This is a genomic window from Pseudomonas sp. GL_139_B (assembly GCF_057834475.1).
In genome coordinates this window covers 1-113,121 of sequence record NZ_CM174403.1, presented here as the reverse complement: position 1 = coordinate 113,121, position 113,121 = coordinate 1, and the positions used below count along the sequence as shown (strand labels likewise).

Genomic DNA, 113,121 nt, shown 5'->3' with positions numbered 1-113,121 from the left:
TTAACGTTGCGCAGGAAACCTTGGTCTTTCGGCGTGGGTGTTTTTCACACCCATTGTCGTTACTCATGTCAGCATTCGCACTTCTGATACCTCCAGCAAGCTTCTCAACTCACCTTCACAGGCTTACAGAACGCTCCTCTACCGCATCACCTAAGTGATACCCGTAGCTTCGGTGTATGGTTTGAGCCCCGTTACATCTTCCGCGCAGGCCGACTCGACTAGTGAGCTATTACGCTTTCTTTAAAGGGTGGCTGCTTCTAAGCCAACCTCCTAGCTGTCTAAGCCTTCCCACATCGTTTCCCACTTAACCATAACTTTGGGACCTTAGCTGACGGTCTGGGTTGTTTCCCTTTTCACGACGGACGTTAGCACCCGCCGTGTGTCTCCCATGCTCGGCACTTGTAGGTATTCGGAGTTTGCATCGGTTTGGTAAGTCGGGATGACCCCCTAGCCGAAACAGTGCTCTACCCCCTACAGTGATACATGAGGCGCTACCTAAATAGCTTTCGAGGAGAACCAGCTATCTCCGAGCTTGATTAGCCTTTCACTCCGATCCACAGGTCATCCGCTAACTTTTCAACGGTAGTCGGTTCGGTCCTCCAGTTAGTGTTACCCAACCTTCAACCTGCCCATGGATAGATCGCCCGGTTTCGGGTCTATTCCCAGCGACTAGACGCCCTATTAAGACTCGCTTTCGCTACGCCTCCCCTATTCGGTTAAGCTCGCCACTGAAAATAAGTCGCTGACCCATTATACAAAAGGTACGCAGTCACCCAACAAAGTGGGCTCCCACTGCTTGTACGCATACGGTTTCAGGATCTATTTCACTCCCCTCTCCGGGGTTCTTTTCGCCTTTCCCTCACGGTACTAGTTCACTATCGGTCAGTCAGTAGTATTTAGCCTTGGAGGATGGTCCCCCCATATTCAGACAAAGTTTCTCGTGCTCCGTCCTACTCGATTTCATGACCAAGAGATTTTCGCGTACAGGGCTATCACCCACTATGGCCGCACTTTCCAGAGCGTTCCGCTAATCTCAAAGCCACTTAAGGGCTAGTCCCCGTTCGCTCGCCACTACTAAGGGAATCTCGGTTGATTTCTTTTCCTCAGGGTACTTAGATGTTTCAGTTCCCCTGGTTCGCCTCTTAAGCCTATGTATTCAGCTTAAGATAACCATCTTATGATGGCTGGGTTCCCCCATTCAGACATCTCCGGATCAAAGTCTGTTTGCCGACTCCCCGAAGCTTTTCGCAGGCTACCACGTCTTTCATCGCCTCTGACTGCCAAGGCATCCACCGTATGCGCTTCTTCACTTGACCATATAACCCCAAGCAATCTGGTTATACTATGAAGACGACATTCGCCGAAAATTCGCAATTTAACTCACAAATTTTACCTTAGCCTGAGCCGTTACCAGTGAAAGTAACGTTCAGTCTATCTTTCTATCACATACCCAAATTTTTAAAGAACGAACTAGTCAAAGACTAGAAATCAACATTCACCATCATCGCGATGGAATGCTCATTTCTAAGCTTTATACCGACAGAAGCAGTAGTGGTGGAGCCAAACGGGATCGAACCGTTGACCTCCTGCGTGCAAGGCAGGCGCTCTCCCAGCTGAGCTATGGCCCCGTATTTCTACAGGCGTTTCCCACACAAAATTGGTGGGTCTGGGCAGATTCGAACTGCCGACCTCACCCTTATCAGGGGTGCGCTCTAACCAACTGAGCTACAGACCCAATTTCGGGCTGCTTCTTTCGTCTTCTTCAATGAATCAAGCAATTCGTGTGGGAACTTATGGAGCAGCTGATGTCGTCGATTAAGGAGGTGATCCAGCCGCAGGTTCCCCTACGGCTACCTTGTTACGACTTCACCCCAGTCATGAATCACACCGTGGTAACCGTCCTCCCGAAGGTTAGACTAGCTACTTCTGGTGCAACCCACTCCCATGGTGTGACGGGCGGTGTGTACAAGGCCCGGGAACGTATTCACCGCGACATTCTGATTCGCGATTACTAGCGATTCCGACTTCACGCAGTCGAGTTGCAGACTGCGATCCGGACTACGATCGGTTTTCTGGGATTAGCTCCACCTCGCGGCTTGGCAACCCTCTGTACCGACCATTGTAGCACGTGTGTAGCCCAGGCCGTAAGGGCCATGATGACTTGACGTCATCCCCACCTTCCTCCGGTTTGTCACCGGCAGTCTCCTTAGAGTGCCCACCATTACGTGCTGGTAACTAAGGACAAGGGTTGCGCTCGTTACGGGACTTAACCCAACATCTCACGACACGAGCTGACGACAGCCATGCAGCACCTGTCTCAATGTTCCCGAAGGCACCAATCCATCTCTGGAAAGTTCATTGGATGTCAAGGCCTGGTAAGGTTCTTCGCGTTGCTTCGAATTAAACCACATGCTCCACCGCTTGTGCGGGCCCCCGTCAATTCATTTGAGTTTTAACCTTGCGGCCGTACTCCCCAGGCGGTCAACTTAATGCGTTAGCTGCGCCACTAAGAGCTCAAGGCTCCCAACGGCTAGTTGACATCGTTTACGGCGTGGACTACCAGGGTATCTAATCCTGTTTGCTCCCCACGCTTTCGCACCTCAGTGTCAGTATCAGTCCAGGTGGTCGCCTTCGCCACTGGTGTTCCTTCCTATATCTACGCATTTCACCGCTACACAGGAAATTCCACCACCCTCTACCATACTCTAGCTCGTCAGTTTTGAATGCAGTTCCCAGGTTGAGCCCGGGGCTTTCACATCCAACTTAACGAACCACCTACGCGCGCTTTACGCCCAGTAATTCCGATTAACGCTTGCACCCTCTGTATTACCGCGGCTGCTGGCACAGAGTTAGCCGGTGCTTATTCTGTCGGTAACGTCAAGACAGCAACGTATTAGGTTACTGCCCTTCCTCCCAACTTAAAGTGCTTTACAATCCGAAGACCTTCTTCACACACGCGGCATGGCTGGATCAGGCTTTCGCCCATTGTCCAATATTCCCCACTGCTGCCTCCCGTAGGAGTCTGGACCGTGTCTCAGTTCCAGTGTGACTGATCATCCTCTCAGACCAGTTACGGATCGTCGCCTTGGTGAGCCATTACCTCACCAACTAGCTAATCCGACCTAGGCTCATCTGATAGCGCAAGGCCCGAAGGTCCCCTGCTTTCTCCCGTAGGACGTATGCGGTATTAGCGTTCGTTTCCGAACGTTATCCCCCACTACCAGGCAGATTCCTAGGCATTACTCACCCGTCCGCCGCTCTCAAGAGAAGCAAGCTTCTCTCTACCGCTCGACTTGCATGTGTTAGGCCTGCCGCCAGCGTTCAATCTGAGCCATGATCAAACTCTTCAGTTCAAACATCTTTGGGTTTTTAAGAAACCCTAAACTTGGCTCAGCAATCGTTGGTTACATCTTTGATTTCTCGCGGAGTAACTTGTGATGCTGATAATCTTGTTGACTATCAGTCTGACTCCACAAGCACCCACACGAATTGCTTGATTCAGTTGTTAAAGAGCGGTTGGTTAAGATCTTTCGTCTCAACCGAGGCGCGCATTCTACAGCAGCCTCTGTTGCTGTCAAGCGGTTATTTTCAGAAGCTTTCAAAGTTTCCTTTGTAACTTCAACCACTTGCGCTTTCGATCTCTCGTCAGCGGGAGGCGAATTCTACAGCGTTACACGCTGCTGTCAACACCTCTTTTTCAACTCCTTTCGGGCTTCGATAAACTGAAGCCGCTTGCTGCCGAAAACTGCATAACTCTTTGTTTACCAAGGAGTTTTCCGTTTCGACTGCGCCGGAAGTGGGGCGAATTATAGACATCCAGAATCTGCCGTCAAGCATTGATTTTGCTTATCTATCAATAACTTGCCAGAAGGCTGAAAACCACCCGATTTGTCTCTATATAGAGGAGCAATATAGCTTCCCTCTATATAGAGAGAACCCTCAGAGCACCCCAGCCTCTTTGAAAGCTGCCACCGCACCAGCCCCCAGACCCAGCACACGCTGCAGAACCTCCTGCGTATGCTCGCCCAATAAAGGAGGAGCATTGCGGTACTCCACCGGGGTCTTGGACAGACGAATAGGGCTCGCCACCTGCGGCACCACCCCTGCCAACGCATGGGGCATTTCAATCGCCAACCCACGCGCCTTGACCTGCGGATCAGCAAACATCTGCGCCAGATCATTGATCGGACCACATGGCACACCAGCCTGCTCCAGCTGCAAGACCCATTCCGCAGTGGTCTTGAACACCGTCGCCTGACGGATCAGCGGAATCAATACCGCCCGATTCGCCACTCGCAGCTTATTGGTCGCGAAGCGCGGATCGTCTGCCCACTGCGACCGCCCCGCCACTTCGGCGAACTTGCGGAATTGACCATCGTTACCCACGGTGAGAATGAAGTCGCCATCCGCCGTAGGAAAGTCCTGATAAGGTACGATGTTCGGATGGGCGTTACCCAAGCGTTTCGGTGCATTGCCTGTCGTCAGGTAGTTCATCGCCTGGTTGGCCAGGCACGCGACCTGAACATCCAGCAATGCCATATCGATATGCTGCCCGCCACCATCGTGATCCCGATGCGCAAGCGCGGCCAGTATCGCCACCGTCGAGTAGAGCCCGGTCAAAATATCTGTCAGCGCCACACCAACCTTTACCGGTCCGCCACCCTCATCACCCTCCGGCCTACCTGTCAGGCTCATCAGACCGCCCAAGCCCTGGATCATGAAGTCATAACCCGCACGCTTGGCGTAGGGACCGGTCTGACCAAACCCGGTAATCGAGCAATAAATCAAATTCGGATTGATCGCCTTGAGCGACTCATAGTCCAGCCCATAAGCTGCCAGCCCGCCGACCTTGAAGTTTTCGATCAGGATGTCCGACTTTGCCGCCAACTCCCGCACCAACTTCTGACCTTCCGCACGCGTGAAGTCGATGGTGACCGATTGTTTGTTGCGATTGGCCGACAGGTAATAGGCGGCCTCGCTGGTGTTCTCACCATAGGCGTCTTTCAGGAAAGGAGGCCCCCAAGCGCGCGTGTCATCACCATTACCCGGGCGCTCGACCTTGATCACTTCGGCGCCAAGGTCCGCCAAGATCTGCCCGGCCCAAGGCCCGGCCAGTACCCGCGATAAATCCAGTACCCGCAGATGCGAAAGCGCGCCCATGGCCGTTCTCCTATTAATAGAACGCCTGGATGCCTGTCTGCGCGCGACCGAGAATCAGCGCGTGAACGTCATGCGTACCTTCGTAGGTATTCACCACTTCCAGGTTGACCAGATGGCGAGCGACACCGAACTCATCGGAGATGCCGTTGCCACCTAGCATGTCGCGCGCCATGCGAGCGATGTCCAGGGACTTGCCGCAAGAGTTGCGCTTCATCATCGAAGTGATCTCCACCGCCGCAGTGCCTTCGTCTTTCATACGCCCCAGACGCAGGCAGCCTTGCAGCGCCATGGTGATTTCCGTCTGCATGTCGGCGAGCTTCTTCTGGATCAGTTGAGTGGCAGCCAATGGACGACCGAACTGCTGACGATCCAGGGTGTATTGGCGAGCGGTGTGCCAGCAGAACTCGGCAGCACCCAGCGCCCCCCAGGAAATGCCATAACGCGCGGAGTTAAGGCAGGTAAAAGGACCTTTCAAACCACGGACGTCCGGGAAGATGTTCTCTTCAGGGACAAACACGTTGTCCATGACGATTTCGCCGGTGATGGATGCACGCAAACCAACCTTGCCATGAATTGCCGGAGTGCTCAGGCCTTTCCAGCCCTTCTCCAAAACAAAACCACGGATGTCGCCAGCGTCATCTTTAGCCCAGACCACGAACACATCAGCAATCGGGCTGTTGGTGATCCACATTTTGTTGCCGGTCAGGCTGTAGCCGCCTTCCACTTTGCGCGCACGAGTAATCATCGCGCCCGGGTCGGAACCATGGTTAGGCTCTGTCAGACCGAAGCAGCCAATCCACTCACCGGTGGCCAGTTTTGGCAGGTACTTCTGCTTCTGGGCTTCAGTGCCGAACTCATTGATCGGCACCATCACCAGCGAGGACTGCACGCTCATCATCGAGCGGTAGCCGGAGTCGACACGCTCCACTTCACGAGCAATCAGGCCGTAGCTCACATAGTTCAGGCCACTGCCACCATATTGCTCTGGGATAGTTGCGCCCAACAGACCAACTTCACCCATTTCACGGAAGATCGCTGGATCAGTCTTCTCATGGCGGAAAGCTTCGAGAACGCGCGGTGCGAGCGTCTGCTGAGCGAATTGCTCGGCAGTGTCACGAATCATGCGTTCTTCTTCAGTGAGCTGTTGATCCAGCAGCAGAGGATCGATCCAGTTGAAGCTCGCTTTACCGCCCATGAGTGTGTCCTCTCGTATCAGGGTCAAATTACGTGGACTGATCCTAGGCCGGGTTCGACTTTACGGCAAACGAGGATTTTGCATACTGTTGTGCTAATTTCTCACTCCGAAACATCGTAAAAGAGCTTTTATGCGATGCATTAGTGAGATTGACGTACATGCGCAGGAAAATCCCCAGCACTACAGCCCTGATCAGCTTTGAAGCGGCCGCACGCCACGAAAGCTTTACAAAAGCCGCCCTCGAGCTTTCGCTGACTCAAGGCGCCATTTGCCGACAGATCGCCAGCCTGGAGGAGTTCCTCAGCGTTGAGCTTTTCCGACGCTCGCGGCGTGGAGTGAAGCTGACGGAAGCCGGCCTTTCCTACAGCCGCCGCGTAGCAACACAACTTGATGCGGTAGAGCGGGACACGCTGTCAGTGATGGGGCAACAGGGCGCCAACGTGATCGAACTGGCAGTGGTTCCAACCTTTGGCACCCAGTGGCTGCTGCCGCGACTCAAAGACTTTCAACAAAAACACCCGGAAGTGACGGTCAACCTTACGAACCGTACTCGGCCCTTTCTGTTTGCCGACACCGACTTCGATGCAGCGATCTACTTCGGTGACGCCGACTGGTCAGGTACAGAATCCCACAGGTTGATGGGCGAAAATCCGATGCCTGTGTGCAGCCCCGCCCTACTGGGCAACAAGACAAATCTGTCACCCGTTGAGATCGCCGAACTCCCTCTGCTGCAACAGACCACCCGCCCCTATGCATGGCGTCAGTGGTTTAACTCGCAGAACCTCAATATCCCCAGGGACATGACAGGACCGCGCTACGAGCTATTCTCTATGCTTGCCCAAGCGGCCATGCACGACATGGGCATCGCGCTGATTCCACCGTTCCTGATTCAGCGTGAATTGGCGGAGAAGCGCCTGATGATTGCCAACCCACAGGCATTATCGAGCATCAAGGCTTATTACCTGATGATTCCCGAGCGAAAAGTGGAATCGGCGTCTTTAAAGGCATTTCGCGACTGGCTGCTCAATCAGGCGCACAGCTACAACCTAGAGGGATAAAGGCTTCAGCCAATTAGCTGACCCCGTAGTCAGCAAAATGAAAGCCCTACAGATATAACTATATGTCGCATATACACAGACTGTACGGACAAGCAGCACAAACGTCCCACAAGCGGCTGATGACGTGGCTTTGCGCCGCTATCGGCTGCCAATGACGCCTCATTCACCGTAAAGATATGTAATTTGCCAATATTCAACAAAACCCCGTACAAGTCACAGCCTGCAAGGGATTGAGCCCGGCAGTTGCGACATTCGGTCACGGGGTGACTTGTAGTTAATTTTCCGTCACCCGTCATAATCCCTTGAAGGGCACAAAGTTCGCCTGCAAAATGCCGCGCCCCGCCCTGATTCGGCGGGATCGTGCTGATCGGCCGCCCCAGCCGCACCATCCGAAGTGCCTGGGTTTACTCAATAAGATCACGCAGGAGATTTGACGTGCACATTGGTGTTCCTCTCGAAACCCAAACGGGTGAAACACGGGTTGCTGCAACCCCGGAAACCATCAAGAAGCTGATCGGCCAGGGTCATAAGGTCACTGTGCAAAGCGGCGCCGGCATTAATGCCAGTGTTGTCGACAGTGCTTATGAAGCGGCCGGCGCAACGATTGGCAGCGCCAACGATGCGTTCGGTGCCGAGCTGATTCTCAAGGTGGTCGCTCCCAGCGACAGCGAACTGACGCTGATTAAAAGCGGCACCGTTGTGGTGGGCATGCTCAATCCGTTCAGCAATGAAACCATCGCCAAGCTGGCCGAATGCGGCATTACCGCCTTCGCGCTGGAGGCCGCGCCACGCACCTCCCGCGCGCAGAGCCTGGACGTGCTGTCTTCCCAGGCGAACATCGCCGGCTATAAAGCCGTGTTGTTGGCCGCTCATCACTACCCACGCTTCATGCCGATGCTGATGACCGCTGCGGGCACTGTGAAAGCAGCGCGCGTGCTGATTCTGGGCGCCGGCGTGGCAGGTTTGCAGGCCATTGCAACCGCCAAGCGTCTGGGCGCAGTGATCGAGGCCTCGGACGTACGTCCTGCGGTGAAAGAACAAATCGAATCTCTGGGGGCGAAATTCGTCGACGTTCCTTACGAGACCGATGAAGAGCGCGAATGCGCCGTCGGTGTCGGCGGTTACGCGCGCCCAATGCCTGCCAGCTGGATGCAACGCCAGGCCTTGGCTGTACACGAACGCGCCAAGCAGGCTGACATCGTCATCACCACTGCACTGATCCCGGGCCGCAAGGCACCGACGCTGTTGAGAGCGGAAACCGTGGCGCAGATGAAGCCGGGCTCAGTAGTCATCGACCTTGCCGCGGCTCAGGGCGGCAACTGCCCGCTGACCGTGGCGGATCAGGTGGTGGTCGAAAATGGCGTGACCATTTGCGGCCCGACCAACCTGGCCGGCGCGGTGGCGGCAGATGCTTCGGCCCTGTACGCACGTAACCTGCTGGACTTCATGAAACTGTTGTTCGATAAAGAAGGACAACTGGTGATCAACCTTGAAGACGATATCGTCGCCGCGTGCCTGATGTGCCGCGATGGCCAGATCGTGCGCAAGAACGGCTGAGGATAAAAACAATGGAAGACATGCTGATCTCTCACGGTATCTACAACCTGATCATCTTCGTACTGGCCATCTATGTCGGCTATCACGTGGTCTGGAACGTGACACCTGCACTGCACACACCGCTGATGGCTGTCACTAACGCCATCTCGGCCATCGTGATCGTCGGCGCCATGCTCGCCGCCGCCCTCACCGTGACCCCGCTGGGCAAGACCATGGGCACCCTGGCCGTGGCCCTGGCCGCGGTGAACGTATTTGGTGGCTTCCTGGTGACCCGGCGCATGCTGGAAATGTTCAAGAAGAAAGCAGCTCCAGCAAAAGCGCCCTCAAAAGCTCCGGCCGCCAAGACCGAAGCAGTCAAGGCTGAGGTACAGCAAGCATGAGCATGAACCTGGTTACGTCCCTGTATTTGATCGCCTCGGTCTGCTTCATCCAGGCGCTAAAGGGCCTTTCGCACCCCACCACGTCGCGTCGCGGCAACCTGTTCGGCATGCTCGGCATGGGCCTGGCGATTCTGACCACGGTCGGCCTGATCTACAAGCTCGGTGCCGAACTGGCCCATGACGGTATCGTCTACGTGATCGTCGGCCTGCTGATCGGCGGCACTGTCGGTTCGATCATGGCCAAACGCGTTGAAATGACCAAAATGCCGGAGCTGGTCGCTTTCATGCACAGCATGATCGGTCTGGCGGCGGTATTCATCGCCATTGCAGCGGTGGTCGAGCCGCAATCCCTGGGCATCGTCCAGCAACTCGGTGACGCGATCCCGGCTGGTAACCGTCTGGAACTGTTCCTCGGTGCGGCGATCGGTGCAATCACCTTTTCCGGTTCGGTTATCGCTTTCGGCAAGCTCTCCGGCAAGTACAAGTTCCGCCTGTTCCAGGGCGCACCCGTACAGTTCGCCGGCCAGCATAAGCTGAACCTGCTGCTGGGCCTGGCGACACTGGCACTCGGCGTGAGCTTCATGCTGATCGGCAATCTCAGCGCCTTCGCGCTGATGCTGGCACTGGCCTTCGTTCTGGGTGTACTAATCATCATCCCGATTGGCGGCGCGGACATGCCGGTAGTCGTGTCGATGCTCAACAGCTACTCCGGCTGGGCAGCGGCCGGTATCGGCTTCTCGCTGAACAACTCGATGCTGATCATTGCGGGCTCCCTGGTGGGTTCGTCCGGTGCGATCCTTTCGTACATCATGTGCAAGGCGATGAACCGTTCGTTCTTCAACGTGCTGCTCGGCGGATTCGGCAATACCGCAGATGCGGCCGGCCCTGCTGGCTCGAAAGAAGCCCGCCCGGTCAAATCCGGTTCGGCTGACGACGCGACATTCCTGCTGACCAACGCCGACACCGTGATCATCGTTCCGGGCTACGGCCTGGCGGTTGCACGGGCGCAGCACGCGCTGAAGGAACTGACCGAGAAGCTGACCCATCGCGGCGTGACCGTGAAGTACGCGATCCACCCGGTTGCCGGTCGGATGCCTGGCCACATGAACGTTTTGCTCGCCGAGGCCGAAGTGCCTTACGACCAGGTGTTCGAGATGGAAGACATCAACTCCGAGTTCGGCCAGGCCGACGTGGTGCTGGTATTGGGCGCCAACGACGTGGTCAATCCGGCCGCGAAGAACGACCCGAAATCGCCGATTGCCGGCATGCCGATTCTGGAAGCGTTCAAGGCTAAAACCATCATCGTCAACAAGCGTTCGATGGCCAGCGGCTATGCCGGTCTGGACAACGAACTGTTCTACCTGGACAAGACCATGATGGTGTTCGGCGACGCCAAGAAAGTCATCGAAGACATGGTCAAAGCTGTCGAGTAACCTTCAGCGGCACACAGAACGCCCCGACTCGTCGGGGCGTTTTTGTTTGCGCAAAACGTCAGACAAAACTACGCTTTTGTTACCGATCCGGTAATGGTGTTTTGCTCTAAAGGCCCGGAATAGACACCTCATTTGCGACCTTGGTAGCGGGACAGAAGTCTACGTAATTCACTAGACTGCACGCCCTGCTACCCGTTGCCCGAGATAACAACCCATGTACCGAGACCGTATTCGCCTGCCATCCTTGTTGGATAAAGTGATGAGCGCCGTCGACGCCGCCGCTCTGATAGAGGACGGCATGACCGTCGGCATGAGCGGCTTCACCCGCGCTGGCGAAGCCAAAGCCGTCCCCCAGGCACTGGCCGAGCGCGCGAAGGTCTCGCCGCTCAAAATCACCCTGATGACCGGCGCCAGCCTGGGCAACGACCTCGACAAACAACTCACCGAAGCCGGCGTACTGTCACGACGCATGCCATTCCAGGTGGACAGCACCCTGCGCAAGGCTATTAATGCGGGCGAGGTGATGTTCATCGACCAGCACCTCTCGGAAACCGTGGAGCAATTGCGCAATCAACAACTCAAGTTGCCGGACCTTGCGGTGATTGAAGCGGTGGCGATCACCGAGCACGGCCATATTGTGCCGACCACGTCAGTTGGCAACTCGGCCAGCTTCGCGATTTTCGCCAAACACGTGATCGTCGAGATCAACATGGCGCATAACCCGAACCTCGAAGGCCTGCACGATATTTATATCCCGACATACCGTCCGACACGTACGCCGATTCCACTGGTGAAAGTCGATGACCGCATTGGCAGCACCGCCATCCCGATCCCGCCGGAGAAGATCGTCGCGATCGTGATCACCAATCAGTCGGATTCGCCGTCCACCGTATTGCCACCGGACGCTGAAACCCAGGCGATTGCCGACCACCTGATCAACTTCTTCAAGCAGGAAGTGGCGGCCGGGCGTATGACCAACAAGCTCGGCCCACTGCAGGCCGGTATCGGTACCATTGCCAACTCCGTGATGTGTGGCCTGATTGATTCGCCATTTGAAGACCTGACCATGTACTCCGAGGTGCTGCAGGATTCGACTTTCGACCTGATCGACGCCGGCAAGCTGAGCTTTGCGTCGGGCAGTTCGATCACGCTGTCGAGCCGTCGCAACGCCGATGTGTTTGGCAACCTGGAGCGCTACAAGGACAAATTGGTGCTGCGCCCCCAGGAAATCTCCAACCACCCTGAAGTGGTGCGTCGACTTGGCATTATCGGCATCAACACGGCGCTGGAGTTTGACCTCTATGGCAACGTCAACTCCACCCACGTCTGCGGCACGCGGATGATGAACGGCATTGGCGGCTCGGGCGACTTTGCGCGCAACGCGCATTTATCCGTCTTCGTCACCAAATCAATCGCCAAGGGCGGCGCAATCTCCAGCGTCGTGCCGATGGTCAGCCACGTCGACCACACAGAGCACGACGTCGACATCCTCGTCACCGAGATTGGCCTGGCGGATTTGCGCGGGCTGGCGCCTCGGGAACGGGCGCGGGTCGTCATCGACAACTGTGTGCACCCAGACTATCGCCAGGCCCTGGACGACTACTTCACCGCGGCTTGCGCAATCGGTGGTCACACGCCGCATATCCTGCGTGATGCGCTGAGCTGGCACATAAATCTGGAAGAAACGGGGCGCATGCTCAAGGTGTAATTGGTACAGATGGCAGCTGACGCAAACACAGTTTCGTCAGCCTGCTGCTGTCAGGCAGAAAACTGTTTAAAACTGTACTGCTGTACCGGTCATTCCCTACCGAAACAGCCCGCTTCTTTCGGCCAATTGCATAAAAACGCACCATATAGGTGCATATAGGTACAGTTGCCTCAATTTAGACCAGTACACCCCCTATTAACAGTTAACTGGTCCCTCACAATACAGGTGAACTGTATCTACAGAGACTAGCCAGACGAGAGGATCATGGGCACCAGTCAAACCACTACCTAATCCCGCCACAAGCGGAAGGATGTCAATCATGGAACGTACACTCAGTTCCGACCTGTTTTTCGAAGACACTACTGCAAAAACCCAGGCTTCCATGCCTCTGCGCGTTATCGCCAACCTGATGCTGTGGCAGCGCCGCATCTCCAGCCGCCATCAATTGGCTCGCTTGGATTCGCGTCTGCTGGCCGACGCAGGGATTAGCGAAGCACAGCGTTACGAAGAGTTGAGCAAGCCGTTCTGGCGCTGAGTTAGCGTCGCTGGCCCTGACCCATCGGGTCCACTGCCAGCAATCCAGATTGAAAAAACAAAGCCCGTCGTGGGAAACCACGACGGGCTTTGTCGTTTTCGTGCCTATCCAACCGAAAACAAACATTCCTTACATAAGACCGGTACAGTTTGTTATTTAAGTATCTGCACAAGTACAATTACTTGCGGTAGCGTTTACCTCAGCTTTAAGATTTGGAGATCCGCCATGCAGATCGCCTCAACGAACGGGATAAACCGTTTTACCGCTGTTTTCTGCCTGAACAGACAGAACCGTGCGAACAGATAAAAGCAGGCCTAAAATCAATCCGGAACGTGGCGGGACTGATCCCTCAGATACCTCGTCACCTCTCAATCGGTTCTTCCAAAGGAGTTTCACCATGTCCCGTCTTCGCCTGCTCAGCGCTGCAGCCCTGCTTGCCGTGGCTGCTAATTCCCACGCCACCAGTTTTGTCGTCACCACTGATGCTGTCGTCAAAGCATTCAAAGCCACGTCAGATGCTTCTTCCAACGTCACTTCTTCGTTTAAGGACGACAAGATTGTCTTGGCTGCTCGTGATGATGCCGCCAGCTTCGTTGCCAGCGAAGGTGCCATCCGCGGGGTAAAACTCGAAAGCGCCCTCGATCACATCCGCCACCAGGCTCCGCAACTAAATGCAACAGATGCGCAGCTGGCACAAGCCATCCTGATCCTCTAAGCGAGCCCTGACGTGGGACACGCCCAACGTGTCCCCATGTTTCGGCGCTGGCTCTAGACCGGACCTTACGCTAGCCTTGCGACACGCTTTCAGCTGTCGAGTCTCATGCATTTTCATCCAAAGCTGTTGATCATTCCGGTCATTCTTGTGGCCTGCTGGTCAGGCTCGGCCCACGCCTTCGATGCCTTTAATTTTTCTACTCAAGGCACTGTGGCCAGTGGTTATGGCACCCGTCTGGTGACCTCCGCGCCCTTCGACCGTAAACTGCTGCTTGCCGCTCACGATGATGCAGCGGCATTCATCGCCAGCGATGGCCAATTGCGAGGAGCGCAACTGGAGTCCGCCCTGATATATCTGCGCCATACCCAGCCAAAACTTCCTGCAAGCGACCTTGAACTGGCACAAGCAATTCTCGTCCAATAGTTATCCTTGTTTCTCCGGAGTTGTTCCATGCGTAACCCGCTGATTGCTGGCACCCTTGGCCTGCTGTTGTTGGCCGACGTGGCCCAGGCCCATACCCTGGTTGCCACCAGTAACATGCTCATTCGTGCCACTCAGCGCACGCTTGATTTCACCTCTGATACCACCACCTCTATTCGGGACTTGAAGATCATTCGCGAAGCCCAGGACGATGCAGCGAGTTTCGTGGCCAGCGACGGCGATATCCGCGGCGCTCACCTCGAAGCGGCTTTCAATACTCTGCGCGTTCGCGTGCCGGAAGCCCGGGATGCCAGTGATCAGGCACTCGCCGAAGCCATCCTCGCACTGTGAAGCCGTCAGCCGCGTGGCTTATGGCAGGGGTCATGATGCTGTTCGGCAGCACAGCCCACGCAAGCCTGCAATTACAGCTCAAAACGCAAGGTCTTAGCCCGGCACAACAGCAAGCCAGTCAGGCACTGCTCGATGAAGCCATGCAGGCGCTACCGCCGCGGTTCATCGAGCAACTGGACCGGCGTATCGACGTCGGCTGGACCGATGACATGCCGAGCAATGCTTACGGCCAAGCGTCGTTGGTATCCGAACTCGACTTGAACCTTAAACTGCTGGCCAGCCTCACCGACGGCAGCGCGGCGAGCAAGAAGACCACCCGCCCCCATGGCACTGTCCGCCGTGAAATGCTTGCCACCGTACTGCACGAACTCACCCACATCTACGATCGCTCGCGCCTGTGGCCAGACGCGGAACGCAAACTGATTCAACACTGTACCCGGCGCAACAGCAGTTCAGGACTTGTGGGTATTGCAGATCAGTGTCGTGGCCAGACCGATCGACGCTTTACCCTCAGCGACGATCCACGCCTGCTCGACCTTGCAGGTTGGCAACAATACGTAGGCCGCCGCGGCGAGCGTGAGCAGCACAACCGACAGATCGCCCGCAGTCCGGACATTTACGAAACGAGCAGCCCGAAAGAGTTCGTCGCGGTCAATATGGAGTATTTCCTCCTCGACCCGAGTTACGCTTGTCGTCGCCCGGCGCTGTATCGCTACTACCAGGAGCACTTTGGCTGGGCACCGGCGACCAAAAACACCTGCGCCAAAACCGTCGCCTTTCTCAACGCCGGCAATGATTTCGCCAAGCAACCCCTTGGGCATGTCGATCCGGAACGAGTCTATGCCGTCGACTATCTGCTGGCCGAAGCCAATCAGAACTGGGTCAGCCGCTGGGGCCACAGCATGTTGCGGTTGGTGATCTGTGCGCCAGGGCGACCACGCGGCCCAGACTGCCGTCTCGATCTTGACCAGCATCTGGTCTTGTCCTACCGCGCCTTCGTTGGGGACGTGCAGCTTTCGAGTTGGGACGGACTTGTCGGTAAATACCCGTCGCGTCTGTTTGTCCTGCCGCTCGCACAGGTCATCGATGAATACACCAAGACCGAACTGCGCAGCGTGGCCTCGGTGCCTCTGAACCTGTCGCGCAGCGAGATCGAAAATGTCGTGGAACATGCCGCCGAGATGCACTGGAGTTATGACGGCAACTACTTTTTCCTGTCGAACAACTGTGCGGTAGAAGACCTTAAACTGCTCCGCAGCGCCACCAACAATGCACAACTGGTCGGGCTGGATAACATCATGCCGAACGGCCTTCTGGAAGTGCTCAAAGGGCGTGGACTGGCAGATACCAGCGTGCTTGACGACCGACGCGAAGCACTCCGACTGGGCTATCGCTTCGATTCCTTCCGCGATCGCTATCAAGCCATGTTCGACGTGCTGAAAAAGCGCTTGCCGATCAAGCAGGACAAAGTCGAAGACTGGTTGGCATTGAAAGCGGTAGAGCGCCGGCAATGGTTCGAACAAGCAGACCTGCGCGCCAGTGCCGCATTGATGCTGTTGGAGCAGGCAGCCTTCCGCCAACAAATGCTGCTGGCCCAAGACGAAGTAAAACAGCGCTACCTCGGCGCTCGGAACCTGGAAAACGGCGGCATGGACAAGGCTAATGCGACCTTGAAACAGATACTCGCCAATAGCGGCTATCTCAGCCGTCCGGCTGAACTGTTGGGCAGTAGCGGTTATGGATTGCCCCAACCCAGTGAATGGCAACGCCTGGAGTCGGAGAGCAGCCTGCGCCAAAAGCAGCTCCTGGTGTTGACGGGGGATCTGGACAAGGAAGTGCGAGCATTGCTCGAACCCGCCCGTGCCGCCGAAATGGAAGCCAATGAAGCCAACCTGAAACAGGTTGGCGAACATCTGAGAAAACTGCACAAAGCAGCAGGCGGGTTGGAACTGCCGTAAAAAAGGGCTTCAGAACACAGTTCTGAAGCCCTCGGTTTTGCTGTTTAGTCTGTGCCGCGAGGCTCTAATTCCTCTGTCTCAGGAACTTGAACTTCAGCTGACTCGCGCTTGGCGCACACCTTCTGCCAGCGCCGCGCAAAGGCTAAGCACACCATCAATCGCCTGATCCGGCGTCGAAGCGTTGGCGATGTGATCGATCAACGCCGACCCCACAACTACACCATCAGCCAGACGAGCAATGGAAGCGGCCTGCTCCGGGGTACGAATGCCGAAACCGATGCTGATCGGCAAATCAGTGTGGCGACGCAGACGGGCAACCGCCTCTTCAACGTGTTCCAGAGTCGCTGCACCTGCGCCGGTCACACCGGCAACCGACACGTAGTAAACAAAACCGGAGCTGCCGTTCAGGACAGTCGGAAGACGCACGTCATCGGTGGTCGGGGTGGTCAGGCGGATGAAATCCAGGCCCGCAGCCTGAGCCGGATCGCACAACTCGCCGTTATGTTCCGGCGGCAAGTCGACCACGATCAAACCATCAACGCCGGCTTCTTTGGCATCGGCGATGAAGCGCGGCACGCCGTACATGTGGATCGGGTTGAAATAACCCATCAGCACCAACGGAGTTTCGCTATTGCCTTCACGGAACTCGCGAACCATTTGCAGGGTTTTCGCCAGGTTCTGTTTGGCACCCAAGGCGCGAATGTTAGCGAGTTGGATCGCCGGACCATCGGCCATCGGATCGGTGAAGGGCATGCCCAATTCGATCACGTCGGCGCCAGCCGCGGGCAGGCCTTTAAGGATCGCCAGGGAAGTGTCATAACTCGGGTCGCCAGCGGTGACGAAGGTCACCAGGGCGGCGCGATTCTGTTCCTTGAGTTCGGCAAAGCGCGTTTGCAGGCGGCTCATCAGTGTTTCTCCTGCTTAGATTGTTCCATGTGGTGCATCACGGTTTGCATGTCTTTGTCGCCACGGCCGGACAGGTTGACCACCATCAAGTGATCTTTCGGCAGGGTCGGGGCGCGTTTAAACACTTCGGCCAGAGCGTGGGCACTTTCCAGTGCAGGAATAATCCCTTCCAGGCGGCAGCATTTGTGGAACGCGTCGAGGGCTTCGTCGTCAGTCACCGAGGTGTACTGAACGCGGCCGATGTCATGCAACCAGGCATGTTCCGGGCCGATACCCGGATAGTCGAGGCCGGCCGAAATCGAGTGGGCGTCAATGATCTGACCATCGTCGTCTTGCAACAGGAAGGTACGATTGCCGTGCAACACGCCCGGTACGCCGCCATTCAGACTGGCCGCGTGCTTGCCGGTTTCGATGCCGTAGCCGGCCGCTTCAACGCCGATGATCTCGACGCTTTTGTCGTCAAGGAACGGATGGAACAGGCCCATGGCGTTGGAGCCACCGCCGATGCACGCCACCAGGCTGTCCGGCAGGCGGCCTTCCTGGGCTTGCAACTGATCGCGGGTTTCCTTGCCGATCACGGCCTGGAAGTCGCGAACCATCGCTGGATAAGGGTGCGGACCGGCCACAGTGCCGATCAGGTAGAAGGTGCTGTCGACGTTGGTCACCCAGTCACGCAGCGCTTCGTTCATCGCATCTTTCAGGGTGCCGGTGCCGGCCACGACAGGGATCACTTCAGCACCCAGCAGCTTCATGCGGAACACGTTGGCTTGCTGACGCTCGATGTCGGTGGTGCCCATGTAGATCACGCAGTCCAGACCAAAGCGCGCCGCCACAGTGGCTGTCGCCACGCCGTGCATGCCCGCGCCGGTTTCGGCGATGATGCGTTTCTTGCCCATGCGCCGCGCCAGCAAAATCTGGCCGATGCAGTTGTTGATCTTGTGCGCGCCGGTGTGGTTCAGCTCTTCGCGCTTGAGATAAATCTTCGCGCCGCCGCAAAACTCGGTCAGGCGTTCGGCGTAATACAGCGGGCTTGGACGTCCGACGTAGTCACGCTGGAAGTAGGCCAATTCTTCTTTGAACGTCGGATCTTCCTTGGCCGCTTCATATTCGCGAGCCAGGTCGAGGATCAACGGCATCAGGGTTTCGGCGACGTAGCGGCCGCCGAACGCGCCAAACAGGCCGTTGGCGTCGGGGCCGTTGCGCAGATTAGTCTGAGTCATGGGTCGCTCCGGTTGAATGGGTGGGATGATGCTTTTGAAAAAAGAGTGGGCTTCACTCTACCCCTGATGCCCCGACCTGAAAACCGATAAGATCGCCACAACCTGTCAGGAAAACTCACAGATCCCATGAGCCACGACCTCCCTCCGCTGAATGCGCTTCGTGCTTTTGAAGCGACGGCCCGCCTGAACAGCGTCAGTCAGGCTGCCGAACAGCTGCACGTCACCCATGGCGCGGTCAGCCGGCAGCTTAAAGTGCTCGAAGAACACCTCGGCGTCAGCCTTTTCATCAAGGACGGTCGCGGCCTTAAACTCACAGATGCCGGCATTCGGTTGCGCGATGCCAGCGGCGAAGCGTTCGAACGGTTACGCACGGTGTGTACAGAGCTGAGGCAAAGCACTGCCAATGCGCCCTTTGTACTCGGCTGCTCGGGAAGTCTGCTCGCGCGCTGGTTTATTCCACGCCTGGGACGGCTTAATGCGGACCTGCCGGACTTGCGTCTGCACCTGTCAGCCGGTGAGGGCGATCTCGATCCGCGTCGGCCGGGGCTCGATGCGTTGCTGGTGTTTGCAGAGCCGCCATGGCCTGCGGACATGCAGGTCTATGAATTGACCAGCGAACGGATCGGCCCGGTCATGAGTCCGCGATTCGCCGGCTACGAAAAGTTGCAAGGCGCACCGGCGATAGCACTGCTGAAGGAGCCATTGCTACACACCACGTCACGACCCCAGGCGTGGCCGAGTTGGGCACAGCAAAGTGGCCTCGACGCCAAGGCGTTGAAGTACGGTCAAGGGTTTGAGCATTTGTATTACTTGCTGGAAGCCGCAGTGGCCGGTCTGGGGGTGGCGATTGCACCGGAGCCACTGGTGGCCGAAGACGTGAAGGCCGGTCGCCTGGTTGCGCCATGGGGTTTCAGTGAAACCCCGGCGCAACTGGCGTTGTGGTTACCCAAACGTGCCGCTGACGGGCGGGCTTGGCAACTGGCGCAGTGGCTCAAGAACGAACTGCACCCAGCGGATTAATCCCCGCGTTTGCACAACAGATAGGCCGCGAGAAGGCCCAACGCACCCACGGCAACACCGGCTGTCGTCCAAGGATGTTCCTGGGCGTAGTCCCGAGTGGCGATGCCGGTTTCACGGGTTTTGACTTTGACGTCTTCGTACGCATCGCTAAGCAGATGACGCGAATGTTTCAGCGCACTTTCGGCATTGGCTTTTAAGGCCTTCAGAGTTCTACGCGACTCGTCCGAAGCGTCGTCTTTCAGGTTTTCCAACGATTTCAGCAGACTCTCGATTTCGGCTTCCATGCTTTGCAATGAGGCTTTACGTAATGAAGTGTTGGCCATGGTGGCTCTCCTGCATTGATTGAGTTGCGTCTGTTGGTTGGGACTTCAGGGGTTGGAGAAAGTGCAGTAAATCTGCACAACCCTTTCAGATTGATCGACACAAGTAAGACGAAAAATCACTGCTAGGCTGTAATTCACACCCTGAGGAGAACACCATGACTGACCATCACACCTACAAAAAAGTCGAACTGGTCGGCTCGTCCACCAGCAGCATTGAAGACGCCATCAATAACGCGCTGGCTGAAGCCAGCAAAAGTCTCAAGCTCATGGAATGGTTTGAAGTGACCGAAACTCGCGGGCACATCAAAGACGGCAAGGCTGCACATTTTCAGGTGACACTCAAAGTCGGATTCCGGATTGCCAGCAGCTGAGTTTGAGCTAGTCTTTTGACATTGCGCGCTGGCCGAGTGCCATCTGAAAAGGCAAAGCGCTACCTGTGTGCACCCAGCAGATGAGTGGATGCCCCTTTTGATCCGACCAGGGAATGCGACCGATGAAGAAGTTTATTTTGGCGGTAGGTTTGTTGAGCCTTGCGGGAACAGCCTTTGCCCAGGGCAAGTCGTGCGACGAGCTGAAAGCCGAAATCGCAGCGAAACTGGATGCCAAGGGTATTTCCAATTACACACTGGAAATCGTCGATAAAGGCGCAGCTGCTAACGGAAAAGTCGTTGGCACCTGTGAAAAAGGCTCCAGGCAAATCGTCTACAAGCAGGGCTGACCTGACCGCCCTCGAATATGAAAAAGCCGACGCAATGGTGTCGGCTTTTTTGTGGATGCTGTTTAAGCGTCAGCCCTTCATGACCTGAGCCAGCAGTTCGTAGGAGTGCAGACGATCCGAATGTTCGTACAGGTCGCAGGTAAAAATCAGTTCATCGGCCTGAGTCTGCTCGACCAGAACGTCCAGTTTGGCGCGGATTTTCTGTGGACTGCCGACCATCGCCAATCCTAGAAAATCACTGACCGCTTCCCTCTCATGCGGCAGCCACAACCCGTCCATGGTTTTCACCGGCGGACGCTGAACCAGACTTTGTCCACGCATCAGCGCGAGTATCCGCTGATAAACCGACGTCGCCAGATAATCAGCCTGCTCGTCAGTATCCGCAGCCACCAGAGGCACACCGAGCATCACGTAGGGCTTATCCAATACCGCTGAAGGCTTGAAGTGATTGCGGTAAACGCGAATCGCCTCATGCATGAAACGCGGCGCGAAATGCGAGGCGAAGGCATAGGGCAAACCACGCTCGCCGGCCAGTTGCGCACTGAACAGGCTGGAGCCTAGCAACCAGACCGGGACGTTGGTGCCGGTGCCTGGCATGGCGATGATTCGCTGGTCCGGGGTGCGTGGGCCGAGGTAGCGCATCAATTCGGCCACGTCTTCCGGAAAGTCGTCGGCACTGCCGGAACGTTCACGGCGTAGCGCACGGGCGGTCATTTGATCGGAGCCGGGGGCACGGCCCAAGCCCAGGTCGATACGCCCCGGGTACAGACTTTCCAGGGTGCCGAACTGCTCGGCAATCACCAGCGGCGCGTGGTTAGGCAGCATCACGCCACCCGAACCGACCCGAATAGTCGAAGTGCCGCCCGCCAGATAGCCAAGCAACACGGAAGTCGCCGAACTGGCGATGCCGTCCATGTTGTGGTGCTCGGCGACCCAGAAGCGGTTGAAGCCGAATTTTTCGACGTGCTGCGCCAAGTCCAGGGAATTGCGCAGCGACTGAGCTGCGCTGCCGTTCTCGCGCACAGGCACCAGATCAAGGGTCGAGAACTTGATGTCGGACAATCGTTTCATAAGCCTGCTTCTCCAATTGAGGTCGCAGGTTTTTTATTGCAAACGAAAACCTGCCGAATCCATAAGCGTGCTTCATGCAATGAGGGCATATACCCGAGTTTCAATAGCCAAGCCAAAAAACCTACGAAAACGGTAGGACTAAAGAGATCAGGTGAACTTTGCACCACCGACTATCCTCAGAACCCTGTAACCGAAAACCACGAAGGCGCTCCGCGCCGGATCTTGAGGAGGCAGATATGGCTATTACGAAGAAAGCATCGGCTCATTGGGAAGGTGACCTGAAAACCGGCATCGGCTCAATCTCCACTGAAACCGGCGTACTCAGAGAAGCGCCTTACGGTTTCAAAGCACGTTTTGAGGGCGGCAAAGGTACCAATCCGGAAGAGCTGATCGGCGCCGCTCATGCCGGGTGCTTCTCCATGGCGTTTTCAATGATTCTCGGCGATGCCGGACTCAAGGCTGACAGCATCGATACTCATGCCGAAGTTACCCTGGATCAGGTGGACGGTGGCTTTGCGATCACGGCCGTGAAGTTGATCCTCAAGGCGAAAATCCCTGGAGCGACTCAGGCGCAGTTTGAGGAATTGAGCAACAAGGCCAAAGAAGGCTGCCCGGTTTCCAAAGTGTTGAATGCAAAAATCAGTCTGGAGGCGACGCTGCTCAGCTGATTACAGCTTTTGCAGTCGCCTGGAAAAGATCGCAGCCTTAAGCAGGCAGCGGTCTTTTTTTGCGTCCAGACAAAACCTGACCCGCCACATTGTGGTCGAATAAATGACAGCAGCGAAAGTGTATTACCCTGCGTGCAGTCTAAAAGGAGCTTCAACCATGAAACGTTTTGCCTTGGCGGTTATCTGTTGCGCACTGGCCACATCGGCCCTCGCAGCATCCAAACCCTGTGAAGAACTCAAGGCCGAGATCGAAGCCAAAATCCAGGCCCGAGGGGTTTCGTCCTACACCCTGGAAATCGTCACCAATGACGAAGTGCACGATCAGAACATGGTCGTAGGCTCGTGCGACGGCGGCACCAAGAAAATCATCTACCAGAAAAATGACCGCTGATTCGCCTTACAGGCAATAGGACTCGCTGTCTTCAGCGACGATCTCGCGTTTGGCGTTGTACAACCGGGCGCCTGGGACAAACGCAATCGACTGTCCGACCAGCAAATAACGCTGACCGGCTTCGAAATGATCGTACTTGATGGTCAGGTAGCACAGCCGTTCCGATGGGCCGTCCATAACCCCCATGCCCCCGCCGCCACCGGGCACTTCAAAATCGAAACGGACTAGCAGCACGTGGCTGCCGGGCATGACCTGGAAAAAACGCCCGTCGTTCAATCGCTGGTTGTCTAGTCGCTCGGCCATCAACAACTTATCGTTGGGAAATGGCACAGAAAAGTCGACCCAGGCCATCTGCGGATCAACCGGCGGCAAGGGGCTCTGACAGCCAGCAACAACACTGGCAGCGAGCAACAACATCAACTTGCGCATGATGAATGTCCCAATGAGTTGGTCATTCAGCATAACGCTGATCAGGTGCGTTGGCAGCCTGCCGGTGTGCCTTGGCCAATCACCTTTCGTTGTTGGTTATAGAGTTTTGCCCACGGCCGAAAGCCGATATTCCCCGCTTGCAGCTGATAGCGCTCACCGGCGTTGAATTCGTTGTATTTCACGTTTAAATGACAGTCACGCCACAGCGGCTCGGCATCCGGGCCGATATTGGTCGGCTGGACCGGGAACTGATAACGCACCGTCAGCTCATGACTGCCCGGCGGTACCTGAAAATAACGTTTGTCGGTGGCGGCTTTGTCGTCGACTTCCAACGCCTGCAGCTTCGTGTCTTCCTGCTGAGAGTCCAGGTCGATCCACGCTTGCGACGGGTCATGAAAAGGCAGTCCAAATCCAGCACAGCCCGTCAGCATCAACAGGCCCCCCGTCAGCATCAACTTGTGCATAGCGCAGCTCCGGTCAGGCGGGATAGTCTTGCGGCAGACTTTCCAGGGATGATTTTATTTTGATCAGGCCGTTTCCAAGCCTTGGGTTACTTGATCGCGTTTTCCGCGTTTTGTTTCCGGGTGTGTTGCTTTTGTTACTCAACGGTTGCACCAGCGTCAGCTATTACGGTCAGTTGGCCAGTGGCCAGCTGCAACTGCTGCAGGCTCGTGAGCCGGTGGCCGAGGTGGTTGCCGATCCCTCCCGCGATCAGAAACTGCGCGCCCATCTGGTCCAGTCACAGAAAGCCCGGACATTCGCCAGCGAGCATCTGCACCTGCCAGACAATCAAAGCTATCGGCTGTATGCCGACATTGGCCGGCCGTACGTAGTCTGGAATGTCTTCGTCACCCCGGAGTTTTCCCTGACGTCGCAGAACCATTGCTTCCCGATCGCGGGTTGCGTCGCCTACCGCGGTTACTACAGCCAGAGCGCCGCCCGCGGCGAGGCAGCCGTGCAGCGCCTGCAAGGCATGGACGTATGGATTGGCGGCGTCGAGGCTTACTCGACGCTTGGCTGGTTCAACGATCCGATCATCAGCTCGATGATGGGTTGGGGCGACGAACGGCTGGCGACGCTGATTTTCCATGAGCTGGCGCATCAACGTATTTATGTAAAGGACGACACTGAGTTCAACGAATCTTTCGCCACCTTCGTCGAACAGGAAGGCACACGCCAATGGCGTGCTTCCCGCAGCCTGGCGCCGGATAACGGCGCACAGGCACAGCGACTGGATCAATTTACTCAACTGGTGCTGGACACTCGCACCCGCCTTGAAAAGCTTTACGCACTGCCATTGCCGGCGGATCAAATGCGCCAGCGCAAGGCCGCCGAGTTCGAGCGGCTGCGTAGCGAATACCGGCAGTTACGCGATAGCCAATGGGCCGGGGACAAACGCTATGACGCCTGGATCAACGCGCCAATGAACAATGCCCGGCTGTTGCCGTTTGGGTTGTATGACCAATGGGTGCCGGCATTTAGCGCGCTGTTCAAGAAAGAGGGTGGGGATTGGGTGAGGTTTTATGCGGCGGTCGAGAAATTGGGGGCATTGCCGGTTGTGGAGCGTAAGGCGGCGTTGAAGGCTTTGGCAGAATCTGGAGCTTTCGCTGGCTGAGCGGGCCTCATCGCGGGCAAGCCCGCTCCCACAGGGATCGCTGTATGCCGCAGATCCAATGTGGGAGCGGGCTTGCCCGCGATGGCGATCTAACTAACGCCGCAAAAACGCCCGATGCATCTCATCCAGCGTTTCAAAGTGATAGGTCGGTGCTTCAGCGGCCAACTCCTCGTGGCTGCCAAACCCGTAACCCACCGCCGCCGAGTCCAACCCATTACTGCGCGCACCGATCAGATCGTGCTTACGATCACCGATCATCAGGGTGCTGGCAGGATCCAGGCCTTCTTCAGCCACCAGATGCGCAATCAACTCGACCTTATTTGTACGCGTGCCATCCAGCTCACTGCCATAAACCACTTTGAAGTGTTTGGCGAAGTCAAAATGCCGGGCGATTTCCCGGGCGAAAACCCATGGCTTGGACGTCGCGATGTACAACTGTCGCCCTTGCCCGCCCAATGTTTCCAACAGCGGGGTGACGCCGTCAAACACGCGGTTCTCGTACAGACCGGTAACTTTGAAGCGTTCGCGATAAAAATTCACCGCTTCCCAGGCCTTGGGCTCATCGAAGTCGTAGAACTGCATGAACGCCTGCAACAGCGGCGGGCCGATGAAGTGTTCCAGCCTGGTCAGGTCGGGTTCATCGATGCCCAATTTGCTCAGGGCGAACTGGATCGAACGCGTGATGCCCTCGCGCGGGTCGGTCAACGTGCCATCGAGGTCGAATAAAACGGTTTGGTAATGCATGAGTATTCCTGAGCAATAACGGGACGGGGTCAGAGCTGGTCGTAACCTTCAGCCAGATGCAGATCCTTGAGCTTCACGTAATTGGCCGCGCTGTAGGTGAAAAAGGCTTTTTCCTTGTCGGTCAGCGGACGGATCTGTTTCACCGGGCTGCCCACATACAGGAAACCGCTTTCCAGGCGTTTGCCCGGCGGCACCAGGCTGCCAGCGCCGATGATCACGTCATCCCCGACCACCGCACCGTCCATGACGATGCTGCCCATGCCGATCAGAACCCGGCTGCCCACGTTGCACCCGTGCAGCATGACTTTATGCGCGATGGTCACATCGTCGCCGATCAGCAACGGAAAACCATCGGGATTGAACGGGCCGGCATGGGTAATGTGCAGCACGCAGCCATCCTGAACACTGGTGCGCGCGCCGATGCGGATGCGGTGCATGTCACCGCGGATCACCGTCAGCGGCCAGACAGAGCTGTCTTCGCCGATTTCAACGTCGCCGATTACCACCGCCGATCCGTCGACAAAAGCGCCTTTGCCCAGCAGCGGCGTATGGTTCTGATACTTGCGAAGGGTCACGATAGGGTTTCTCTCTGTTGCTGATAGCTGCGGTGAGCGTCGATTGTAATTAAGATGGCCGCATGTTTCTTCCAGCCAAGGTGCCAACCGTGAGCGTGAACAACCCTCTTTTGCAGTCCTACGACCTGCCGCCGTTCTCGGCGATCCGTGCCGAACACGTGCAACCGGCCATTGAACAGATCCTGGCTGACAACCGCGCCGCCATTATCGAGATCCTCAAGACCCAGGGCAAACAACCGACCTGGGCCGGACTCGTACTGGCGATGGACGAGCTCAATGATCGCCTGGGCGCGGCCTGGAGCCCGGTCAGCCACCTGAATGCCGTGTGCAACAGCGCCGAATTGCGCGAAGCCTACGAATCCTGCCTGCCCGCCCTGAGTGCCTACTCCACCGAGCTGGGCCAGAACCGCGAATTGTTCGAGGCCTTCGAAGCCTTGGCCAACAGCCCGGAAGCCGCCGGTTTCGATGTGGCGCAGAAAACTATCCTGGAACACTCCCTGCGTGACTTCCGTCTGTCGGGTATTGACCTGCCAGAGGCCGAGCAAAAGCGTTACGCCGAAGTGCAGAGCAAGCTCTCGGAACTGGGCAGCCGCTTCTCCAACCAGCTGCTCGACGCCACTCAAGCCTGGACCAGGCACGTCACCGATGAAGCCACCCTCGCCGGCCTGACCGATTCGGCCAAGGCGCAAATGGCCGCCGCCGCACAGGCCAAAGGCCTGGAGGGCTTTCTGATTACCCTGGAATTCCCGAGCTACTACGCGGTGATGACCTACGCCCACGACCGCGCCCTGCGCGAAGAAGTCTACGCCGCCTACTGCACCCGTGCGTCGGACCAAGGCCCGAATGCCGGTCAGAACGATAACGGCCCGGTGATGGGAGAAATCCTCGATCTCCGTCAGGAACTGGCCAAACTGCTCGGCTTCGCCAGCTTCTCCGAACTGAGCCTGGCCACCAAAATGGCCGAGTCCAGCGATCAGGTGCTCGGGTTCCTGCGTGACCTGGCCAAGCGCAGCAAGCCGTTTGCCGCGCAGGACCTGGAACAGCTCAAAGCCTATGCCGCCGAACAAGGCTGCCCGGACCTGCAAAGCTGGGACAGTGGATTCTACGGCGAAAAACTTCGCGAGCAGCGTTACAGCGTTGCTCAGGAGGCCCTGCGCGCCTACTTCCCGATCGACAAAGTGTTGGGCGGCTTGTTCGCCATTGTTCAGCGTCTGTACGGCATCGAAATCGCCGAGCAGAAAGGCTTCGACACCTGGCACCCGGATGTTCGCCTGTTCGAAATCAAGGAAAACGGCCAGCACGTCGGCCGTTTCTTCTTCGACCTTTACGCCCGCGCCAACAAGCGCGGCGGTGCATGGATGGACGGCGCTCGCGACCGTCGCCGCACGGCTGAAGGCGCATTGCAAAACCCGGTGGCCAATCTGGTGTGTAACTTCACTCCGGCTGACAGCGGCAAGCCTGCGCTGCTGACCCACGATGAAGTCACCACTCTGTTCCACGAGTTCGGTCACGGGCTGCATCACCTGCTGACCCGCGTTGAACACGCGGGCGTCTCCGGCATCAATGGCGTGGCCTGGGATGCGGTCGAACTGCCGAGCCAGTTCATGGAAAACTGGTGCTGGGAGCCGGAAGGCCTGGCGCTGATCTCCGGTCATTACGAAACCGGCGAGCCACTGCCTCAAGACCTGCTGCAGAAAATGCTCGCGGCGAAAAACTTCCAGTCCGGTCTGATGATGGTGCGTCAGCTGGAGTTCTCGCTGTTCGACTTCGAACTTCACGCCACCCACGGCGATGGCCGTAGCGTGGCGCAGGTGCTTAAAGGCGTGCGCGATGAGGTCTCGGTCATGCGTCCACCGGCCTACAACCGTTTCCCGAACAGCTTTGCGCATATCTTCGCCGGTGGTTACGCGGCGGGTTACTACAGCTACAAATGGGCGGAAGTGCTGTCAGCCGATGCGTTCTCGAAGTTCGAAGAAGACGGCGTGCTCAATGCTGAGACCGGACGCGCGTTCCGCGAAGCCATTCTGGCGCGCGGTGGTTCCCAAGAGCCGATGGTGCTGTTCGTCGACTTCCGTGGCCGTGAACCCTCGATTGACGCACTCTTGCGCCACAGCGGCCTGAGTGAGGACGCGGCAGCATGAGCGAGGGGCCTGTGATTACCAAAAAACGCTTTATCGCCGGGGCGGTCTGCCCGGCATGCAGCGAGCCGGACAAGCTGATGATGTGGAACGAGGACGAGGTCCCGCACCGCGAGTGCGTGGCCTGCGGTTATTCCGACACGTTGAATGAACAAGGTCTGTCCGTGCCCAAGGAATTGGGCACGCGGGTCAATACATCGGCGCTGAAAGTGCCGGACGCCAAGGTTCAGGCCGTGCAGTTTTTCCCGAACCCCAAGCTGAAGAAAAAGCCTGACGAGCAACACTGAGTGAACACCACCTTATGCCTTTTTTACCGGGCTCAAGGTGGTGCCCTCACCCCCCTGCTTATTCGACGTGAGCGGATTTGAACCAGCTCTTCACCGAACACGTGGCGAACGGACTTGTGCTGCAATCGCCGTTGGCCAATGCAGTGCGAAGCTTGTCGACATCAGCCTGCATCATGTAACGCACGCCATCCTTGAAATGGGTACTGTCGCCAAAACCGCCCTGCGTCATTTCTTTCAGGGCGTCTTCCTTGCTCCAGCCCTGGATCACGACGCGATACATGGCCGCCATCAAGCCCGTACGATCCGACCCGTGCTTGCAATGCATCAGCACCGGGCCATGGGACTCGGCCGTCTCAATAGCACGAAGGGCCTTGAGTACATCCGCGTCATCCACGTGATTGGTACGATAGGGCAATTGGACTTGGGTGACGCCTGGTGTGGTCAACCAGCTGGAATCCGACTCGGGCAGGAAATTGATGACGGTTACCACCTTCAGTTTTTCCAGCAATGGAATGGCGCCGCGGTCAGGCAATGCGCTGCGGTAAAGCGTCGGGGACATCTGAAAGAGGTTGTATTTCACTTCGACCGATTGAGCCCACTCAGCCGGGCGGGGTGAAGCGCTGTCATCCCCATGGGCCAGGGTCAGGTTGAAAAGTGCAGCCATTGACAGCAGAAACGTCGCAGGCAAAAGGCGCAGTCGGGACATGCTCGGACAACCGTATTGAATAGGTACTGCATAGCTTCAGCTTTGAGCAGTCAAAGGCCCGTGAGCCATCCGTCAAAGAATCGTGAATTGAACGGCGGCCCCCGGTTTCTTCTTGTTGCCTATAAATTCCACTAATAAAAAACGACACGGTTAAGTCCCGTGCCGTTTTAGAAGTAATCACTGAGCCATTGGTTTATCAACAGTCATTGATTGCAGAAGTTAAGTTTCAATCAAGGGTTGATAATCTTTGCATAGGCTTTCGCCAACGCAATCAAAACAACTTTGTCTTGCGCGTCGATTGCACCATCCCCGTTGACATCAGGGGTGTTGCCCATGGTAAAGGTGACGCCGCCATCCTTCGACACGGCTTCGCGGGTACTGGTATCCAGCAGAGCGTAGGTTAGCGCACGGTTTTCAGGATCATAACCCTCTTCCTTTAATGCAAACTGCATGGAAACCCGAACTTCTTTTGGACTAACGATAGAAGGCGCCTGTAGTTGTAAAAAAACGCCGCGCTGATTGTAGCCTGACATTTATTAAATCCTTTTAATATTGAAAACACGACCATTTCGTGTGAAGCGAAGAATACTGACTACTTCGAATAAAGTGCCACGCACTTTATGTTTCGCATAATGACGAAGCTCAAAATTGTAAGGTGCTGAACGGCACTGGTCGATTCCGTCAAACCCGTATACTGTATGTACATACAGCTAAAGGATCTTGTCGATGGCTACGCCCTTGCCACCTCGCGGACGCGGCACCGCGACCAACCCGCACAACCGCTTCGCACCGAATCGTTCGATGGCCGAGGATGACGGCTGGTATCAGGAAGCGCCGGTCACTCAGGGCACCGAGGTGCGTAACGAAACGGCGAAAACCATCATCACCCGCAACAACTCACCGGACTTGCCCTTTGATCGCTCGATTAATCCCTATCGCGGCTGCGAGCACGGGTGCATTTATTGCTATGCGCGGCCCAGTCACGCCTATTGGGACATGTCGCCGGGGCTGGATTTCGAAACCAGGCTGATCGCCAAGACCAACGCCGCCGATGTGCTGGAGGAACAGCTGTCCAAACGCGGCTATCAATGCGCACCCATCAATCTGGGCTCCAACACTGATCCGTATCAGCCCATCGAGCGCGATTACAAAATCACCCGCAAAACCCTCGAAGTGCTACTGCGTTACCGTCATCCGGTGACTATCATCACCAAAGGCTCGCTGATTCTTCGTGATCTGGACCTGCTGGCCGAACTCGCCGAGCAGCGCTTGGTGGCGGTGATGATCAGCCTCACCACCCTGGACGACGAACTCAAACGCATACTCGAACCACGTGCAGCGGCACCCAAGGCCCGGTTGCGGGCGATCCGCGTGATGCATGAAGCGGGTATTCCGGTTGGCGTGTTGTGCTCGCCGATGATTCCGATGATCAATGACAGCGAACTAGAAGGCCTGCTGACAGAGGCTCATGCGGCCGGCGCGCAAAGTGCGGCGTACATGATGCTGCGTCTGCCCCTGGAGGTGGCGCCGCTGTTCGAAGAATGGCTGGCCGCCCACTATCCTCAGCGTGCCGCTCATGTGCTGAGCCTGATCCGCCAGAGCCGTCGCGGTGAACTGTATGACAGTCGGTTTGGCGCCCGGATGCGCGGCGAAGGTCCCTTTGCCGACCTGCTGGCGCAACGTTTTGCCAAAACCATCAAACGCCTGGGGCTTAATCGTCGCGAAGCTTTTGATCTGGACTGTGAAGCCTTCTGTCCGCCGGGTCGCCAGATGTCGTTGATTTGAGGACAACTGACCTATCGTAGGAGTAACAAACGCATGGTACCTTCAGGCTGGTCACGTTTTTTTTAACTTGAAACACTTGCTCTAGAGCGTTGGATTCAATTTTAGCTGAGTTTAGGCCGGCACCTTGTTCATCGAGTGACTGGCGGGTCATGCTTGCGACCTGGATGTTTTTTAAACAGCCACTGGCTTCACATCGGACAAAACGGGAAACTGCCTTGATTCCGCCATTGAGGATGAATTTATGAGTGAAAAGGATAAACAGCCATCAGCTGAGTCGGCGCAAGCACTCCCCGAGGCGGAAACCGCCGATGCAGCGCTGCAGCATATCGTTGACGGTTTTTTGCATTTTCATCACGAAGTCTTTCCGCAGCAGGAAGAGCTCTTCAAAAAACTCGCCACGGCCCAGAGTCCCAGAGCGATGTTCATCGCCTGCGCCGATTCGCGCATCGTTCCTGAACTGATCACCCAAAGCGCTCCCGGCGATCTGTTCGTAACTCGTAACGTCGGCAACGTTGTACCGCCTTATGGACAAATGAATGGCGGTGTTTCCACCGCCATCGAGTACGCGGTACTGGCCCTCGGTGTGCAGCACATCATCATTTGCGGGCACTCCGACTGTGGCGCGATGCGTGCAGTGCTAAACCCGCAAAGCCTGGAAAAAATGCCCACGGTCAAAGCCTGGCTGCGTCATGCCGAGGTGGCGAAAACCATGGTCCAGGAAAACTGCCATTGCGCTGACGAAAACGAAAGCATGCACATCCTCACCGAAGAGAATGTGATCGCTCAACTACAGCATTTACGTACGCATCCATCAGTGGCCTCGCGCATGGCCAACGGTCAGCTGTTTATCCATGGTTGGGTCTACAGCATCGAAACCAGCGAAATCAAAGCTTACGACGCGGACCAGGGTTGTTTCCTACCACTCGATGGCAGCCATCCGATTCCGGTGGCAACGCCCAAAGCGCGTTTCTGACACCTCCTGAATTCCCGTATGGTTTAGGCAGAGGTTACCGAATGACGCGCGGTGTTAAGCGCAGATTGGAAGGACCGTTACGAACTACCACCGGCGTAGATGCCGCCGGGTAGATAAACCCCTGTGGGAGCGCTCCCACAGGGGGATGTGTGTTGGGCGTTGGATCAAGCCGCCGGCTGATCCAGCTCCAGGCCTACGCCCAAGCGGCGCGACATGCATGGCCAGCGCTTCCACGCGGCACCGGTGACCGGGCTATCGAGTTTCTCCCGGTAGGCTTCCACCGACTCCAGCGCAAAACTCTCTTCGTTGAGCATCTCGTCGATGGCGTGATGCACCGCTTCGTCCAGTTGGTTGGCAAATTCCTCACCGATCAATTGGTGAGCAATCAAGTTGGCGACCGTCATGTCCAAGGGGATCAGTGGCTGGCCGAAATGTTTGATGTACAGGTCGTTGACCTCTTCTACAAACCGGTGCGCCAGATAGGCTTCGTCCAGCAGGCTGTCCAGACCGACATGCCCGGCCATGATTGCCGGAGGCTGGAGGAAATACTGCTCGGCGATTTTCAGCACCGGTTTGATTTGCGATTCAATACCCGCTTCCCTGGCAACTTCATTGGCTGCGTCCAGCAGATCGGGAACCTCCTCGATGTAGGCAGAAACAAAACGCGTCAGTACGCCATTGGCATCGGCCTCCGGCAATTGGATAGCGGGGTGAAGGTGAGGCAGTTTGGTCAGCAACTGACGTGCCAGCAGGCCGGTCTCTTTCTCGTGTTGTTGGGCTTTTTGGATCTGCTCGCGCAATGCGGCGGTGTTCATGAATACTCCAGTAAACAACGGCAATGAAATAGGGAAGACATAACTTAGCTGCCTTATGAAAAATGCTAAGACGCATTTGTCATAATTATTTCATCCTTGAGACGCCTCCGTTATATCGGTTTGCCACCACTCGTCTGCATCCTTCTCCATTCCTGCCCTTGAACGCAAGTCCCAGCTGTTTCAGATCATTTACGCCTTCACATTGCGAGGTGGCAGTCGCTGTCTATACTCGGGTGGGAATGGAGTTAGCTGATGACGCCCGACTGCACACGCAGCAAGGCTCGGCGATTCAAGTTCGTAGTCTGAAGAAGCCGCTCCCTTGCCGCAGGTGAAAGCCGGCGGGATAACAAGAACGATAAGGGGAACCCGCAATGATGCGACATCCACACGTCTGGATGGGCCTCCTGTTGTGGTCGATTTTCGGTCAGGCGCAAGCTGCCTGGACCGTGAATATGGCGCCAGGAGCGACTGAAATCAGTCACGCAGTATTTGACCTGCACATGACCATTTTCTGGATCTGTGTAGTGATCGGCATCATCGTCTTCGGCGCCATGTTCTGGTCGATGATTCTGCACCGCCGCTCTACCGGGCAGGTGGCAGCAAAATTTCATGAAAGCACCACCGTTGAAATCCTCTGGACCATCGTGCCCTTCCTGATCCTGGTGGCCATGGCGGTGCCTGCGACGGCAACCCTGATCAAGATGTACGACGCCAGTGAGCCGGATATCGACATCCAGATCACCGGTTATCAGTGGAAGTGGCATTACAAATACCTGGGCCAGGACGTTGAGTTCTTCAGCAACCTGACCACCCCCGCCGACCAGATCCATAACAAGGAAACCAAGGGCGAGCACTATTTGCTTGAGGTCGACAAGCCGCTGGTGCTGCCGATCGGCGCGAAGGTGCGCTTCCTGGTGACCTCCGCCGACGTTATCCACTCCTGGTGGGTGCCGGCCTTCGCGGTCAAGCGCGATGCGATCCCGGGATTCGTCAACGAAGCCTGGACCCGCGTCGACAAGCCCGGCATCTACCGTGGTCAGTGCGCCGAGTTGTGCGGCAAGGACCATGGCTTCATGCCGATTGTGGTCGAGGTCAAGGAAAAGGCCGATTACGAAAAATGGCTTGCCGAGCGCAAGGCTGAAGCGCTGCAACTCAAAGAACTGACCAGCAAGGAATGGACCCTCGACGAGCTCAAGGAGCGCGGCGACAAGGTCTATCACACCACCTGCGTGGCCTGTCACCAGGCCGAAGGTCAGGGGCTGCCGCCGATGTTCCCGGCGCTCAAAGGTTCGCCGATTGCTACCGGACCGAAAGCCGATCACCTGCACCGCGTTTACTTCGGCAAACCCGGCACTGCCATGGCGGCGTTCGGCAAGCAGCTCTCGGAAGTCGATATTGCGGCGGTCGTGACCTATGAACGTAATGCCTGGGGCAACAACAAGGGCGACATGGTCACGCCTAAAGAAGTGCTGGAGCTAAAACAGGCGGAAAGCAAATGACCCGGTCTATTGCACACCTAAGGAACCGGTCGGGGCTACGCACTCCGACTTGCCCAGCCCATCTGTTTGCAGGAGACAGGACATGACTGCTGTAATCGATGAACATGTTCATACCGCCACCGAGCACGCCCACGGCCCCGCCAAAGGGCTGATGCGCTGGGTGCTGACCACCAACCACAAAGACATCGGCACGCTGTACCTGTGGTTTGCGTTCTGCATGTTCTTGCTGGGGGGCTCGTTTGCGATGGTGATTCGCGCCGAGCTGTTCCAGCCGGGTCTGCAAATCGTCGAGCCCGCGTTCTTCAACCAGATGACCACCATGCACGGTCTGGTGATGGTGTTCGGCGCGGTGATGCCGGCCTTCGTCGGCCTAGCCAACTGGATGATCCCGTTGATGATCGGCGCGCCGGACATGGCGTTGCCACGGATGAACAACTTCAGCTTCTGGCTGCTGCCGGCGGCGTTCATCCTGTTGGTGTCAACCCTGTTCACCCCTGGTGGTGGTCCGAACTTCGGCTGGACGTTCTACGCCCCGCTGTCGACGACCTACGCACCGGAAAGCGTGACGTTCTTCATCTTCGCCATCCACTTGATGGGGATCAGTTCGATCATGGGCGCGATCAACGTGATCGCCACCATCCTCAACCTGCGCGCCCCCGGCATGACGCTGATGAAAATGCCGCTGTTCGTCTGGACCTGGCTGATCACCGCGTTCTTGCTGATCGCAGTGATGCCGGTACTGGCCGGGTGCGTGACGATGATGCTGATGGACATCCACTTCGGCACCAGCTTCTTCAGTGCCGCCGGTGGCGGTGACCCGGTGTTGTTCCAGCACGTGTTCTGGTTCTTCGGTCACCCCGAGGTGTACATCATGATCCTGCCGGCCTTCGGTGCCGTCAGCTCGATCATTCCGACCTTTTCGCGTAAACCGCTTTTCGGCTACACCTCGATGGTGTATGCGACGGCGAGTATTGCGTTCCTGTCGTTCATCGTCTGGGCGCACCACATGTTTGTGGTCGGCATTCCACTGGTGGGCGAGCTGTTCTTCATGTACGCAACGCTGCTGATCGCAGTGCCAACCGGGGTGAAGGTGTTCAACTGGGCCAGCACCATGTGGCAAGGCTCGCTGACCTTCGAGACGCCGATGCTGTTTGCGGTGGCGTTCGTGATCCTGTTCTCCATCGGCGGCTTCTCCGGGTTGATGCTGGCCATCGCCCCGGCGGACTTCCAGTACCAGGACACCTACTTCGTGGTCGCGCACTTCCACTATGTGCTGGTTCCGGGGGCGATCTTCGGGATCTTCGCCTCGGCCTACTACTGGATGCCGAAATGGACCGGCCACATGTACGACGAAACCCTCGGCAAGCTGCACTTCTGGCTCTCGTTCATCGGCATGAACATGGCGTTCTTCCCGATGCACTTCGTGGGGCTGGCGGGCATGCCACGGCGGATTCCGGACTACAACCTGCAATTTGCCGACTTCAACATGGTCTCCTCGATTGGCGCGTTCATGTTCGGTGCGACGCAGATCTTCTTCCTGTTCATCGTGATCAAGACCATCCGCGGCGGCCCGCCAGCACCGGCCAAACCGTGGGATGGGGCTGAAGGCCTGGAGTGGAGCATTCCATCACCGGCGCCGTATCACACCTTCACCACGCCGCCGGAAGTGAAATGAACACCCTGATTTCTGTAGGAGTGAGCCTGCTCGCGATTCATGCGACGCGGTGTGCCAGATACACCGCTATCGCGAGCAGGCTCGCTCCCACAAAGTTATGCGCAGGGGTTAGAAATCATGGCTGACTCGATTTCGATGAAAAAACTGGTCACCCGCCTGCTGATGGTGGTGGTGGCGATGTTTGTCTTCGGGTTTGCCCTGGTGCCGATTTACGACGTGATGTGCAAGGCCTTCGGCATCAACGGCAAAACTGCCGGGCAATACGAAGGCGAGCAAGTGGTCGATACTTCACGGCAAGTGCGTGTGCAGTTTCTGTCGATGAACAACGCCGACATGCCCTGGGAGTTTTATCCCAAGGGCGATGAACTGACGGCGCACCCTGGGGGGGTGAACGAGATGATTTTCGTCGCCTACAACCCCACCGACCATCCGATGAGTGCCCAGGCCGTGCCGAGCATCGCGCCCAGCACAGCGGCGGCGTACTTCCACAAGACCGAATGCTTTTGTTTTACCCAGCAAGTGCTGCAGCCCGGTCAACGGATCGAGATGCCGGTACGTTTCATCGTTGACCGTGACATGCCCAAGGATGTGAAGCACCTGACGCTGTCCTACACGCTGTTCGATATCACCGCACGTCATCCACCCGTGGCGGTTGCCGCCAACACCGGTGGCTAGGCGCTAATGCGTGCCCGATAAGGAGAACAATAAATGGCAACTCATGAACACTATTACGTACCGGCACAGAGCAAATGGCCGATCATCGCCACACTCGGCATGCTCACCACCGTGTTCGGCCTGGCCACCTGGTTCAACGATCTGAAAGCTGCGCGCCCGGAATCCCACGGTCCGCTGATCTTTTTCGTCGGCGGACTGTTGGTGGCTTACATGCTGTTCGGCTGGTTCGGGACGGTGATCAAGGAAAGTCGCGGCGGGCTGTACAGCGCACAGATGGACCGCTCGTTTCGCTGGGGCATGAGCTGGTTCATCTTCTCCGAGGTGATGTTCTTCATCGCTTTCTTCGGTGCACTGTTTTATGTACGCCATGTCTCTGGCCCGGCCCTCGGCGGCGAAGGCGCTAAAGGCATCGCGCACATGCTGTGGCCAAACTTCGAATGGACCTGGCCGCTGCTGAACAACCCCGACTCGAAACTGTTTATACCGCCCAAGGAAGTCATCAGCCCGTGGGGGTTGCCGCTGCTCAACACCGCGCTGTTGGTGAGCTCCAGCGTGACCGTGACCATCGCCCACCACGCGCTGAAAAAAGGCCATCGCGGTGCACTGAAACTCTGGCTGGCGCTCACCGTATTGCTGGGCTGTGCATTCCTCACCTTCCAGGCTGAAGAATACATGCACGCCTACCGCGAACTGGGCCTGACCCTCGGCTCCGGCATCTACGGTGCGACGTTCTTCATGCTCACCGGTTTCCACGGCGCCCACGTGACTATCGGCACGATCATCTTGTTTGTGATGTTGATGCGGATCATGCGTGGGCACTTCGATAACGAGCACCAGTTCGGCTTCGAGGCGGCGACTTGGTACTGGCACTTCGTGGACGTGGTGTGGATCGGTTTGTTCGTTTTCGTCTACGTGCTTTAACGGCATCACCAAGGCGCAGTAGAGACCAACTGGCCGCTGAAGAAACCCCAGGCAATCAAACCGACGGTGATAGCGGCCAGGGCTACACGAACACTCAAGGCAATGACGAGGCGGTTCGAGCTGCTGTCGTCCTTGACCAGAAAAAACAGGCCGCTGAACAGGCTGACAACTGTGGCAATCAGCATCAGGACGATGGCTGCTTTGAGCATGGTGAGACTCCGGGGGAATGGCGATGCACTTGAGTATAGCTATCGCGAATGCCGACTTTTTGGCCACGCCATGAAGCGCTTTCGGCCAGGCATCGTGCCGACACTGGTGGTCGCCCTCTTGCTGCCGCTGTTGGTGTCGCTCGGGTTCTGGCAGCTGAACCGCGGCGCGGAAAAAAGCGCGCTGCTGCAAAGCTACGCCGAGCGTCGTGTCGCCGAACCGATGGCCAGTACCGAACTGCAACACTCCCAGGATCCGGCCTTCCGCCGGGTTCGTCTGCACGGTCAGTTTGACGCCGCGCACAGCCTGTTGCTGGACAACCGCCAACGCGACGGCAAGGTCGGCGTTGAGTTGTTGCAACCGTTTCAGGACCAGGCGACCGGCCTTTGGCTGCTGGTCAATCGCGGCTGGCTGCCATGGCCGGACCGGCGCACACCGCCACAGTTCATCACCCCGACTCAGGCGTTGAGCCTGGACGCCTGGGTCTACGTATCCCCCGGCGCGACCTTCCAATTACACGCCGATCCGAGCACCACCACCTGGCCTGAGTTGATTACCGCCGTTGAGCCTTCGAAGCTCTGGGCGGCGCTGGGCCGTGAAGGGTTTGCCTACGAGTTACGCGCAGAAAAGGGTCTCGCGACTTACCAGGCCGATTGGCCAGTAGTCGCCATGGGCCCGGAAAAACACATCGCTTATGCCGTGCAGTGGTTCGCCATGTCGATTGCCCTGTTCGGCCTCTATCTCTATCTCGGCTGGCACAACGCAAAGGAGAAACACCATGGGAGCGGCCATGAATCCACCCAGCATGTCTGAGGCGAAAACGTCGGCGAGTCGACGCAAGGGTCGCTTGCAGTTGCTGCTGATTCTGCTCGGGGTGATCGGTCCGATGATCCTCGCCACCGGCATGTACAAATTGCAGTTCTGGGTGCCGGAGGGTCGCAGCTATCACGGCGAACTGATCGGTAACGGCCAGACCCGCGCTGACCTCGGCGTACAGGCGCAAGAGGATCGTTGGCAGATATTGGTGACCGCGCCCAAGGATTGCTCGGTGGACTGCCAGCAACTGGTATACCTGGCGCGGCAGATCCAGATCGGCCTCGGTCCTGATGCCGGGCGCGCCAGTCATGCCTTGGCTGCGGCACAACCGCTGAGCAGTGAATACGACGCCAAGCTGACTCGCGAGTATCCTCAACTGCAGCGGTATCCCCTGGACCTCGCCACCTTCGGTACCTTCAACAAAACCGCCGGCACTGGGGGAAAAACCGTGCCACAGCTGTGGATCATCGACCCTCACGGCAATCTGGTGCTGCGCTACGACCCGACGGTGAAGGGCAAGGACTTGCTCAACGACCTGCGCCATTTGCTGAAACTGTCGAACATCGGATAAGGGCATCGTCATGGCCAAACCTGGATTTCGCCTCGCGCTGTTTGCCACCTTGCTGGCATTGATTGTGGTGCTCCTTGGCGCCTACACCCGCCTGACCCACGCCGGTCTCGGCTGCCCGGACTGGCCGGGTTGCTACGGCTTTATCAGCGTGCCGAAAAGCGAAGTTCAATTGGCCCATGCCGAACTGCATTTTCCCGACGCTCCCGTCGAAGCCCATAAGGGCTGGAACGAGATGGTTCACCGCTACTTCGCCGGTACCCTGGGGCTGTTGATCTCGGTGCTGGCGGGTCGCGCCTGGGTTCATCGTCGTCATCCGGGGCAACCGGTGAAGTTGCCGTTGTTTCTGCTGGCGGTGGTATTCGCCCAAGCCGCGTTCGGCATGTGGACGGTGACGCTCAAACTTTGGCCGCAAGTGGTCACCGGGCATTTACTCGGTGGTTTTGCGACGTTGAGCCTGCTGTTTTTGCTGACGTTGCGATTGTCCGGGGTGTTGCCGGCGCTGACCGTGCCACGGCGTTTGCAGTACTGGGCGACCGCCGGGTTGCTTCTGGTCATCCTGCAAATTGCCTTGGGTGGCTGGGTCAGTTCCAACTACGCGGCGGTGGCCTGCATCGACTTCCCCACCTGCCACGGTCAATGGCTGCCGCCGGCTGATTTCGCCAACGGCTTTCACCTGACTCAGCACATCGGCCCCAATTATCTCGGCGGGCAACTGGACAGTGATGCCCGCACAGCGATTCATTTGACTCACCGTATCGGCGCGCTGCTGGTCACGCTCGTATTGCTCGGGCTGGCCTGGCAACTGAAAGTCGTCGGCATGACACGCCTTGCGGGGCTGGTGTTGATTGCGCTCGCCGCACAAATCACCCTCGGTATCAGCAACGTGTTGTTCCACCTGCCGCTGCCGGTGGCCGTCGCGCACAACGCGGGCGGCGCGGCACTGTTGCTGACAATGGTGCTGGTCAATTATCACGCGCGAACCAGTCTGGTTCGGGTCAAAAAGCAATCCCTTGCGCGCTGGCGGTTCAGCCCGCGTAAACACTCGGCCGGGCCTATAACAATAAAAGGAGAGATGCCATGGCGACGCTGATCGGCGAACGTCACAGTCAGGCAATCTGGCGTGACTATCTGGAGCTGACCAAGCCGAAAGTGGTGGTGCTGATGCTCATCACCTCGCTGGTCGGCATGTTCCTCGCGACTCGCGCCGGGGTGCCGTGGACGGTGCTGGTGTTCGGCAATCTGGGGATCGCTCTGTGTGCCGGTGGCGCTGCGGCCGTTAATCATGTGGTGGACCGGCGCATTGATGCGGTGATGGCTCGCACGCACAAACGTCCGTTGGCCGAAGGCCGGGTATCACCGGCGGCGGCGCTGACGTTTGCCTTGGTATTGGCGGTGCTGGGCCAGGCCGTGCTGCTCGCTTTCACCAACCCGCTGACGGCATGGCTGACCCTGGCTTCGCTGCTCGGATACGCGGTGGTCTATACCGGTTTCCTGAAACGCGCGACTCCGCAGAACATCGTCATCGGCGGCCTGGCCGGTGCTGCCCCGCCACTGCTCGGCTGGACCGCTGCCACCGGTCACGTCAGCGCCGAACCGCTGCTGCTGGTGCTGATCATCTTCGCCTGGACCCCGCCGCACTTCTGGGCGTTGGCGATTCACCGCAAAGAGGAATACGCCAAGGCCGATATTCCGATGCTGCCGGTGACCCATGGCGAGCACTACACCAAGGTTCACATCCTGCTTTATACCTTCGCGTTGCTGGCGGTCAGCCTGATGCCCTATGTGATCCACATGAGCGGCATGCTCTACCTGATTTGCGCGCTGGGGCTGGGCGCAAGGTTTCTGCAATGGGCCGTGGTGCTGTACCGTGGCACTCGGCCGCACGCGGCGATCAACACGTTCAAGTACTCTATTTATTACTTGTTCCTGCTGTTTATCGCGCTGCTCGTAGACCACTACTTACTGTTGAACCTATGACTCGAACCCAGAAAACCGTCTTCATTCTCGTCGCCCTGATCGCACTGGTCCTGGGCCTGACCATCAACAAAGTGCTGTCCGGTAAAGGCCAGGGTGACCCCACGGCACTGATCGACGCGGGCATCATCATGCTGCCGCAAAGCCGCAACCTGCCCGACGTGAAGATGACCGATCAGGACGGCAACCCGGTGACGGTCAATCAGCTGAAAGACAAGTGGAGCTTGCTGTTCTTCGGCTACACCTTCTGCCCGGACATCTGCCCGACCACTCTCGCCCAGTTGCGTCAGATCAAGAGTGAGCTGTCGCCAGAGGCGGCGGCCAAGTTGCAGATCATCCTGGTCAGCATCGACCCGAACCGCGATACCCCGACTCAGCTCAAACAATACCTGGGCTACTTCGATCCCCAGTTCAAAGGCCTGACCGCTTCCTCGGTTGATGACATTCAGACGCTGGCCAACGCGGTGAGCATTCCGTTTATTCCGGCGGACACCAGCAAGGCCAATTACACGGTTGATCACAGCGGCAATCTGGCGGTGATCGGGCCGGATGGCACACAGCGCGGGTTTATTCGGGCGCCGTTGAACAACGCTAAATTGGTGGCGCAGTTGCCGGTGATGCTTAACCGCAAATAAGCGACATAAATCCCTGTAGGAGCCCGGCTTGCCGGCGATGGCGATCTCACGGACGCCATCGCCGGCAAGCCGGGCTCCTACAGGGGTCGGTGTTTCAGGCATAAAAAATGGGGCGCATTCGATGCGCCCCAATCGTTCCCACGCTCTGCGTGGTAATGCAGCCAGGGACGCTCTGCGTCCCCTTCAATTTCAGAACGCCGGCAATACCGCGCCTTTGTACTTCTCGAGGATGAAGGCTTTGACTTCCGGGCTGTGCAGCGCAGCAACCAGTTTCTTCATTGCGTCGCTGTCCTTGTCGTCCGGACGAGCCACCAGGATGTTCACGTAAGGCGAGTCGCTGCCTTCGATGACCAGTGCGTCCTTGGACGGATCGAGCTTGGCTTCCAGCGCGTAGTTGGTGTTGATCAGCGCCAGATCGACTTGGGTCAGCACGCGCGGGATGGTCGCGGCTTCCAGTTCACGGAATTTCAGATCCTTGGAGTTCTCAGTGATGTCCTTCACGGTCGACAGGATGTTGTTCGATTCCTTCAACTTGATCAGGCCGGCCTTCGCCAGCAGCAACAGCGCACGGCCGCCGTTGGTAGCATCGTTCGGGATCACCACGTTGGCGCCACCTGGCAGCTCGGCGAGTGTTTTGTATTTGCTGGAGTAAGCACCCAGTGGTTCCAGGTGCACACCGGCAACAGCAACCAGATTGGTGCCCTTGGCCTTGTTGAACTCATCGAGGTACGGCTGGTGCTGGAAGAAGTTGGCATCCAGACGTTTTTCTGCCACCTGCACGTTTGGCTGAATGTAGTCAGTGAAGACTTTGACCTTCAGGTCCACGCCTTCTTTGGCCAGGGCCGGTTTCACGAATTCGAGGATTTCTGCGTGCGGGACCGGGGTGGCCGCGACGGTCAGGGTGTCGGCGTGGGCGGAAAAGGCTGCAACAGCAGCGAACGCGACGAGTAGTTTCTTCATTCAGCTAACTCCATATAAGGCGCCCGTTCGGCGCCTGCCAGCGAATGGCCGGCTCATGTCTTACTTACGGGAAAAATGGACAACCAATTTGTCGCCAACGGTTTGCAGCACTTGAACCAGCACCAGCAGCAAGACGACTGTCACAACCATCACGTCCGTCTGGAAACGCTGGTATCCGAAGCGGATCGCCAGGTCGCCCAGACCGCCAGCGCCGACCACACCGGCCATTGCCGTGTAGGACACCAGTGTAATTGCCGTCACCGTAATCGCCGCGAAAATGCCCGGACGGGCTTCTGGCAGCAAGGCATTGGTGATGATCTGACGCGTCGTCGCGCCCATGGCTTGGGTGGCTTCGATGATGCCGCGATCCACCTCACGCAACGCGGTTTCCACCAGTCGGGCGAAGAACGGCGTAGCACCCACCACCAACGGCGGGATCGCACCGGCGACACCCAGCGACGTACCGGTAATCAGTACAGTGAACGGAATCATCACGATCAACAAAATGATGAAGGGCAGCGAACGCAGGATGTTCACCACCAGCGACAACATCGCGTAGACGCCTTTGGCTTCCAGCAATTGACGCGGGCTGCACAGGAAGAGCAGCACACCCAGCGGCAAGCCGAGCAACACGGTGAACAACAACGAACCGCCGAGCATCAGCAACGTGTCGCCGGTGGCCAGCCAGATTTCGAACCAGTCGATATTGGCGAAAAACGTGGTCAGGGCTTCCATCAGCGCAGCACCTCCATGTGAACGTCAGCCGCGGTGAAGCGGGCAAACGCCGCCTCCATATCGCCACCGGTGACCGCCAGGGTCAATTGCCCGTAGGGGATGTCTTTGATGCGGTCGATACGACCGGCCAGGATGCTGTAGTCCACACCGGTTTCCCGGGCGACGGTGCCCAGCAACGGCGCGTAGGTCGCGTCGCCCTGGAAGGTCAGACGCACGATGCGGCCCGGCACGTGGGCGAAGTCATCGCGCTGTTCGCTTTCGTCGATCTGCTCGTCTTCTTGCACAAAGCGCTTGGTGGTCGGGTGTTTCGGATGCAGGAACACCTGGGCCACCGAGCCCTGCTCGACGATCACACCGGCGTCCATCACCGCCACCTGGTCGCAAACGCGGCGGATCACGTCCATCTCGTGGGTGATCAGGACGATGGTCAGCTTCAGCTCGCGGTTGATCTCGGCCAGCAATTGCAGAACCGACGCAGTGGTCTGCGGGTCCAGGGCACTGGTGGCTTCGTCGCACAGCAGGATTTTCGGCTTGGTCGCCAGAGCGCGGGCAATGCCCACGCGCTGCTTCTGACCACCGGACAACTGCGCCGGGTACTTCTTGGCGTGATCGGACAAACCCACCCGCGCCAGCAACTCGGCCACGCGCAGGTCGATCTCGCTGCGCGACAGTTCGCCGGCGAGGGTCAACGGCAACGCGACGTTATCCGCAACCGTCTTCGACGCCAGCAGGTTGAAGTGCTGGAAAATCATCCCGACTTGCTGACGGAAGCGCCGCAGGCTGTTGGCATCGAGCGCGGTGACTTCTTCGCCGTCGACGATGATCTTGCCGCCACTGGAGTTCTCCAGGCGATTGATCAGACGCAGCAGGGTACTTTTTCCCGCACCGGAATGGCCGATCAGGCCGAAGACCTGACCGTTCTCAATCGTCAGACTGGTCGGATGCAGGGCGGGAATATCCTTACCGGCGACGCGGTAGGTTTTATGGACGTTTTGAAACTCGATCACGTAGCGAACCTTGTGGGGCGCGTTAGAAAAGGATCAGCGGTTAGCCGGGCGCGCATTTTAGCCTGTCCGTATAGAGGTTATTAGCATTTATTCCGCATTCATCCTTCGATTTGGCAATAACGCGATCAAAGGTCATAAAAAAGGAACGGCTGAAAACCCCACCAGTCACTAATAAGGCAACTCGAAAACGCCCCCGGTGCCGTGCCTGGGGAATGCACAAGAATCCTGGCTACGGCGGGAATCGCAACGAGGAGTTTAGCCTGATGAGTATCAAGAAGCCTGCCCCCACCAAAAGCGCACTGGCCGGTACCGACACCCTGGACCGCAGTAACACCAATACCAAGCTCGAAAGCCTGGAAAAATTTCGCTCCGACGCCACCGAACAGGCCCTGCGCACCAATCAGGGGGTGAAGGTTTCGGACAATCAGAACACCTTGAAAGTCGGCGCCCGCGGGCCTTCGCTGCTGGAAGACTTCATCATGCGTGAGAAAATCACGCACTTTGACCATGAACGTATTCCCGAGCGCATCGTCCATGCTCGCGGGACCGGGGCGCATGGTTACTTCCAGGCTTACGAAAACCATTCCACGCTGACCAAGGCCGGTTTCCTACAGGATCCAGGTAAGAAGACTCCGGTGTTCACGCGCTTTTCCACGGTACAGGGGCCACGCGGGTCAGGCGATACCGTACGGGACGTGCGAGGTTTCGCCGTGAAGTTTTTCACCGACGAGGGCAACTTCGATCTGGTGGGTAATAACATGCCGGTGTTTTTCATTCAGGACGCAATCAAGTTTCCGGACTTCGTACACGCGGTAAAGCCGGAGCCGCATAACGAGATCCCTACGGGCGGCTCGGCTCACGACACGTTCTGGGACTTTGTCTCGCTGGTGCCGGAATCGGCGCACATGGTGATCTGGACCATGTCCGACCGGGCAATCCCGAAGAACCTGCGCAGCATGCAAGGCTTTGGTGTGCATACGTTTCGGTTGATCAACGCCGAAGGCAAAGCGCGCTTTGTCAAATTCCACTGGCGCCCCACCGCCGGTACTTGCTCGCTGGTGTGGGATGAGGCGCAGAAGCTTGCCGGTAAAGACACCGATTTCCATCGTCGCGACCTCTGGGAGTCCATCGAGATGGGCGATTACCCGGAGTGGGAACTGGGCGTGCAGATCATCGAAGAGGAAAACGAGCACAGTTTCGACTTCGATATCCTCGACCCCACCAAGCTGATTCCTGAAGAAATCGTACCCATTACGCCCTTGGGCAAGATGGTACTCAACCGTAACCCGGACAACTTCTTCGCCGAAACCGAGCAAGTCGCGTTCTGCCCAGGCCATATCGTGCCGGGGATCGATTTCTCCAATGATCCGCTGCTGCAAGGTCGGCTGTTTTCCTACACCGATACGCAGATCAGCCGACTTGGAGGGCCAAACTTTCATGAGATCCCGATCAACCGGCCGGTGGCACCTTTCCACAATGGCCAGCGGGATGCGCTGCACCGCACCACCATCGATAAGGGGCGCGCCGCTTACGAACCCAACTCCATCGACGGCGGTTGGCCGAAAGAAACGCCGGCCGCTGCACAAGATGGCGGTTTCGAGAGTTATCCAGAGCGGATCGACGCCAACAAGATCCGTCAGCGTAGCGAATCGTTCAGCGACCATTTCTCCCAGGCTAGGCTGTTTTTTCACAGCATGAGCAAGCACGAGCAGGAACACATCATCTCGGCTTTCAGCTTTGAGCTCGGCAAGGTGGAGCGTGAGGCCATCCGCGCGCGGGAGGTGAATGAGATTCTGGCCAATATCGATCTGGAACTGGCCATGCGTGTGGCCGCTAACCTGGGGTTGCCAGCGCCGAAAGCCGGAACCGTCGAGGTGCCCAAAACATCTCTGGACCGCTCGCCGGCCCTGAGCCAGGCCAATTTGCTGCCGGGCAACATCAAAACCCGCAAGGTGGCAATTCTTGCGGCCAATGGCGTCGATGGTGCGGCGATTGATGCCATGAAGAAGGCTCTGGAGGCAGAAGGCGCGCACGCCAAATTGCTGGGGCCAACCTCAGCACCAGTGAAAACCGCCGATGGCAAAACGTTGCCGGTGGATGCTTCGATGGAAGGATTGCCATCACTGGCGTTCGACGCGGTGTTCGTGCCGGGTGGCGCGGCGTCCATCAAGGCGTTGAGCGGCGATGGCGTGGCGCTACATTACCTACTGGAGGCCTATAAGCATTTGAAAGCGATTGCGCTGCATGGCGAAGCGAAGCAGTTGCTGGATGTGTTGAAGCTGGAGGCTGATGCGGGGTTGATCGTGGGGACGGATGCGAAGTTGATCAAGCCGTTTTTTGCGGCGATCGAACAGCACCGAGTTTGGGATCGGGAGCCCAAGGCCAAGGCGATTCCGGCCTAAAAGACTGTGGTGCCAGATAAGGCGCCATCGCGGGCAAGCCCGCTCCCACTGGTTATCACATAACCCTTCGGGAGCGGGCTTGGTCCGGGCGGCGATCCGACGATGCTTTTAGGATTTACGAGGACTCAGAACCATCTGCGCCTGAACGTTGCGCAGAATCTGTCTCTCTAGCTTCAGATCAAAATCCGCATCCAGCTTCGTCACCCGTTTGGTCAGCAACGTCGCCAGCCAAGGATAATCATCAGTGCGCGGCACCTGAATGCTCACGACACAGTTAAAATTCACCACATCGGCGGCGATGGCATCGAGTTGACGACGAAGTTTCGCCACATCAGTGAGATTCAACGCAACGGTGGTGCTTTCGGCCGTAGGATCAATCACCTTCGCGTGAGGTTGGGCTTCAGCGGCTTTCAAATCGGCTTCCGCTTTATCCAGCTCGGCTTTGCGGGCAGTGACGATGGCGTTGTTCACTCCACCCGTCAGCGCCGGGGCCTTCGGCATCAGTACCCGGGCGCGGCTCAGCGCGGAAGCGGCGGCATTCACATCGCCCTTTTGCAGCACGATTTGACTGCGACGCAAGTAAGCCTCAGCCAGTTGACGCTGGTATTGCTCAAGCGACGGATCATTGGGCGATTCGGCTTGCAACGTCGCCAATTGGTCTTCGGCGGTGGCCAATTCATCACTGGCAATGTTTTTTTCCAGCTGTACGATGGCCGCAGCCCGAGCCTCAGAGGCCTCGGGGGCCGCAGGTGGCGTGCTTTGGCAGGCGCCCAGCAGCAAAGAAAATGCGACAAGGAGCAGATAACGGGAGGCGAACAACTTCATTCCTGCGACTCTCTATTTGCGCAAAAAACGAGCAAGTCTACACCCCTCGGCGGGGCAGGACAAAACTCAGCAGAAACAGTGCGGCAGCCGTCACAACAATCGATGGGCCCGCCGGTGTGTCCTTGAACCACGACAATGCCAAACCGCCACAGACCGCGAGCATGCCCAGCAGGCTCGCGCCCAGTGCCATCTGCTCCGGTGACCGGGCGTGGCGTTGTGCCGCAGCCGCCGGAATGATCAACAGTGACGTAATCAGCAATACGCCGACGATTTTCATCGCGACAGCGATCACCACGGCGATCAAGAGCATCAGGGTCAGACGCAACGACGCCACCGGCAATCCTTCGACCCTGGCCAACTCTTCATGCACCGTGATGGCCAGCATTGGCCGCCACAATGTCACCAGCAAGGCCAGTACAGCCGCACTGCCGCCCAGAATCCAGGCCAGATCAGTCGAGCTGATCGCCAGCAAGTCGCCGAACAGATACGCCATCAGGTCGATCCGTACTTCGTGCATGAAGCTTAGTACCACCAAGCCCAAGGAAAGCGTGCTCGGAGCGAGAATTCCTAAAAGCGTGTCAGATGCCAGCGGTTGGCGTTGTTGTAACGTCACCAGCAATACCGCCAACAGCAAGCAGCCAACGGTCACCGCAACGGTCGGGCTGACATCCAGCAAGAATCCCAGCGCGACGCCGAGCAAGGCCGCGTGGGACAAGGTGTCACCAAAATAAGCCATGCGCCGCCAGACCACGAACGAACCCAATGGGCCCGCCACCAGCGCCAAGGCCAAACCTGCAAGCAGGGCGTAGAGCAGAAAATCAGCCATGCTTGCAGCTATCTCCGTGAACGTGGGGTTTGGCCGCCGAGGCCGCTGTGACCACCGAGCCATGCAGATCATGGGCGTGGTCGTGATGGTGGTGATAAATCGCCAGGCTTTGGGCGTTCTTGCCAAACAGCTCGACGAATGCCGGATCGCCGCTGACCTGCTCAGGATGCCCGGAACAGCAGACGTGCCGGTTGAGGCAAACCACTTGGTCGGTGGTGCTCATCACCAGGTGCAGATCGTGGGAAACCATCAGCACGCCGCAACCGTGACGGTCACGCAGTCGCGTAATCAGGTTGTAAAGTTCAGCCTGGCCCGCCACGTCGACACCTTGCACCGGCTCGTCGAGCACCAGCAATTCCGGCTCGCGCAGCAGCGCCCGGGCCAGCAGCACGCGCTGCATTTCACCGCCGGAAATACTTTGCACGGGGCTGTCGATCACCTGTTCGGCACCGACTTCCTTGAGTGCCGCCAACGCCATAGTGCGGTCCACACCCGGCACCAACCGCAAGAAGCGCAGCACCGAGAGCGGCAGCGTCGGATCGACGTGGAGTTTTTGCGGCATGTAACCCACGCGCAGTTTCGGCTTGCGCCAGACACTGCCGCTGGTTGGCTTCAACAGACCGAGCACCGCGCGCACCAGCGTGGTCTTGCCGGCACCATTAGGGCCGATCAGGGTAACAATCTGCCCCGGCTGGACGCTCAGTTCGATGTTATCCAGCACACTTTGCCCGGCAAACGTGACAGCAACCTGCTCAAGACGGATCAGCGCGTTGCTCATCAAGCCCCCTGGCAGCCCGAACAGAGACCGACCACTTCAACGGTCTGGCCTTCGACTACAAAACCGACATCCTTGGCACTCATCACAATCGTGTCACTGATGGACTTCTGTTCAAGCTCAATGGCGGCGTGGCATTCGCGGCAAATCAGGAACTGCCCCTGGTGGGCATGGCCCGGATGATTGCAGCCGACGAAGGCATTGAGCGAAGAGATGCGGTGCACGAGGACGTTTTCCAGGAGGAAATCCAGTGCGCGGTACACCGTTGGCGGCGCGGCGCGACGGCCGTCCTGCTCACTGAGTACCGCGAGAATGTCGTAGGCACCTAACGGTTTGTGGCTTTGCCACACCAGTTCCAGCACTCGACGGCGCAACGCGGTCAGTCGCAGCCCCTGACGCGCGCACAAGGCATCCGCCTCAGACAATGCGCTATGCACGCAATGAGAGTGGTCGTGGGGACGGCTGGCAATCGGTGTTTTAGGCATGAGCGGCGACGAGTTTTGTGAGAGACGTTATTATGTTACTCGTTCTCGCCTCTTCGAGTGATCATCGTGTCCCGACTTTTTGCAGTATTTGTCGCATTTATCGCAAGTTTTCTGCTGATCGGTTCGGCGCATGCCGAAGTCAAAGTCCTCACCAGCATCAAACCCCTGCAGTTAATTGCCGCTGCGGTGCAGGATGGCGTGGCGGTTCCGGAAGTGTTGCTGCCCCCCGGCACTTCTCCGCATAGCTATGCCTTGCGCCCTTCCGACGTACGAAAGGTGCAATCGGTCGATCTGTTGTACTGGATCGGGCCGGACATGGAGGGCTTCCTCCCGCGCGTGCTGACTGGTCGTACGCTGCCGAGCGTTGCCATGCAGGATTTGCCGGGGCTGAAATTGCGTCGCTTCGCCGAAGACAGTCACTCCCACGCCGAAGATGCAGATGAGCATGACCACGATCATCGCCCTGGCAGTCTGGATGCGCATTTGTGGTTGTCACCGGTTAATGCCCGGGTGATCGCCACAAAAATGGCCGCCGACCTAAGCGCTGCCGACCCGGACAATGCGCCGCGTTATCAGAGCAACCTCAAGGCGTTCGATGAGCGACTGGATGCGTTGGACCTGCGATTGAAGGCGCGGTTGGCCGGGATCGCGGGCAAGCCGTACTTCGTGTTCCACGAAGCCTTCGACTACTTCGAAGACGCCTATGGCCTTAAGCATACTGGCGTATTCAGCGTTGCTGCCGAAGTCCAGCCCGGTGCTCAGCACGTCGCGGCGATGCGCGCGCGGTTGCAGGAAGTCGGCAAGACCTGCGTGTTCAGTGAGCCGCCATTACGTCCGCGTCTGGCGGAAACGCTGGTATCGGGTTTGCCGGTGAAACTGGCGGAACTGGATGCGTTGGGTGGTTACACACCGGCGACCGCTCAGGGGTATGAGCAGGTGCTGGAGAAGTTGGGGAATGATTTGGCGGGGTGTCTGGAGTCGCTCTAGACTTTGTTCGGCCTCGCCTCAATCGCGAGCAGGCTCGCTCCCACAGTTGATCAATGTGAACACAGACTTGGTGTCCACTAAAGATCCCATATGGGAGCGAGCCGGCTCCTGGCGGCGATGCGACGAAGCTTTTAAAGGGCAAACGGCAGCGGTGTGCTGACCTTCTGCCGCTGCGCCAACCGCAACTGAAACTCCATCGGGTCGTGAATCAGTACGTCTTGCCCAGCGAACGATTCCGCCGCAATCAACCGAGACAACCAAAACCGCACGCATGCCACCCGCAGCATTGTCGGCCACAGCTCTGCTTCAGCCGCCGTGAACGGGCGTAACGCGGCATAAGCCCCCAGTAATGCCCGTGCCCGCGGCCCATCGAGCAACCCGTCGTCGTCCGAACACCAGTCGTTCAAGGCAATCGCCACGTCGTAGAGCATTGGCCCGGAGCAGGCGTTGTAGAAGTCGATCAACCCGGTCAGGTGCGTGCCTTCGAACATCGCGTTATCGCGGAACAGGTCGGCGTGAATATTGGCGCGCGGCAGTGCCAGAATTTTTGCCTTCTGCTCGGCTATTTCATCCAGCGCCCGTTTCAGCAAATCGCTTTGCTCGTCATTCAGATGAGAAAGAAACTGCGTGCCCTCCTCCAGCATCCAGTCCAGACCACGATCGGTTTTGCGCTTGATCATGTTGGCCTGGGTCGCCAGGTGCAAATGTGCAAGCAACTCGCCCACCTGCACGCAGTGCTGCGCGTTGGCTTGCTTGATGTGCTTGCCGGCCAAGCGTGGTTGCAGCAGCGCAGGTTTACCGGCCAGTTCGCGCAGGGCGACGCCATCGGTAGTGCGCAGGGCGTAAGGCACGGGCAAATCGGCCTCATGCAGGACATCGAGCAGTTCAATGAAGAACGGCATTTCATCAACCGGACCGCGCTCGACCAGGGTCAGGACGAACTCGCCTTGTTCCAGGCTGATAAAGAAATTGGTGTTTTCGCTACCGGCAGCAATCCCCTGGAAATCAAGCAGGCGGCCGAGGCCATAAGGGGCGAGAAAAGTTTCCAGCTCGGGCCGAGCCAGGGGTGTGAACACAGACATTTTTAAACTGCCAGTACGGGCGCCGCTCGTAAGCCAGCGCCGATTGAAATTAAGAAACTACTTCCAGGTAAAAATTTCCCACGCTGGAATCAGCATATCCGGCTGATCCGAGCGGATGTAGTTAGCCTCTGTACCATCGGCGCGAACCAGGAAATACGGTTTGCCGACTTTGGGCGTAACTTTGATGGCATACAGGAAACCGTTTTGACGGTACTCCTGAATGACCTTGTCCCCTTCCGTGTGGATCGTAACTTCCGGCTCCGCCGTCGGCGCATCGTCCGCAGCCATGACGGCTAGTGGAACAGTTGCAAACAAGCCAGCCAGCAACAGGCGATTTAGTGTGCGCATGATAACCTTGTCCCTTTGTCGTCAACGGTCCCGCTATTCTAGCGCCGGACCCGCCGAAAAGGTTGATCCTGCTCATGAGCCAAGCCCCCCTCGTCCTGGTGGACGGTTCTTCTTACCTGTACCGCGCCTTTCACGCGCTGCCACCGCTGACTACATCCAAAGGCCTGCCGACCGGTGCGGTCAAGGGCGTATTGAACATGCTCAAGAGTCTGCGCAAGCAGTACCCGGACAGCCCGTTCGCCGTGGTGTTCGACGCCAAGGGTGGGACATTTCGCGATGACATGTACGCCGAATACAAGGCAAACCGTCCGAGCATGCCCGACGATATGCGCGTGCAAATCGAGCCTCTGCACCAGAGCGTAATCGCGTTGGGCTTCCCGCTGCTGTGTGTCGAAGGCGTCGAGGCCGATGACGTGATCGGCACCCTGGCCCGCAGCAGTGCAGCGGCGGATCGTCCGGTGATCATCTCCACCGGCGACAAGGACATGGCGCAACTGGTCGACGGCCACATTACCTTGGTCAACACCATGACCGGTAGCAGCATGGACGTAGAGGGCGTGAAGGAGAAATTCGGCGTCGCTCCCGAGCAGATCATCGATTATCTGGCACTCATGGGCGACTCTTCCGACAACATCCCCGGCGTTCCAGGTATTGGCCCGAAGACCGCTTCCGGCCTGCTGGTGGGTGTGAACGGCGGCCTGACCGAACTGTATGCACAGCTCGACATCGTCCCGACCCTGCCGATTCGCGGCGCAAAAACTTTGCCGGCCAAGCTCGAAGAGCACAAGGAGATGGCGTTCCTCTCCTACCAACTGGCAACCATCAAGATCGACGTGCCGCTGGACATTGGCCTCGATGACTTGCAAATGGGCAAACCGGATCACGACAAGCTCGCTGAGCTGTACACTTTGCTGGAGTTCAAGAGCTGGTTCGAAGACAACCAGCGCGACGCCAAACGCTCCGGGCAGGAAGTAACCGCGCCAGCGGCTGAAGAAGCCGTCGCCGAGACCGAACTCAAATACACCACGATCCTCACCCAGGCTGATTTCGACCTGTGGCTGAAGAAGCTCAACGACGCCAAGCTGATCGCCTTCGATACCGAAACCACCGGCATTGATGCACAGCAGGCTCAACTGGTCGGCCTGTCGTTCGCTGTACAAGCCAACGAAGCTGCCTACATCCCGCTGACCCATTCCTACATGGGCGTGCCGGATCAGCTGGACCGCGACACCGTGCTTCGCGCACTGAAACCGATTCTGGAAGATCCGAACAAGCTCAAGGTTGGTCAGCACGCCAAGTTCGACATGAACATTCTGGCGAACTGCGCCATCGGCGGCGATCAGAGCTGCGGCATCACCGTACAGGGCATCGCTTTCGACACCATGCTCGAATCCTACGTGCTGGACTCCACTGCGACCCGCCACGACATGGACAGCCTGGCACTCAAGTACCTGAATCACACCACCACGAGTTTTCAGGAGATCGCCGGCAAAGGTGCCAAGCAGCTGACGTTCGACCAGATTTCGCTGGAACTGGCCGGACCTTACGCCGCCGAAGACGCCGACGTGACCCTGCGCCTGCATCAAACGTTGCAGGAAAAGCTCAATGCCATCCCAAGCCTGAGCAAAGTCCTCAGCGAAATCGAAATGCCGCTGGTATCGGTGCTCGCTCGGATTGAACGCCAGGGTGCATTGGTCGACGCTAATCTGCTGGGCATTCAGAGCGTGGAACTGGGCGAGAAGATGGTCGCACTCGAGCGTGAGGCGTTCGCCATCGCTGGCGAAGAATTCAACCTCGGCTCACCTAAGCAATTGGGCGTGATCCTGTACGAAAAACTCGGTCTGCCGGTGCTCAGCAAAACAGCCAAGGGCCAGGCCTCCACCGCCGAAGCCGTGCTGGCAGAACTGGCCGAGCAGGATTTCCCGCTACCCAAGGTGCTGATGCAGTACCGCTCGATGAGCAAGCTGAAAAGCACCTACACCGACCGTCTGCCGGAGCAGATCAACCCGCGCACCGGGCGGATTCACACCTCTTATCATCAGGCTGTCGCGGCGACCGGGCGTTTGTCATCCAGTGATCCGAACCTGCAGAACATTCCGATCCGCACCGCCGAAGGCCGGCGGATTCGTCAGGCGTTTATTGCACCTACAGGCTACAAGTTGCTGGCTGCGGACTACTCGCAAATCGAACTACGGATCATGGCCCATCTGGCCAAGGACGAAGGCTTGCTGCATGCGTTCCGCAATAATCTGGACGTGCACAAAGCCACAGCGGCCGAAGTCTTCGGCGTTGAACTGGCGGATGTGACCACTGATCAGCGTCGTAGCGCCAAGGCGATCAACTTCGGCTTGATCTACGGCATGAGCGCGTTTGGCCTGGCCAAGCAGATCGGTGTTGATCGCAAGCAGTCTCAGGCGTACATCGACCGTTATTTCGCCCGCTACCCAGGCGTGCTGCAATACATGGAGCGCACTCGCGCCCAAGCTGCCGAGCAAGGTTTTGTTGAGACGATCTTCGGTCGTCGTCTGTACCTGCCGGAAATCAACGCGAAAAACCCGGCCCTGCGCAAAGGTGCCGAGCGCACGGCGATCAACGCCCCGATGCAAGGCACGGCGGCAGATATCATCAAGAAAGCCATGGTGGCTGTGGATAATTGGCTGACTTCGTCAGGCCTCGACGCCAAAGTAATCTTGCAGGTGCACGATGAATTGGTGCTGGAGGTCCGTGAAGATTTGGTCGATCAGGTTCGTGAAGAAATTCGCACCCACATGAGCGATGCCGCGAAGCTGGATGTGCCGCTTCTGGTAGAGGTTGGGGTCGGAAATAACTGGGATGAAGCTCACTGAGCCATCTGAACAGGTGCTTTCTGCTGTGGCATAGCGCCGCAGCAGAAAGCGCGGAGCGCTTTATATCGAAAAATGCTTGGGTTTATTTCCAATAGATTTGGAACTTCTGCGGAACTAAACCCGTCAACTGCGACTCAGAGTTACTGAATGGCTGGTGAAGCCCTTCGATGCTCCTATGTTGTGTTAAGTGTTGGCAGATAATCTGGACCCCGCCCTAGCGGTCCGGAACTTGAGCCCCGGAACTTCCCCCTCCCCATAGAAGTCCGGGGTTTTTTTTGCCCGCGATTTGCCTCAACGCCTTACTCGGCAGCCTCGGAACCTTTGTCCGCCAGCTCCATCCAGCCCGCCAGTACAGTGTAGGCGTCTTCCAGCCCCAGGCGTTTTGGCGCCGAAAACAGCTGAATACTGATCGCGTCACCCCAACCTTTGCGGATATCTGACTGAACTTTGAGCAGGACGTTTTTCGCCGCGCCGTACGTCAGCTTGTCGGCTTTGGTCAGCAAGATATGCATTGGCATGCCGCTGGCAACAGCCCAATCGAGCATCAACAAGTCGAAGTCGGTCATTGGATGACGGATGTCCATCATCAAAATCAGACCTTTCAAACTCTCGCGACCACCCAGATACGCTTCCAGGTGACGCTGCCAGTGCAGCTTCAACGGGATAGGGACTTTTGCATAACCGTAACCCGGAAGGTCGACCAGACGACGATCATCGTCTAGCTTGAAGAAGTTCAAGAGCTGCGTGCGCCCCGGAGTTTTCGAGGTTCGCGCAAGACTGGCGTGCGTCAGGGTGTTCAGCGCACTGGACTTGCCGGCGTTGGAACGGCCAGCGAAGGCCACTTCAAAGCCTTCATCGTCCGGGCATTGATCGACTTTGGCAGCGCTGAGCATGAAGGTGGACTGTTGGCACAGGCCGAGGATGGGATTCTTGAGTTGCATGGGATTTCCGATGTGGGCGGCGCCGGGAATGGACGCGGCAAGCGGTGTCGTTTCCGTTTCAGTGACGCCAGTATATAATGCCGCAGATTTTGTGTGCGCTTTGTCCCAGCGTAGGATGAAGTTCACGAGAGCGATTGACCTTGATTGCGCACTAGAACGCAACATGCTCTCAACCCTGAAAAGGTCGTTTTATGACGAAATGGCTGCTAGCTGCCGGTGTCTTGATACCGCTTTACAGCGCTCAGGCTACACAGGATCCGGAAGCTGTGTACAACCGTGTTTGTGGTGCCTGTCATTCCGGCCAACTACCCATGGCCCCTCAAAAGGGCGATCAGGAAGCTTGGACGCCGAGGTTGGCGAAAGGTATGGAGACGCTGGTGCAACACGTGACCCAGGGTTTCAAGGCGATGCCGCCGCGTGGTTTGTGCATGGACTGCAGTGCCGAGGATTACCAGGCCATCATCCACTGGATGAGCGAGTGATTCCGGTCCATAACTCTTTAACCCTTAGCCGTAGTTGGATTAGCTGATGAACAAATTGATCGTGAGTCTGCTGTTGACCGTGGGGATCTCCGGCATTGCCCATGCTGCAGGTGAGCCAGTAAAACCTGGTGACGCCGCCGCAGGCCAGGCAAAAGCCGCAGTATGTGGCGCCTGTCATGGCCCGGATGGCAACAGCATGGCGCCTAACTTTCCAAAACTGGCAGGCCAGGGTGAACGTTACCTGACCAAACAGCTGCACGACATCAAGTCGGGCAAGCGCACCGTTCTGGAAATGACCGGCCTGCTGACCAACCTGAGCGACCAGGATCTCGCCGATATCGCGGCCTACTTCTCCAAGCAGAATGGCAGTGTTGGCGCCGCCGACCCTAAAATCGTGGCTCGCGGTGAAGCCTTGTTCCGTGGCGGCGACCTGGCCAAGGGCTTGCCAGCCTGCACCGGTTGCCACTCGCCAAATGGCGCAGGTAACGCCGCTGCCGGCTTCCCGCACCTGGGCGGCCAGCACGCTCAATACGTCGCCAAGCAACTGACCGATTTCCGCAAGGAAGAAGGCGGACGCACCAACGATGGCGATGCCAAAACCATGCAGACCATCGCCAAACGACTGAGCGACGAAGATATCGCCGCTGTGTCCAGTTACATTCAAGGCCTGCACTAAGGCCGGTTGATCGAGCGTTGCTAGCGATGAACATCTCTTGCAACGTTAACGCTCGATTAATCCGTCGCAGCAAGTATAAAAAGGGTGGCTTAGGCCGCCCTTTTTTGTGGCCGCTGCCGTTACACTACAGAACTCAAGCCCGCCATGACCTTTCTTAAAACAGGTCGCGCGAGGCGATCAAAATTGTCCAGGAGTAAAGCATGCGTAATCTGATCATCAGCGCCGCATTCGTCGCTGCCAGCCTGTTCGGCATGACTGCCCAAGCCGCCGAAGCCCCCGCCGCCCCTTATGTCGAACTGGCCAATCCGGTTCCGGTCGCCGTGCCTGGCAAGATCGAAGTCGTGGAGCTGTTCTGGTATGGCTGCCCGCACTGCTTCGCGTTCGAACCGGTGATCAATCCTTGGGTCGAGAAATTGCCTTCCGACGTCAACTTCGTCCGCATTCCTGCCATGTTCGGCGGTCCTTGGGACGCACACGGCCAGATGTTCCTGACCCTGGAAGCCATGGGCGTCGAGCACAAGGTTCACGCGGCAGTTTTCGAAGCGATCCAAAAAGAACACAAGAAGCTGGTCACTCCAGATGAAATGGCCGAGTTCCTGGCCACTCAGGGCGTCGATAAAGACAAGTTCCTGGCTACCTTCAACTCCTTCGCCATCAAGGGCAAAATCGTCCAGGCCAAAGAGCTGGCCAAGAAGTATGAGATCTCTGGCGTACCCACCATGATCGTCAACGGCAAATACCGCTTTGACGTGGGCTCTGCCGGCGGTGCCGAGCAGGCCCTGAAACTGGCCGATACACTGGTCGACAAAGAGCGAGCGGCTAACAAGGCTGCCGCCAACTAAGCGAAGCACTGCCATGCGCCGCTGGGGAACTGAACGCGTTGTTGGCCTGCATGATCCACGGGTCAACGAACATCACCTGGAATCCACGGGCCTGCCCGCAGACAGTCGTCTGCGCTTGCTCAGTTTTAATATCCAGGTCGGTATCAGTACCGAGCGGTATCGGCACTACCTGACCCGGGGCTGGCAACACCTGTTGCCGCACACCGGGCGAGCCGACAACCTGCAAAAGATCGGCAACCTGCTTGGCGACTTCGACCTGGTCGCCTTGCAAGAAGCCGATGGCGGCAGCTTGCGCTCAGGCTATGTCAATCAAGTTGAACACCTGGCCCAACTCGGCGCCTTCCCCTACTGGTATCAACAACTCAATCGCAACCTCGGTCGCCTCGGCCAGCACAGCAATGGCGTGCTCAGTCGCTTGCGCCCGTGGGCCATTGAAGATCACCCGCTGCCAGGCCCCAAGGGTCGCGGAGCGATTCTGGTGCGCTTCGGAGAAGGTCCGGAGGCGTTGGTGGTGGTCATGATGCATCTGGCGCTGGGCGCTCGCGTTCGCAGCCTGCAACTGGCCTACATTCGCGAGTTGATTGGCGGTTATAAACATCAGGTGCTGATGGGCGACATGAATACCCATGCCAGTGACTTGCTGCAAAACTCCCCACTGCGTGACCTCGGCCTGCTCGCGCCGCAATTGGAAGCAACCTTCCCCAGCTGGCGCCCTCAGCGCTGCCTGGACCATATTCTGCTAAGCCCTACGCTGACCCTTGAAAAGGTCGAGGTCTTGGCACAGCCTATTTCCGATCACCTGCCGGTCGCGGTAGAGATTCGTCTGCCGGGTTCGCTCACGGCAGATGCATTACCCGCGTTGAGCCCTGCCCCTCGCGGACCCCATGAATGAGCGACGAAACACAACGCTGGAAAGAGAAATACCTCAAAAGCATCGAACAACAGGAAAAGCTTGAACGTCGCTGGGACGCCCGGCTCGACCTGCTGCGCCGTGGGCTGGTGCGTAGCACACTGGCTGCAGAGGGCACTGACCGCGCCGTCGACCAATGTATGAAAGAGATGCGCGACGTCGTGCGCACCGATGACATGGACGCCGGCTTGGCCGCCCTGCTGCCGCGACTCGAAAAAGCCGTGCTCGATTCCGAGAAGCGCCGGGAAACCCGAATCGATCAGACCAGCGCTGCACTGACTGCGCTGGTTGCGCAACTGCAATCATTGCCGCTGCCCCGGGACGTGAGTCGACCGCTCAAGAGCTTTGCCAAAAAGCTTGAGGGTAGAGTCAGTCAGGCCCGCGAAATCCCGTTACTGCTCGGCGAACTGAGCGGCCTGCAAGGCAAAGCCTTGAGCCTGCTGGAGAACCCTGAGGAGCCCGAGCGGCCCGGCTTTCTGCAGAGATTGTTTGGCAGCCGCGAAGCTGATGAGGAAGTGCCGCAGGTATTCAATCCTGTCGCTCACACAACGGCTACGCAGCCTGTGGAACCGGCTGCCGAGATTGCGCATGTCGATCATTCACCCAATGAGGGCTTGCCCGCCCTTGAAGCGGTCGCTGTCTGTGCGCCAGCTCCAGAACCACAAATAGCACCCGACATTGAACATCAGGAAGAGCTCGCCCTTGCCCTCCTCGCACCCGCCACTGCGATTCATCTGGCAATCAATCCTGGTGAGCTGACCTCGGCATTCACAACTATTGAGCCAGAGCACAGCGAACCAGAGGCTTTCCTTTACGCCTTGCCCGACTCCCCGGAGCCGTCCTACAGCTCGGTTGCCAAACACATTGAAGACACATTGCTGGGTCTGCTCGACGATCTGACATTACCGGAGCGCCACCGCCCCCAAGCCGAAGCGATGCGTGATCGCCTGCAACAGGGTTTGAACTGGTATGAATTGATTCCGATCCTCGACGATCTAGCGACCTTGATGCTGGCGATAAACGACAGCGGTCAGCACGAGTTCGAAGCCTATTTACTGCAACTCAATGAACGCCTGGAGTCCTTCCAGAGTAACTTGCAGGCGGCCAGCGAGGGCCACGCCGACAGCCGCTCTGCGGCGCGCCAGATGGATACACAGATCCGCGAACAAGTCGACGGTTTGCACAGCAGCATGCAGGAAGCGGCGGACCTGGACGACCTCAAGCTCGTCCTGGAAAACCATCTTGAAGACCTGCTGGGTACCATGGATCAACACCAGAAGCAGCGTGACGAGCGTGAACAAGAGGTTGCCGCACGGTTACACAGCCTGGCTGAACGGGTGGCGCACATGGAGCAGGAAGCGCTGGGTTACCGTGAACACCTTGAAGAGCAACGTCAGAAAGCGCTGATCGATCCACTCACCGGCCTGCCCAATCGAGCCGCCTGGAGCGAACGCCTGGATCACGAAGTCGGCCAATGGCAACGACACGGCAGTTCCCTTTTGCTGGCCATGCTGGATCTCGATCACTTCAAAAGCATCAACGACAACTATGGCCACCTGGCAGGCGACAAGGTGCTGAAGATCATCGCCAACGTGCTGCGCAAGCACCTGCGCGGCACCGATTTCATCGCGCGATTTGGTGGCGAGGAGTTTGTGCTGCTGATGCCCGGTACGGTGCCAGCAGTCGGTGCAAAACTGCTGGACACCCTGCGCGCCTCGATCGAGGCCTGCCCTTTTCACTTTAAAGGTGAACGAGTAACCATCACTATTTCCATTGGACTTACGGCGTTAAAGCCTGGGGAACATAGCGATATGGCACTCAAAAGAGCCGATCAAGCGCTCTATCGCGCCAAAAACGCCGGGCGCAATCGGGTCGAGGCCGGTTAACGGCCATTTTGTTCCATTTTGTTTAAAACAGAGCATTTGCCGTCGGCATTCAAAGCAGTACGTTACACTGTTGCATTACTGCCTTATGTGTACAGCCTCTGCCATGAAATATCTTGCTCTCATTGTGTCACTGCTGTTGGCCGGTTGTGCCAGCGGTCCGCGGATCGACACCAGCCACCCTTCGGCCAATTACGACAGTCGCATCCAGTTCGTGGTGTTGCATTACACCAACGCCTCGCTGGAGCGCTCACTGCAGTTGCTGACTCATGGCGAAGTCAGCAGTCATTACCTGATTGGCGACGACAAAGGCGCCACCATTTATAAGTTGATGGACGAGAATTATCGCGCCTGGCACGCGGGCGAAAGCGAATGGCAAGGCAGGACCTGGCTGAACTCCAGCTCCATCGGTATCGAAATCGTCAACCCAGGCTTCAAAGACACCCCCACCGGACGCGTCTGGTACCCCTACAGTGAAGATCAGGTGCAGTCGTTGATCGTCCTGCTCAAAGACATCAGCAAGCGTTACAACATCCATCCTCGCGCCATCATCGGCCATAGTGACATCGCGCCACTGCGCAAGCTTGATCCGGGTCCGCTGTTCCCCTGGAAACGCCTGGCCGCCGAAGGCATCGGGATCTGGCCGAACGAACAGGCAGTGGCACGTCAGCAAACCCAATTCGCAGCGCAATTACCGAGCATCAGCTGGTTTCAGGGACAACTGGCCAAATTGGGTTATGACACACCACAAACCGGTGAACTGGATGTAGCAACACGCCATGTATTGGCGGCTTTTCAGATGCACTTCCGCCCTTCCCGCTTCGACGGCACGCCAGACGCTGAATCGGCTGCGATCCTGCAGGTCCTGAACCAGACAAATTAATGGCGCCCGTCCAACGGTAAGAGCTTTTTCTCCATCAGCAGCTATAACTCATTGGTAATTCTTCGGATATCAATTATGGCTGTAGCGCGTGAGACACTCCGTAGCTGGTTCTATCGCCCCTGGTTTTTGGCGATGTTGGCGGCTGCCCTGAGCGCGACTTTATTGATCACCGGCAGTCTGTTCGTGGCGATGCATCAGGTTGAACAGAACGAAAGCCAGGAAATGAACGCTCAGGGCGAGCGTTTCCTCGCTCGCCTGGAACAGCTGTTCGGGCAGCTGCGCGAAAGCCTCGACGACCTCGAAGCCCAACCGCTCCGAGGCTGCGATGCCGAATTGATCGCAACCTTGCAACAGGTCAGCTTCAATTACCGCTTCGTCTACGAAGCAGCTTACGTTGATGATTCACGCTTGTGCTCCAATCGGCCTCGCCAGGAAGGGCTTTCGCTGCTGCGACCGCCCGACATCAAAGGCCCCACCTACAGCTATTGGCTGAACACCACCACCGAACCCGATGAAAACCGTGCTGCGCTGATGCTTGGCAGGGGAAATTTCCGGGTGGCAACGTCTCGTGGACATTTGACCGACATGGTCGACTTGTCGCCCGGAAGCAGCCTGCTGGTGGTGCTGGACCACGGCACTCGCGCCATTCCCGTCCTGGGTGCCGCTCAAGCCTGGCCACCGAGGGAATCCTGGGTCCCCAAAAGCCGCGACGCACTGCAAGTCACGCAAACCCGTTTGATTTACCACATGCCCACTAACAATCCGGAATACCAACTGGTATTGATCACACCGCGCACTGTCATGCACGTGCCGGCGGTGTGGTGGTGGTTGCTTCCTGCCAGTCTGGTGCTGGGTGTGATTGTTGGTTTTCTGGTGTTTCTGCTGGTACGCCAGCGTCAGTCGCTGGACGCCGAACTGCACGGCGCCATACGGCGAGGTGAGCTTCAAGTGCTGTATCAACCAATCTTCGATCTTGACAGCCGAAACTGCGTCGGTGCCGAAGCGTTGCTGCGCTGGCGAAGGCCAGACGGCACATTGACCAGCCCCGACCTGTTTATCCCAATGGCGGAAAACACTGGCCAGATCCGGCAGATGACCGATTTCGTACTGCAACGGCTGCTCGAACAATTGGGGCAACTGCTACGCGCCAACCCGCAACTGTATATCTCGGTAAACCTCGCTGCGTGCGATGTGATGGTGCCGCGTATCGGTCAGGTGATGGCCCGCCTGCTGACACTGCACCGAGTCGCTGCACAGCAGATTGCCTTCGAGGTAACAGAGCGAGGATTGATCGATGTGGTAGTGGCCAGGGAAAACCTGCAAGCGTTGCGCGATGTCGGGCATCAGGTATTGATCGATGACTTTGGCACCGGCTATTGCAGCCTTGCCTACCTGCAAACCCTGCCGGTGGACTGCCTGAAGATCGACAAGGCTTTTATCGATGCACTGGGCCATGATGCCGCTAGCAGCGGCGTCGCACCGCACATCATTCACATGGCACAAGCGCTGCAACTCAAAGTGATCGCCGAGGGCATCGAACATGAAGCGCAGGCCGCGTTTCTAAGCAGCGAGGGAGTGAGGTTCGGTCAGGGCTGGTTGTTCGCCCATGCCTTGAGCTCCGTGCAGTTCATCGAACTGATTACCCGCGGCCGTAGAAAGGCAGGTCGGCGTATGAATGACGAGGCGTGAAAGCGCCTTACACCGCCAGCGCCATGTAGAACTGCGTACCCTGCCCCGGCCGCGAATAGACACCCATCCGCCCACCGTGCAGTTGCACAATTTCTTTGCACAGTGCCAAACCCAGCCCGGCACCGCCTTTCTTGCGGCCGACCTGGACAAAGGGCTCGAATATTCGCCCTTGCTGACCATAGGCAATCCCTTCGCCGTTGTCCTCGACACTGATAATTACCCGCTCGCCATGGCGACGGGCCTGCAAACGAATCAGCCCTTCCCGTGCGGTATGGCGCAACGCATTGTCGATCAGGTTGTCGAGCACCCGGTCCAACTGCGGTTGATCAGCTTGCAACCGGGGCAGCGGCCCTTGTATTTCTACCCGCAATTCGATGCCCTGCTCCGCCGCAGCCCCGGCAAATCGGTCCTGCGCCTGCGCCAGTAGATCCTCAATGGAGCACGGGGCCAGGGACAGTTTTTGCAATCCGTTCTGGTAGCGAGAGAAATTCAGCAGGTCGTTGATCAACTGCATCAAGCGCTGCATTTCTTCATTGACGGTATCCAGCAGGTCGGCTTCGCGGGAATCCTGTGGAAATTTCGCCCGCTCGCGAAACAGACCGAAAGCCATATGCATGCCGGTAACCGGCGTTCGCAATTCATGGGAAGCCCGCAAGACAAACTCGCTGCGCACCCGTTCGAATGCGCGCTGTTCGGTGACGTCATGCAACACCATTACCGCGCCGAGAATATGACCTTGGGTATGGATGACCGGCGTCAGGCTGTAGGTCAGCAACCTCGACTCACCATCCACCTCGATATTCAAGTCTTCCGGCGCACGCTCCAGCATGCCGCCGCGCAACACCAGTTGCAGCTGTTGATCCAGCTCGGGACGCTCAAGGGCGGCGCCCAGGCCTTGGCCGAGGCGATTGGTGTCCCAACCCAATTGGCGCTGAGCCACCGGATTGAGGTGTTCGAGATGACCTTCGCGATCAATCATCAACAATCCGTCGTCGATGCTGTCGAGCACGGCTTGCAGCCGTTGTTGCCCGGCGAGCAGCTCATCGACATTGGTGGCCTGGTGCTCGCGCAATGCCTCGGCCATGATCCCGAAACGCTTGGTCAGCAGGTTCAGTTCCATGGCGGATGAAATCGGCAGGGTCACTTCGAAATTACCCTGGCCAATATTGTCGGCGGCCTGGGCCAAGGCTTCGATCGGCTCACCAAAACGTCGGGCAATTGCGTGGGCAGTTACAAAACCAATGATCAGCACCGCCAACCCTACCAACCCCAGCAGACCAGCCACCAGCAAGGCTCGCTCGCGAGACTGGCGCTCAGTGTTATTGATGTCATCCAGCGCACGCTTGTGTTCCGCGAGCAGACCGTTGCGCAACGTGTTGAATTTTTCCGTGAGTGCTTCGTTGCCGCTCAATACCTTGGCCGGATCAGAGACCTGGCCGTAGGCTTGAATAAAATCCAGATAGTCATCCTTGGCCTGTTTAAACCCGTACGGGCCGCCATTGCCGGATTGTTCGAGGACGATGCCTTCATCGAGCAACTGAATGTAGTGTTGCCTGGCCGCCTCGAACTTGCCGGGATCGGGCTTCTCGCTGACCATGACCATCAATTGGTCGCCCAGGGTCTGACGCAGTTTCAGGCCCAGGTCGAGGGTGGCGAAGTTGTTGCGAACGAGGGCCTCCTGGGAGCCGGCCATCTGCATCACGCTGACCAGCCCGAGCAAAAGCCCGAGCAATGCCACGGTGATCAGTGCGGAAATACTCAGGAACAGCCGAGTTCGCAGCTTCATCGCCAGTTTCATCGGGTGCAGCTCACAAGTTGTATTGCTTGCGTTTGCGGTACAGAGTCGAGGCATCAATGCCCAAGGTCTTTGCCGCCTGATCCAGTGTCTCCGCCGTGGCGAGTACTGCACCGATGTGGGCTTTTTCCAATTCATCCAGGCTCAACGCCGCACCAATGCGCGGCGCGTTGTTAACCGGGGTTTCGGCCATGCCCAAGTGACTGATCTCAACCCGCTCCTGCGGACAAATAATGCTCGCCCGCTCCACCACGTTACGCAGCTCACGAATGTTGCCGGGCCAGCGATAACTCAATAGCGCCTCACGGGCTTCATCGCTGAAGGCCCGGGCCGGGCGCGCGTACTCCTTGACAAACCGGGCCAAGAAACGGTCAGCCAGGTTCAGGATATCTTCACGGCGTTCGCGCAGCGGCGGCAGGTGCAAGGTGATGACGTTCAGTCGATAGAGCAAGTCTTCGCGGAATCGACCGTCGCGCACCATGTCTTCAAGATTCAGGTTAGTCGCTGCAAGAATGCGTACATCGGCGCGACGGGTGACTGGATCACCGACCCGCTCGTATTCTTTGTCCTGAATGAACCGCAGCAATTTGGGTTGCAGCGTCAGCGGAAAGTCGCCGATTTCGTCGAGAAACAGCGTTCCTCCGTCAGCCTGATTGACGCGCCCGAGCGTGCTTTCGCTGGCACCGGTAAAGGCACCACGACTGTGACCGAAGAGTTCACTTTCCATCAATTCGGCTGTCAGGGACGGGCAGTTGATCGTGACGCATGACTTTTTCTGACGCTTGCTCCAGCCGTGAATGGCCTGGGACAGCTCACCTTTACCGGTGCCGGACTCACCCAGAATCAGAATGTTGGCATCGGTACCGGCAACCTGGCGGGCGGTTTCGAGCACCACTTTCATGGCTGGGCTGTGGGAATCCAGACCATCCTTGGGTTTACGCACTTCACCTTCAAGGGCTTCCAGGCGAGCCGACAGTTGTCGCACTTCCAACTGCTTAGCGGTGGCCAGACGCAATTGATCGGGGCTGCACGGCTTGACAAGGTAGTCGGCGGCCCCTGCCTGGATCGCATCGACAGCGGTGTCGACGGCCGAGTGTGCGGTGACGATCACCACGCGCATCCATGGCGCCTGAATACGCATTTGCGCCAACACATCCAGGCCATTGTCCTCACCCAGGCGCAAATCCAGGAAGCACAGATCGAACACCTGACGCTGCAACAAGGCATCGGCCTGGGCCGCGCTATTCGCGGTTGATACGCTATAGCCTTCGTCTTCGAGGCAATAGCGGAAGGTTCGCAGGATAGCGGACTCATCGTCCACCAACAGAATGCGGCCTTGATGCACCGTGGCTGATTCCATGTTCCTACGCTCCTTTAATGATTGATCTTGGTTAGTCCCGGATAAATCGGGCAAGTTGCATGGTCGATTCTGATCCATTCCAGCGCCAGTCGGGTAGCTATCTGCTACCGCCCTGCCTAATGAACTGAATTACTTGGTTTTTATCCAAAAATCGAAATTTAGGCGATTGCTCGTCTCTCTTTCTGACATCTGCGTTCACCACGCAATTCAAAAAAATTCAAACCACCCGCGAATCATTCGTGCATTTCGCACGACCATGGCGGGGGCATCGTGCAGGATGCGTCGCAAACAATTTCCAACATCTTTATAACTTATTGTTTTTATTGGTTTTTATTCGTTCAAAAAAACTGGCATGCACGCTGCAATGGTCTGGGTAACCAGGGCAATTCCTACACGACGCCCTCTAACAAGATCACCACCAAAGTGGGAGGAGCTTCAGGATGAATCGCTACCGTGCCGCCCAACTGCGTATCTCGCCACTGCATATCCAGCAAGGCTTGTTTGCTGTGCTGGCAATGTTGATCACGTTGATCGCCGGCCAGCAGTTCCTTCGCTGGGAACAGAGCCAGCAGCCAGAGGCGCCGCACGTATCGATTCAACATTCAACCCAAACCCACTTCAGCGCCGCCAGTAGCAACCTGGCTGACATCACCCCCATGCGGATGATGGACGTCGGCCAGGCTCAGCCACTGGATGAGATGCCGCGTCAGGAGCGCTGGGTGTTTTAGTTAACCGAACTTGGCGTGCTCCCTGCGCCGGGACAAGCACCACAAGTGACACCTCTAAATAATGAAGCGTAAGGAGAATCACCATGTTGAGCTGGGCAATCACATTCTTGATCATTGCCATCATCGCTGCAGTACTGGGCTTCGGTGGTATCGCGGGCACCGCCACGGGTATCGCCAAGATTCTCTTTGTCGTGTTCCTGGTGATGTTTATTGCTTCCTTCTTCTTTGGCCGTCGCGGTCGAGGCTGAACATGAGCGTTCTGTTGAAGACACTGGCAGCCGCCCTGCTTCTGGGCGGTAGTGCCATGGCGATGGCGACCAATGATGGTCAGATGCTGCAGAGCTTGCTGGTGGAATAACTCAAGAAAGATCCGAACTGGTACTGAATTCGTCATATGAAGGAAGCACCATGCTTCTTTCTACTGCGCTACCCGAGGAAGGCAAGCGCATGACCATGGGGCCGGGACGTTCTGACTGTTACAGGGTCGGAGTGACCTACGGGTACAGGGAGTGCCTGCGCAAGGGCCGGGTCAGGCAATAGCTGCGACGCAAATTCGCCGAGTCACAGGACTCGACGAATTTGCGAAGAGCTTCACTCGCGAAAAGCAGCATCCATGATGCGTACTGCTCATATACCGCTATGCTAATTCTGCTCAATCCCCGCAAAAGCATTTCGCGGTGTTTCTTTGCGACCGTATATCGAGAAATGAGTCTGCTAATGACAGCGATTCTTCGCTGCTAAACGTAGGTTTTTTCTCAAGTTTTAGCCCTGAATCAGTCGCAAAAAATAATCCCCACATCCTCTGAAATGGCCGGTTTGCTGTACTTATAGCTGCCGAAATGTCGTATCAAAACCGACTGGAACACCCGTTTCATTTAGAAGAGCTCATGCCGATTCGGCATAGGGTAGGCGTTTACGGCATTAGACGTCGGTTCCTTGCATGGGAATAGTTGCGCCTTTTTTCGCCTGCCAGAGAGCCATAACAAGCGCTCCGGGGCTCCTTATACGGGGGCAGATGCACACACTTTTTCGCCACAAGCGTTCCAGTGACTGCAACTGCCTGAGTCAAACGCAAGTAAGGGTAATGATATGAAGAAGGCAAAGCTTAGCCTCGCCTGGCAGATCCTCATCGGTCTGGTATTGGGGATTGCAATCGGTGCGCTGCTCAACCATTTCAGTGCCGAAAAAGCCTGGTGGATCAGCAACGTCCTGCAACCGGCAGGCGATATCTTTATCCGTCTGATCAAGATGATCGTGATCCCGATCGTCATCTCCTCGCTGATCGTCGGCATTGCTGGCGTCGGCGACGCAAAGAAACTCGGTCGCATCGGTCTGAAGACCATCATCTACTTCGAGATTGTCACCACCATCGCCATTCTGGTGGGTCTGGTGTTGGCCAACGTGTTCCATCCGGGCACCGGCATCGACATGAGCACCCTGGGTACGGTGGATATTTCCAAGTACCAAGCCACGGCCGCCGAGGTTCAGCATGAACACGCGCTCGTCGAAACCATCCTCAACCTGATCCCGTCGAACATCTTCGCGGCCATGGCCCGCGGCGAGATGCTGCCGATCATCTTCTTCTCCGTGTTGTTCGGCCTCGGTCTGTCGAGTCTGCAATCGGATCTGCGCGAGCCGCTGGTGAAGATGTTCCAGGGCGTCTCGGAAAGCATGTTCAAAGTCACCCACATGATCATGAACTACGCCCCGATCGGCGTATTTGCCCTGATCGCGGTGACCGTGGCCAACTTCGGCTTCGCTTCCCTGCTGCCGCTGGCCAAGCTGGTCGTGCTGGTGTACTTCGCCATCGCCTTCTTCGCCTTCGTGGTGCTGGGCCTGATCGCCCGCCTGTTCGGCTTCTCGGTGATCAAGCTGATGCGCATCTTCAAGGATGAGCTGGTGCTGGCCTACTCCACTGCAAGCTCGGAAACCGTGCTGCCGCGCGTGATCGAGAAGATGGAAGCCTACGGCGCGCCGAAAGCCATTTGCAGCTTCGTGGTACCGACCGGCTACTCGTTCAACCTCGACGGTTCGACCCTGTACCAGAGCATTGCGGCGATCTTCATTGCCCAGCTGTACGGCATCGACCTGTCGATCAGCCAGCAATTGCTGCTGGTGCTGACCTTGATGGTCACCTCCAAAGGCATCGCCGGCGTACCGGGCGTGTCCTTCGTGGTGCTGCTGGCTACTTTGGGCAGCGTCGGTATTCCGTTGGAAGGCCTGGCATTCATCGCCGGTGTCGACCGCATCATGGACATGGCCCGTACCGCATTGAACGTGATCGGTAACGCACTGGCCGTGCTGGTTATCTCGCGCTGGGAAGGCATGTACGACGACGCCAAGGGTCAGCGCTACTGGAACTCCCTGCCGCACTGGCGCAGCAAGGAAAAGCTGCCGGCTGGCGAAGTTTCCAAGAACTAACGCAGTACCCCTGTAGGAGCGAGCCTGCTCGCGAAAGCGGTGTGTCAATCAATGAAGATGTTGAATTGACCGGCCCCTTCGCGAGCAGGCTCGCTCCCACAAAGGACCGCGTCCATCGCGCCATACAAACCCCGGAAAAATCCGGGGTTTGTCGTTTCTGGCTACCCCGCTATCATTCGCCGCATCTTCCGGGGGATTTGACTGATGCTTAATGGCCTGTGGCTTGGCTTCTTCATCGTGGCTGCCGTTTCGGCGCTGGCGCAATGGCTGATCGGCGGCAACGCCGGAATCTTCGCGGCGATGGTGGAGAGCATTTTCGCCATGGCCAAGCTGTCGGTGGAAGTCATGGTCCTACTGTTCGGCACCCTCACCCTGTGGCTGGGCTTTTTGCGGATTGCCGAGAAGGCCGGGATCGTCGAGTGGCTGGCCAAAGCGCTGGGGCCGTTGTTCCTGCGCCTGATGCCGGAGGTGCCGCCCGGTCACCCGGCCATCGGCCTGATCACCCTGAACTTCGCCGCCAACGGCCTGGGCCTGGACAACGCCGCCACACCGATCGGCCTCAAGGCGATGAAAGCGCTGCAGGAACTCAATCCCAGTTCCACCGTGGCCAGCAACGCGCAGATCCTGTTCCTGGTGCTCAACGCCTCCTCCCTGACCCTGCTGCCGGTGACGATTTTCATGTACCGCGCCCAGCAAGGCGCACCCGACCCGACGCTGGTGTTCTTGCCCATCCTGCTGGCCACCAGTTGCTCGACCATCGTCGGCTTTCTGTCGGTCGCGTTCATGCAGCGCCTGCGCATCTGGGACCCGGTGGTGCTGGCCTATCTGATTCCCGGTGCCCTCGCCCTCGGTGGCTTCATGGCGCTGCTGGCGACGCTCTCAGCCACCGCGCTGGCCGGCCTCTCATCGATCCTTGGCAACCTGACGCTGTTTGGGCTGATCATGCTGTTTCTGATCATCGGCGCATTGCGCAAAGTGAAGGTCTATGAAGCATTCGTCGAAGGCGCCAAAGAAGGCTTCGACGTGGCGAAAAACCTGCTGCCATACCTTGTGGCGATGCTCTGCGCGGTGGGGGTGCTGCGGGCGTCCGGCGCGTTGGACTTCGGTCTGGACGGAATTCGGCACTTGGTGGAGTGGGCCGGTTGGGACACACGCTTCGTCGATGCTTTGCCGACGGCCATGGTCAAACCGTTCTCCGGCAGCGCCGCACGAGCGATGCTGATCGAAACCATGAAAACCTCCGGCGTCGACAGCTTCCCGGCGCTGGTGGCGGCGACGGTTCAGGGCAGCACCGAGACGACGTTCTACGTGCTGGCGGTGTACTTTGGCGCGGTAGGCATCCAGCGCGCGCGGCACGCGGTGGGGTGTGCGTTGCTGGCAGAACTGGCCGGCGTTCTTGGCGCCATTGGGGTTTGCTACTGGTTCTTCGGCTAACCGCCATACACTGTGGGAGCGGGCTTGCCCGCGATAGCGGTGGGACATTCAAAAGTGATGTCGACTGTGCTGACGAATCGCGGGCAAGTCGAATCGTCGCACCGCCGCTCCCACAGGGATCTCCCGTTGCTTTAGGGTCTCGCAGGCAGCGCGACTTTCTGGCCTTGTTCAACCGCCCAATTCACCACCTGCGCCGTCAATTGGTCGCTCGCCTGGCCAAACCCGGCAACTACTGCTGGCACCTTCGCATCGCTCAATGGCTGGCGTACTTCGAAGCGGCGGCTGGCGAGGATTCGCTGGTCATAACCGCGCACCAGCAAGGCATCCAGGCTCACGACCACGCTGGCGGTCGAGCCCTGATACTCGGTCTGAAACGCCTGCAAATGCCCGCCCAGTTCCAGATCGGCCTGGAAAATGCTGTCATCGGTGCTCAGCAGCTGCACTCGACCGTCCCGCTGGAAGCCGTCCAGCAGACGATTGCGCACCAGCACCGGAGCCGGGTCGCTCCAGCGTGAGCCCTTGTAGTTGCTGATCAGATCGCCTTGGGGAATCACCGCAATGTTCGGGCTGTTCAACGCATCGCTGGCCTGGAGTTTGGTCAGGCGTAGCGACCAGCGTTGTGGCGTGCCATGACTGGCCGACGCGTTGCTCTGGGCCGAAGGCAATCGATAGACATCAAACGGCTCGGCCTGGGGCAGGATCGAGCACGAACTGATCAGCATGAAGCCAGCGAGGAGGGCGATACGAGTCAGCTTCATGGCGTGAATTCCTTGTTCTTGTCACGGCCCAGCAGATAACCGCTGGGGTTTTCCTCCAGACGTTGAGAAATGGCGCGCAACGAGGTCAGGGTTTCGCGCAGTTCGCGAATCGCCGGGGCCAGGCCATTGAGACCCTGCATGCCGCTGTTGAGCGAATCCTGATTGGTGGCGAGCAACTTGTTGATCGTCGCGGTGCTTTGCTGCAGCGACTTCATCGCCTGCTCGGCGCTGCCCAACGCGTCCTTGCCATGATCATTGAGCAGACCGTTGGCATTGCGCATCAGCGCCGTGGTTTGCTCCAGCATATTGTTGGCTTGCTTACCGACCAACGCCAGTTGCTGCATTGCCTGACGAATATCGCCACGCTGATCGGCAATCGTTCCAGTGGTTTGCTCCAGGTGTTCCAGCGTGTTGCTGATGCGCTCGACGTTTTCCGTGGAGAACAACAGGTTGGCGTTTTGCATCAGCGTGTTCACGCCAGCCATCAAATCGTTGCTGTCATTGAGCAGACGCGCGATTGGCGAGGGCGAGGCGACGATGGTCGGCAGATTGCCATCCTTGCCCTTGAGCGCCGGGCTCTGTGGAGTACCGCCGCTGAGCTGGATGATCGAGGTCCCGGTAACCCCGGTCAGTGCCAGTTTGGCCTGGGTGTCTTCCTTGATCGGGGTGTCACCGCCCAGACGAATACGCGCCAGGACCCGGCGCGGGTCTTTCGGGTCCAGACGCAACGTCACCACGTCGCCGACCTTGATTCCGCTGTACTGCACCGAACTGCCTTTGGACAGGCCGCTGACTGCCTCGTTGAAGACCACTTCGTAATCCTTGAACTCGGTGTCGACGCTGGACTTGGCCAGCCACAAGCCGAAGAGCAGGGCACCCGCCACCACAATCACGGTGAACAGGCCGATCAATACATGATGGGCTCGGGTTTCCATGTCAGACCTCGTTCAACTGTTGAGCGGCCGTCAGCGCCGCGCGGCCGCGAGGGCCATGGAAGTATTCGTGAATCCACGCGTCGTCGGTTTCCGACACCTTGTCGATGGCGTCCGCCACCAGCACTTTCTTCTGCGCCAGCACCGCCACCCGGTCGGTGATGGTGTAGAGCGTGTCGAGGTCGTGGGTCACCAGGAAAACACTCAGGCCCAGCGCATCGCGCAGGGTAAGGATCAATTGATCGAATGCCGCCGCGCCAATCGGGTCGAGGCCAGCCGTGGGTTCGTCAAGAAACAGGATGTCCGGGTCCAGCGCCAGTGCTCGGGCCAGCGCCGCCCGCTTGATCATGCCGCCGGACAGCGAAGCGGGGTACTTGTCGGCAGCCGACAGCGGCAGCCCGGCCAGCGCCAGTTTGACCGCCGCCAGATGCTCGGCGTCTTCACGGCTCAGGCCAGCGTGTTCGATCAACGGCAGGGCGACGTTTTCGGTCACGGTCAGCGAAGAAAACAGGGCACCTTGCTGGAACAGCACACCGAAACGCCGTTCAACCTTCGAGCGCTCCTGCTCGGACAAGGTCGGCAGGTTTTTACCGAAGACCCGCACATCGCCTTCGTTGGGCCGGCGCAGGCCGACAATGCTGCGCAGCAGCACCGATTTACCGCTGCCGGAACCGCCGACCACGGCGAGAATTTCACCTTTGTACAAATCGAGGTCGAGGTTTTCGTGCACGCTCTGACTGCCGAAGCGATTACACAGCCCACGGACTTCAATCACCGCCTCGGAGGGCGCTCGGGGTAAACGACTCACCAGCCCATCTCCATGAAAAACAGCGCGGCCACAGCGTCGAGCACGATCACCACGAAAATCGACTGAACCACGCTGGACGTCGTGTGTGCACCGACCGACTCGGCGCTGCCGCTGACTTTGAATCCTTCAAGACAGCCAATCGAGGCGATCAGGAAGGCGAAAACCGGCGCTTTGACGATCCCCACCAGAAAGTGCTGAACACCGATGTCCGTTTGCAGCAGCGAGAGGAACATCGCCGGCGAAATATCCAGCGCCACGGCACAGACTACGCCGCCGCCGATGATCCCCGAGAGCATCGCCAGAAAGGTCAACATCGGTAAGGCGACCAGCAATGCCAAAACACGCGGCACCACCAGCAATTCCATCGGGTCGAGGCCCAAGGTGCGGATGGCGTCGATTTCCTCGTTGGCTTTCATTGAGCCGATCTGCGCGGTGAAGGCACTGGCGGTGCGCCCGGCCATCAGGATCGCCGTCAGCAACACCGCGAATTCGCGCAGGAAGGAAAAAGCCACCAGATCCACAGTGAATATTGTGGCGCCGAAATTGGCCAACACCGTCGCCCCGAGAAACGCCACCACCGCGCCCACCAAAAAGGTCAGCAGGGCGACGATGGGCGCGGCGTCGAGGCCGGTTTGTTCGATGTGCGCGACCATCGGCGTGATGCGCCAACGCTTGGGTTGAAACAGGCCGCGGGCGATGGTTTCGATAATCAGACCGACGAAACCCAACAGTTGCAGGGTGTCCTGCCAAACGGTATCCACGGCGCGGCCAATGCGGGTCAGCAATTGAATACTGACGCTGATTTCCGGTTCCTTGATCGGCACACAGAAATCGGTCATTGAGCGGTAGATGGTCTGCAGCAGGGCGCGATCTGCGGTGGTCAGGGTGCAATCGGGGTGTTCGGCGGATCGGCCGAGACGCTCGGTTCCCAACAGCTCGACCAGCAATGAGGCACCGGCGGTGTCGAGGGCGCCCAGACTGTTGAGATCGATGTGGGTGTTGTCGTCGTATTGACCGCGAAGCTTTTCGCACAAGGTCTTGAGATCGGCGTAATGAGCAAGCGTCCAGTCACCCGTGACCCGCAGCTGTGCAGGGGAGTGAGAGGCGTCCAATTCGGCATTGCCGGCCATTGTGCTGCTGGTCATAAGCTCCGTGCTTGTTCGGTGACTACGCAGAGCTACGTAATAGCACGAACCGCGCTACTTTTCTTTGGTCGGTGTGCTGTCCGTGACGTTGAAGCGCAGCACGCCGATGACCTGGCCGTCTTCGGTCAACACCCGAACCTGCCATTTGCCTGCCGGGTTGCCCGGGAAGTTCTGCTTGTGCGTCCAGGCGCGATAGCCTTCCTTACGACCACCATGGATATCCAGCGGGATGCGGTCGACCTCTTTACCGTTGAACTGCCAAACGTGATAAATCCGCTCATCCAGACCGCGCGGGGCGTTGATTGCCGTGTAGGCGTACAGCCCGCCGCCACGAATCTGCTCGGCCGTGACTTCCTCCAGGCTGGTACCGGGCGTGCGGTCCTGCATTTGCGTGCTGATCGCTACATCAGTCATCCACAAGGTCGCCGGCGGCACCCACGAACGCAAGACCCAACCGAGGGCACCGACGCCCAACGTGATACTCAAGATCGCCAGGGCGTTGCGCACAGTACGTATCGGGAAGATCGACGCCAGGCTCGGGAACGACAGCAGCACGGCGGTACCCAGCGCCAGTTTGAAACTCTGGGACGTGGTGAGGTGCATGATGACGGGCAGGGCGGTCAGCAGCGCTGCAAACAACGTCAGGGTATGCAGCGCCAGGAACGCCCAGCGCCGAGGGGCCAGCCATTTGTAGTAGAGCGGATCGATGATGGAAATCAGCGCCGCAATACCCAACAGCCCGGTGAAGAACAATTGGCCGCTGTTCCAGGTGGTGGTGATGAAAAAGAACGGCAGGACAAAGAACAGGCTTTCCTGGTGGATCATCTGCGTGGCGTAACGCAGCAGTGGCTGGGGAATTTCGCGCTTGAAGATTTTGGCGAACAGCTTGGTGAGGCTGTTTTCCAGCATCAGCCAGACCCAACTGAGCACCATGATGATGGTGATCCAGGTCGCCAGACTTTGCTGGCGATCCACCAGGATGAAGCTGCCGACACCGGAGATGAAACCACCGAGGGCAATGACCCCAGGGTAGCGCTTCATCAGTTCCAGGATGCGCTGGACGTATTGGGTCAGGATCGGCATTCGGCGGTACACATTGGTCGTAGGAAATTTCCTCGACAGGTTACCCGCCGGGGAACCGTATGGCGAGGGGGCCGTTATCGTCCGCGGTGTACGCGCCAGCCCAATAGTCCAAGCGCAATCAGCCCCAACACGCCGGCAATCGCCCATATCAACTGGTCATCCCCCATCAGCGGCTTCTCGATCCGCAAATATCCCGGTTGCAGCAGCAATTCGCGCAAAGCCTTGTTAGCTTCCTCCAGTGTCACACCTTGTAGTTCCCTGGCCGGGTCGGCGAAACGACCATCCTCGTAGTCCCCAAGGGCGCTCCAGTAATAATCGGCCAACGCGCTATTACCTTGTACCGCCCAGGCCTGACGGGCGATGGCGGCCTGTTTCAGGCGGTTGAAGGTGTCCGCGTCGAGACCGTCCTTGAGTAATTGGGCTTTCAACTCCTCAAGGACCTGCTCAGCCTGCGGTACATCATCGCGCTCAAGGTCCGCGTTCAGGCTCATGAAGCCCACACCGCCAAATAGCTCGCGCTCGGCCGAGGGCCCGTAAGACAAACTGTGGACCAGGCGCATCTGGCGATAAAGCGCCCAGTCCAGATAGTCCTTGAGCAGGTCAAACGTTTCGTCCTGCTGATCCGCCAGCACCGGCTCTGGCACCAACCAATGCAACTTCGCCCCACCACCGACGAAACCGCTGCTGAGCGTGCGCTCATGGGCAGCACTGGTCTGGATTTCCGGCAGGGGCAGGTGATCGCTCGGGGCAACCGCCTCAAGCTCACCCCAGGCCCGCTCCAGATACGCCGGCAACAACCGGTCGAGGTCACCGACCACAATCAGGGTCATGTTGTTGGGCGCGTACCAGCGCTTGCGTACCTTCTCCAGTTGCTCGCGAGTGAGGTGATCGACTTCGGCGCGCTCCGGGCATTTGAGGCCCAGTTCCACCGCCAGTTGATTACTGGCCGTGTGGCCGAGGTCCTGGCGATCCAGCCAGCGTTGCAGGTGTGAGTAATGACCGCCGTCTTCGCGCTCGACCACTTGCTTGGCGGCGTTGATGGCGTTGTCATCGATGCGGGTCTGGGTCAGCAACGCCAGCAACAGGTCGAGGACCTTGCGCTGGTTTCTCGCCGGCGCTTCGATGACAAAGGTTGTGTCCGCGTTGCTGGTGAAAGCGTTCCATTCCCCCCCCAGTGCCTGCATGCGTTCTTCCAGGCCACCTTCGCCGGTGGCGTCGATGCCGCTGAACAACAGGTGTTCGAGCAGATGGGGCAGCTCTTTGTCCTTGCAGCTGAAATCATCCAGGCCAACGCCGATCACCAGACGAATCGCCACATGCCCGCGCTCGGTACCCGGTTTGAGCAGCAATTGCAGGCCGTTGGGCAGCGTATAACCCTCGACCTGAAAGCGATCCAGGGCAAATGAAGGAAATGAGCCAAGCAACAAACAGGCGAACAGCAGACAACGCATAACAAGTTTCCATACGGCTGATTGGCGATCCGTGATGCTTTCCTGGCAGCCATCGCGAGCAGGCTCGCTCCCACATTGGTTTTTTGACCTCCGTCAGTCAACGGTGGGAGTGAGCCGGCTCCGGGCGGCGTTCCGACGAAGCTTTTGAACCGGAACTCAAGTAACTGACTGACCAGACTGCCAGACGTTCAAGGCGAATGCGTGATGTCCGCCAAATCGTCGACGGCCAGTGCCCCGGTGTCCGACGTTTCCAGCACCGCATACGCGCTGCTGCAGAACAACGAGTTCAGACGTTTCATGTCGGCAATCAACTCCAGGTGCAACGAACTGGTTTCGATACTTTGCACAATCTTACGATGCAACCGGCTGACATGGGCATGGGCCAGACGTCGTTCTTGTGCGCGAAAGCGACGCTTTTCACGCAACAACTGATGGGCACTTTCCTTGTCGGAACTCAGGAACACAGACAACCCCAAGCGCAGATTGGAGATTAACTGACTCTGCAGCCCGACCAGTTCTTCCAGGCCAACCTCGGAAAAAGACCGGCGCTGTGAGGTTTTCTGCTGCTGAACCTTACGCAACATGCGCTCGATCAGGTCGCTGGCGAGTTTGAGGTTGATCGCCAACTCAATGATTTCTGCCCAGCGCTGGCTGTCCTGGTCGCTCAAATCTTCACGGGGCATTTGCGCCAGATAGAGCTTGATCGCGCTGTAGAGTGCTTCGACGTCATCGGTCAGGCGACGCATTTCCTGGGTCACGGCGGTTTGCTTGCCGTGAAGCACATCGAGCATCGCTTCGAGCATGTTGTCGATCAGATCGCCCATGCGCAGGGATTCCCGGGCCGCATTGGCCAACGCCAGGCTCGGCGTGTCCAGCGCGGTCGGGTCGAGATGCCGGGGTTTGGCCATTCCGTTAACGACCGGCCGCTCCGGCAAGAGCCAGGTACATAGCTTGGCCATCATTGCGACGGTCGGCAACAGGATCAAGCAGCGCACGGTGTTGTAAAGCAGGTGGAAGCCGATGACCGTTTCCTGAGGACTGAAGTCCAGACGATCGAGCCAGTGCACCAATGGGCCAAGCACCGGAATGATCAACATCAGGCCGATCAGTTTGTACAACAGGCTGCCCAACGCCACTTGGCGCCCGGCAGCGTTCTGCATGCTGGTGCTGAGAAATGCGAGAACACCGCTGCCGATATTGGCGCCGATGACCAGGCCGATGGCCACCGGCAAACTGATCACCTTCGCGCCGGCCAGGGTCGCCGTCAGCAGCACAGCGGCCAGGCTTGAGTAGGAAACCATCGCGAACAATGCGCCAACCAAGGCGTCGACCAGAATATCGCCGGTCAGCGAGGCGAAGATCACTTTCACGCCTTTGGCGTGGGTGATCGGCGCGGCCGCTTCGACAATCAGTTGCAACGCCAGAATGATCAGCCCAAGACCAATAGCGACACGGCCCATCTGCCCCAGCCGGGTCTGCTTGCGCGACAGAAAGAAAATCACCCCGACAAAGATCAGCAGGGGCGACAGCCACGTCAGGTCCAGGGTCAGCACGCGCGCCATCAGCGCCGTCCCGACATCGGCTCCCAGCATGGTCACCAGCGCCGGTGTCAGCGCCATCAGGCCCTGACCGACAAACGAGGTAACGAGCATCGCGGTAGCGTTACTGCTCTGGACCATCGCTGTCACCAGGATTCCGGCGACAAACGCCAACCATCGCCTGGACATGTTCTGGCCAATCAAGTGGCGCAGGTTAGTACCGTAAACCCGCAGGATGCCGGTTCGGACAATGTGCGTGCCCCAGATCAACAAGGCCACGGCCGATAACAAATTGAGCAGGGTGAGCATAAAGGCCCCCTGTGGTGGTCGCGCCCCAAAGGGGCAAGTTGACGGTACTGCGCTTTTTTCTACGTTCTGTACTTAAGCTGTAGTTGGCTAATGGTCTGGACGCCAGCATTGCACAGGTTAAGACGTGAATGAAACAGGACTGTCATGAAAACAGATTCATGCAGCGATCTTGTTAGCTGCGCAAAAAATGTGGGAGCGAGCCTGCTCGCGATGGGGCCTTCACATTCAACATGGCAGTTGACTGAAAGACCGCTATCGCGAGCAGGCTCGCTCCCACAGGTTTTGCGCGTTGGCGGGGTTATTGCCCCGGAATGTCCTTGCGCAGTTTCACTGGATCTTGCTGTTTCTTCTTTTTCGCGATGGCGGTGCGCATCCTGATGTTGATCGCTTCAACCGCCAGCGAGAACGCCATGGCGAAGTAGACGTAGCCTTTTGGCACGTGCACATCCAGGGATTCGGCAATCAGCACGGTACCAACGATCAGCAGGAACGACAGCGCCAGCATCTTCAGCGACGGGTGCTTGTCGATGAACTCGCTGATGGTGCCGGACGCCCACATCATCACCAGCACGGCCACGACGATCGCGGCGACCATGACCGGAACATGGGAGACCATACCGACCGCGGTGATGACCGAGTCCAGCGAGAACACGATGTCGATGATCGCGATCTGGACGATGGTGTAGAGGAAATTGCCGCCCTTGCCGCTTGGCTCTTCATTGGTTTCGTCTTCACCTTCCAACGCGTGGTACATCTCTTGCGAGCTCTTCCACAGCAGGAACAGACCACCGAAGAACAGGATAAGGTCTCGCCCGGAAATACCCTGGCCGAACAACACGAACAGATCGGCCGTGAGGCGCATGACCCAGGTGATCGACAGCAGCAACAGGATCCGCGTGATCATGGCCAGGGCCAGACCAAAAATCCGGGTCCGGGCCTGCATGTGCTTGGGCATGCGGCTGACCAGGATCGAAATCATGATGATGTTATCGATGCCCAGGACGATTTCCAGGGCGGTCAGGGTAAAGAAGGCAACCCAGATTTCAGGGTTGGTCAGCCATTCCATGTGTATTCCTTTGAGCGAGTGTTAAACCACGAAAGGCCCGGGCTTCAAACCGCGAAGACCGGACCCGTCATGGTAAGTCTTTGGTTATAGAGTGCTGAACAGCGGGAAAATCCCCATCAGCAACGCTGCAACCAGTATGCACATGCACACCAGCACGGCCCACTTCAGGGTAAAGCGCTGATGGTCACCGAATTCAATACCGGCCAGCGCCACCAACAAATAGGTCGATGGTACCAGCGGGCTCAGCAAGTGGACGGGCTGACCGACGATCGAGGCACGTGCCATTTCCACTGCGGTTATACCGTAATGACTGGCGGCTTCGGCAAGCACTGGTAACACGCCGTAATAAAATGCGTCGTTCGACATGAAAAACGTGAACGGCATACTCACCAACGCCGTGATCACGGCCAGGTACGGGCCGAGGAAATCCGGGATGACCGCCAACAGGCTTTTGGACATCGCGTCGACCATGCCGGTGCCGGTCAGGATACCGGTGAAAATACCGGCAGCGAAGATCAGGCCGACCACCGACAACACGCTACCGGCGTGGGCCGCAACGCGGTCCTTCTGCATTTGCAGGCAAGGATAGTTGACAATCATCGCGATACTGAACGCCACCATGAACAGCACCGGCAGCGGCAACAGGCCGGCAATCAGGGTGCACATCAGGGCCAGGGTCAGCAAACCGTTGAACCAGATCAGCTTCGGACGACGCGCATCCGGGAACTGCGAAACGCTGATTTCACTGTGGTCGATTTCATCGCCGATCAGGTGCAATTCACCCAGGCGAGCACGCTCGCGCTTACCGTAGAAGTAGGCAATCGCCAGGATCGCCACCACACCGGCCAGCATCGCTGGAATCATCGGTACGAAAATAGCGGACGGGTCCACATGCAGTGCGCTGGCCGCACGAGCGGTCGGGCCACCCCATGGGGTCATGTTCATCACGCCACCGGCGAGGATGATCAGACCGGCCATGATCCGCGGGCTCATGCCGATGCGGCTGTACAGCGGCAGCATGGCGGCCACGCAGATCATATAAGTGGTCGCGCCGTCCCCATCGAGGGAGACGACGAGCGCCAGTACGGCGGTGCCGACCGAAACTTTCAACGGGTCGCCCTTGACCAGTTTGAGGATCTTGCGCACGGCCGGGTCAAACAGGCCGGAGTCGATCATCAGGGCGAAGTACAGAATCGCGAACATCAGCATCACGCCGGTCGGCGCAAGCTTGGTGATGCCTTCGAGCATCATCGGACCGATCTTCGGCGCAAAACCGCCGAACAGGGCAAAGATGATCGGGATGATGATCAAGGCGATCAGCGCGGACAGGCGCTTGGTCATGATCAGGAACATGAACGTGATGACCATGGCAAAGCCAAGGAAAGTCAGCATGGGAATACTCCAGGCGTAGCGCGGCTAGGGGAAATGGGCGAACCGGATAAGGTCAGCGCAGAACGGGAGGCACGAGGCGTACGGGCGGAGTGACAGCGAAGCGGCGGGTAGCAGAGGACATCAGGATCACCATTGTTGTTGTTAAATGGGCTGTGCGAGCGATAAAACACGGGCACTGGCCAACCGGTCTGTTGCCGGCAGTGGGGCGATCCTAATCGGGGAAGCTTTCAGCCAGCTTTCGGTAGTGAAAGCATGGCGCGGATGTGCAACCGGTCGTCGGACCGAGTTGCAGCCTCGCGGGCAAGCCCGGCTCCCAAAGTGGTTCTGTGAAGATCCACTGTGGGAGCGAGCCTGCTCGCGATGGCGTCGGAAAATACACCTCAGGAGCAAACATCATGGCCAACATTCACACCGGCGGCTGCCACTGCGGACATCTGCGCTATCAATTCAGCGGACCATTGCGCGACATCGCCCACTGTCATTGTTCGATTTGCCGACGGGTCAGCGGCGGGATTGTCACCACCTGGATCACCGTGCCTGCATCGTCCTTTCAATGGATGAAAGACACACCCGCGCAGTACAAATCTTCCTCAACCGGCGTGCGCTATTTCTGCTCGAACTGTGGGGCGCAACTGGCGTTTATGACCCCTCTCAGCCCTGAGAGCATCGACGTGACCATCGCCACCCTCGACCATCCGGAACTCGCGCCGGCCGAGCGGCATATCTGGACCGACAGCCGTTTGCCCTGGCTACACCTGGACGAGCATTTACCCGGCGAACCTGAAGAAACGATCTGATCAGAAAACAGACAGATTCAGCGGCCGGATTGCGCCCATCCAGATCGCATGCTCGGTATGGTCGAGCAAGTCATCACCCGTGTCAGGGTGCAGGAACACCACCAACCCCTTACGATTGAGCGCCAGCCACGGCAACACATTGCCGATGAGTTCGGGTCCGAACGCCAGCTGGCAGCTCCAGTCCGGGTGCGGGCCGACCGGGCGTTCGTGAACACGGCCCATTTTCAGCGAGAACAACTGCGCCGCCTGCTCGCACAACGCTCGCGCCTGATCGATTGTTCTGGCATCAAAATACACATGGGCGTGATAACCCTTGATCTGCTGCATCTGAATCCCCCTAAAACCCGGTCGAACCCTCACCGTTTCCCACAGGTCACACGCCATATACGTAGGAAACCAGGAACTTCAGCCATGAAAAATGCCGAAACCTCCATAGTAAAAGTGGTGCTTTATGGTGCCATGAGTAGCCTCGGCAGTGCGCTGATGGCTGAAATGCTGCGGCGCCAACATGAAGTGATCGCCATTGTGGATGACCTGACCGCGCTTGCGCCACGCCCCGGCCTGCGAACAAAAACCGGCGACCTGTTCGATGCGCAAGGCGTTAAACAAAGTGTGGCGGGCTGCTCGGCTGTCATCTGCCTGTTGGACGCACCCGGGTTGCCGTTCAACAGCGAGTTCGTGGAAAAAACCATTGTGCCGGGCCCGGTCGAGCAAGTGCTGGCCGTGGATGCGTTGATCGAGGGCATGCACGCGGCCGGCATCAAGCGGCTGTTTCTGGTGGGCGATTTCGAATTGCTGGACGATCCGGACATAGAAGATCGATTGCAACGCCACGCCGCTGAAGAAATCCGCGAAGCGCTGCACAACAGTCCCTTGCACTGGACGTTGGTCAATGCGCCTCGCGGCGTTTCGGGTCTGACGATTGAGCACTTCATTCATGTCAGCAGCAGCCTTGAACCGGGCTTGACCGAACCGCTTCAGCGCTTGAATCGCGTGGCAGTAGGGATTGCCGATGAACTACAGCTGAATTTGCACGTTGGCGAACACGTGAATTTCATCGCCGCCACCCCTAGATAGCGATAGAGGGCAGCGCCAGGCCATTGAGCGATTGTGCGCTGCTGGTTTGCTCGGCCATCAACCAGTCCACAAACAGCTGGATCAACGCCCCACGTCGTTTTCGCTGGGGCAAGACCACGTAATAGCCCATCCTGGACATCGCGGACTCTGCGATGGGTCGACACAACAAACCTTGCGCCAGCAAGTTATCCACAAGGTGCCGCCAGCCGATGGCTACACCTTGGCCGCCAATCGCCGCTTGAATCAGCAGCGTGTAATTGTCGAAGCGCAGTTGCCCCGGCGCCGGTGCCGATGTTATCCCCAACTCGCGAAACACACCGCTCCAGTCAAACCAGTTGCTGCTGTGTTCGCCACGCAGGTGTAGCAACGGAAACTCCAGCAGCGAATGGGCCGGCAAGGGCAGGGGACGATCCTTGAGCAACAGCGGACTGCACACCGGAAACACTTCTTCACTGAACAGCCAATGGCTTTCACCTTGTTTGAAGCGTCCGTCACCGAACAACACCGCCACATCGATATCGGTGCGCAACATATTGTGGTTGCGCTCGCTGGTGACCAGGCTGACATCGACGTACGGATTGGCTTGGTGAAAGCGGTGCAAACGGGGCATCAGCCAATACGCCGCGAAGGCAAAGTCGGTGGCCACCTGCAACACTTCATGTTGCTGCTGCGCACTGATCGCACTCAATCCTGCTTCGATATTCTGCAAACCGAGCTGAACCTGACCGAAAAGAATGGTCCCGGCTTCTGTCAATTCGATGCCCCGGTAGATGCGGTCAAACAGCCGTGTCGCGAGTTGCTCTTCTAACCGTTTGATCTGCTGGCTGACCGCCGGCTGCGTGGTGCCAAGCTCCACCGCCGCGGCGGTGAAGCTGCGATGACGAGCGGCCGCTTCAAAGGCACGAAGCAGGTCGAGAGACAGATCACCAAGGGCGTCATACATAAGCTGGGCTAATCCTAGGCATTGCCTGGCATGGGCTTTACCGCAAAGAGCGTGGGTAACATGCTCGATCGCAGCACTTTCGCATAAATATTCACTATGGAATGCCGCGAACACATGAAGCGCAAGAACATTCTCTTCATCATGGCCGATCAAATGGCCGCGCCAATGTTGCCGTTCTACGGTCCTTCGCCAATCAAACTACCGAATCTCAGCCGACTCGCCGCCGAAGGCGTAGTGTTCGACGCCGCGTATTGCAACAGCCCCTTGTGCGCGCCATCGCGGTTCACCCTGGTCAGCGGCCAGTTGCCGAGCAAGATCGGCGCCTATGACAATGCGGCTGATTTCCCCGCCGATGTACCGACTTATGCTCACTATCTGCGTCGCCTCGGTTACCGCACCGCGCTGTCGGGAAAGATGCATTTCTGCGGCCCGGACCAACTCCACGGTTACGAAGAACGCCTGACCAGCGACATTTACCCGGCCGATTACGGTTGGGCGGTGAATTGGGACGAGCCGGATGTGCGCCCGTCCTGGTATCACAACATGTCATCGGTGCTACAAGCCGGACCCTGCGTGCGCACCAATCAGCTGGATTTCGACGAAGAGGTGGTGTTCAAGGCCCAGCAATACTTGTTTGATCACGTCCGCGAAGACGGCGACCAGCCGTTTTGCCTGACCGTTTCGATGACACACCCGCACGATCCGTACACAATCCCCAAGGCTTTCTGGGATATGTACGACGATGCCGACATCCCGCTGCCCGAAACCCCGGCACAATCCGAACTCGATCCGCACGCCCAGCGTTTGCTCAAGGTTTACGACCTGTGGGACAAGCCGCTGCCTGTGAATAAAATTCGCGATGCGCGCCGCGCCTACTTCGGTGCGTGCAGCTATATCGACAGCAACGTCGGCAAACTCCTGCAAACGCTCGAAGAAACCGGGCTGATCGACGACACTATCATTGTGTTCTCCGGCGACCATGGCGACATGCTCGGCGAGCGTGGGCTCTGGTACAAAATGCACTGGTACGAAATGGCCGCCCGGGTCCCGCTATTGATCAGTGCACCGGGGCAGTTCGGGGCAGGGCGGGTCAGCGCCGCCGTCTCCACCGCCGACTTGCTGCCCACCTTCGTGGAACTGGCCGGGGGCTCGCTGGAGCCGGCCTTGCCGCTGGACGGTCGCTCGCTGGTTTCGCACCTGCAAGGGCAGGGCGGTCACGACGAAGTGTTCGGCGAATACATGGCCGAAGGCACCATCAGCCCGCTGATGATGATCCGTCGCGGTGCTTACAAATTCATCTACAGCGAAGATGACCCTTGCCTACTCTTCGATGTACACAAAGACCCGCGCGAACGGGAAGAACTCAGCCAATCGCCGCAACATCGCGCCATATTCGAAGCATTTCTGAGCGAAGCACGCGCCAAGTGGAATATCCCCGCGATTCACCAACAAGTGCTCGCCAGCCAGCGGCGTCGGCGTTTCGTTGCCGACGCGTTGACCCTTGGCAAGCTGAAGAGCTGGGATCACCAGCCGCTGGTGGACGCTAGTCAGCAGTACATGCGCAACCACATCGACCTCAATGATCTGGAGCGCAAAGCACGTTATCCACAACCCTGCCAAAACCAATAATGTTAAGGGGAAGTCCATGCAAAGGTTATCCACAGTACTGACGGTCGGGCTTCTGGCTCTGGGCAGCGCATCAGCCTATGCCGAACAAAGTTGCGAGACGGTGAAAATGGCCGATCCTGGCTGGAGCGACATCGCCGCAACCAACGCCATCACCGGGTTTCTGCTGGATGGCATGGGCTACAAGGCCAAGGTCGACACCCTCGCAGTGCCGATCACCTTTGGCGGGTTGAAGGACGGTCAGGTCGATGTGTTCCTGGGTAACTGGATGCCGGCGCAGCAGGGCTTCTACGACAAGTTCGTGGCCACGGGTGATGTCACGCAACTGGCGAAGAACCTGGACGGCACCGAGTTCACGCTCGCGGTTCCGGACTACGTCTGGGACGCGGGTGTGCATGACTTTGCCGACCTGAACAAATTCGCCGACAAGTTCGACAAGAAGATCTACGGCATTGGCTCCGGCGCGCCAGCGAACATCTCGCTGCAGGAAATCATCAAGAAGAATGATTTCGACATGGGCCAGTGGAAGCTGGTCGAGTCCAGCGAGCAGGCCATGCTGGCCGAAGTGTCTCGCGCGGTGAAAAAACAGAAATTCGTCACCTTTCTCGGCTGGACTCCACATCCGATGAACGTGCAGCTGAAAATGCATTACCTGAAGGGCGGCGAGAAATATTTCGGTGATACCGGCAGCGTTCATACCCTGACCCGCAAGGGGTACGCCGAAGCCTGCCCGAATGTGGGCAAATTGCTGACCAACCTGAGTTTCACCCAGGACATGGAGAACAGCATCATGGCCGAGGTGGTGAATAAGAAGGTCAGTAATGCGGACGCGGCCAAGGCGTGGATCAAGGCCAATCCGGCAGCGCTGGATAAGTGGCTGGAGGGCGTGAAGACAGCGGATGGCAAGGATGCGCTGCCAGCGGTTAAAGCCAAACTCTGAATCCTGTGGGAGCGAGCACGCTCGCTCCCACAGGTGTCTGTCCTGATACTCTTGCGCAAAACCCCACCCGAGAAGACCCATGGCCTTCCCCAGCCGCCATTCACTCTTCCCCTTCCTCAGTTGGTTGCCCCGGCAAACCCGCGCCAGCGTCGGGCGTGACCTGATCGTCGGCCTCAGCGGGGCAATTCTTGCGTTGCCGCAATCCATTGCCTACGCGTTGATCGCGGGGCTCCCACCGGAATACGGTTTATACGCCGCGATCATCCCGGTGTTGATTGCTTGTCTCTGGGGTTCGTCGTGGCACTTGATCTGCGGTCCTACGGCGGCGATTTCTATCGTCTTGTATGCCAGCGTCAGTCCTCTGGCCGTTCCCGCGTCAGAGGACTACGTCACCCTGATCCTGCTTCTGACGTTGCTCGCCGGTATTTTCCAGTGGTTGCTCGGTTTGCTGCGCTTCGGCGCCTTGGTGAATTTCGTCTCGCATTCAGTGGTGCTGGGTTTCACCTTGGGTGCGGCGGTGGTGATCGTCATCGGGCAATTGCCGAACCTGCTGGGGCTGGATTTGCCCAGTCAAGCCACGGCACTGGACAGCTTCTTGATGCTGTTCAAGCACCTCGACGCTTTCGATAAACCGTCACTGGCGCTGGGCCTGGCGACGGTCGTTGTCGGCGCAATCCTGAAGTTGTTGCTGCCTCGCTGGCCGACACTGCTGATTACGTTGATTCTGGGCGGGTTGCTGGTGTGGTTCTGGCCATCGATGTTCGGCCATGTGAAGTTGGTCAGCGCGTTTGTCGGACGCCTGCCGCCCTTCAGTCCGTTGCCGCTGGACTTTGACCTGATCCTGCGTTTGCTGCCGAGCGCGGTGGCCGTGGGAATGTTGGGGCTGGTGACCAGCCTGTCGATTGCCCGCTCCCTGTCGGCCCGCTCGCAGCAGTTGATCGACGCCAACCAGGAAGTCCGCGCCCAAGGTTTATCGAACATGGTCGGTGCATTTTTTTCCGGCTCGCTGTCCGCCGGGTCCTTCACTCGCTCGGGCCTGAGCTACGACGCAGGCGCCTGCTCACCGATGGCCGGTGTTTTTTCAGCCGTGTGGGTGGCGCTGTTTGCCATCTTCGGCGCACAGTTAATCGCCCACATCCCGATCCCGGCCATGGCCGGCAGCATTCTGTTAATCGCGTGGGGACTGGTAGACCATCGCGGTATTCGCGCCTTGTTGCGGGTCAGCCGCGCCGAGTTCCTGGTCATGGCGCTGACCTGTGTCGCCACGCTCCTGTTGGAGTTGCAGACGGCGATCTACGCCGGGGTGCTGGCGTCTTTGTTCTTCTACCTCAAACGCACCTCACAACCGCGGGTCCAGCATTCTCGCGAAGGCGATGAAGATATTCTGCGGGTAGGCGGGTCAATCTTTTTCGGCGCCAGCCATTACCTGCAAGTGCGCCTGCAACGCCTGCACGGCGCGCGCGTGGTGATCGAGGCGCAGCAGATCAACTTCATCGACTATTCAGGGGTGGAAATGCTGCATCAGGAAGCGCGTCGGCTGCTCAAGCAGGATCGCAGCCTGACGTTGCGGCGCGCGCGGCCGCAGGTGGTGGAGGAGTTGAGGAAGCTGGAAGGGGCCGACAAGTGCCCGATCCGTTTCGAAGACTAATTTGCCTCGCGGAGATCCCTTGTAGGAGTGAGCCTGCTCGCGATGAGGCCTGTACATTCAACATTGATGGCGACTGACACTCCGCCATCGTCGGAACGCCGCCCGGAGCCGGCTCGCTCCCACATTGATTACAGCGCCAGCTGGCGGCGCAGTTCGGCCAGTACCGGCGCTGTGTCCGGGCGCACACCACGCCACAGGAAAAAGGCTTCCGCCGCTTGTTCCGCGAGCATGCCCAAGCCATCCATCGCGACTGCCGCGCCATTTTCCGTGGCCCAACGGCAGAACGAAGTCGGTTCCTTGCCATACATCATGTCGTAGCAAACGGTTTTACCCGGCTCGATCAAACTTCCGGCAATCGGCGGTACATCGCCCGACAGGCTCGCCGACGTGGCGTTGATGATCAGGTCCACCGACTCCTTCAACCAATCGAAACCGCTGGCCGACACCGGCCCCAGGTCCGCGAACAATTCCGCCAGCAACTCGGCTTTTTCCACCGTGCGGTTGGCGATGATCACCGAGGCCGGTTGCTCGGCCAGCAGCGGTTCCAACGCACCGCGCACCGCACCGCCCGCGCCAAGCAGCAGGATACGTTTGCCCTTGAGGCTGAAACCGGCGTTGACCGTCAGGTCTCGCACCAGTCCGGCACCGTCGGTGTTGTCACCCAACAAGCTGCCATCGGCGAGTTTGCTCAAGGTGTTCACCGCGCCGGCCCGCTGCGCGCGCTCCGTCAGGCTGTCGGCCAGGCGGAAGGCGTCTTCCTTGAATGGCACAGTCACATTCGCCCCTCGACCTTCGCGGAAAAACGACCGGGCAAAGTCGGAAAAATCGTCGAGTGGCGCCAGCGAGGTGCTGTAGTCCAACTGCTGAGCGGTTTGTTCGGCGAACAAACGGTGGATCAGCGGCGACTTGCTGTGGCCAATCGGGTTACCGAATACGACATAACGGTCCATCAGAACTCCTCGTTCAGGCCTCAGCCAACCAATCGCGGTCTTGCAGGAAATACTCGGTCAAGCGCGCTTCTTCGCTGCCCGGTTCGGCTTTCCAGTCATAGCCCCAGCGCACTTGCGGTGGCAACGACATCAGGATCGATTCGGTACGCCCGCCCGATTGCAGGCCGAACAGCGTGCCTCGGTCGTAGACCAGGTTGAACTCCACGTAGCGGCCACGACGGAATTCCTGGAATTCTCGCTGCTTGGCGGTGAACGCATCATTTTTACGGCGTTGCACAATCGGCAGATACGCGTCGATGTACGCATCGCCGATGGCGCGCATGAACGCGAAGCTGGTGTCGAAGTCCCACTCGTTCAAGTCATCGAAGAACAGTCCGCCGATGCCGCGCGGTTCGTGGCGATGTTTGATGTGGAAATAGTCGTCGCACCAGGCTTTGTAGCGCGAATAGACGTCCGGGCCGAACGGCGCACAGGCCTGCTCGGCGATGCGGTGCCAGTGCACGCAGTCTTCTTCATTGCCGTAGTAAGGCGTCAGGTCGAAGCCGCCACCGAACCACCAGACCGGCTCCTCACCTTCTTTTTCAGCGATGAAAAAGCGCACGTTGGCGTGGGACGTCGGCACATGCGGGTTGTGCGGGTGAATGACCAATGACACGCCCAAGGCTTCGAAGCCACGGCCCGCCAGTTCCGGGCGATGAGCGCTGGCGGACGGAGGGAGACCGCTGCCAAAGACATGGGAAAAGTTGACACCACCCTTTTCGATCACAGAGCCGTTTTCGATCACGCGGGTGCGACCGCCACCGCCGGCGGCCCGGGTCCAGGCATCTTCGACGAAGTGCGTGCCGCCGTCTTCGGCTTCCAGCGCAGCACAAATTCGGTCTTGCAGGTCAAGCAGGTAGGCTTTTACGGCCTCGGTGCGGGTCGTCATGTCATCACCTTGATCGGGCAAAGCTACGCGGCGCTCCATCGGAGCGGGGGGCCGGCGCAAATGGGCGCGTAGCATAACATCGCCAATGGGCCTGCCGCAGTTGACGAAGATCACACTTGGGAGTTCGATAGGGAGCTTCGTGCTACACCTCCAGTAGCCAAGACCCAAGGAGTAGGCAGATGGCTAAGCGTATCCAGTTCCGCGCCCATGGCGGTCCCGAAGTACTTGAGTACGTCGATTACCAACCCGCCGAGCCCGGCCCGCAGCAGGTCCGTGTCACCAACAAGGCCATCGGCCTGAATTTCATCGACACCTACTACCGCAGCGGCCTCTACCCGCCGCCAGCCTTGCCATCGGGCGTGGGTTCCGAAGGCGCGGGCGTGGTCGAAGCAGTGGGCAGCGAGGTCACGCGCTTCAAGGTCGGTGATCGCGTGGCGTATGGCAGCGGGCCGTTGGGCGCCTACAGCGAAGTTCACGTATTGCCCGAAGCTAATCTGGTGCTGCTGCCGGATGCGATCAGCTTCGAAACGGCCGCCGGGGTCATGCTCAAAGGCCTGACTGTGCAGTACCTGCTGCGTCAGACTTATGAGCTCAAGGGTGGCGAAACCATCCTGTTCCACGCCGCTGCCGGCGGTGTCGGTTCGCTGGCGTGCCAATGGGCCAAGGCCTTGGGCGTAAAGTTGATCGGTACGGTCAGCTCCCCCGAGAAAGCCGCGCTGGCCAAGGCCAATGGCGCCTGGGCGACTATCGACTACAGCCATGAAAATGTCGCTCAGCGTGTGCTGGAATTGACGGACGGGAAGAAAGTGCCGGTGGTGTATGACGGCGTCGGTAAAGACACCTGGCTGACATCGCTGGACAGCGTGTCCCCCCGTGGTCTGGTAGTGAGTTTTGGCAACGCGTCAGGTGCGGTGGACGGGGTCAATCTGGGGATTTTGTCGGCGAAGGGTTCGCTGTACGTGACCCGGCCGACACTGGCGACTTACGCCAACAATGCCGAGAATCTGCAGCGGATGGCGGATGAGCTGTTTGAGATGATTATCAGCGGGAAGTTGAACGTGGACATCAGTCACACTTATTCGTTGGCTGATGCAGCGAATGCACAGACCGAGTTGTCGGCGCGGCGCACGACGGGTTCGACTGTTTTGTTGCCTTAAGGTCGCCATCGCGAGCAGGTCGAATCGTCGCACCGTCGCTCCCACAGTGGTTGTGTGTCGATCACAAACACCCTGTGGGAGCGAGCCTGCTCGCGATTGGCAGCGCTGCAGTCTTAATCGGGGCGTACAACGTGGCCGGTCGCCAGATCCCGAATGACGCTCGGATTCTTGCGCCCTCCCAGGTTCCCACCCAACACAAAATCCACCTGCCCACGGAAATACTGCTCCACGCGAATCCGCGTACGCGCCGCCGGGCGTGCCTGTGGGTTGGCCGAGGTTGAAACCAATGGCCCCACCGCTGCGCACAAATCCCGCACCAGTGGATGATCACTGACCCGCAGAGCCACCGTTTCATGCACCCCGGTGATCCACTGCGGCAACAGGTTCTGATGGGGCACCAGCCAGGTGTTCGGTCCCGGCCAGGTGCTGGCCATGCGGTCCATCCACAGTTCCGGGAAGTCTTCGAAGAGAAAATCGAATTGCCGGATGTTGTCGGCAACCAGAATCAGGCCCTTCTCCACTGACCGTCCCTTGATCGCCAGCAGACGATACACCGCCGCTTCATCCCACGGGTCGCAACCCAACCCCCAGACCGCTTCGGTTGGATAGGCAATCACCGCCCCTGCGCGAACGGCTTGCGCGGCTTGTTGCACTCGCCAACTGTTGACCATGAAAAACTCTCCGGAATAAGGCTCTGCGCAGTTTACCGATCTTCCTTATAAAACCTAGCTCACCCGCGCAAACCAGCGCCCGCTTTCGCAAACGGCGCGGCCATCCATTTCCAGCTCGGTCAGCGCCGCCAGCACTTTGGGCAAGGCCCAGCCGCTGGTGACGGACAACGCTTCACTGGTGTGCGGGGCCGCGTGCAGCAGCATGAGCAACGGATTGGTCACCGAAGGAGCCTCGCTGTACAACGGTAACTGTTGCCAGCCGCGCAAGGCTTCGAGGATATGTTCGATGGTCTCCACCAGCATCGCGCCGTCCCGGATCAACTGATGACAGCCTTTGGCTCCGGGATGATGGATCGATCCAGGAATCGCATACACCTCCCGACCTTGCTCCGCCGCCAGCCTCGCGGTGATCAGCGAACCACTCGCCACACTCGCCTCGACCACCAGCACACCGAGCGACAAACCGCTGATGATTCGATTGCGCCGGGGAAAGTTGCTGGCGGTCGGGCCGGCGTCCAGCGGGAACTCCGAAAGCACCGCACTGCCCGACGCGATCATGGCATCGGCGAGTCGTCGATTGCGTTGTGGATAAAACTTTTCAAGTCCCGTGCCAAGTACGCCCACCGTTCGCCCGCCGACGTCCAAAGCGGCTTGATGCGCGGCAGCATCAATGCCCAGCGCCAGACCACTGGTGATGACGAAACCGGCGCCGGCCAGACTGCGGGAAAACGCGGCGGCCGTGTCCATGCCCGGACGCGAAGCACGTCGGCTACCGACCATCGCCAGCTGCGGTTTCTCCAGAATCCCCGGATCGCCCGCGACGAATAACAGGGGCGGTGCGTCGCTGATTTCTGCGAGCAGCGCAGGGTACTCAGGCTGGTCCCACATCAGTAAATGCTGGCCCGGACGCTCTAGCCAGGCCAATGCGTGGCTGGCGCCATCGCGCACTTCATTGGCGCGTCGAGCCTCGGCGCACGCCAATGGCAAGCCCAGTGAACGCCAGGCACTGGCCGGCGCGCTGATGGCTTTGGACGCCGAGCCGAAGGCCTCAAGTAATTTTTTGAACCGCGCCGGGCCGAGTTCCGGCAAACGGTGCAAACGTAAACGAGCTTCCAGTTCCGCAGGGGAAACCGGGGTAACGGCAGTCAGTGACATGGATCATCCTTGATCGTTATGAGCCCCGTCGGAACGGGAATAAGCTGTGGATAACTCTGTTGGTAACTTGTGGAGCTGGCTAAGGATTTCGCACCTTGTCCATCACGGCCAGCGAGCGCGAAGCGTTGAGTACCAGACCGTAGCTGAGCTTGTCGTAGGTGCGAAAAACCATGAGCAACCCGGCCCGCTCATCGGGAATTTTCAGCGGCTGGCCGGTGATCCGGTCGCGCACGGTTTCGCCGGTTTTCATCACCACCAGCACGTTGCCTTCGGCCAGGCCATCACGCAGCCCCTTGTTCAGCGTGACCACATCCATCGCGCCGATCTGCGTCACCCCACGCGGAACATCGATGATCAACCCGTTAACCGGTGTTTTCGGCGCACCGGGCATGAAGGACGAATTGATCGACCGCTCCTCACCGCTAAACAAACGGTCCCCCAGACGCACTTCCTGCGTCGTGCGCTGCAAGGCGAGGGTGGCGACATCGCCTTCAGTGGCAATAATTTCGCCACCACCGATGTCATCGGCGTTGATCCCCAAAAACTCTTGGGTCTCGGGGTCGGTGTAAACCTTGCCCTGACGGAAGATCCCGTAAGCCGGCTGATCGGGATCGAAATGGCCGCGCGCGAAGATGCGGTCTCCGGTGCCGCTCAACACACGTTCGGCATCGCCGGCCACGACATAAGGCGCCTTGTCGAAATCCTCGACCTTGTCGACGATGCGGTTGCTCAGCAAGAAACTGTTGATCGAACGCAGCGGAATGCTGGGGATGGCATCGACTACCGACGAGCTGCGCACCTGTGGCGAGAGCTTGAGGGTGCCGCGAGAGGCTCCACGATTGAGGGTCAGACGTGGCTGGCCGTTGACGTAAACCAGCGACAGCAAGTCGCCGGGGTAGATGAGATCAGGATTCTCGATGTGCGAATTGGCCTGCCACAGCTCGGGCCATTGCCACGGCTGGCGCAGGTATTTACCGGAAATGTCCCAGAGTGTGTCCCCCGCAACCACTGTGTATTGCTGTGGAAAACCTTCCTTGAGTTGCACTTGCCCGTGCGCCAGACCGGCCGAGGCCAGAAGGAGCAAGGCGAGTAGTGATTTCCTCATGCGGTGAATCCCTTTATTATGTGCGTTCGCGTGAAACGCTTGAGCCCTCAGTGGCTCGCTCCCGGCTTGCTTATGAAGCGAAGGGAGCTACGTTTTACAAAGGTAGCCTGCCTCTTCGGACTCACCAGGCCACCGTCCCGACCTTACTTCACACGTGCAGTCATCAAGCTTATGGCCATTTTAAACATCCTCGAATTCCCCGACTCGCGCCTGCGCACTATCGCCAAACCTGTGGCCGTAGTGGACGACGAAGTGCGTCAGTTGGTCGATGACATGTTTGAAACAATGTATGAAGCGCCAGGCATCGGCCTCGCCGCGACCCAGGTCAACGTGCACAAACGCATCGTGGTGATGGACCTCTCCGAAGACCGCTCCGAACCACGGGTGTTCATCAACCCCGAGTTCGAAACCCTGACCGACGAGATGGAGCAGTATCAGGAAGGCTGTCTCTCGGTGCCGGGCTTCTACGAAAACGTCGATCGCCCGCAGAAGGTCAAGGTCAAGGCCCTGGACCGCGACGGCCAACCTTACGAACTGATCGCCGAAGGCCTGCTCGCCGTGTGCATCCAGCATGAATGCGACCACCTGAACGGCAAATTGTTCGTCGATTATCTATCGAGTCTCAAACGCGACCGAATCAAGAAAAAACTGGAAAAGCTCCATCGCCAGAACGCTTGATGCCCTCCTTTCAAAGGCTTGCTGCGGCAAGCCTTTTTCTTTTGCGAGACCTTCTACATGACTGAGCCACTGCGCATCGTCTTTGCCGGGACCCCGGAATTCGCCGCCGAACACCTCAAGGCCATGCTCGACAGCCCTTACGAGATCGTCGCGGTTTACACCCAGCCGGACCGTCCGGCGGGCCGTGGGCAAAAGCTGATGCCGAGCCCGGTCAAGCAACTCGCACTGGAAAACAACATCCCGGTGTTGCAACCGCCAACCCTGCGCAACGAAGACGCTCAGACCGAACTGGCCGCGCTCAAGCCAGATTTGCTGGTGGTGGTCGCCTACGGCCTGATCCTGCCGCAAGCGGTGTTGGATATTCCGCGCCTGGGTTGCATCAACAGCCACGCGTCCCTGCTGCCACGCTGGCGCGGGGCGGCGCCGATTCAGCGCGCCGTCGAAGCGGGTGACAGTGAAAGCGGCGTGACCGTGATGCGCATGGAGCTGGGCCTGGACACCGGGCCGATGCTGCTCAAAGTCACCACGCCAATCAGTGGTGACGACACCGGCGGCAGCCTCCACGATCGTCTGGCCGAACTGGGCCCACCGGCCGTGATTCAAGCGATTGCCGGCCTCGCCGCTGGCACGTTGGACGGCGAAGTGCAGGACGACAGCCTCGCCACTTATGCTCATAAATTGAACAAGGACGAAGCGCGCATCGACTGGACCCGCCCGGCCATCGATCTGGAGCGTCTGGTTCGCGCCTTCAACCCATGGCCGATTACCCACAGCACACTGAACGGCGAAGCGCTGAAAGTGCTGGCCGCAAGCCTCACTGAAGGGAAGGGCGCACCGGGGGAAATCCTCAGCGCCAGCAAGGACGGCTTGCTCGTCGCTTGCGGTGAGCAAGCGCTGTGCCTGACCCGCCTGCAATTGCCCGGCGGCAAAGCGCTGAACTTCAGCGATCTGTTCAACAGCCGTAAAGAGAAGTTCGCCGTCGGCACCGTGCTCGGTCAAACGGCGGACGCTCAATGAACCCGCGTCTGGCCGCCGCCAAGGCACTTGCCGCTGTTCTGAACGGAAAAGCCTCGCTCAACAGTTCCCTGCCGACACAAATGGACAAGGTTGAAGACCGCGATCGCGGCTTCACTCAGGACCTGGCGTTCGGTACCGCGCGCTGGCAGCCACGGTTGTCGGCGCTGGCGGCCAAACTGCTGCAAAAGCCCTTCAAGGCTGCAGATGCGGACGTCGAAGCGCTGTTGCTGGTCGGCCTTTATCAACTGCTCTACACCCGCGTTCCGGCTCACGCCGCTATCGGTGAAACGGTTGGTTGTGCCGACAAGCTGAAAAAGCCCTGGGCCAAGGCCTTGCTCAACGCCGTGTTGCGCCGCGCCCAACGGGAAAGCGAAGCGCTGCTGGTCGAGCTGGAACACGACCCGGTGGTGCGTACCGCGCATCCGCGCTGGCTGCAAAAATCCTTGAAAGCATTCTGGCCCGAGCAATGGGAAGCCATTTGCGCGGCGAACAACGCGCATCCGCCGATGATTCTGCGGGTCAACCGTCGCCATCACACCCGCGACGCCTACCTTGGGTTGCTGACCGAAGCCGGGATCGCCGCAACGCCGTGCGTTTACAGTCAGGACGGCATCATCCTTGAGGCCGCCGCCGACGTGCGCAGCTTGCCGGGCTTCGCCGAAGGCTGGATCAGCGTGCAAGATGAGGCGGCGCAATTGGCTGCCGACCTGCTCGACCTGGCGCCGGGCCAACGGGTGCTCGATGCTTGCTGCGCACCGGGCGGCAAAACCTGCCACATCCTTGAAGCCGAGCCAAAACTGGCCGGTGTCGTGGCGGTGGACCTTGAAGCCAAGCGTCTGGTGCGGGTGCGAGAAAACCTCGAACGCCTGAAATTGAGCGCCGAACTGATCGCCGCCGACGGGCGTGACACTGCCGTCTGGTGGGACGGCAAACCGTTCCAGCGCATCCTGCTGGATGCGCCGTGCTCGGCCACCGGCGTCATCCGTCGTCACCCGGACATCAAACTGACGCGCCAGCCCGACGACATCGCCGCGCTCGCGGTGCTTCAGGGCGAATTGCTCGATGCCATGTGGATTACCCTGGAGGTTGGCGGAATTCTGCTCTACGCCACGTGTTCCACATTGCCGACTGAAAACACCGAGGTCATCGAAGCGTTCCTCGCCCGCACGCCAGGTGCCCGTGAACTGGACCTCGTCACCACGGCAGGCATCAAGCAACCTCACGGTCGCCAGTTATTGGCCCAGGAAGGCGGGCATGACGGGTTCTATTACGCCAAACTGATCAAGATTGCCGCCGCGCGCGGTTAACGGATTGAATGGAGTAACTGGATGAAAATCATCATCCTCGGTGCGGGGCAGGTCGGCGGTTCGCTGGCAGAACATTTGGCCAGCGAAGCCAATGACATCACGGTGGTCGACACCGACGGCGAACGCCTGCGTGACCTCGGTGATCGGCTGGACATCCGCACCGTTCAGGGCCGCGGCTCACTGCCAACGGTGCTCCGCCAGGCCGGTGCGGACGATGCCGACATGCTGGTGGCCGTGACCAACAGCGACGAAACCAACATGGTGGCCTGTCAGGTCGCACACACGCTGTTCCACACGCCGACCAAAATCGCTCGGGTGCGCGAAGCCTCCTACCTCACGCGCTCCGAATTGTTCGATAACGACGCGATCCCGGTCGACGTGCTGATCAGTCCGGAACAAGTGGTGACCAACTACATCAAGCGTCTGATCGAGCATCCGGGCGCTTTGCAGGTAATCGATTTCGCTGAAGGAAAAGCGCAGTTGGTTGCGGTGAAGGCCTACTACGGCGGACCGCTGGTGGGTCAGCAACTGCGTCAACTACGCGAACACATGCCAAATGTCGAAACCCGCGTCGCTGCGATTTTCCGCCGTGACCGGCCGATCCTGCCGCAGGGTGATACCGTCATCGAGGCGGACGACGAAGTGTTTTTCATCGCCGCCAAGGCCAATATTCGCGCCGTGATGAGCGAAATGCGTCGGCTGGATGAATCCTACAAACGTATCGTTATTGCTGGGGGCGGGCAGATCGGTGAGCGTCTGGCCGAGGCCATCGAAAGCCGCTATCAGGTGAAGATCATCGAGATGAATCCGGCTCGCTGCCGCCATCTCTCGGACACCCTCGACAGCACCGTGGTGTTGCAAGGCAGTGCCTCCGACCGCGACTTGCTGATGGAAGAGAACATTGCCGACGCCGATATCTTCCTGGCCCTGACCAACGATGACGAAGCCAACATCATGTCTTCGCTGCTGGCCAAGCGCCTGGGCGCGAAGAAGGTGATGACGATCATCAACAACCCGGCGTACGTTGATTTGATTCAGGGCGGCGACATCGACATCGCCATCAGCCCGCAACTGGCGACTATCGGCACGTTGCTGGCCCACGTGCGCCGTGGCGATATCGTCAGCGTGCACTCCTTGCGCCGGGGCGCGGCGGAGGCCATCGAGGCAATTGCCCATGGCGATGCGAAGTCGAGCAAGGTGATTGGCAAGGCTATCGAGAACATCGGTTTACCGCCGGGTACGACGATTGGCGCGATCATTCGTGATGAAGAAGTGATCATTGCGCATGACGATACGGTGATCGAAGCTGGCGACCATGTGATTTTGTTCCTTGTGGATAAAAAGCATATTCGGGATGTGGAGAAGTTGTTTCATGTGGGGCTTAGCTTCTTCTGATCGGGAATTTGCGCTGGCTGAACTGGCCTCTTCGCGGGCAAGCCCGCTCCCACAGGTATCTCGGCCGTACACAAGAAAAGTGTCCACTGCAAAACACTGTGGGAGCGGGCTTGCCCGCGAATGCGATCTCAAGAACACATAGGCATCCCTGAATAACCCCAATAAGGAATTCACAGATGATCGAGTCCCTGGAAAAAATGCTCGTCAAGGGTGTGGATAACTCGCTGCTACGATTCGGCTTGGGCAAGGGCTACCTGGATCTCGGGGAAAACGCCAAGGCTGCCGAGCATTTCCAGCGTTGCGTCGAATTCGATCCGAAGTATTCAGCGGCGTGGAAGCTGTTGGGCAAGGCTCATCTGGCGCTGGAGGATTTCCCCGCCGCTCGTCAGGCATGGGAACAAGGTCTGGAAGCCGCCCGCGCCCACGGCGACAAGCAGGCCGAGAAGGAGATGACGGTGTTTCTGAAGAAACTTGAGCGAAACGCGCACTGATCAGAGATAACGCAGGCCTATTCCTTCGCCATCCACCTGAATCACTTCCATGCGCACACGCGGCGCACCTGTGGGTAAGTCCTGCACCTGCCCATAAACCACTGCGCCTTTAGGCAACGACGACAAGCCGGGGTGCTTGACGTAGACACCCGTGGCTGAAAGGTTGCGTGTCTGGCCCAGGCATTCGCCGAAGCTTTCATGACTGATTTTGATGCGAAACGATTTGCGGTGTTCGGACATCTGCTGCGCCCTTTAATGAACAGCTGTGGATAACCTTGGCCCTAAAATTATCCACAGATCATGCCAATGGACTCAATACCAGCGTGCTTCACCCGGGGGACGCTTCTTGAAGCGCTTCATGCTCCACATGTACTGGCTTGGATAAGCCCGTACATAGCGCTCGACTACTTGGCTCATGGCCGCGCAGGACGTCTCGGTGTCGGTGCTGTACATGGCCTCTGGCGCCGCTTCCAGAATGACTTTGTAACCCGAACCGTCCGGCAACCGCAGCGCATGCAAGAACACGCCGACCGCTTTGCCGCCGGCCAGCATGTTCGGCACGAACTTGCTGGTCAGCGCCTGAGTGGCGAAGAAGGGCACGAAGATCCCGGCGGATTCGGCCGGTTCCGGGTCAGCCGGAATGCCCACTGCACCACCTTTGCGCACTTCCTTGATCACGCTGAGGATGCCTTCCTTGGTGGAAGCAGCCACCCGGTTGCCCAATTGCACCCGCTGTTTGCGCAGCAATTCATCCACAGCCTTCAACTTCGGTGGCCGGTAGAAAATGATCGGTTTGCACTGGTTGCAGTAGAAGTGGTTCAACACTTCCCAGTTGCCCAGGTGGCTGGTAATACCCACGACCCCTTTGCCGGAGGCGAGGGCGTTCTTCAACACATCGAGGCCTTCGACTTCGCGCACCAGATCAATGGAGCGCTGCGCGGGCCAGATCCAGGCGCAAGCGCTTTCGGTCAGGGACTTGCCGATGTCTTTCAGGCTCTGGCCGACCAGGCGTTCGCGCTCGGCGGGGTCCATGTCCGGGAAACATTTGGCCAAATTGATCCGCACCACGTCGCGGGAACGGTTGGGGGTTTTCCACATGGCCCAGCCAATCGCCGAGCCCACCGCTTGCACTGCCCGCCACGGGAGCAGGGCAAACAGCCGCAGAGCGCCTACCAGCAAGGCGCCTTTAAACTTATCCACAGGTCACTCCTGATTTGTGCTGTGCGCGAGGCGGCTATTCTAACCGCCGTTCGCCAAGGTCGCGTAGCGATCGCAATCGCGGGTGTGGTCCATGACCATGCCCGAGGCCTGCATCAGCGCGTAACAAATCGTCGGGCCGACGAACGTGAAGCCTGCCTTTTTCAGGCCTTTACTCATTTCCACCGCCACTGGCGTGACCGCCGGCACTTCGGTGCGATCCTTGAAATGATTGATCACAGGCGTACCGCCGACGAAGGACCAGAGAAACTCCACCGGGTCCTCCAGCACCAGCCAGGCTTGGGCATTGCGCCGGGCAGCATTGAGTTTAAGGCGGTTACGGATGATGCCTGGATCGAGCATCAATTCATCGATTTCCGCATCGCTCATCTGCGCCACGCGCTGGACGTCGAAGCCGAACATTACCTCGCGATAACGCTCCCGTTTACGCAAGACCGTGATCCAGGAGAGGCCGGCCTGGAACCCTTCGAGCAAAAGTAACTCGAACAATCCCTGCGCATCGCGTAGCGGCGTGCCCCACTCCTGGTCGTGATAAGCCATGTACAGCGGATCTTCGGAACACCAAAAGCAGCGTGGCATAAGGCTCCAGGGGGCGTGCGCAGCAATGAATCGGGTATACTCCCGCTCTTTAAATCGCAGCCCAAGAAACAGGTGAATTTCGTGAGCCAGCCTACGCCAGCCGTGCGTACCTTCCAAGACTTGATCCTCGCCCTCCAGCAATACTGGGCCGAGCAAGGTTGTGTGGTACTTCAGCCCTACGATATGGAAGTAGGCGCCGGCACTTTCCACACTGCAACATTCCTGCGCGCCATTGGCCCGGAAACCTGGAACGCCGCTTATGTGCAGCCCAGTCGTCGTCCGACTGACGGCCGCTACGGCGAAAACCCGAACCGTCTGCAGCACTACTATCAGTTCCAGGTGGTACTGAAGCCGAACCCGGACAACTTCCAGGAACTGTACCTGGGCTCCCTCAAGCACGTCGGCCTGGACCCGTTGGTCCACGACATTCGCTTCGTCGAAGACAACTGGGAATCGCCGACCCTCGGCGCCTGGGGTCTGGGCTGGGAAGTCTGGCTCAACGGCATGGAAGTGACGCAGTTCACGTACTTCCAGCAAGCGGGCGGCATCGAATGCTACCCGGTGACCGGCGAGATCACTTACGGTCTGGAACGTCTGGCCATGTACCTGCAAGGCGTGGACTCGGTCTACGACCTGGTCTGGGCTGACGGTCCGTTTGGCAAAGTGACCTACGGCGATGTGTTCCACCAGAACGAAGTGGAGCAGTCGACCTACAACTTTGAACACGCCAATGTCGAGAAGCTGTTCGAACTGTTCGATTTCTACGAAAGCGAAGCCAAGCGCCTGATCGAACTCGACCAGCCGCTGCCGTTGCCGAGCTACGAAATGGTGTTGAAGGCCTCCCATACTTTCAACCTGCTGGATGCGCGCCGGGCGATCTCGGTGACTGCGCGTCAGCAATACATTCTGCGTGTGCGCACCCTGGCGCGTTCCGTTGCGCAAGCCTACCTGCTGGCTCGCGCCAAGCTGGGCTTCCCGATGGCGACCCCGGACCTGCGTGATGAAGTACTGGCCAAGCTGGAGGCTGCACAATGAGTGCTCTGGATTTTCTGGTTGAACTGGGCACTGAAGAACTGCCACCCAAAGCCCTGAACACCCTGGCCGAGGCGTTCCTCGCCGGTATCGACAAGGGCCTGCAAGCCGCCGGCCTGAACTACGAGACCAAAACCGTCTACGCCGCGCCACGTCGCCTGGCTGTGCTGATTACCTCGCTGGCCACGCAGCAGCCGGATCGCAGCATCAATCTCGATGGCCCGCCACGTCAGGCTGCGTTCGATGCCGAAGGCAACCCGACCCAGGCAGCCCTGGGTTTTGCCAAGAAGTGCGGCGTCGAGCTGAGCGAAATCGATCAGAGCGGCCCGAAGCTGCGTTACAGCCAAAGCATCGCCGGCAAGCCGACTTCGAGCCTGCTGCCGACCATCGTCGAAGATTCGCTGAACGACCTGCCGATCCCGAAACGCATGCGTTGGGGCGCTCGCAAGGAAGAGTTCGTTCGTCCGACCCAATGGCTGGTGATGCTGCTCGGTGACGAAGTCATCGATTGCACCATCCTCGCCCAGAAGGCTGGCCGTGATTCCCGTGGTCACCGCTTCCACCACCCGGAAAACGTATGCATCACCTCGCCGGCCAATTACCTGGCCGACTTGCGGGCCGCTTATGTCCTGGCCGATGCCAACGAACGTCGCGACATCATCAGCAAACGCACCAAAGAGCTGGCTACCCGTCAGGAAGGCACGGCGATCGTTCCGCCGGCGCTGCTCGACGAAGTGACCGCGCTGGTTGAATGGCCTGTGCCGCTGGTGTGCTCGTTCGAAGAACGTTTCCTCGACGTGCCGCAAGAAGCGCTGATCACCACCATGCAGGACAACCAGAAGTACTTCTGCCTGCTGGATGCCGACGGCAAGTTGCTGCCACGTTTCATTACCGTGGCCAACATCGAAAGCAAAGACCCACAGCAGATCATCGCCGGTAACGAGAAAGTGGTTCGCCCACGCCTGACCGACGCCGAGTTCTTCTTCAAGCAAGACAAGAAGCAAAAACTCGAAGACTTCAACCAGCGCCTGCAAAACGTGGTGTTCCAGGAAAAACTCGGCAGCGTCTACGACAAGGCCGAGCGCGTTTCCAAACTCGCGGCGTTCATCGCGCAACGCATTGGTGGCAACGCGGCCTGGGCTTCCCGTGCGGGCCTGCTGTCCAAGTGCGACCTGTCGACCGAAATGGTCGGTGAGTTCCCGGAGATGCAAGGCGTCGCCGGTTACTACTACGCCCTCAATGACGGCGAGCCGGAAGAAGTCGCCCTGGCGCTGAACGAGCAGTACATGCCGCGCGGTGCTGGCGCTGAACTGCCGACCACCCTGACCGGTGCGGCCGTGGCCATCGCCGACAAGCTCGACACGCTGGTGGGCATTTTCGGTATCGGCATGCTGCCAACCGGTAGCAAAGACCCGTACGCCTTGCGCCGTGCTGCACTCGGCGTGCTGCGTATCCTGATCGACAAGAAGCTCGATTTGGACCTGAACGACGCCGTGGCTTTCGCCGTGAATGCGTTCGGTGCCAAGGTCAAGGCAGCCGGCCTCAACGACGCCGTGCTGGAGTTCATCTTCGACCGTCTGCGTGCCCGTTACGAAGACGAAGGCGTGGATGTCGCGACTTACCTGTCGGTGCGTGCCCTGAAGCCGGGTTCGGCACTGGACTTCGACCAGCGTGTTCAAGCAGTAGAAGCCTTCCGCAAATTGCCCGAAGCTGCAGCCTTGGCTGCAGTGAACAAGCGCGTATCGAACTTGCTGAGCAAGGTCGAAGGTTCCGTTCCGACGGTGGTTGAAGCCAAGTACTTCGACAATGCTAACGAGTTCTCCTTGTACTCCGCGATCCAGCAGGCTGACCAGGCTGTCCAGCCGATGGCCGCTGCGCGTCAGTACAGCGAATCGCTGGCACGCCTGGCTGCCCTGCGTGAGCCGGTGGATGCGTTCTTCGAAGCAGTGATGGTCAACGCGGAAGATGCCAAGGTCCGCGCCAACCGTTATGCATTGCTGGCGCGTCTGCGTGGCCTGTTCCTCGGCGTCGCTGATATTTCGCTGCTGAGCTAAGGGGCTGCTGTTGAAACTGCTGATTCTCGATCGCGACGGGGTGATCAATTACGACTCCGACGCTTACATCAAGTCGGTGGAGGAGTGGATTCCACTCCCCGGTTCGATCGAAGCGATCGCGCAGTTGAGCAAGGCCGGCTGGACGGTAGCGGTCGCTACCAACCAGTCGGGCATCGCTCGCGGCTATTACGACATCGCCACCCTGGACGCCATGCACGAGCGCTTGCGCTCGTTGGTGGCGGAGCAGGGCGGTGAAGTCGGGCTGATCGTCTATTGTCCTCACGGACCAGACGAAGGCTGCGATTGCCGCAAACCGAAACCCGGGATGTTGAAAACCATCGCCGAGCATTACAACGTGTCGCTGACCCATCTTTGGTTCGTTGGCGACAGCCTTGGTGACCTGGAAGCCGCCAAAGCCGTCGATTCACAGCCAGTTTTGGTAAAGACCGGGAAAGGCGAAAAGACGTTGGGCAAGTCCCTACCGGTAGGCACCTTGATTTTTGACGATCTGGCGGCGATTGCCGCAGAACTTATCCACAATTAAAGTGCTTCGATTGTTCCGATTAAGGACTGATCGGGAGTGCGCTTATAGACGGGCAGAGCCCGCACGGTAAACGTCACCATGTCGATACTGCAGGCCATCAGAACCTTCCTCTTTTACCTTCTGCTGGGCACCAGCTCATTGCTCTGGTGCAGCCTGAGCTTTTTTATCGCGCCGTTTCTGCCGTTCAAGGCGCGTTATCGTTTCATCAACGTGTACTGGTGCCGCTGCGCCTTGTGGCTGAGCAAAGCATTTCTGGGCATCAGTTACGAAGTGAAGGGTGCCGAGAACGTGCCTGACCAGCCCTGCGTGATTCAGTCGAACCATCAGAGCACGTGGGAGACGTTCTTTCTCTCCGCTTACTTCGAGCCGTTGAGCCAGGTGCTCAAGCGCTCATTGCTGTATGTGCCGTTCTTCGGCTGGGCCATGGCCATGCTGCGACCGATTGCCATCGACCGCGACAATCCGAAAGCCGCGCTCAAGCATGTGGCGAAGAAGGGCGACGAACTGCTGAAGGATGGCGTCTGGGTGTTGATCTTCCCTGAGGGGACGCGCGTTCCTTTTGGCACGATCGGCAAGTTCTCACGCGGTGGCACCGCGTTGGCCGTCAATGCCGCGCTTCCGGTACTGCCGATTGCGCACAATGCCGGCAAGTTCTGGCCAAAAAGCGGTTGGGCGAAGAAGCAGGGTGTCATTACCGTGATCATCGGCGCACCGATGTACGCCGAGGGTAGCGGGCCCCGTGCCATTGCCGATCTGAACGACCGGGTACAAGCCTGGAACGAGCAGATGCAACGGGAAATGGGTTCGCTGCCGGCCACCCCGGCGGCACCGACCGCCAATGATCAAGTGGCTGTCTGAGATTCTGTGGATAACCTGTGTACCGTTTTCTCGAAAATCAGCGTTTTTGTTTTGTAAGATAATGATTTATATACATATTTCTTAAACACATAAAACGCCAAAAATGGTGCATAAGTTTTTTCAGGACGCAAAAAAACCGGCTGATATAGCCGGTTTTTTTATGCCCATCGTTTGCGGTTTTCCTATGGCGAGGGCGTCTGGCGTAGGCCTTAACATTTCATCTCCTGCGCCTATTCATTTAGACTCGGCTATTGGCTCATAGGGAGATGCTTTGCCCTATAACGGATGTCTAAATAAACTCTTATGAAAAAAATAATTGAAACCCTTCGAAATCATTATTGGAAGAAATGGATTCGTAAGCACAAATGCAAAATGGCAGGCGGTGTGTTGTCGTTGTTCAAGAGATCAACGCTGACACTGGAAGAGGGGGTATCTCTCGGGCATGTGATCATAGAATCAAAAAAACTGGGAATCGGTGCTCATACCTATATCAGAAGTGACTGCGTCCTTTCGGCAGTGTCCTCTATTGGTAGATTCTGCTCTATTGGCAGTGGTTGTTTTATCGGACAGCAGAAGAGTTCACATCCGTCAGACTGGCTTAGTTCACATCCTTTTCAGTACACCGATACAGACCTGACTTACGATCCCGTGGTTGCTGATGTAACGATTGGGCATGATGTCTGGATTGGGCACAGTGCAATGATCCTGGAAGGGGTCACAGTCGGCACAGGTGCAATCATCGCAACCCGCGCTTTGGTTGCCCATGACGTGCCACCCTACGCTATCGTTGCCGGGATCCCTGCAAAAGTCGTCAAGTATCGGCATGCACCTGAGCTAATTGAAGAGTTGATCAGTAGTCAGTGGTGGGATCGCGATATCGAGTTGCTCAAGACGTTACCGTTGAATGATCCTCAGACCACGTTAGCGCTGCTGGCAGATAGGCCTGAAGACGGTCGTGCAAACTATCAGCAGATTCAAATCACACGCAAAAAGTGCAGCGTCCTGCCCTCGCTGTAAATCGATGGGGATAACGTTCTCGTCTTAAACACAGTCAAAAAAAGGCCAACGTTAAACGTTGGCCTTTTTTGTTTGGCAGATTCTCTGGATCAGAAGTCCAGGTTGGAAACCGCCAGGGCGTTGCTTTCGATGAAGTCACGGCGAGGTTCGACCGCATCACCCATCAGGGTGTTGAAGATCTGGTCTGCGCCAATGGCGTCTTCGATGGTCACTTTGAGCATCCGGCGCTGTGCTGGGTCCATAGTGGTTTCCCACAGCTGATCCGGGTTCATTTCACCCAGACCTTTGTATCGCTGGATGGTGTGACGCTTGGTGCTTTCAGCCATCAGCCATTCAAGGGCTTCCTTGAACTCGGTAACCGGCTTCTTGCGCTCACCACGCTGGATGTACGCACCGTCGTCGAGCAGAGTGCTGAGTTGAGCGCCCAGCGAAACAACAGTCTTGTAATCGTTGCTGCCGAAGAAGTCGCGGTTGAAGGTGACGTAGTTCGACAGGCCGTGGGAGATCAGTTCGACCTCTGGCAGCCACACGTTACGCTCACGGTCTTCACGCAGGCTGGCTTTGTAGACCAGACCGGATTTCTCGACGGTGCGCAGGCGAACTTCGTATTGAGCCAGCCAATCCTGCATCGCTGCATGATCGGACAGTTGATCCATGCTCACCGCTGGCAGGTAGATGAAGTGCTCGGTCAGCTCCTGTGGGTACAGACGCGACAGACGCTTGAGGGTCTTCATCACCAGACGGAAGTCATTCACCAGGCGCTCGAGGGCCGGTCCGGAAATACCTGGAGCGTCTTCGTTCAGGTGCAGGCTCGCGTCTTCCAGCGCCGACTGCGTCATGTACTCTTCCATGGCGTCGTCGTCTTTGATGTATTGCTCTTGCTTGCCTTTCTTGACCTTGTACAACGGCGGCTGGGCGATGTAGATGTAGCCGCGCTCGATCAGCTCCGGCAACTGACGGAAGAAGAAGGTCAGCAGCAGGGTACGGATGTGCGAACCGTCGACGTCAGCATCGGTCATGATGATGATGTTGTGGTAACGCAGCTTCGCGATGTTGTATTCATCGCGGCCGATGCCACAGCCCAGCGCGGTGATCAAGGTGCCTACTTCTTGCGAAGAGATCATCTTGTCGAAGCGCGCCTTCTCGACGTTCAGAATCTTGCCCTTCAGCGGCAGGATGGCCTGGGTGCGGCGGTTACGTCCCTGCTTGGCGGAACCGCCGGCAGAGTCACCTTCCACGAGGTACAGTTCGGACAGGGCAGGGTCTTTTTCCTGGCAGTCAGCCAGTTTGCCCGGCAAGCCAGCGATATCCAGCGCGCCTTTCCGACGGGTCATCTCACGGGCTTTACGCGCCGCTTCACGCGCACGTGCCGCATCGATCATCTTGCCGACGACCAGTTTGGCTTCGTTCGGGTTTTCCAGCAGGAAGTCGGAGAAGTACTTGCCCATTTCCTGTTCGACCGCGGTCTTCACTTCGGAAGAGACCAGCTTGTCTTTGGTCTGGGAGCTGAACTTCGGATCCGGTACTTTTACAGAAATAATCGCGGTCAGGCCTTCACGGGCATCGTCACCGGTGGTCGCGACTTTGTGCTTTTTCGCCAGACCTTCAGCTTCGATGTAGGTGTTCAGGTTACGCGTCAGAGCAGAACGGAAACCCACCAGGTGAGTACCGCCATCGCGCTGAGGAATGTTGTTGGTGAAGCACAACAGGTTCTCGTTAAAGCTGTCGTTCCACTGCAGGGCGATTTCCACACCAATGCCGTCTTCACGCTGGATGTTGAAGTGGAACACCTGATTGACCGCAGTCTTGTTGGTGTTCAGGTATTCAACAAATGCACGCAGGCCGCCTTCGTACTTGAACAGCTCTTCCTTGCCGCTGCGTTCATCCTTGAGGACGATGCCGACACCGGAGTTGAGGAAGGACAGTTCACGAATCCGCTTTGCCAGGATGTCCCAGCTGAAGTGGATGTTCTTGAAGGTTTCAGCCGAAGGCTTGAAGTGAATCTGAGTACCTGTGGTTTCGCTCTCGCCGACGATCTTCATCGGTTCTTGCGGAACACCGTGGACGTAAGTCTGTTCCCAGATCTTGCCGCTGCGGCGAACAGTGAGGATCAGTTCTTTGGACAGCGCGTTCACCACCGACACACCTACACCGTGCAGACCGCCGGATACTTTGTAGGAGTTGTCGTCGAACTTACCGCCGGCGTGCAGCACGGTCATGATGACCTCGGCTGCCGAAACGCCTTCTTCTTTGTGCACGTCTACCGGGATGCCACGACCGTTGTCACGAACGGTGATGGACTCATCCGGGTGAATGATGATGCTGATGTCGTCGCAGTGGCCGGCGAGAGCTTCGTCGATCGAGTTATCGACCACTTCAAACACCATGTGGTGCAGACCGCTGCCATCGTCGGTGTCACCAATGTACATACCGGGACGTTTGCGTACGGCATCCAGGCCTTTCAGCACTTTAATGCTCGTTGAGTCGTACGTATTTTCTTCGCTCAATGCCTTCACTCCCGATGGTCGTGGGTCTGGGTGATACGGCCCTGTTCCACGTGGAACAAAGCGACTGGCGTTTCCGTCTGCCAGCCTTCCCTCAATAATTCGTGATCTACACAGGTGATAAAGACCTGGCAGCGTAAGTCTTCCAGCAAGCGGCAAAGCGCGCGTCGGTGGTGCTCGTCCAGTTCCGACGGCAGGTCATCCACCAGATAAATACACTGTCCGCGTCGGGCCTGGCTAACCAGGTGCCCTTGAGCAATCCGCAATGCACAGACCACCAACTTCTGCTGACCCCGGGACAAGATATCCGCGGCATTATGTGCGCCCAGTCTGAGGCGCAAATCAGCGCGTTGTGGTCCGGCCTGGGTGTGCCCCATTTGCTGGTCCCGTTGAAGAGACCCAGCGAGTACGGCACTCAGTTCGCGGTCTTTATCCCAGCCTCGGTAATAGCTGAGGGTCAAGCCTTCAAGCTCAACCAATTCGCTCAAGGTCTGTTCAAAGACTGGTTTCAAGGCTTTGATGTAAGCGCGGCGGTATTCATCTATTTCAGCGCTGGCCTGGCACAGTTCCCTGTCCCAAACCGCTTGCGAAACGGCGTCAAGTGTACCATGTCGCAGCCAAGAGTTTCTCTGACGCAGGGCCTTCTGTAAGCGCTGCCAAGTGGACATAAAGCGCGGTTCCACGTGGAACACGCCCCAGTCGAGAAACTGCCGGCGAATCTTCGGCGCGCCTTCCAGCAAACGAAAACTGTCAGGGTTGATCAGCTGTAGTGGCAGGATCTCCGCCAGTTGCGCCGCGCTGCGAGCATTCTGACCGTCGATACGGATCTGAAATTCGCCCTGACGGTCACGCGAGATGCCCAACGCGCTGTGCCCACCCTCAGCCAATTCAACCTGGCCAAACACGGTGCACGCCAATTGCTCGTACTGAATCACCGGCAATAAACGACTGCTACGAAACGAACGGGCAAGCCCCAGCAGATGAATGGCTTCCAGAACACTGGTTTTGCCGCTGCCGTTGGCGCCGTAAAGAATATTGATTCGGGGGGAGGGGGAGAAGGTCACCGGGTGCAAATTGCGCACCGCGGTGACCGAGACACGACTTAGCGACATCTAGCTTCTGCTGAACATGATTACAGGCGCATCGGCATAACAACGTAAGCCGAGTCGTCGTTGTCGGATTCTTGCACCAGCGCACTGCTGTTGGAGTCGGACAGAATCAGACGAACTTGCTCGGTGGTCATCACGCCCAGTACGTCGAGCAGATAGCTGACGTTGAAGCCGATTTCCAGATTGCCGCCGTTGTATTCAACGCCTACTTCTTCTTCCGCTTCCTCCTGCTCCGGGTTGTTCGCCTGAATTTTCAGTTGACCGCTGGCCAGTTGCAGACGGATACCACGGTACTTCTCGTTGGACAGAATTGCGGTACGACTGAAGGCTTCACGCAGCGCCTGACGGTCGCCGAGGACCAGTTTGTCACCGCCTTTAGGTAGCACTCGCTCGTAATCCGGGAATTTACCGTCAACCAGTTTCGAGGTGAAGGTGAACTCGCCGGTGGTCGCGCGGATGTGGTGCTGACCCAGGACGATGCTGACGATGCCGTCCGGCTCGGTCAGCAGGCGCGCCAGTTCAAGGATACCCTTGCGTGGAACGATGACCTGATGGCGATCGGGCTGACCGATATCAGCCTGCATCGAGCACATGGCCAGACGGTGACCGTCGGTGGCCACGGCGCGAATGATCCCGGCCGAGACTTCCAGCAGCATACCGTTCAGGTAGTAACGAACGTCCTGCTGAGCCATGGCAAAGCTGGTGCGCTCGATCAAGCGACGCAGTTTGCTTTGCTCCAGGCTGCAAGTCAGCGAGCCCGGACCTTCTTCCACGGTAGGGAAATCATTGGCCGGCAGGGTCGACAGGGTGAAGCGGCTACGGCCAGCTTTCACTACCAGTTTCTGTTCATCGACCTTGATGTCGATCAGCGCGTCGTTTGGCAGGCTCTTGCAGATGTCCATCAGCTTGCGCGCAGGCACAGTGATGGAACCAGGATCTGCCGGCTCTTCAAGTTGCACACGACCAACCAGCTCGACTTCCAGATCGGTACCGGTCAGCGACAATTGCTGGCCTTCGACAACCAGCAGCACGTTGGAAAGCACCGGCAAGGTCTGTCGGCGCTCAACGACGCCTGCGACCAGTTGCAGGGGTTTCAACAGGGCTTCGCGTTGAATGGTGAAATGCATGGTCTAGTCCCTTGCCTTAATAAGCTGCGCTGGTGTTCATCAAGTGGTCAGTGTACGCAGCAGGTTCTTGTAGTCCTCGCGGATGTCCGCGTCGGATTCCTTAAGCTCGTTGATTTTGCGACAGGCGTGCAAAACAGTCGTGTGGTCGCGGCCGCCAAACACATCGCCGATTTCCGGCAGGCTGTGGTTAGTCAACTCTTTGGACAATGCCATTGCAACCTGACGCGGACGTGCGACCGAGCGTGAACGACGCTTGGACAGCAAGTCGGAGATCTTGATCTTGTAGTACTCGGCGACGGTGCGTTGAATGTTATCCACAGAGACCAGTTTGTCTTGCAGCGCCAACAGGTCTTTCAGGGATTCGCGAATCAGCTCGATGGTGATGTCGCGGCCCATGAAGTGCGAGTGGGCAATTACGCGTTTTAGCGCACCTTCCAGCTCACGGACGTTGGAGCGAATGCGTTGGGCAATGAAGAACGCTGCGTCATGGGGCAGATCGACTTTGGCCTGGTCGGCCTTTTTCATCAAGATCGCGACGCGGGTTTCCAGCTCCGGCGGCTCGACGGCAACCGTCAGACCCCAGCCGAAGCGGGACTTGAGACGCTCTTCAAGGCCTTCGATTTCTTTCGGGTAGCGGTCACTGGTGAGAATGACCTGCTGGCCGCCTTCAAGCAGGGCGTTGAAGGTGTGGAAAAACTCTTCCTGCGAACGTTCCTTGCGGGCAAAGAATTGAATGTCATCGATCAGCAACGCATCCACCGAACGGTAGAAGCGTTTGAACTCGTTGATGGCATTCAGTTGCAGCGCCTTGACCATGTCGGCCACGAAACGCTCCGAATGCAGGTAAACGACCTTGGCATTCGGGTTCTTCTTTAATAGGTGGTTACCCACAGCGTGCATCAAGTGGGTTTTACCCAAGCCGACGCCACCATAAAGGAAGAGCGGGTTGTAACCGTGCTTGGGATTGTCCGCCACCTGCCAGGCCGCGGCCCGGGCCAGTTGGTTCGACTTACCTTCGACGAAGTTTTCGAAGGTGAAGGTACGGTTCAGGTAACTGGTGTGCTTGAGCGCGCCTTCCACTTGCACGGTGCGCTGCTCGGAGCGCACCGGAGCTTGCTGCGAGCTGGCGCCGGCCATCGGGTCGAAGCTATCGCGAGACGGCTCTTCATTGATCTCGGCCACTTTTTGCGTTGCACGTTTGGTCGGTGCGCTGGCAGTCGGCGCTGCCGCCGGAGCACTGACAGGTGCTTGAGCAGCCTGAGCTTGAGACGCGGCGGCAGCCAACGGCGCATTCGGTGCGGCGCGCGGTGCCGAACTGCGTTTGCTGCCTATTAATAAGGACAACACCGGCGCCATGCCGTTGCCGTGCTCATCCAACAGTTCAAGAACGCGGCCCAGGTACTTTTCGTTGACCCAGTCGAGAACAAAGCGGTTCGGTGCGTAGACACGCAACTCGTCGCCTTCGGCTTCGACCTGTAGTGGACGGATCCAAGTGTTGAATTGTTGGGCAGGCAGCTCTTCGCGCAAAAGCTCCACGCACTGCTGCCAAAGTTCCACTGACAC

At 58.1% G+C, this 113,121-nt stretch carries 108 protein-coding genes, 2 tRNA genes, 2 rRNA genes and 1 pseudogene (1 of these 113 only partly in view); 60 read left to right on the top strand and 53 right to left on the bottom strand.

Going from position 1 to position 113,121, the window contains the following annotated elements; genetic code table 11:
• The 6 genes from AC3ISI_RS00565 to AC3ISI_RS00540 all read right to left on the bottom strand — a co-directional run.
• Window positions 1–1,316, bottom strand: a 23S ribosomal RNA gene (locus AC3ISI_RS00565) (it extends 1,576 nt beyond the left edge of the window).
• A 236-nt stretch (window positions 1,317–1,552) separates the two neighbouring features.
• Window positions 1,553–1,628: transfer RNA gene (locus tag AC3ISI_RS00560), tRNA-Ala, on the bottom strand.
• 30 nt (window positions 1,629–1,658) lie between these two features.
• A tRNA-Ile gene (locus tag AC3ISI_RS00555) sits at window positions 1,659–1,735 on the bottom strand.
• An 81-nt stretch (window positions 1,736–1,816) separates the two neighbouring features.
• Window positions 1,817–3,353 (bottom strand): 16S ribosomal RNA (locus tag AC3ISI_RS00550).
• Together the 16S and 23S rRNA genes with 2 tRNA genes alongside form the textbook arrangement of a ribosomal RNA operon.
• 586 nt (window positions 3,354–3,939) lie before the next feature.
• Window positions 3,940–5,160, bottom strand: coding sequence for a CaiB/BaiF CoA transferase family protein (locus tag AC3ISI_RS00545; RefSeq protein WP_489334999.1), 1,221 nt, complete (start codon window positions 5,158–5,160; stop codon window positions 3,940–3,942).
• A 13-nt stretch (window positions 5,161–5,173) separates the two neighbouring features.
• Entirely contained in the window at window positions 5,174–6,355 is a 1,182-nt protein-coding gene (locus AC3ISI_RS00540; RefSeq protein ID WP_489334998.1) for an acyl-CoA dehydrogenase, read from the bottom strand.
• 158 nt (window positions 6,356–6,513) lie between these two features.
• On the opposite strand from AC3ISI_RS00540, the gene AC3ISI_RS00535 reads away from it, so the two are divergent.
• The 10 genes from AC3ISI_RS00535 to AC3ISI_RS00490 all read left to right on the top strand — a co-directional run bounded on the left by AC3ISI_RS00535 (window position 6,514) and on the right by AC3ISI_RS00490 (window position 16,470).
• Window positions 6,514–7,413 carry a LysR family transcriptional regulator gene (locus tag AC3ISI_RS00535; protein ID WP_489337807.1) on the top strand — a complete coding sequence of 300 codons (900 nt, stop codon included), beginning with the start codon at window positions 6,514–6,516 and terminating at the stop codon, window positions 7,411–7,413.
• A gap of 435 nt (window positions 7,414–7,848) precedes the next feature.
• Window positions 7,849–8,970, top strand: coding sequence for a Re/Si-specific NAD(P)(+) transhydrogenase subunit alpha (locus AC3ISI_RS00530; RefSeq protein ID WP_489334997.1), 1,122 nt, complete (start codon window positions 7,849–7,851; stop codon window positions 8,968–8,970).
• Window positions 8,971–8,981: 11 nt separating this feature from the next.
• A complete protein-coding gene (locus tag AC3ISI_RS00525) occupies window positions 8,982–9,350 on the top strand; it encodes an NAD(P) transhydrogenase subunit alpha part 2 (RefSeq protein WP_489334996.1) in 369 nt (122 codons plus the stop codon).
• Window positions 9,347–10,783 carry an NAD(P)(+) transhydrogenase (Re/Si-specific) subunit beta gene (locus AC3ISI_RS00520; protein WP_489334995.1) on the top strand — a complete coding sequence of 479 codons (1,437 nt, stop codon included), beginning with the start codon at window positions 9,347–9,349 and terminating at the stop codon, window positions 10,781–10,783. The genes AC3ISI_RS00525 and AC3ISI_RS00520 overlap by 4 nt, the downstream gene beginning before the upstream one ends.
• A 214-nt stretch (window positions 10,784–10,997) precedes the next feature.
• The gene (gene scpC / locus AC3ISI_RS00515; protein ID WP_489334994.1) at window positions 10,998–12,491 is read left to right on the top strand and encodes a succinyl-CoA:acetate CoA-transferase ScpC; all 1,494 of its coding nucleotides are present in this window, start codon (window positions 10,998–11,000) and stop codon (window positions 12,489–12,491) included.
• Between the two features lie 319 nt (window positions 12,492–12,810).
• Window positions 12,811–13,026, top strand: a complete 216-nt coding sequence (locus AC3ISI_RS00510) for a DUF1127 domain-containing protein (RefSeq protein ID WP_489334993.1) — start codon at window positions 12,811–12,813, stop codon at window positions 13,024–13,026.
• 397 nt (window positions 13,027–13,423) lie between these two features.
• Window positions 13,424–13,741, top strand: a complete 318-nt coding sequence (locus tag AC3ISI_RS00505; protein ID WP_489334992.1) for a DUF2388 domain-containing protein — start codon at window positions 13,424–13,426, stop codon at window positions 13,739–13,741.
• 105 nt (window positions 13,742–13,846) lie between these two features.
• The gene (locus AC3ISI_RS00500) at window positions 13,847–14,164 is read left to right on the top strand and encodes a DUF2388 domain-containing protein (protein WP_489334991.1); all 318 of its coding nucleotides are present in this window, start codon (window positions 13,847–13,849) and stop codon (window positions 14,162–14,164) included.
• A 27-nt stretch (window positions 14,165–14,191) separates the two neighbouring features.
• The gene (locus AC3ISI_RS00495; RefSeq protein ID WP_489334990.1) at window positions 14,192–14,512 is read left to right on the top strand and encodes a DUF2388 domain-containing protein; all 321 of its coding nucleotides are present in this window, start codon (window positions 14,192–14,194) and stop codon (window positions 14,510–14,512) included.
• A complete protein-coding gene (locus tag AC3ISI_RS00490) occupies window positions 14,509–16,470 on the top strand; it encodes a DUF7844 domain-containing protein (protein ID WP_489334989.1) in 1,962 nt (653 codons plus the stop codon). The genes AC3ISI_RS00495 and AC3ISI_RS00490 overlap by 4 nt, the downstream gene beginning before the upstream one ends.
• A 93-nt stretch (window positions 16,471–16,563) precedes the next feature.
• Here the strand turns inward: AC3ISI_RS00490 and trpA are convergent, their stop codons facing one another.
• Both trpA and trpB read right to left on the bottom strand, forming a co-directional pair.
• A complete protein-coding gene (gene trpA / locus AC3ISI_RS00485) occupies window positions 16,564–17,376 on the bottom strand; it encodes a tryptophan synthase subunit alpha (RefSeq protein ID WP_223521119.1) in 813 nt (270 codons plus the stop codon).
• Window positions 17,376–18,596 carry a tryptophan synthase subunit beta gene (gene trpB / locus AC3ISI_RS00480; protein ID WP_489334988.1) on the bottom strand — a complete coding sequence of 407 codons (1,221 nt, stop codon included), beginning with the start codon at window positions 18,594–18,596 and terminating at the stop codon, window positions 17,376–17,378. Before trpB ends, trpA begins: the two co-directional genes overlap by 1 nt.
• 126 nt (window positions 18,597–18,722) lie before the next feature.
• Here trpB and AC3ISI_RS00475 point away from each other — a divergent pair, with 126 nt between their 5' ends.
• On the top strand, window positions 18,723–19,616 hold the full coding sequence (locus tag AC3ISI_RS00475) for a LysR family transcriptional regulator (RefSeq protein WP_489334987.1): 894 nt from the start codon (window positions 18,723–18,725) through the stop codon (window positions 19,614–19,616).
• Here AC3ISI_RS00475 and AC3ISI_RS00470 read toward each other — a convergent pair.
• Window positions 19,613–19,939, bottom strand: a complete 327-nt coding sequence (locus AC3ISI_RS00470) for an ElaB/YgaM/YqjD family protein (protein ID WP_489334986.1) — start codon at window positions 19,937–19,939, stop codon at window positions 19,613–19,615. The two genes, AC3ISI_RS00475 and AC3ISI_RS00470, sit on opposite strands and share 4 nt — an antisense overlap.
• Before the next feature lie 155 nt (window positions 19,940–20,094).
• On the opposite strand from AC3ISI_RS00470, the gene AC3ISI_RS00465 reads away from it, so the two are divergent.
• Complete coding sequence (locus tag AC3ISI_RS00465) at window positions 20,095–20,310, top strand: dodecin (RefSeq protein ID WP_007947897.1); 216 nt, start codon at window positions 20,095–20,097, stop codon at window positions 20,308–20,310.
• Window positions 20,311–20,432: 122 nt separating this feature from the next.
• Window positions 20,433–20,657 (top strand): DUF1161 domain-containing protein, encoded by a 225-nt coding sequence (locus AC3ISI_RS00460; protein WP_489334985.1) that lies wholly within the window; start codon window positions 20,433–20,435, stop codon window positions 20,655–20,657.
• Between the two features lie 69 nt (window positions 20,658–20,726).
• Here the strand turns inward: AC3ISI_RS00460 and AC3ISI_RS00455 are convergent, their stop codons facing one another.
• Complete coding sequence (locus AC3ISI_RS00455; protein WP_489334984.1) at window positions 20,727–21,728, bottom strand: LLM class flavin-dependent oxidoreductase; 1,002 nt, start codon at window positions 21,726–21,728, stop codon at window positions 20,727–20,729.
• A 236-nt stretch (window positions 21,729–21,964) separates the two neighbouring features.
• On the opposite strand from AC3ISI_RS00455, the gene AC3ISI_RS00450 reads away from it, so the two are divergent.
• Together AC3ISI_RS00450 and AC3ISI_RS00445 are read left to right on the top strand one after the other, a co-directional pair.
• Window positions 21,965–22,396 (top strand): OsmC family protein, encoded by a 432-nt coding sequence (locus tag AC3ISI_RS00450; protein ID WP_489334983.1) that lies wholly within the window; start codon window positions 21,965–21,967, stop codon window positions 22,394–22,396.
• A gap of 157 nt (window positions 22,397–22,553) precedes the next feature.
• Window positions 22,554–22,787, top strand: a complete 234-nt coding sequence (locus AC3ISI_RS00445) for a DUF1161 domain-containing protein (protein WP_489334982.1) — start codon at window positions 22,554–22,556, stop codon at window positions 22,785–22,787.
• Between the two features lie 6 nt (window positions 22,788–22,793).
• Here AC3ISI_RS00445 and AC3ISI_RS00440 read toward each other — a convergent pair whose 3' ends face one another.
• On the bottom strand, window positions 22,794–23,216 hold the full coding sequence (locus tag AC3ISI_RS00440) for a PA0061/PA0062 family lipoprotein (protein ID WP_489334981.1): 423 nt from the start codon (window positions 23,214–23,216) through the stop codon (window positions 22,794–22,796).
• Window positions 23,217–23,257: 41 nt separating this feature from the next.
• Window positions 23,258–23,680, bottom strand: a complete 423-nt coding sequence (locus AC3ISI_RS00435) for a PA0061/PA0062 family lipoprotein (protein ID WP_489334980.1) — start codon at window positions 23,678–23,680, stop codon at window positions 23,258–23,260.
• 59 nt (window positions 23,681–23,739) lie between these two features.
• On the opposite strand from AC3ISI_RS00435, the gene AC3ISI_RS00430 reads away from it, so the two are divergent.
• A complete protein-coding gene (locus tag AC3ISI_RS00430) occupies window positions 23,740–24,831 on the top strand; it encodes an aminopeptidase (RefSeq protein WP_489334979.1) in 1,092 nt (363 codons plus the stop codon).
• A gap of 93 nt (window positions 24,832–24,924) precedes the next feature.
• On the opposite strand, the gene AC3ISI_RS00425 is transcribed toward AC3ISI_RS00430, so the two are convergent.
• Window positions 24,925–25,575 carry an HAD family hydrolase gene (locus AC3ISI_RS00425; RefSeq protein WP_489334978.1) on the bottom strand — a complete coding sequence of 217 codons (651 nt, stop codon included), beginning with the start codon at window positions 25,573–25,575 and terminating at the stop codon, window positions 24,925–24,927.
• 29 nt (window positions 25,576–25,604) lie between these two features.
• The gene (locus AC3ISI_RS00420; protein ID WP_489334977.1) at window positions 25,605–26,150 is read right to left on the bottom strand and encodes a gamma carbonic anhydrase family protein; all 546 of its coding nucleotides are present in this window, start codon (window positions 26,148–26,150) and stop codon (window positions 25,605–25,607) included.
• Window positions 26,151–26,239: 89 nt separating this feature from the next.
• Between AC3ISI_RS00420 and prlC the strand changes: the two genes are divergently transcribed.
• Window positions 26,240–28,291 (top strand): oligopeptidase A, encoded by a 2,052-nt coding sequence (gene prlC, locus AC3ISI_RS00415; protein WP_489334976.1) that lies wholly within the window; start codon window positions 26,240–26,242, stop codon window positions 28,289–28,291.
• Entirely contained in the window at window positions 28,288–28,575 is a 288-nt protein-coding gene (locus AC3ISI_RS00410) for a YheV family putative zinc ribbon protein (RefSeq protein ID WP_008152496.1), read from the top strand. Before prlC ends, AC3ISI_RS00410 begins: the two co-directional genes overlap by 4 nt.
• A 58-nt stretch (window positions 28,576–28,633) precedes the next feature.
• Here the strand turns inward: AC3ISI_RS00410 and AC3ISI_RS00405 are convergent, their stop codons facing one another.
• Window positions 28,634–29,281 (bottom strand): phosphatase domain-containing protein, encoded by a 648-nt coding sequence (locus AC3ISI_RS00405; RefSeq protein ID WP_489334975.1) that lies wholly within the window; start codon window positions 29,279–29,281, stop codon window positions 28,634–28,636.
• A 230-nt stretch (window positions 29,282–29,511) separates the two neighbouring features.
• Complete coding sequence (locus AC3ISI_RS00400; RefSeq protein WP_489334974.1) at window positions 29,512–29,814, bottom strand: hypothetical protein; 303 nt, start codon at window positions 29,812–29,814, stop codon at window positions 29,512–29,514.
• Between the two features lie 193 nt (window positions 29,815–30,007).
• Here AC3ISI_RS00400 and AC3ISI_RS00395 point away from each other — a divergent pair, with 193 nt between their 5' ends.
• The gene (locus AC3ISI_RS00395; RefSeq protein WP_489334973.1) at window positions 30,008–31,066 is read left to right on the top strand and encodes a PA0069 family radical SAM protein; all 1,059 of its coding nucleotides are present in this window, start codon (window positions 30,008–30,010) and stop codon (window positions 31,064–31,066) included.
• A gap of 241 nt (window positions 31,067–31,307) precedes the next feature.
• Window positions 31,308–32,039, top strand: a complete 732-nt coding sequence (locus AC3ISI_RS00390) for a carbonic anhydrase (RefSeq protein WP_489334972.1) — start codon at window positions 31,308–31,310, stop codon at window positions 32,037–32,039.
• Between the two features lie 164 nt (window positions 32,040–32,203).
• On the opposite strand, the gene AC3ISI_RS00385 is transcribed toward AC3ISI_RS00390, so the two are convergent.
• The gene (locus tag AC3ISI_RS00385) at window positions 32,204–32,854 is read right to left on the bottom strand and encodes a hypothetical protein (RefSeq protein WP_489334971.1); all 651 of its coding nucleotides are present in this window, start codon (window positions 32,852–32,854) and stop codon (window positions 32,204–32,206) included.
• A 371-nt stretch (window positions 32,855–33,225) separates the two neighbouring features.
• On the opposite strand from AC3ISI_RS00385, the gene coxB reads away from it, so the two are divergent.
• The 4 genes from coxB to AC3ISI_RS00365 all read left to right on the top strand — a co-directional run bounded on the left by coxB (window position 33,226) and on the right by AC3ISI_RS00365 (window position 37,624).
• Complete coding sequence (gene coxB / locus AC3ISI_RS00380) at window positions 33,226–34,353, top strand: cytochrome c oxidase subunit II (protein ID WP_489334970.1); 1,128 nt, start codon at window positions 33,226–33,228, stop codon at window positions 34,351–34,353.
• An 82-nt stretch (window positions 34,354–34,435) separates the two neighbouring features.
• On the top strand, window positions 34,436–36,028 hold the full coding sequence (gene ctaD / locus AC3ISI_RS00375; RefSeq protein ID WP_489334968.1) for a cytochrome c oxidase subunit I: 1,593 nt from the start codon (window positions 34,436–34,438) through the stop codon (window positions 36,026–36,028).
• 117 nt (window positions 36,029–36,145) lie between these two features.
• Window positions 36,146–36,703 carry a cytochrome c oxidase assembly protein gene (locus tag AC3ISI_RS00370; protein WP_489334967.1) on the top strand — a complete coding sequence of 186 codons (558 nt, stop codon included), beginning with the start codon at window positions 36,146–36,148 and terminating at the stop codon, window positions 36,701–36,703.
• Window positions 36,704–36,736: 33 nt separating this feature from the next.
• The gene (locus AC3ISI_RS00365) at window positions 36,737–37,624 is read left to right on the top strand and encodes a cytochrome c oxidase subunit 3 (RefSeq protein WP_489334966.1); all 888 of its coding nucleotides are present in this window, start codon (window positions 36,737–36,739) and stop codon (window positions 37,622–37,624) included.
• Between the two features lie 5 nt (window positions 37,625–37,629).
• On the opposite strand, the gene AC3ISI_RS00360 is transcribed toward AC3ISI_RS00365, so the two are convergent.
• A complete protein-coding gene (locus AC3ISI_RS00360) occupies window positions 37,630–37,833 on the bottom strand; it encodes a twin transmembrane helix small protein (protein ID WP_094469789.1) in 204 nt (67 codons plus the stop codon).
• Between the two features lie 70 nt (window positions 37,834–37,903).
• Between AC3ISI_RS00360 and AC3ISI_RS00355 the strand changes: the two genes are divergently transcribed.
• The 5 genes from AC3ISI_RS00355 to AC3ISI_RS00335 are packed head-to-tail and all read left to right on the top strand — an operon-like array spanning window position 37,904 to window position 41,827.
• The gene (locus AC3ISI_RS00355) at window positions 37,904–38,644 is read left to right on the top strand and encodes an SURF1 family protein (protein ID WP_489334965.1); all 741 of its coding nucleotides are present in this window, start codon (window positions 37,904–37,906) and stop codon (window positions 38,642–38,644) included.
• Window positions 38,610–39,218 (top strand): hypothetical protein, encoded by a 609-nt coding sequence (locus AC3ISI_RS00350; RefSeq protein ID WP_489334964.1) that lies wholly within the window; start codon window positions 38,610–38,612, stop codon window positions 39,216–39,218. The genes AC3ISI_RS00355 and AC3ISI_RS00350 overlap by 35 nt, the downstream gene beginning before the upstream one ends.
• Before the next feature lie 10 nt (window positions 39,219–39,228).
• The gene (locus AC3ISI_RS00345; protein ID WP_489334963.1) at window positions 39,229–40,308 is read left to right on the top strand and encodes a COX15/CtaA family protein; all 1,080 of its coding nucleotides are present in this window, start codon (window positions 39,229–39,231) and stop codon (window positions 40,306–40,308) included.
• Entirely contained in the window at window positions 40,296–41,195 is a 900-nt protein-coding gene (gene cyoE, locus AC3ISI_RS00340; protein WP_007947928.1) for a heme o synthase, read from the top strand. Before AC3ISI_RS00345 ends, cyoE begins: the two co-directional genes overlap by 13 nt.
• Window positions 41,192–41,827 (top strand): SCO family protein, encoded by a 636-nt coding sequence (locus AC3ISI_RS00335; protein ID WP_489334962.1) that lies wholly within the window; start codon window positions 41,192–41,194, stop codon window positions 41,825–41,827. Before cyoE ends, AC3ISI_RS00335 begins: the two co-directional genes overlap by 4 nt.
• A 189-nt stretch (window positions 41,828–42,016) precedes the next feature.
• On the opposite strand, the gene AC3ISI_RS00330 is transcribed toward AC3ISI_RS00335, so the two are convergent.
• The 3 genes from AC3ISI_RS00330 to AC3ISI_RS00320 are packed head-to-tail and all read right to left on the bottom strand — an operon-like array spanning window position 42,017 to window position 44,529.
• Complete coding sequence (locus AC3ISI_RS00330; RefSeq protein ID WP_489334961.1) at window positions 42,017–42,787, bottom strand: MetQ/NlpA family ABC transporter substrate-binding protein; 771 nt, start codon at window positions 42,785–42,787, stop codon at window positions 42,017–42,019.
• 60 nt (window positions 42,788–42,847) lie between these two features.
• Window positions 42,848–43,522, bottom strand: coding sequence for a methionine ABC transporter permease (locus tag AC3ISI_RS00325; RefSeq protein ID WP_008027679.1), 675 nt, complete (start codon window positions 43,520–43,522; stop codon window positions 42,848–42,850).
• On the bottom strand, window positions 43,522–44,529 hold the full coding sequence (locus tag AC3ISI_RS00320) for a methionine ABC transporter ATP-binding protein (protein WP_452628831.1): 1,008 nt from the start codon (window positions 44,527–44,529) through the stop codon (window positions 43,522–43,524). Before AC3ISI_RS00320 ends, AC3ISI_RS00325 begins: the two co-directional genes overlap by 1 nt.
• Before the next feature lie 212 nt (window positions 44,530–44,741).
• On the opposite strand from AC3ISI_RS00320, the gene katE reads away from it, so the two are divergent.
• Window positions 44,742–46,931: a catalase HPII gene (gene katE, locus AC3ISI_RS00315; protein WP_489334960.1), complete on the top strand. Its 2,190-nt coding sequence runs from the start codon at window positions 44,742–44,744 to the stop codon at window positions 46,929–46,931.
• Window positions 46,932–47,039: 108 nt separating this feature from the next.
• Here katE and AC3ISI_RS00310 read toward each other — a convergent pair whose 3' ends face one another.
• The 4 genes from AC3ISI_RS00310 to zur are packed head-to-tail and all read right to left on the bottom strand — an operon-like array spanning window position 47,040 to window position 49,842.
• The gene (locus tag AC3ISI_RS00310; protein WP_489334959.1) at window positions 47,040–47,756 is read right to left on the bottom strand and encodes a PA5502 family lipoprotein; all 717 of its coding nucleotides are present in this window, start codon (window positions 47,754–47,756) and stop codon (window positions 47,040–47,042) included.
• 37 nt (window positions 47,757–47,793) lie between these two features.
• The gene (znuB, locus tag AC3ISI_RS00305) at window positions 47,794–48,582 is read right to left on the bottom strand and encodes a zinc ABC transporter permease subunit ZnuB (RefSeq protein WP_489334958.1); all 789 of its coding nucleotides are present in this window, start codon (window positions 48,580–48,582) and stop codon (window positions 47,794–47,796) included.
• Window positions 48,575–49,360, bottom strand: a complete 786-nt coding sequence (znuC, locus tag AC3ISI_RS00300; RefSeq protein ID WP_489334957.1) for a zinc ABC transporter ATP-binding protein ZnuC — start codon at window positions 49,358–49,360, stop codon at window positions 48,575–48,577. The genes znuB and znuC overlap by 8 nt, the downstream gene beginning before the upstream one ends.
• Window positions 49,360–49,842, bottom strand: coding sequence for a zinc uptake transcriptional repressor Zur (gene zur / locus AC3ISI_RS00295; protein WP_489334956.1), 483 nt, complete (start codon window positions 49,840–49,842; stop codon window positions 49,360–49,362). The genes znuC and zur overlap by 1 nt, the downstream gene beginning before the upstream one ends.
• Before the next feature lie 66 nt (window positions 49,843–49,908).
• On the opposite strand from zur, the gene AC3ISI_RS00290 reads away from it, so the two are divergent.
• Window positions 49,909–50,829: a zinc ABC transporter substrate-binding protein gene (locus AC3ISI_RS00290; RefSeq protein ID WP_489334955.1), complete on the top strand. Its 921-nt coding sequence runs from the start codon at window positions 49,909–49,911 to the stop codon at window positions 50,827–50,829.
• A gap of 131 nt (window positions 50,830–50,960) precedes the next feature.
• Here AC3ISI_RS00290 and AC3ISI_RS00285 read toward each other — a convergent pair whose 3' ends face one another.
• Both AC3ISI_RS00285 and AC3ISI_RS00280 read right to left on the bottom strand, forming a co-directional pair.
• A complete protein-coding gene (locus AC3ISI_RS00285; protein WP_489334954.1) occupies window positions 50,961–51,911 on the bottom strand; it encodes a homoserine kinase in 951 nt (316 codons plus the stop codon).
• A 57-nt stretch (window positions 51,912–51,968) separates the two neighbouring features.
• Window positions 51,969–52,259: a DUF2782 domain-containing protein gene (locus AC3ISI_RS00280; protein WP_489334953.1), complete on the bottom strand. Its 291-nt coding sequence runs from the start codon at window positions 52,257–52,259 to the stop codon at window positions 51,969–51,971.
• Window positions 52,260–52,333: 74 nt separating this feature from the next.
• Between AC3ISI_RS00280 and polA the strand changes: the two genes are divergently transcribed.
• Window positions 52,334–55,105 carry a DNA polymerase I gene (gene polA, locus AC3ISI_RS00275; protein WP_489334952.1) on the top strand — a complete coding sequence of 924 codons (2,772 nt, stop codon included), beginning with the start codon at window positions 52,334–52,336 and terminating at the stop codon, window positions 55,103–55,105.
• A 299-nt stretch (window positions 55,106–55,404) separates the two neighbouring features.
• On the opposite strand, the gene yihA is transcribed toward polA, so the two are convergent.
• The gene (yihA, locus tag AC3ISI_RS00270; RefSeq protein WP_489334951.1) at window positions 55,405–56,046 is read right to left on the bottom strand and encodes a ribosome biogenesis GTP-binding protein YihA/YsxC; all 642 of its coding nucleotides are present in this window, start codon (window positions 56,044–56,046) and stop codon (window positions 55,405–55,407) included.
• A gap of 191 nt (window positions 56,047–56,237) precedes the next feature.
• Here yihA and AC3ISI_RS00265 point away from each other — a divergent pair, with 191 nt between their 5' ends.
• The 7 genes from AC3ISI_RS00265 (at window position 56,238) to AC3ISI_RS00235 (ending at window position 63,411) form a co-directional block, all read left to right on the top strand.
• Window positions 56,238–56,528, top strand: a complete 291-nt coding sequence (locus AC3ISI_RS00265; RefSeq protein WP_027926152.1) for a c-type cytochrome — start codon at window positions 56,238–56,240, stop codon at window positions 56,526–56,528.
• A 46-nt stretch (window positions 56,529–56,574) separates the two neighbouring features.
• Entirely contained in the window at window positions 56,575–57,204 is a 630-nt protein-coding gene (locus AC3ISI_RS00260; RefSeq protein ID WP_489334950.1) for a c-type cytochrome, read from the top strand.
• A gap of 200 nt (window positions 57,205–57,404) precedes the next feature.
• Complete coding sequence (locus AC3ISI_RS00255; protein ID WP_489334949.1) at window positions 57,405–58,046, top strand: thiol:disulfide interchange protein DsbA/DsbL; 642 nt, start codon at window positions 57,405–57,407, stop codon at window positions 58,044–58,046.
• 13 nt (window positions 58,047–58,059) lie between these two features.
• Entirely contained in the window at window positions 58,060–58,938 is an 879-nt protein-coding gene (locus tag AC3ISI_RS00250; protein WP_489334948.1) for an endonuclease/exonuclease/phosphatase family protein, read from the top strand.
• On the top strand, window positions 58,935–60,842 hold the full coding sequence (locus AC3ISI_RS00245; protein WP_489334947.1) for a GGDEF domain-containing protein: 1,908 nt from the start codon (window positions 58,935–58,937) through the stop codon (window positions 60,840–60,842). The genes AC3ISI_RS00250 and AC3ISI_RS00245 overlap by 4 nt, the downstream gene beginning before the upstream one ends.
• Window positions 60,843–60,945: 103 nt before the next feature.
• The gene (locus tag AC3ISI_RS00240) at window positions 60,946–61,722 is read left to right on the top strand and encodes an N-acetylmuramoyl-L-alanine amidase (protein WP_489334946.1); all 777 of its coding nucleotides are present in this window, start codon (window positions 60,946–60,948) and stop codon (window positions 61,720–61,722) included.
• 75 nt (window positions 61,723–61,797) lie between these two features.
• A complete protein-coding gene (locus tag AC3ISI_RS00235; RefSeq protein ID WP_489334945.1) occupies window positions 61,798–63,411 on the top strand; it encodes an EAL domain-containing protein in 1,614 nt (537 codons plus the stop codon).
• 7 nt (window positions 63,412–63,418) lie between these two features.
• Here the strand turns inward: AC3ISI_RS00235 and AC3ISI_RS00230 are convergent, their stop codons facing one another.
• Window positions 63,419–65,209 carry an ATP-binding protein gene (locus tag AC3ISI_RS00230; protein ID WP_489334944.1) on the bottom strand — a complete coding sequence of 597 codons (1,791 nt, stop codon included), beginning with the start codon at window positions 65,207–65,209 and terminating at the stop codon, window positions 63,419–63,421.
• A gap of 10 nt (window positions 65,210–65,219) precedes the next feature.
• Window positions 65,220–66,566, bottom strand: a complete 1,347-nt coding sequence (algB, locus tag AC3ISI_RS00225; RefSeq protein ID WP_489334943.1) for a sigma-54-dependent response regulator transcription factor AlgB — start codon at window positions 66,564–66,566, stop codon at window positions 65,220–65,222.
• Window positions 66,567–67,006: 440 nt separating this feature from the next.
• On the opposite strand from algB, the gene AC3ISI_RS00220 reads away from it, so the two are divergent.
• The 5 genes and pseudogenes from AC3ISI_RS00220 to AC3ISI_RS00200 all read left to right on the top strand — a co-directional run bounded on the left by AC3ISI_RS00220 (window position 67,007) and on the right by AC3ISI_RS00200 (window position 71,149).
• Window positions 67,007–67,294, top strand: coding sequence for a hypothetical protein (locus tag AC3ISI_RS00220; RefSeq protein WP_489334941.1), 288 nt, complete (start codon window positions 67,007–67,009; stop codon window positions 67,292–67,294).
• Window positions 67,295–67,377: 83 nt separating this feature from the next.
• Window positions 67,378–67,542 carry a DUF1328 domain-containing protein gene (locus tag AC3ISI_RS00215; protein WP_003177151.1) on the top strand — a complete coding sequence of 55 codons (165 nt, stop codon included), beginning with the start codon at window positions 67,378–67,380 and terminating at the stop codon, window positions 67,540–67,542.
• A 2-nt stretch (window positions 67,543–67,544) separates the two neighbouring features.
• Window positions 67,545–67,646: pseudogene (locus AC3ISI_RS00210) on the top strand (inhibitor of vertebrate lysozyme family protein); the annotation flags it as partial.
• 737 nt (window positions 67,647–68,383) lie between these two features.
• Entirely contained in the window at window positions 68,384–69,715 is a 1,332-nt protein-coding gene (gene gltP / locus AC3ISI_RS00205) for a glutamate/aspartate:proton symporter GltP (RefSeq protein WP_489334940.1), read from the top strand.
• 204 nt (window positions 69,716–69,919) lie between these two features.
• Complete coding sequence (locus tag AC3ISI_RS00200; RefSeq protein WP_489334939.1) at window positions 69,920–71,149, top strand: nucleoside recognition domain-containing protein; 1,230 nt, start codon at window positions 69,920–69,922, stop codon at window positions 71,147–71,149.
• A 131-nt stretch (window positions 71,150–71,280) separates the two neighbouring features.
• Here AC3ISI_RS00200 and AC3ISI_RS00195 read toward each other — a convergent pair whose 3' ends face one another.
• From AC3ISI_RS00195 to AC3ISI_RS00155, 9 genes are all read right to left on the bottom strand, one after another.
• The gene (locus AC3ISI_RS00195; protein ID WP_489334938.1) at window positions 71,281–71,907 is read right to left on the bottom strand and encodes an ABC-type transport auxiliary lipoprotein family protein; all 627 of its coding nucleotides are present in this window, start codon (window positions 71,905–71,907) and stop codon (window positions 71,281–71,283) included.
• On the bottom strand, window positions 71,904–72,842 hold the full coding sequence (locus tag AC3ISI_RS00190) for an MlaD family protein (protein ID WP_489334937.1): 939 nt from the start codon (window positions 72,840–72,842) through the stop codon (window positions 71,904–71,906). The genes AC3ISI_RS00195 and AC3ISI_RS00190 overlap by 4 nt, the downstream gene beginning before the upstream one ends.
• Window position 72,843: 1 nt before the next feature.
• Window positions 72,844–73,647, bottom strand: coding sequence for an ABC transporter ATP-binding protein (locus AC3ISI_RS00185; protein WP_489334935.1), 804 nt, complete (start codon window positions 73,645–73,647; stop codon window positions 72,844–72,846).
• Window positions 73,644–74,792: an ABC transporter permease gene (locus tag AC3ISI_RS00180; protein WP_489334934.1), complete on the bottom strand. Its 1,149-nt coding sequence runs from the start codon at window positions 74,790–74,792 to the stop codon at window positions 73,644–73,646. Before AC3ISI_RS00180 ends, AC3ISI_RS00185 begins: the two co-directional genes overlap by 4 nt.
• A gap of 54 nt (window positions 74,793–74,846) precedes the next feature.
• Window positions 74,847–75,875, bottom strand: a complete 1,029-nt coding sequence (locus AC3ISI_RS00175) for a DUF5924 family protein (protein ID WP_489334933.1) — start codon at window positions 75,873–75,875, stop codon at window positions 74,847–74,849.
• A gap of 74 nt (window positions 75,876–75,949) precedes the next feature.
• Window positions 75,950–77,326, bottom strand: a complete 1,377-nt coding sequence (locus AC3ISI_RS00170; protein WP_489334932.1) for a M16 family metallopeptidase — start codon at window positions 77,324–77,326, stop codon at window positions 75,950–75,952.
• Window positions 77,327–77,514: 188 nt separating this feature from the next.
• Window positions 77,515–79,173 carry a Na/Pi cotransporter family protein gene (locus AC3ISI_RS00165; RefSeq protein ID WP_489334931.1) on the bottom strand — a complete coding sequence of 553 codons (1,659 nt, stop codon included), beginning with the start codon at window positions 79,171–79,173 and terminating at the stop codon, window positions 77,515–77,517.
• Between the two features lie 298 nt (window positions 79,174–79,471).
• The gene (locus AC3ISI_RS00160; RefSeq protein WP_489334930.1) at window positions 79,472–80,239 is read right to left on the bottom strand and encodes a TerC family protein; all 768 of its coding nucleotides are present in this window, start codon (window positions 80,237–80,239) and stop codon (window positions 79,472–79,474) included.
• Between the two features lie 84 nt (window positions 80,240–80,323).
• A complete protein-coding gene (locus tag AC3ISI_RS00155) occupies window positions 80,324–81,631 on the bottom strand; it encodes a CitMHS family transporter (RefSeq protein ID WP_489334929.1) in 1,308 nt (435 codons plus the stop codon).
• Window positions 81,632–82,026: 395 nt separating this feature from the next.
• On the opposite strand from AC3ISI_RS00155, the gene AC3ISI_RS00150 reads away from it, so the two are divergent.
• On the top strand, window positions 82,027–82,428 hold the full coding sequence (locus AC3ISI_RS00150; protein ID WP_489334928.1) for a GFA family protein: 402 nt from the start codon (window positions 82,027–82,029) through the stop codon (window positions 82,426–82,428).
• On the opposite strand, the gene AC3ISI_RS00145 is transcribed toward AC3ISI_RS00150, so the two are convergent.
• Window positions 82,429–82,755: a DOPA 4,5-dioxygenase family protein gene (locus AC3ISI_RS00145; protein WP_489334927.1), complete on the bottom strand. Its 327-nt coding sequence runs from the start codon at window positions 82,753–82,755 to the stop codon at window positions 82,429–82,431.
• Between the two features lie 84 nt (window positions 82,756–82,839).
• On the opposite strand from AC3ISI_RS00145, the gene AC3ISI_RS00140 reads away from it, so the two are divergent.
• Window positions 82,840–83,505 (top strand): NAD(P)-dependent oxidoreductase, encoded by a 666-nt coding sequence (locus AC3ISI_RS00140; RefSeq protein ID WP_489334926.1) that lies wholly within the window; start codon window positions 82,840–82,842, stop codon window positions 83,503–83,505.
• Here AC3ISI_RS00140 and AC3ISI_RS00135 read toward each other — a convergent pair.
• Window positions 83,498–84,448 (bottom strand): choline sulfate utilization transcriptional regulator, encoded by a 951-nt coding sequence (locus AC3ISI_RS00135; RefSeq protein ID WP_489334925.1) that lies wholly within the window; start codon window positions 84,446–84,448, stop codon window positions 83,498–83,500. The genes AC3ISI_RS00140 and AC3ISI_RS00135 overlap by 8 nt on opposite strands.
• Before the next feature lie 114 nt (window positions 84,449–84,562).
• Here AC3ISI_RS00135 and betC point away from each other — a divergent pair, with 114 nt between their 5' ends.
• The 3 genes from betC (at window position 84,563) to AC3ISI_RS00120 (ending at window position 88,662) form a co-directional block, all read left to right on the top strand.
• The gene (gene betC / locus AC3ISI_RS00130) at window positions 84,563–86,077 is read left to right on the top strand and encodes a choline-sulfatase (protein ID WP_489334924.1); all 1,515 of its coding nucleotides are present in this window, start codon (window positions 84,563–84,565) and stop codon (window positions 86,075–86,077) included.
• A gap of 16 nt (window positions 86,078–86,093) precedes the next feature.
• Window positions 86,094–87,014: a choline ABC transporter substrate-binding protein gene (choX, locus tag AC3ISI_RS00125; protein WP_489334922.1), complete on the top strand. Its 921-nt coding sequence runs from the start codon at window positions 86,094–86,096 to the stop codon at window positions 87,012–87,014.
• A gap of 79 nt (window positions 87,015–87,093) precedes the next feature.
• Complete coding sequence (locus AC3ISI_RS00120) at window positions 87,094–88,662, top strand: SulP family inorganic anion transporter (protein ID WP_489334921.1); 1,569 nt, start codon at window positions 87,094–87,096, stop codon at window positions 88,660–88,662.
• Window positions 88,663–88,790: 128 nt separating this feature from the next.
• Here the strand turns inward: AC3ISI_RS00120 and aroE are convergent, their stop codons facing one another.
• Window positions 88,791–89,612, bottom strand: a complete 822-nt coding sequence (aroE, locus tag AC3ISI_RS00115) for a shikimate dehydrogenase (protein WP_489334920.1) — start codon at window positions 89,610–89,612, stop codon at window positions 88,791–88,793.
• A 13-nt stretch (window positions 89,613–89,625) separates the two neighbouring features.
• Window positions 89,626–90,540 (bottom strand): oxygen-dependent coproporphyrinogen oxidase, encoded by a 915-nt coding sequence (gene hemF / locus AC3ISI_RS00110; protein WP_489334919.1) that lies wholly within the window; start codon window positions 90,538–90,540, stop codon window positions 89,626–89,628.
• A gap of 179 nt (window positions 90,541–90,719) precedes the next feature.
• Between hemF and AC3ISI_RS00105 the strand changes: the two genes are divergently transcribed.
• A complete protein-coding gene (locus AC3ISI_RS00105) occupies window positions 90,720–91,697 on the top strand; it encodes an NADPH:quinone reductase (RefSeq protein WP_489334918.1) in 978 nt (325 codons plus the stop codon).
• 113 nt (window positions 91,698–91,810) lie between these two features.
• On the opposite strand, the gene tsaC is transcribed toward AC3ISI_RS00105, so the two are convergent.
• The 3 genes from tsaC to AC3ISI_RS00090 all read right to left on the bottom strand — a co-directional run bounded on the left by tsaC (window position 91,811) and on the right by AC3ISI_RS00090 (window position 94,628).
• The gene (gene tsaC / locus AC3ISI_RS00100; RefSeq protein ID WP_489334917.1) at window positions 91,811–92,368 is read right to left on the bottom strand and encodes an L-threonylcarbamoyladenylate synthase type 1 TsaC; all 558 of its coding nucleotides are present in this window, start codon (window positions 92,366–92,368) and stop codon (window positions 91,811–91,813) included.
• Between the two features lie 54 nt (window positions 92,369–92,422).
• Entirely contained in the window at window positions 92,423–93,523 is a 1,101-nt protein-coding gene (dprA, locus tag AC3ISI_RS00095; RefSeq protein WP_489334916.1) for a DNA-processing protein DprA, read from the bottom strand.
• 79 nt (window positions 93,524–93,602) lie between these two features.
• On the bottom strand, window positions 93,603–94,628 hold the full coding sequence (locus AC3ISI_RS00090) for a LysM peptidoglycan-binding domain-containing protein (protein WP_489334915.1): 1,026 nt from the start codon (window positions 94,626–94,628) through the stop codon (window positions 93,603–93,605).
• A gap of 171 nt (window positions 94,629–94,799) precedes the next feature.
• On the opposite strand from AC3ISI_RS00090, the gene def reads away from it, so the two are divergent.
• From def to AC3ISI_RS00065, 5 genes are all read left to right on the top strand, one after another.
• The gene (def, locus tag AC3ISI_RS00085; RefSeq protein ID WP_007948122.1) at window positions 94,800–95,306 is read left to right on the top strand and encodes a peptide deformylase; all 507 of its coding nucleotides are present in this window, start codon (window positions 94,800–94,802) and stop codon (window positions 95,304–95,306) included.
• A gap of 57 nt (window positions 95,307–95,363) precedes the next feature.
• A complete protein-coding gene (gene fmt, locus AC3ISI_RS00080; protein ID WP_489334914.1) occupies window positions 95,364–96,323 on the top strand; it encodes a methionyl-tRNA formyltransferase in 960 nt (319 codons plus the stop codon).
• Window positions 96,320–97,630 (top strand): 16S rRNA (cytosine(967)-C(5))-methyltransferase RsmB, encoded by a 1,311-nt coding sequence (rsmB, locus tag AC3ISI_RS00075; RefSeq protein WP_489334913.1) that lies wholly within the window; start codon window positions 96,320–96,322, stop codon window positions 97,628–97,630. The genes fmt and rsmB overlap by 4 nt, the downstream gene beginning before the upstream one ends.
• 21 nt (window positions 97,631–97,651) lie before the next feature.
• Window positions 97,652–99,025 (top strand): Trk system potassium transporter TrkA, encoded by a 1,374-nt coding sequence (gene trkA, locus AC3ISI_RS00070; RefSeq protein ID WP_489334912.1) that lies wholly within the window; start codon window positions 97,652–97,654, stop codon window positions 99,023–99,025.
• A 176-nt stretch (window positions 99,026–99,201) separates the two neighbouring features.
• Window positions 99,202–99,516 carry a tetratricopeptide repeat protein gene (locus AC3ISI_RS00065; RefSeq protein WP_489334911.1) on the top strand — a complete coding sequence of 105 codons (315 nt, stop codon included), beginning with the start codon at window positions 99,202–99,204 and terminating at the stop codon, window positions 99,514–99,516.
• Here the strand turns inward: AC3ISI_RS00065 and AC3ISI_RS00060 are convergent, their stop codons facing one another.
• From AC3ISI_RS00060 to tag, 3 genes are all read right to left on the bottom strand, one after another.
• Window positions 99,517–99,756 carry a PilZ domain-containing protein gene (locus tag AC3ISI_RS00060; protein WP_489334910.1) on the bottom strand — a complete coding sequence of 80 codons (240 nt, stop codon included), beginning with the start codon at window positions 99,754–99,756 and terminating at the stop codon, window positions 99,517–99,519.
• 72 nt (window positions 99,757–99,828) lie between these two features.
• The gene (locus tag AC3ISI_RS00055) at window positions 99,829–100,716 is read right to left on the bottom strand and encodes a lysophospholipid acyltransferase (RefSeq protein WP_489334909.1); all 888 of its coding nucleotides are present in this window, start codon (window positions 100,714–100,716) and stop codon (window positions 99,829–99,831) included.
• Window positions 100,717–100,755: 39 nt separating this feature from the next.
• Window positions 100,756–101,313, bottom strand: a complete 558-nt coding sequence (tag, locus tag AC3ISI_RS00050; RefSeq protein WP_489334908.1) for a DNA-3-methyladenine glycosylase I — start codon at window positions 101,311–101,313, stop codon at window positions 100,756–100,758.
• 81 nt (window positions 101,314–101,394) lie between these two features.
• Here tag and glyQ point away from each other — a divergent pair, with 81 nt between their 5' ends.
• From glyQ to AC3ISI_RS00025, 5 genes are all read left to right on the top strand, one after another.
• Window positions 101,395–102,348: a glycine--tRNA ligase subunit alpha gene (glyQ, locus tag AC3ISI_RS00045; RefSeq protein ID WP_003213601.1), complete on the top strand. Its 954-nt coding sequence runs from the start codon at window positions 101,395–101,397 to the stop codon at window positions 102,346–102,348.
• Complete coding sequence (glyS, locus tag AC3ISI_RS00040) at window positions 102,345–104,399, top strand: glycine--tRNA ligase subunit beta (protein ID WP_489334907.1); 2,055 nt, start codon at window positions 102,345–102,347, stop codon at window positions 104,397–104,399. The genes glyQ and glyS overlap by 4 nt, the downstream gene beginning before the upstream one ends.
• A gap of 4 nt (window positions 104,400–104,403) precedes the next feature.
• Complete coding sequence (gene gmhB, locus AC3ISI_RS00035) at window positions 104,404–104,943, top strand: D-glycero-beta-D-manno-heptose 1,7-bisphosphate 7-phosphatase (RefSeq protein WP_223519786.1); 540 nt, start codon at window positions 104,404–104,406, stop codon at window positions 104,941–104,943.
• Window positions 104,944–105,021: 78 nt separating this feature from the next.
• Window positions 105,022–105,801 carry a lysophospholipid acyltransferase family protein gene (locus tag AC3ISI_RS00030; protein ID WP_489334906.1) on the top strand — a complete coding sequence of 260 codons (780 nt, stop codon included), beginning with the start codon at window positions 105,022–105,024 and terminating at the stop codon, window positions 105,799–105,801.
• A gap of 303 nt (window positions 105,802–106,104) precedes the next feature.
• Window positions 106,105–106,818, top strand: a complete 714-nt coding sequence (locus tag AC3ISI_RS00025) for a CatB-related O-acetyltransferase (protein ID WP_489334905.1) — start codon at window positions 106,105–106,107, stop codon at window positions 106,816–106,818.
• 89 nt (window positions 106,819–106,907) lie between these two features.
• Here the strand turns inward: AC3ISI_RS00025 and gyrB are convergent, their stop codons facing one another.
• Genes gyrB through dnaA form a run of 4 tightly spaced genes read right to left on the bottom strand, consistent with a single transcriptional unit; the run spans window position 106,908 to window position 113,121 of the window.
• On the bottom strand, window positions 106,908–109,325 hold the full coding sequence (gyrB, locus tag AC3ISI_RS00020; protein ID WP_489334904.1) for a DNA topoisomerase (ATP-hydrolyzing) subunit B: 2,418 nt from the start codon (window positions 109,323–109,325) through the stop codon (window positions 106,908–106,910).
• Between the two features lie 5 nt (window positions 109,326–109,330).
• A complete protein-coding gene (gene recF, locus AC3ISI_RS00015; protein WP_008007898.1) occupies window positions 109,331–110,434 on the bottom strand; it encodes a DNA replication/repair protein RecF in 1,104 nt (367 codons plus the stop codon).
• A 20-nt stretch (window positions 110,435–110,454) separates the two neighbouring features.
• Window positions 110,455–111,558, bottom strand: coding sequence for a DNA polymerase III subunit beta (gene dnaN, locus AC3ISI_RS00010; protein WP_489334903.1), 1,104 nt, complete (start codon window positions 111,556–111,558; stop codon window positions 110,455–110,457).
• Window positions 111,559–111,597: 39 nt separating this feature from the next.
• Window positions 111,598–113,121, bottom strand: a complete 1,524-nt coding sequence (gene dnaA / locus AC3ISI_RS00005; protein ID WP_489334902.1) for a chromosomal replication initiator protein DnaA — start codon at window positions 113,119–113,121, stop codon at window positions 111,598–111,600.

Bases quoted from the DNA above. Each gene is read 5' to 3' on its own strand.
- katE (WP_489334960.1), top strand. From the start codon at position 44,742: ATGCACAAGAATCCTGGCTACGGCGGGAATCGCAACGAGGAGTTTAGC.
- AC3ISI_RS00190 (WP_489334937.1), bottom strand. From the start codon at position 72,842: ATGGAAACCCGAGCCCATCATGTATTGATCGGCCTGTTCACCGTGATT.
- AC3ISI_RS00460 (WP_489334985.1), top strand. From the start codon at position 20,433: ATGAAGAAGTTTATTTTGGCGGTAGGTTTGTTGAGCCTTGCGGGAACA.
- AC3ISI_RS00465 (WP_007947897.1), top strand. From the start codon at position 20,095: ATGACTGACCATCACACCTACAAAAAAGTCGAACTGGTCGGCTCGTCC.
- glyS (WP_489334907.1), top strand. From the start codon at position 102,345: ATGAGTGCTCTGGATTTTCTGGTTGAACTGGGCACTGAAGAACTGCCA.
- AC3ISI_RS00505 (WP_489334992.1), top strand. From the start codon at position 13,424: ATGTCCCGTCTTCGCCTGCTCAGCGCTGCAGCCCTGCTTGCCGTGGCT.
- zur (WP_489334956.1), bottom strand. From the start codon at position 49,842: ATGCCTAAAACACCGATTGCCAGCCGTCCCCACGACCACTCTCATTGC.
- AC3ISI_RS00385 (WP_489334971.1), bottom strand. From the start codon at position 32,854: ATGAACACCGCCGCATTGCGCGAGCAGATCCAAAAAGCCCAACAACAC.
- AC3ISI_RS00120 (WP_489334921.1), top strand. From the start codon at position 87,094: ATGGCCTTCCCCAGCCGCCATTCACTCTTCCCCTTCCTCAGTTGGTTG.
- znuC (WP_489334957.1), bottom strand. From the start codon at position 49,360: ATGAGCAACGCGCTGATCCGTCTTGAGCAGGTTGCTGTCACGTTTGCC.
- dnaN (WP_489334903.1), bottom strand. From the start codon at position 111,558: ATGCATTTCACCATTCAACGCGAAGCCCTGTTGAAACCCCTGCAACTG.
- AC3ISI_RS00545 (WP_489334999.1), bottom strand. From the start codon at position 5,160: ATGGGCGCGCTTTCGCATCTGCGGGTACTGGATTTATCGCGGGTACTG.
- AC3ISI_RS00165 (WP_489334931.1), bottom strand. From the start codon at position 79,173: ATGCTCACCCTGCTCAATTTGTTATCGGCCGTGGCCTTGTTGATCTGG.
- trkA (WP_489334912.1), top strand. From the start codon at position 97,652: ATGAAAATCATCATCCTCGGTGCGGGGCAGGTCGGCGGTTCGCTGGCA.
- AC3ISI_RS00355 (WP_489334965.1), top strand. From the start codon at position 37,904: ATGAAGCGCTTTCGGCCAGGCATCGTGCCGACACTGGTGGTCGCCCTC.
- AC3ISI_RS00440 (WP_489334981.1), bottom strand. From the start codon at position 23,216: ATGCGCAAGTTGATGTTGTTGCTCGCTGCCAGTGTTGTTGCTGGCTGT.
- AC3ISI_RS00410 (WP_008152496.1), top strand. From the start codon at position 28,288: ATGAGCGAGGGGCCTGTGATTACCAAAAAACGCTTTATCGCCGGGGCG.
- AC3ISI_RS00450 (WP_489334983.1), top strand. From the start codon at position 21,965: ATGGCTATTACGAAGAAAGCATCGGCTCATTGGGAAGGTGACCTGAAA.
- AC3ISI_RS00455 (WP_489334984.1), bottom strand. From the start codon at position 21,728: ATGAAACGATTGTCCGACATCAAGTTCTCGACCCTTGATCTGGTGCCT.
- ctaD (WP_489334968.1), top strand. From the start codon at position 34,436: ATGACTGCTGTAATCGATGAACATGTTCATACCGCCACCGAGCACGCC.
- AC3ISI_RS00255 (WP_489334949.1), top strand. From the start codon at position 57,405: ATGCGTAATCTGATCATCAGCGCCGCATTCGTCGCTGCCAGCCTGTTC.
- AC3ISI_RS00475 (WP_489334987.1), top strand. From the start codon at position 18,723: ATGAGCCACGACCTCCCTCCGCTGAATGCGCTTCGTGCTTTTGAAGCG.
- AC3ISI_RS00215 (WP_003177151.1), top strand. From the start codon at position 67,378: ATGTTGAGCTGGGCAATCACATTCTTGATCATTGCCATCATCGCTGCA.
- AC3ISI_RS00060 (WP_489334910.1), bottom strand. From the start codon at position 99,756: ATGTCCGAACACCGCAAATCGTTTCGCATCAAAATCAGTCATGAAAGC.
- AC3ISI_RS00395 (WP_489334973.1), top strand. From the start codon at position 30,008: ATGGCTACGCCCTTGCCACCTCGCGGACGCGGCACCGCGACCAACCCG.
- AC3ISI_RS00335 (WP_489334962.1), top strand. From the start codon at position 41,192: ATGACTCGAACCCAGAAAACCGTCTTCATTCTCGTCGCCCTGATCGCA.
- choX (WP_489334922.1), top strand. From the start codon at position 86,094: ATGCAAAGGTTATCCACAGTACTGACGGTCGGGCTTCTGGCTCTGGGC.
- AC3ISI_RS00280 (WP_489334953.1), bottom strand. From the start codon at position 52,259: ATGCGCACACTAAATCGCCTGTTGCTGGCTGGCTTGTTTGCAACTGTT.
- AC3ISI_RS00090 (WP_489334915.1), bottom strand. From the start codon at position 94,628: ATGAGGAAATCACTACTCGCCTTGCTCCTTCTGGCCTCGGCCGGTCTG.
- AC3ISI_RS00150 (WP_489334928.1), top strand. From the start codon at position 82,027: ATGGCCAACATTCACACCGGCGGCTGCCACTGCGGACATCTGCGCTAT.
- AC3ISI_RS00250 (WP_489334948.1), top strand. From the start codon at position 58,060: ATGCGCCGCTGGGGAACTGAACGCGTTGTTGGCCTGCATGATCCACGG.
- AC3ISI_RS00330 (WP_489334961.1), bottom strand. From the start codon at position 42,787: ATGAAGAAACTACTCGTCGCGTTCGCTGCTGTTGCAGCCTTTTCCGCC.
- trpB (WP_489334988.1), bottom strand. From the start codon at position 18,596: ATGACTCAGACTAATCTGCGCAACGGCCCCGACGCCAACGGCCTGTTT.
- AC3ISI_RS00160 (WP_489334930.1), bottom strand. From the start codon at position 80,239: ATGGAATGGCTGACCAACCCTGAAATCTGGGTTGCCTTCTTTACCCTG.
- cyoE (WP_007947928.1), top strand. From the start codon at position 40,296: ATGGCGACGCTGATCGGCGAACGTCACAGTCAGGCAATCTGGCGTGAC.
- AC3ISI_RS00260 (WP_489334950.1), top strand. From the start codon at position 56,575: ATGAACAAATTGATCGTGAGTCTGCTGTTGACCGTGGGGATCTCCGGC.
- AC3ISI_RS00425 (WP_489334978.1), bottom strand. From the start codon at position 25,575: ATGCATTACCAAACCGTTTTATTCGACCTCGATGGCACGTTGACCGAC.
- AC3ISI_RS00140 (WP_489334926.1), top strand. From the start codon at position 82,840: ATGAAAAATGCCGAAACCTCCATAGTAAAAGTGGTGCTTTATGGTGCC.
- scpC (WP_489334994.1), top strand. From the start codon at position 10,998: ATGTACCGAGACCGTATTCGCCTGCCATCCTTGTTGGATAAAGTGATG.
- AC3ISI_RS00200 (WP_489334939.1), top strand. From the start codon at position 69,920: ATGCTTAATGGCCTGTGGCTTGGCTTCTTCATCGTGGCTGCCGTTTCG.
- dprA (WP_489334916.1), bottom strand. From the start codon at position 93,523: ATGTCACTGACTGCCGTTACCCCGGTTTCCCCTGCGGAACTGGAAGCT.
- AC3ISI_RS00365 (WP_489334966.1), top strand. From the start codon at position 36,737: ATGGCAACTCATGAACACTATTACGTACCGGCACAGAGCAAATGGCCG.
- rsmB (WP_489334913.1), top strand. From the start codon at position 96,320: ATGAACCCGCGTCTGGCCGCCGCCAAGGCACTTGCCGCTGTTCTGAAC.
- betC (WP_489334924.1), top strand. From the start codon at position 84,563: ATGAAGCGCAAGAACATTCTCTTCATCATGGCCGATCAAATGGCCGCG.
- trpA (WP_223521119.1), bottom strand. From the start codon at position 17,376: ATGAGCCGCCTGCAAACGCGCTTTGCCGAACTCAAGGAACAGAATCGC.
- AC3ISI_RS00105 (WP_489334918.1), top strand. From the start codon at position 90,720: ATGGCTAAGCGTATCCAGTTCCGCGCCCATGGCGGTCCCGAAGTACTT.
- AC3ISI_RS00310 (WP_489334959.1), bottom strand. From the start codon at position 47,756: ATGAAGTTGTTCGCCTCCCGTTATCTGCTCCTTGTCGCATTTTCTTTG.
- AC3ISI_RS00235 (WP_489334945.1), top strand. From the start codon at position 61,798: ATGGCTGTAGCGCGTGAGACACTCCGTAGCTGGTTCTATCGCCCCTGG.
- AC3ISI_RS00325 (WP_008027679.1), bottom strand. From the start codon at position 43,522: ATGGAAGCCCTGACCACGTTTTTCGCCAATATCGACTGGTTCGAAATC.
- AC3ISI_RS00495 (WP_489334990.1), top strand. From the start codon at position 14,192: ATGCGTAACCCGCTGATTGCTGGCACCCTTGGCCTGCTGTTGTTGGCC.
- AC3ISI_RS00145 (WP_489334927.1), bottom strand. From the start codon at position 82,755: ATGCAGCAGATCAAGGGTTATCACGCCCATGTGTATTTTGATGCCAGA.
- polA (WP_489334952.1), top strand. From the start codon at position 52,334: ATGAGCCAAGCCCCCCTCGTCCTGGTGGACGGTTCTTCTTACCTGTAC.
- AC3ISI_RS00400 (WP_489334974.1), bottom strand. From the start codon at position 29,814: ATGTCAGGCTACAATCAGCGCGGCGTTTTTTTACAACTACAGGCGCCT.
- AC3ISI_RS00500 (WP_489334991.1), top strand. From the start codon at position 13,847: ATGCATTTTCATCCAAAGCTGTTGATCATTCCGGTCATTCTTGTGGCC.
- AC3ISI_RS00370 (WP_489334967.1), top strand. From the start codon at position 36,146: ATGGCTGACTCGATTTCGATGAAAAAACTGGTCACCCGCCTGCTGATG.
- AC3ISI_RS00025 (WP_489334905.1), top strand. From the start codon at position 106,105: ATGAAAAAAATAATTGAAACCCTTCGAAATCATTATTGGAAGAAATGG.
- AC3ISI_RS00245 (WP_489334947.1), top strand. From the start codon at position 58,935: ATGAGCGACGAAACACAACGCTGGAAAGAGAAATACCTCAAAAGCATC.
- AC3ISI_RS00265 (WP_027926152.1), top strand. From the start codon at position 56,238: ATGACGAAATGGCTGCTAGCTGCCGGTGTCTTGATACCGCTTTACAGC.
- AC3ISI_RS00525 (WP_489334996.1), top strand. From the start codon at position 8,982: ATGGAAGACATGCTGATCTCTCACGGTATCTACAACCTGATCATCTTC.
- AC3ISI_RS00065 (WP_489334911.1), top strand. From the start codon at position 99,202: ATGATCGAGTCCCTGGAAAAAATGCTCGTCAAGGGTGTGGATAACTCG.
- AC3ISI_RS00220 (WP_489334941.1), top strand. From the start codon at position 67,007: ATGAATCGCTACCGTGCCGCCCAACTGCGTATCTCGCCACTGCATATC.
- AC3ISI_RS00180 (WP_489334934.1), bottom strand. From the start codon at position 74,792: ATGACCAGCAGCACAATGGCCGGCAATGCCGAATTGGACGCCTCTCAC.
- aroE (WP_489334920.1), bottom strand. From the start codon at position 89,612: ATGGACCGTTATGTCGTATTCGGTAACCCGATTGGCCACAGCAAGTCG.
- AC3ISI_RS00535 (WP_489337807.1), top strand. From the start codon at position 6,514: ATGCGCAGGAAAATCCCCAGCACTACAGCCCTGATCAGCTTTGAAGCG.
- AC3ISI_RS00155 (WP_489334929.1), bottom strand. From the start codon at position 81,631: ATGCTGACTTTCCTTGGCTTTGCCATGGTCATCACGTTCATGTTCCTG.
- fmt (WP_489334914.1), top strand. From the start codon at position 95,364: ATGACTGAGCCACTGCGCATCGTCTTTGCCGGGACCCCGGAATTCGCC.
- AC3ISI_RS00360 (WP_094469789.1), bottom strand. From the start codon at position 37,833: ATGCTCAAAGCAGCCATCGTCCTGATGCTGATTGCCACAGTTGTCAGC.
- recF (WP_008007898.1), bottom strand. From the start codon at position 110,434: ATGTCGCTAAGTCGTGTCTCGGTCACCGCGGTGCGCAATTTGCACCCG.
- AC3ISI_RS00390 (WP_489334972.1), top strand. From the start codon at position 31,308: ATGAGTGAAAAGGATAAACAGCCATCAGCTGAGTCGGCGCAAGCACTC.
- AC3ISI_RS00285 (WP_489334954.1), bottom strand. From the start codon at position 51,911: ATGTCTGTGTTCACACCCCTGGCTCGGCCCGAGCTGGAAACTTTTCTC.
- AC3ISI_RS00170 (WP_489334932.1), bottom strand. From the start codon at position 77,326: ATGCGTTGTCTGCTGTTCGCCTGTTTGTTGCTTGGCTCATTTCCTTCA.
- AC3ISI_RS00540 (WP_489334998.1), bottom strand. From the start codon at position 6,355: ATGGGCGGTAAAGCGAGCTTCAACTGGATCGATCCTCTGCTGCTGGAT.
- tag (WP_489334908.1), bottom strand. From the start codon at position 101,313: ATGCCACGCTGCTTTTGGTGTTCCGAAGATCCGCTGTACATGGCTTAT.
- tsaC (WP_489334917.1), bottom strand. From the start codon at position 92,368: ATGGTCAACAGTTGGCGAGTGCAACAAGCCGCGCAAGCCGTTCGCGCA.
- AC3ISI_RS00520 (WP_489334995.1), top strand. From the start codon at position 9,347: ATGAGCATGAACCTGGTTACGTCCCTGTATTTGATCGCCTCGGTCTGC.
- AC3ISI_RS00135 (WP_489334925.1), bottom strand. From the start codon at position 84,448: ATGTATGACGCCCTTGGTGATCTGTCTCTCGACCTGCTTCGTGCCTTT.
- gltP (WP_489334940.1), top strand. From the start codon at position 68,384: ATGAAGAAGGCAAAGCTTAGCCTCGCCTGGCAGATCCTCATCGGTCTG.
- znuB (WP_489334958.1), bottom strand. From the start codon at position 48,582: ATGGCTGATTTTCTGCTCTACGCCCTGCTTGCAGGTTTGGCCTTGGCG.
- AC3ISI_RS00435 (WP_489334980.1), bottom strand. From the start codon at position 23,680: ATGCACAAGTTGATGCTGACGGGGGGCCTGTTGATGCTGACGGGCTGT.
- yihA (WP_489334951.1), bottom strand. From the start codon at position 56,046: ATGCAACTCAAGAATCCCATCCTCGGCCTGTGCCAACAGTCCACCTTC.
- hemF (WP_489334919.1), bottom strand. From the start codon at position 90,540: ATGACGACCCGCACCGAGGCCGTAAAAGCCTACCTGCTTGACCTGCAA.
- algB (WP_489334943.1), bottom strand. From the start codon at position 66,566: ATGGAATCAGCCACGGTGCATCAAGGCCGCATTCTGTTGGTGGACGAT.
- AC3ISI_RS00230 (WP_489334944.1), bottom strand. From the start codon at position 65,209: ATGAAACTGGCGATGAAGCTGCGAACTCGGCTGTTCCTGAGTATTTCC.
- AC3ISI_RS00345 (WP_489334963.1), top strand. From the start codon at position 39,229: ATGGCCAAACCTGGATTTCGCCTCGCGCTGTTTGCCACCTTGCTGGCA.
- AC3ISI_RS00350 (WP_489334964.1), top strand. From the start codon at position 38,610: ATGGGAGCGGCCATGAATCCACCCAGCATGTCTGAGGCGAAAACGTCG.
- AC3ISI_RS00240 (WP_489334946.1), top strand. From the start codon at position 60,946: ATGAAATATCTTGCTCTCATTGTGTCACTGCTGTTGGCCGGTTGTGCC.
- AC3ISI_RS00030 (WP_489334906.1), top strand. From the start codon at position 105,022: ATGTCGATACTGCAGGCCATCAGAACCTTCCTCTTTTACCTTCTGCTG.
- AC3ISI_RS00405 (WP_489334975.1), bottom strand. From the start codon at position 29,281: ATGTCCCGACTGCGCCTTTTGCCTGCGACGTTTCTGCTGTCAATGGCT.
- AC3ISI_RS00510 (WP_489334993.1), top strand. From the start codon at position 12,811: ATGGAACGTACACTCAGTTCCGACCTGTTTTTCGAAGACACTACTGCA.
- AC3ISI_RS00195 (WP_489334938.1), bottom strand. From the start codon at position 71,907: ATGAAGCTGACTCGTATCGCCCTCCTCGCTGGCTTCATGCTGATCAGT.
- coxB (WP_489334970.1), top strand. From the start codon at position 33,226: ATGATGCGACATCCACACGTCTGGATGGGCCTCCTGTTGTGGTCGATT.
- AC3ISI_RS00175 (WP_489334933.1), bottom strand. From the start codon at position 75,875: ATGCCGATCCTGACCCAATACGTCCAGCGCATCCTGGAACTGATGAAG.
- def (WP_007948122.1), top strand. From the start codon at position 94,800: ATGGCCATTTTAAACATCCTCGAATTCCCCGACTCGCGCCTGCGCACT.
- AC3ISI_RS00470 (WP_489334986.1), bottom strand. From the start codon at position 19,939: ATGGCCAACACTTCATTACGTAAAGCCTCATTGCAAAGCATGGAAGCC.
- AC3ISI_RS00445 (WP_489334982.1), top strand. From the start codon at position 22,554: ATGAAACGTTTTGCCTTGGCGGTTATCTGTTGCGCACTGGCCACATCG.